The 115343-nt window shown below is 57.9% G+C and carries 107 protein-coding genes, 1 tRNA gene and 2 pseudogenes (2 of these 110 cut by a window edge); 32 read left to right on the top strand and 78 right to left on the bottom strand.

Annotated elements, in window-relative coordinates; genetic code table 11:
- Positions 1-1314: the final stretch of a pilus assembly protein gene (locus MQE22_RS00780; RefSeq protein WP_215871372.1), read on the top strand. Its footprint begins 2268 nt before the window's first position; the window shows 1314 of its 3582 coding nt (coding positions 2269-3582); the start codon falls outside the window, past its left edge; its stop codon occupies positions 1312-1314.
- A gap of 505 nt (positions 1315-1819) precedes the next feature.
- Here MQE22_RS00780 and MQE22_RS00775 read toward each other — a convergent pair.
- From MQE22_RS00775 to MQE22_RS00745, 7 genes are all read right to left on the bottom strand, one after another.
- Positions 1820-1896, bottom strand: a tRNA-Met gene (locus MQE22_RS00775).
- A 134-nt stretch (positions 1897-2030) separates the two neighbouring features.
- Positions 2031-2357 (bottom strand): type II toxin-antitoxin system PemK/MazF family toxin, encoded by a 327-nt coding sequence (locus MQE22_RS00770; protein ID WP_215871373.1) that lies wholly within the window; start codon positions 2355-2357, stop codon positions 2031-2033.
- Positions 2354-2611, bottom strand: coding sequence for an AbrB/MazE/SpoVT family DNA-binding domain-containing protein (locus MQE22_RS00765; protein WP_215871374.1), 258 nt, complete (start codon positions 2609-2611; stop codon positions 2354-2356). Before MQE22_RS00765 ends, MQE22_RS00770 begins: the two co-directional genes overlap by 4 nt.
- Positions 2612-2677: 66 nt before the next feature.
- Entirely contained in the window at positions 2678-3451 is a 774-nt protein-coding gene (locus tag MQE22_RS00760) for an ABC transporter permease (RefSeq protein WP_215871375.1), read from the bottom strand.
- Complete coding sequence (locus tag MQE22_RS00755) at positions 3451-4380, bottom strand: ABC transporter ATP-binding protein (protein ID WP_255789924.1); 930 nt, start codon at positions 4378-4380, stop codon at positions 3451-3453. The genes MQE22_RS00760 and MQE22_RS00755 overlap by 1 nt, the downstream gene beginning before the upstream one ends.
- Complete coding sequence (locus tag MQE22_RS00750; RefSeq protein WP_215871376.1) at positions 4361-5089, bottom strand: alpha/beta hydrolase; 729 nt, start codon at positions 5087-5089, stop codon at positions 4361-4363. The genes MQE22_RS00755 and MQE22_RS00750 overlap by 20 nt, the downstream gene beginning before the upstream one ends.
- A complete protein-coding gene (locus MQE22_RS00745) occupies positions 5089-5400 on the bottom strand; it encodes a (2Fe-2S) ferredoxin domain-containing protein (RefSeq protein ID WP_215871377.1) in 312 nt (103 codons plus the stop codon). Before MQE22_RS00745 ends, MQE22_RS00750 begins: the two co-directional genes overlap by 1 nt.
- 63 nt (positions 5401-5463) lie before the next feature.
- Here MQE22_RS00745 and coq7 point away from each other — a divergent pair, with 63 nt between their 5' ends.
- Entirely contained in the window at positions 5464-6093 is a 630-nt protein-coding gene (coq7, locus tag MQE22_RS00740; protein WP_215871378.1) for a 2-polyprenyl-3-methyl-6-methoxy-1,4-benzoquinone monooxygenase, read from the top strand.
- 16 nt (positions 6094-6109) lie between these two features.
- Here the strand turns inward: coq7 and MQE22_RS00735 are convergent, their stop codons facing one another.
- The 15 genes from MQE22_RS00735 to MQE22_RS00665 all read right to left on the bottom strand — a co-directional run bounded on the left by MQE22_RS00735 (position 6110) and on the right by MQE22_RS00665 (position 21437).
- Positions 6110-6598 carry an RrF2 family transcriptional regulator gene (locus MQE22_RS00735; protein WP_215871379.1) on the bottom strand — a complete coding sequence of 163 codons (489 nt, stop codon included), beginning with the start codon at positions 6596-6598 and terminating at the stop codon, positions 6110-6112.
- Positions 6599-7024 carry an OsmC family protein gene (locus tag MQE22_RS00730; protein WP_215871380.1) on the bottom strand — a complete coding sequence of 142 codons (426 nt, stop codon included), beginning with the start codon at positions 7022-7024 and terminating at the stop codon, positions 6599-6601.
- A gap of 157 nt (positions 7025-7181) precedes the next feature.
- Positions 7182-7976, bottom strand: coding sequence for an indole-3-glycerol phosphate synthase TrpC (gene trpC, locus MQE22_RS00725; protein ID WP_215871381.1), 795 nt, complete (start codon positions 7974-7976; stop codon positions 7182-7184).
- Between the two features lie 23 nt (positions 7977-7999).
- Positions 8000-9019 (bottom strand): anthranilate phosphoribosyltransferase, encoded by a 1020-nt coding sequence (gene trpD / locus MQE22_RS00720; protein ID WP_215871382.1) that lies wholly within the window; start codon positions 9017-9019, stop codon positions 8000-8002.
- Complete coding sequence (gene pabA, locus MQE22_RS00715; RefSeq protein ID WP_215871383.1) at positions 9016-9585, bottom strand: aminodeoxychorismate/anthranilate synthase component II; 570 nt, start codon at positions 9583-9585, stop codon at positions 9016-9018. Before pabA ends, trpD begins: the two co-directional genes overlap by 4 nt.
- 4 nt (positions 9586-9589) lie before the next feature.
- Positions 9590-11086: an anthranilate synthase component I gene (gene trpE, locus MQE22_RS00710; RefSeq protein ID WP_215871384.1), complete on the bottom strand. Its 1497-nt coding sequence runs from the start codon at positions 11084-11086 to the stop codon at positions 9590-9592.
- 120 nt (positions 11087-11206) lie between these two features.
- Entirely contained in the window at positions 11207-11878 is a 672-nt protein-coding gene (locus MQE22_RS00705; protein WP_215871385.1) for a phosphoglycolate phosphatase, read from the bottom strand.
- A gap of 10 nt (positions 11879-11888) precedes the next feature.
- Positions 11889-12551 (bottom strand): ribulose-phosphate 3-epimerase, encoded by a 663-nt coding sequence (gene rpe / locus MQE22_RS00700; protein ID WP_215871386.1) that lies wholly within the window; start codon positions 12549-12551, stop codon positions 11889-11891.
- An 86-nt stretch (positions 12552-12637) separates the two neighbouring features.
- Positions 12638-13708 carry a class II fructose-bisphosphate aldolase gene (gene fba / locus MQE22_RS00695; RefSeq protein ID WP_215871387.1) on the bottom strand — a complete coding sequence of 357 codons (1071 nt, stop codon included), beginning with the start codon at positions 13706-13708 and terminating at the stop codon, positions 12638-12640.
- Positions 13709-13747: 39 nt separating this feature from the next.
- Complete coding sequence (pyk, locus tag MQE22_RS00690; RefSeq protein ID WP_215871388.1) at positions 13748-15184, bottom strand: pyruvate kinase; 1437 nt, start codon at positions 15182-15184, stop codon at positions 13748-13750.
- 6 nt (positions 15185-15190) lie between these two features.
- Positions 15191-16387: a phosphoglycerate kinase gene (locus MQE22_RS00685; RefSeq protein WP_215871389.1), complete on the bottom strand. Its 1197-nt coding sequence runs from the start codon at positions 16385-16387 to the stop codon at positions 15191-15193.
- 13 nt (positions 16388-16400) lie between these two features.
- The gene (gene gap, locus MQE22_RS00680) at positions 16401-17408 is read right to left on the bottom strand and encodes a type I glyceraldehyde-3-phosphate dehydrogenase (protein WP_215871390.1); all 1008 of its coding nucleotides are present in this window, start codon (positions 17406-17408) and stop codon (positions 16401-16403) included.
- A gap of 32 nt (positions 17409-17440) precedes the next feature.
- Positions 17441-19441 (bottom strand): transketolase, encoded by a 2001-nt coding sequence (gene tkt, locus MQE22_RS00675; RefSeq protein WP_215871391.1) that lies wholly within the window; start codon positions 19439-19441, stop codon positions 17441-17443.
- Between the two features lie 59 nt (positions 19442-19500).
- On the bottom strand, positions 19501-20448 hold the full coding sequence (gene glpX / locus MQE22_RS00670) for a class II fructose-bisphosphatase (RefSeq protein ID WP_215871392.1): 948 nt from the start codon (positions 20446-20448) through the stop codon (positions 19501-19503).
- Between the two features lie 158 nt (positions 20449-20606).
- Positions 20607-21437: an inositol monophosphatase family protein gene (locus tag MQE22_RS00665; protein WP_215871393.1), complete on the bottom strand. Its 831-nt coding sequence runs from the start codon at positions 21435-21437 to the stop codon at positions 20607-20609.
- Positions 21438-21514: 77 nt separating this feature from the next.
- On the opposite strand from MQE22_RS00665, the gene MQE22_RS00660 reads away from it, so the two are divergent.
- Entirely contained in the window at positions 21515-22246 is a 732-nt protein-coding gene (locus MQE22_RS00660; protein WP_215871394.1) for a 16S rRNA (uracil(1498)-N(3))-methyltransferase, read from the top strand.
- Positions 22247-22298: 52 nt separating this feature from the next.
- Positions 22299-23240, top strand: coding sequence for a 4-hydroxy-3-methylbut-2-enyl diphosphate reductase (ispH, locus tag MQE22_RS00655; protein WP_215871395.1), 942 nt, complete (start codon positions 22299-22301; stop codon positions 23238-23240).
- Here the strand turns inward: ispH and MQE22_RS00650 are convergent.
- From MQE22_RS00650 to MQE22_RS00625, 6 genes are all read right to left on the bottom strand, one after another.
- The gene (locus tag MQE22_RS00650; protein ID WP_255789922.1) at positions 23197-24714 is read right to left on the bottom strand and encodes a DNA recombination protein RmuC; all 1518 of its coding nucleotides are present in this window, start codon (positions 24712-24714) and stop codon (positions 23197-23199) included. The genes ispH and MQE22_RS00650 overlap by 44 nt on opposite strands.
- A gap of 15 nt (positions 24715-24729) precedes the next feature.
- Complete coding sequence (mscL, locus tag MQE22_RS00645; RefSeq protein ID WP_215871396.1) at positions 24730-25182, bottom strand: large conductance mechanosensitive channel protein MscL; 453 nt, start codon at positions 25180-25182, stop codon at positions 24730-24732.
- Positions 25183-25268: 86 nt separating this feature from the next.
- Positions 25269-25802: a hypothetical protein gene (locus MQE22_RS00640; protein WP_215871397.1), complete on the bottom strand. Its 534-nt coding sequence runs from the start codon at positions 25800-25802 to the stop codon at positions 25269-25271.
- 46 nt (positions 25803-25848) lie between these two features.
- Entirely contained in the window at positions 25849-28941 is a 3093-nt protein-coding gene (locus MQE22_RS00635; protein ID WP_215885364.1) for an efflux RND transporter permease subunit, read from the bottom strand.
- Entirely contained in the window at positions 28938-30074 is a 1137-nt protein-coding gene (locus tag MQE22_RS00630) for an efflux RND transporter periplasmic adaptor subunit (RefSeq protein WP_215872376.1), read from the bottom strand. Before MQE22_RS00630 ends, MQE22_RS00635 begins: the two co-directional genes overlap by 4 nt.
- A complete protein-coding gene (locus MQE22_RS00625) occupies positions 30071-31498 on the bottom strand; it encodes a TolC family protein (RefSeq protein ID WP_215872375.1) in 1428 nt (475 codons plus the stop codon). The genes MQE22_RS00630 and MQE22_RS00625 overlap by 4 nt, the downstream gene beginning before the upstream one ends.
- Positions 31499-31693: 195 nt before the next feature.
- Here MQE22_RS00625 and MQE22_RS00620 point away from each other — a divergent pair, with 195 nt between their 5' ends.
- Genes MQE22_RS00620 through MQE22_RS00610 form a run of 3 tightly spaced genes read left to right on the top strand, consistent with a single transcriptional unit; the run spans position 31694 to position 34193 of the window.
- Positions 31694-32206, top strand: a complete 513-nt coding sequence (locus MQE22_RS00620) for a hypothetical protein (RefSeq protein WP_215872374.1) — start codon at positions 31694-31696, stop codon at positions 32204-32206.
- On the top strand, positions 32203-32931 hold the full coding sequence (locus tag MQE22_RS00615; protein WP_255789921.1) for a response regulator: 729 nt from the start codon (positions 32203-32205) through the stop codon (positions 32929-32931). The genes MQE22_RS00620 and MQE22_RS00615 overlap by 4 nt, the downstream gene beginning before the upstream one ends.
- The gene (locus tag MQE22_RS00610; RefSeq protein ID WP_215872372.1) at positions 32928-34193 is read left to right on the top strand and encodes an ATP-binding protein; all 1266 of its coding nucleotides are present in this window, start codon (positions 32928-32930) and stop codon (positions 34191-34193) included. Before MQE22_RS00615 ends, MQE22_RS00610 begins: the two co-directional genes overlap by 4 nt.
- Here the strand turns inward: MQE22_RS00610 and MQE22_RS00605 are convergent.
- Together MQE22_RS00605 and MQE22_RS00600 are read right to left on the bottom strand one after the other, a co-directional pair.
- Positions 34161-34526 (bottom strand): hypothetical protein, encoded by a 366-nt coding sequence (locus MQE22_RS00605; protein WP_215872371.1) that lies wholly within the window; start codon positions 34524-34526, stop codon positions 34161-34163. The genes MQE22_RS00610 and MQE22_RS00605 overlap by 33 nt on opposite strands.
- 21 nt (positions 34527-34547) lie before the next feature.
- Entirely contained in the window at positions 34548-36674 is a 2127-nt protein-coding gene (locus MQE22_RS00600; RefSeq protein WP_215872370.1) for a UvrD-helicase domain-containing protein, read from the bottom strand.
- 100 nt (positions 36675-36774) lie between these two features.
- On the opposite strand from MQE22_RS00600, the gene MQE22_RS00595 reads away from it, so the two are divergent.
- Positions 36775-37716: a DnaJ C-terminal domain-containing protein gene (locus tag MQE22_RS00595; RefSeq protein ID WP_226827235.1), complete on the top strand. Its 942-nt coding sequence runs from the start codon at positions 36775-36777 to the stop codon at positions 37714-37716.
- 3 nt (positions 37717-37719) lie between these two features.
- On the opposite strand, the gene MQE22_RS00590 is transcribed toward MQE22_RS00595, so the two are convergent.
- Together MQE22_RS00590 and MQE22_RS00585 are read right to left on the bottom strand one after the other, a co-directional pair.
- Entirely contained in the window at positions 37720-39618 is a 1899-nt protein-coding gene (locus tag MQE22_RS00590; RefSeq protein WP_215872368.1) for a sensor domain-containing diguanylate cyclase, read from the bottom strand.
- 20 nt (positions 39619-39638) lie between these two features.
- A complete protein-coding gene (locus tag MQE22_RS00585) occupies positions 39639-40307 on the bottom strand; it encodes an SIMPL domain-containing protein (RefSeq protein WP_215872367.1) in 669 nt (222 codons plus the stop codon).
- 191 nt (positions 40308-40498) lie between these two features.
- Between MQE22_RS00585 and MQE22_RS00580 the strand changes: the two genes are divergently transcribed.
- From MQE22_RS00580 to MQE22_RS00570, 3 genes are all read left to right on the top strand, one after another.
- Positions 40499-40876 carry a hypothetical protein gene (locus tag MQE22_RS00580; RefSeq protein WP_215872366.1) on the top strand — a complete coding sequence of 126 codons (378 nt, stop codon included), beginning with the start codon at positions 40499-40501 and terminating at the stop codon, positions 40874-40876.
- Between the two features lie 173 nt (positions 40877-41049).
- Positions 41050-42123, top strand: coding sequence for a linear amide C-N hydrolase (locus MQE22_RS00575; protein WP_215872365.1), 1074 nt, complete (start codon positions 41050-41052; stop codon positions 42121-42123).
- Between the two features lie 31 nt (positions 42124-42154).
- On the top strand, positions 42155-42979 hold the full coding sequence (locus MQE22_RS00570) for a copper resistance protein NlpE N-terminal domain-containing protein (RefSeq protein ID WP_255789919.1): 825 nt from the start codon (positions 42155-42157) through the stop codon (positions 42977-42979).
- Between the two features lie 47 nt (positions 42980-43026).
- Here MQE22_RS00570 and dinB read toward each other — a convergent pair whose 3' ends face one another.
- Complete coding sequence (dinB, locus tag MQE22_RS00565) at positions 43027-44151, bottom strand: DNA polymerase IV (protein ID WP_226827232.1); 1125 nt, start codon at positions 44149-44151, stop codon at positions 43027-43029.
- Positions 44152-44685: 534 nt separating this feature from the next.
- Here dinB and MQE22_RS00560 point away from each other — a divergent pair.
- The 4 genes from MQE22_RS00560 (at position 44686) to MQE22_RS00545 (ending at position 50119) form a co-directional block, all read left to right on the top strand.
- Positions 44686-46206 carry a SulP family inorganic anion transporter gene (locus tag MQE22_RS00560; protein ID WP_215885365.1) on the top strand — a complete coding sequence of 507 codons (1521 nt, stop codon included), beginning with the start codon at positions 44686-44688 and terminating at the stop codon, positions 46204-46206.
- Between the two features lie 377 nt (positions 46207-46583).
- The gene (locus MQE22_RS00555) at positions 46584-47615 is read left to right on the top strand and encodes an IS110 family RNA-guided transposase (RefSeq protein ID WP_255789396.1); all 1032 of its coding nucleotides are present in this window, start codon (positions 46584-46586) and stop codon (positions 47613-47615) included.
- A 523-nt stretch (positions 47616-48138) separates the two neighbouring features.
- On the top strand, positions 48139-49170 hold the full coding sequence (locus MQE22_RS00550) for an IS110 family RNA-guided transposase (protein ID WP_255789396.1): 1032 nt from the start codon (positions 48139-48141) through the stop codon (positions 49168-49170).
- 565 nt (positions 49171-49735) lie between these two features.
- Entirely contained in the window at positions 49736-50119 is a 384-nt protein-coding gene (locus tag MQE22_RS00545; RefSeq protein WP_255789918.1) for a hypothetical protein, read from the top strand.
- A gap of 281 nt (positions 50120-50400) precedes the next feature.
- On the opposite strand, the gene MQE22_RS00540 is transcribed toward MQE22_RS00545, so the two are convergent.
- Positions 50401-50898: a DsrE family protein gene (locus MQE22_RS00540; RefSeq protein ID WP_248885931.1), complete on the bottom strand. Its 498-nt coding sequence runs from the start codon at positions 50896-50898 to the stop codon at positions 50401-50403.
- A gap of 18 nt (positions 50899-50916) precedes the next feature.
- Positions 50917-52278 (bottom strand): porin, encoded by a 1362-nt coding sequence (locus tag MQE22_RS00535; protein ID WP_255789914.1) that lies wholly within the window; start codon positions 52276-52278, stop codon positions 50917-50919.
- A 181-nt stretch (positions 52279-52459) separates the two neighbouring features.
- Here MQE22_RS00535 and MQE22_RS00530 point away from each other — a divergent pair, with 181 nt between their 5' ends.
- Entirely contained in the window at positions 52460-52939 is a 480-nt protein-coding gene (locus tag MQE22_RS00530; protein ID WP_255789913.1) for a DUF302 domain-containing protein, read from the top strand.
- A 516-nt stretch (positions 52940-53455) separates the two neighbouring features.
- Positions 53456-53668 (top strand): IS66 family insertion sequence element accessory protein TnpA, encoded by a 213-nt coding sequence (tnpA, locus tag MQE22_RS00525; protein WP_255789912.1) that lies wholly within the window; start codon positions 53456-53458, stop codon positions 53666-53668.
- A gap of 49 nt (positions 53669-53717) precedes the next feature.
- Here the strand turns inward: tnpA and MQE22_RS13790 are convergent, their stop codons facing one another.
- The 19 genes and pseudogenes from MQE22_RS13790 to MQE22_RS00435 form a co-directional block, all read right to left on the bottom strand.
- Positions 53718-54080 (bottom strand): CZB domain-containing protein, encoded by a 363-nt coding sequence (locus MQE22_RS13790; protein WP_255790317.1) that lies wholly within the window; start codon positions 54078-54080, stop codon positions 53718-53720.
- Between the two features lie 102 nt (positions 54081-54182).
- Positions 54183-54479: pseudogene (locus MQE22_RS13785) on the bottom strand (methyl-accepting chemotaxis protein); the annotation flags it as partial.
- 286 nt (positions 54480-54765) lie between these two features.
- Complete coding sequence (locus MQE22_RS13755; protein WP_304665204.1) at positions 54766-55017, bottom strand: GDCCVxC domain-containing (seleno)protein; 252 nt, start codon at positions 55015-55017, stop codon at positions 54766-54768.
- The gene (locus MQE22_RS00510; RefSeq protein WP_255789911.1) at positions 55014-55604 is read right to left on the bottom strand and encodes a cytochrome P460 family protein; all 591 of its coding nucleotides are present in this window, start codon (positions 55602-55604) and stop codon (positions 55014-55016) included. The genes MQE22_RS13755 and MQE22_RS00510 overlap by 4 nt, the downstream gene beginning before the upstream one ends.
- A 113-nt stretch (positions 55605-55717) precedes the next feature.
- Positions 55718-56059 carry a DsrE family protein gene (locus MQE22_RS00505; protein WP_255789910.1) on the bottom strand — a complete coding sequence of 114 codons (342 nt, stop codon included), beginning with the start codon at positions 56057-56059 and terminating at the stop codon, positions 55718-55720.
- Positions 56056-57357: an MFS transporter gene (locus MQE22_RS00500; protein WP_255789909.1), complete on the bottom strand. Its 1302-nt coding sequence runs from the start codon at positions 57355-57357 to the stop codon at positions 56056-56058. The genes MQE22_RS00505 and MQE22_RS00500 overlap by 4 nt, the downstream gene beginning before the upstream one ends.
- Positions 57354-57587, bottom strand: a complete 234-nt coding sequence (locus tag MQE22_RS00495) for an ArsR/SmtB family transcription factor (RefSeq protein ID WP_255789908.1) — start codon at positions 57585-57587, stop codon at positions 57354-57356. Before MQE22_RS00495 ends, MQE22_RS00500 begins: the two co-directional genes overlap by 4 nt.
- A 112-nt stretch (positions 57588-57699) precedes the next feature.
- On the bottom strand, positions 57700-58437 hold the full coding sequence (locus tag MQE22_RS00490; protein ID WP_255789907.1) for an MBL fold metallo-hydrolase: 738 nt from the start codon (positions 58435-58437) through the stop codon (positions 57700-57702).
- A gap of 203 nt (positions 58438-58640) precedes the next feature.
- Entirely contained in the window at positions 58641-61349 is a 2709-nt protein-coding gene (locus MQE22_RS00485; RefSeq protein ID WP_255789905.1) for a putative bifunctional diguanylate cyclase/phosphodiesterase, read from the bottom strand.
- 59 nt (positions 61350-61408) lie between these two features.
- Complete coding sequence (locus tag MQE22_RS00480; protein WP_255789903.1) at positions 61409-63682, bottom strand: putative bifunctional diguanylate cyclase/phosphodiesterase; 2274 nt, start codon at positions 63680-63682, stop codon at positions 61409-61411.
- 192 nt (positions 63683-63874) lie between these two features.
- Positions 63875-64648, bottom strand: a complete 774-nt coding sequence (locus MQE22_RS00475) for a PilZ domain-containing protein (RefSeq protein WP_255789902.1) — start codon at positions 64646-64648, stop codon at positions 63875-63877.
- A gap of 250 nt (positions 64649-64898) precedes the next feature.
- The gene (locus MQE22_RS00470; RefSeq protein WP_255789901.1) at positions 64899-66548 is read right to left on the bottom strand and encodes a hypothetical protein; all 1650 of its coding nucleotides are present in this window, start codon (positions 66546-66548) and stop codon (positions 64899-64901) included.
- Complete coding sequence (locus tag MQE22_RS00465; protein WP_255789900.1) at positions 66545-68365, bottom strand: TnsD family Tn7-like transposition protein; 1821 nt, start codon at positions 68363-68365, stop codon at positions 66545-66547. The genes MQE22_RS00470 and MQE22_RS00465 overlap by 4 nt, the downstream gene beginning before the upstream one ends.
- A gap of 3 nt (positions 68366-68368) precedes the next feature.
- Positions 68369-69961 (bottom strand): ATP-binding protein, encoded by a 1593-nt coding sequence (locus MQE22_RS00460; protein WP_255789899.1) that lies wholly within the window; start codon positions 69959-69961, stop codon positions 68369-68371.
- A gap of 36 nt (positions 69962-69997) precedes the next feature.
- Positions 69998-72145: a transposase family protein gene (locus MQE22_RS00455; RefSeq protein WP_255789898.1), complete on the bottom strand. Its 2148-nt coding sequence runs from the start codon at positions 72143-72145 to the stop codon at positions 69998-70000.
- Entirely contained in the window at positions 72142-72984 is an 843-nt protein-coding gene (locus tag MQE22_RS00450; protein ID WP_255789897.1) for a TnsA endonuclease N-terminal domain-containing protein, read from the bottom strand. The genes MQE22_RS00455 and MQE22_RS00450 overlap by 4 nt, the downstream gene beginning before the upstream one ends.
- Before the next feature lie 498 nt (positions 72985-73482).
- Entirely contained in the window at positions 73483-74514 is a 1032-nt protein-coding gene (locus MQE22_RS00445; RefSeq protein ID WP_255789396.1) for an IS110 family RNA-guided transposase, read from the bottom strand.
- 268 nt (positions 74515-74782) lie between these two features.
- Entirely contained in the window at positions 74783-75814 is a 1032-nt protein-coding gene (locus MQE22_RS00440) for an IS110 family RNA-guided transposase (protein ID WP_255789396.1), read from the bottom strand.
- 422 nt (positions 75815-76236) lie between these two features.
- Entirely contained in the window at positions 76237-77268 is a 1032-nt protein-coding gene (locus MQE22_RS00435; protein WP_255789396.1) for an IS110 family RNA-guided transposase, read from the bottom strand.
- Positions 77269-77700: 432 nt separating this feature from the next.
- Here MQE22_RS00435 and MQE22_RS00430 point away from each other — a divergent pair, with 432 nt between their 5' ends.
- Complete coding sequence (locus tag MQE22_RS00430) at positions 77701-78732, top strand: IS110 family RNA-guided transposase (protein WP_255789396.1); 1032 nt, start codon at positions 77701-77703, stop codon at positions 78730-78732.
- A gap of 573 nt (positions 78733-79305) precedes the next feature.
- Here the strand turns inward: MQE22_RS00430 and MQE22_RS00425 are convergent.
- Entirely contained in the window at positions 79306-79989 is a 684-nt protein-coding gene (locus tag MQE22_RS00425; protein ID WP_248885491.1) for a Crp/Fnr family transcriptional regulator, read from the bottom strand.
- Between the two features lie 158 nt (positions 79990-80147).
- Between MQE22_RS00425 and MQE22_RS00420 the strand changes: the two genes are divergently transcribed.
- Together MQE22_RS00420 and MQE22_RS00415 are read left to right on the top strand one after the other, a co-directional pair.
- Complete coding sequence (locus MQE22_RS00420) at positions 80148-80612, top strand: globin domain-containing protein (protein ID WP_255789896.1); 465 nt, start codon at positions 80148-80150, stop codon at positions 80610-80612.
- A gap of 64 nt (positions 80613-80676) precedes the next feature.
- A complete protein-coding gene (locus MQE22_RS00415; protein WP_255789895.1) occupies positions 80677-81663 on the top strand; it encodes a 2Fe-2S iron-sulfur cluster-binding protein in 987 nt (328 codons plus the stop codon).
- Positions 81664-81694: 31 nt separating this feature from the next.
- Here the strand turns inward: MQE22_RS00415 and MQE22_RS00410 are convergent, their stop codons facing one another.
- A complete protein-coding gene (locus MQE22_RS00410) occupies positions 81695-81937 on the bottom strand; it encodes a thioredoxin family protein (RefSeq protein WP_248885494.1) in 243 nt (80 codons plus the stop codon).
- Between the two features lie 94 nt (positions 81938-82031).
- On the opposite strand from MQE22_RS00410, the gene MQE22_RS00405 reads away from it, so the two are divergent.
- The 5 genes and pseudogenes from MQE22_RS00405 to MQE22_RS00385 all read left to right on the top strand — a co-directional run bounded on the left by MQE22_RS00405 (position 82032) and on the right by MQE22_RS00385 (position 85226).
- Entirely contained in the window at positions 82032-82481 is a 450-nt protein-coding gene (locus tag MQE22_RS00405) for a hemerythrin domain-containing protein (protein WP_248885495.1), read from the top strand.
- Positions 82482-82486: 5 nt separating this feature from the next.
- Positions 82487-82933, top strand: a complete 447-nt coding sequence (locus MQE22_RS00400) for a biotin/lipoyl attachment domain-containing protein (protein ID WP_248885496.1) — start codon at positions 82487-82489, stop codon at positions 82931-82933.
- A 2-nt stretch (positions 82934-82935) separates the two neighbouring features.
- Positions 82936-83853 (top strand): DNA-3-methyladenine glycosylase 2, encoded by a 918-nt coding sequence (locus tag MQE22_RS00395; protein WP_255789894.1) that lies wholly within the window; start codon positions 82936-82938, stop codon positions 83851-83853.
- Positions 83854-83938: 85 nt separating this feature from the next.
- A complete protein-coding gene (locus MQE22_RS00390) occupies positions 83939-84181 on the top strand; it encodes a hypervirulence associated TUDOR domain-containing protein (RefSeq protein ID WP_255789893.1) in 243 nt (80 codons plus the stop codon).
- Positions 84166-85226, top strand: a pseudogene (locus MQE22_RS00385) (tellurite resistance/C4-dicarboxylate transporter family protein). Before MQE22_RS00390 ends, MQE22_RS00385 begins: the two are co-directional and overlap by 16 nt.
- A 93-nt stretch (positions 85227-85319) precedes the next feature.
- Here MQE22_RS00385 and MQE22_RS00375 read toward each other — a convergent pair.
- From MQE22_RS00375 to MQE22_RS00360, 3 genes are all read right to left on the bottom strand, one after another.
- Positions 85320-85970, bottom strand: coding sequence for a glutathione S-transferase family protein (locus MQE22_RS00375; RefSeq protein WP_248885498.1), 651 nt, complete (start codon positions 85968-85970; stop codon positions 85320-85322).
- 38 nt (positions 85971-86008) lie between these two features.
- Positions 86009-86629, bottom strand: coding sequence for a ferredoxin FdxA (gene fdxA, locus MQE22_RS13780; protein WP_431307153.1), 621 nt, complete (start codon positions 86627-86629; stop codon positions 86009-86011).
- A 509-nt stretch (positions 86630-87138) separates the two neighbouring features.
- Positions 87139-87669, bottom strand: coding sequence for a hemerythrin domain-containing protein (locus tag MQE22_RS00360; RefSeq protein WP_248885500.1), 531 nt, complete (start codon positions 87667-87669; stop codon positions 87139-87141).
- Positions 87670-87985: 316 nt separating this feature from the next.
- Here MQE22_RS00360 and MQE22_RS00355 point away from each other — a divergent pair, with 316 nt between their 5' ends.
- The 6 genes from MQE22_RS00355 to MQE22_RS00330 are packed head-to-tail and all read left to right on the top strand — an operon-like array spanning position 87986 to position 96354.
- On the top strand, positions 87986-91768 hold the full coding sequence (locus tag MQE22_RS00355) for a nitrate reductase subunit alpha (protein WP_255789891.1): 3783 nt from the start codon (positions 87986-87988) through the stop codon (positions 91766-91768).
- Complete coding sequence (narH, locus tag MQE22_RS00350; RefSeq protein WP_255789890.1) at positions 91765-93318, top strand: nitrate reductase subunit beta; 1554 nt, start codon at positions 91765-91767, stop codon at positions 93316-93318. The genes MQE22_RS00355 and narH overlap by 4 nt, the downstream gene beginning before the upstream one ends.
- 8 nt (positions 93319-93326) lie before the next feature.
- Entirely contained in the window at positions 93327-93872 is a 546-nt protein-coding gene (gene narJ, locus MQE22_RS00345; RefSeq protein WP_255789889.1) for a nitrate reductase molybdenum cofactor assembly chaperone, read from the top strand.
- Complete coding sequence (narI, locus tag MQE22_RS00340; RefSeq protein WP_248885504.1) at positions 93869-94567, top strand: respiratory nitrate reductase subunit gamma; 699 nt, start codon at positions 93869-93871, stop codon at positions 94565-94567. Before narJ ends, narI begins: the two co-directional genes overlap by 4 nt.
- A gap of 9 nt (positions 94568-94576) precedes the next feature.
- Positions 94577-94996 (top strand): DUF302 domain-containing protein, encoded by a 420-nt coding sequence (locus MQE22_RS00335; RefSeq protein ID WP_255789888.1) that lies wholly within the window; start codon positions 94577-94579, stop codon positions 94994-94996.
- A 41-nt stretch (positions 94997-95037) separates the two neighbouring features.
- The gene (locus MQE22_RS00330; protein ID WP_255789887.1) at positions 95038-96354 is read left to right on the top strand and encodes an MFS transporter; all 1317 of its coding nucleotides are present in this window, start codon (positions 95038-95040) and stop codon (positions 96352-96354) included.
- Positions 96355-96356: 2 nt separating this feature from the next.
- On the opposite strand, the gene MQE22_RS00325 is transcribed toward MQE22_RS00330, so the two are convergent.
- From MQE22_RS00325 to MQE22_RS00300, 6 genes are all read right to left on the bottom strand, one after another.
- Positions 96357-96800 (bottom strand): DUF488 domain-containing protein, encoded by a 444-nt coding sequence (locus tag MQE22_RS00325; protein ID WP_248885506.1) that lies wholly within the window; start codon positions 96798-96800, stop codon positions 96357-96359.
- Positions 96801-96887: 87 nt separating this feature from the next.
- Positions 96888-98105 carry an NAD(P)/FAD-dependent oxidoreductase gene (locus MQE22_RS00320; protein ID WP_248885507.1) on the bottom strand — a complete coding sequence of 406 codons (1218 nt, stop codon included), beginning with the start codon at positions 98103-98105 and terminating at the stop codon, positions 96888-96890.
- A gap of 139 nt (positions 98106-98244) precedes the next feature.
- Positions 98245-98847, bottom strand: coding sequence for an HlyD/EmrA/EmrK family protein (locus MQE22_RS00315; RefSeq protein ID WP_255789885.1), 603 nt, complete (start codon positions 98845-98847; stop codon positions 98245-98247).
- A gap of 30 nt (positions 98848-98877) precedes the next feature.
- Positions 98878-99408 (bottom strand): HlyD family secretion protein, encoded by a 531-nt coding sequence (locus MQE22_RS00310; RefSeq protein WP_255789883.1) that lies wholly within the window; start codon positions 99406-99408, stop codon positions 98878-98880.
- Entirely contained in the window at positions 99401-100825 is a 1425-nt protein-coding gene (locus MQE22_RS00305; protein WP_255789881.1) for an efflux transporter outer membrane subunit, read from the bottom strand. The genes MQE22_RS00310 and MQE22_RS00305 overlap by 8 nt, the downstream gene beginning before the upstream one ends.
- Entirely contained in the window at positions 100822-102387 is a 1566-nt protein-coding gene (locus tag MQE22_RS00300; protein WP_255789880.1) for an MFS transporter, read from the bottom strand. The genes MQE22_RS00305 and MQE22_RS00300 overlap by 4 nt, the downstream gene beginning before the upstream one ends.
- An 84-nt stretch (positions 102388-102471) precedes the next feature.
- On the opposite strand from MQE22_RS00300, the gene MQE22_RS00295 reads away from it, so the two are divergent.
- Positions 102472-103368: a LysR family transcriptional regulator gene (locus tag MQE22_RS00295; protein ID WP_248885511.1), complete on the top strand. Its 897-nt coding sequence runs from the start codon at positions 102472-102474 to the stop codon at positions 103366-103368.
- 308 nt (positions 103369-103676) lie between these two features.
- On the opposite strand, the gene glmS is transcribed toward MQE22_RS00295, so the two are convergent.
- The 13 genes from glmS to MQE22_RS00230 form a co-directional block, all read right to left on the bottom strand.
- Complete coding sequence (gene glmS / locus MQE22_RS00290; RefSeq protein WP_215872109.1) at positions 103677-105512, bottom strand: glutamine--fructose-6-phosphate transaminase (isomerizing); 1836 nt, start codon at positions 105510-105512, stop codon at positions 103677-103679.
- Positions 105513-105533: 21 nt separating this feature from the next.
- Positions 105534-106913, bottom strand: a complete 1380-nt coding sequence (gene glmU / locus MQE22_RS00285; protein WP_215872110.1) for a bifunctional UDP-N-acetylglucosamine diphosphorylase/glucosamine-1-phosphate N-acetyltransferase GlmU — start codon at positions 106911-106913, stop codon at positions 105534-105536.
- Between the two features lie 84 nt (positions 106914-106997).
- Complete coding sequence (locus tag MQE22_RS00280; RefSeq protein WP_226827228.1) at positions 106998-107417, bottom strand: F0F1 ATP synthase subunit epsilon; 420 nt, start codon at positions 107415-107417, stop codon at positions 106998-107000.
- 11 nt (positions 107418-107428) lie between these two features.
- Positions 107429-108838, bottom strand: coding sequence for a F0F1 ATP synthase subunit beta (gene atpD / locus MQE22_RS00275; protein ID WP_215872112.1), 1410 nt, complete (start codon positions 108836-108838; stop codon positions 107429-107431).
- 28 nt (positions 108839-108866) lie between these two features.
- A complete protein-coding gene (gene atpG / locus MQE22_RS00270; protein WP_215872113.1) occupies positions 108867-109733 on the bottom strand; it encodes a F0F1 ATP synthase subunit gamma in 867 nt (288 codons plus the stop codon).
- A gap of 9 nt (positions 109734-109742) precedes the next feature.
- Positions 109743-111287, bottom strand: a complete 1545-nt coding sequence (gene atpA, locus MQE22_RS00265; protein ID WP_215872114.1) for a F0F1 ATP synthase subunit alpha — start codon at positions 111285-111287, stop codon at positions 109743-109745.
- A 14-nt stretch (positions 111288-111301) separates the two neighbouring features.
- Entirely contained in the window at positions 111302-111841 is a 540-nt protein-coding gene (locus MQE22_RS00260) for a F0F1 ATP synthase subunit delta (RefSeq protein WP_215872115.1), read from the bottom strand.
- A gap of 11 nt (positions 111842-111852) precedes the next feature.
- Complete coding sequence (locus tag MQE22_RS00255; RefSeq protein WP_215872116.1) at positions 111853-112332, bottom strand: F0F1 ATP synthase subunit B; 480 nt, start codon at positions 112330-112332, stop codon at positions 111853-111855.
- Between the two features lie 44 nt (positions 112333-112376).
- On the bottom strand, positions 112377-112631 hold the full coding sequence (atpE, locus tag MQE22_RS00250; protein ID WP_215872117.1) for a F0F1 ATP synthase subunit C: 255 nt from the start codon (positions 112629-112631) through the stop codon (positions 112377-112379).
- Positions 112632-112675: 44 nt separating this feature from the next.
- A complete protein-coding gene (gene atpB / locus MQE22_RS00245) occupies positions 112676-113425 on the bottom strand; it encodes a F0F1 ATP synthase subunit A (RefSeq protein ID WP_215872118.1) in 750 nt (249 codons plus the stop codon).
- 3 nt (positions 113426-113428) lie between these two features.
- Positions 113429-113824 carry an ATP synthase subunit I gene (locus MQE22_RS00240; protein WP_226827225.1) on the bottom strand — a complete coding sequence of 132 codons (396 nt, stop codon included), beginning with the start codon at positions 113822-113824 and terminating at the stop codon, positions 113429-113431.
- A gap of 49 nt (positions 113825-113873) precedes the next feature.
- Positions 113874-114731 carry a ParB/RepB/Spo0J family partition protein gene (locus MQE22_RS00235; protein WP_215872119.1) on the bottom strand — a complete coding sequence of 286 codons (858 nt, stop codon included), beginning with the start codon at positions 114729-114731 and terminating at the stop codon, positions 113874-113876.
- On the bottom strand, positions 114728-115343 hold the 3' portion of the coding sequence (locus tag MQE22_RS00230; protein ID WP_215872120.1) for a ParA family protein. Its footprint extends 140 nt past the window's final position; 616 of the gene's 756 nt are visible here — the last part of the coding sequence; its start codon lies off the right edge, out of view; its stop codon occupies positions 114728-114730. Before MQE22_RS00230 ends, MQE22_RS00235 begins: the two co-directional genes overlap by 4 nt.

The following is a 115343-nucleotide window of genomic DNA, read 5'->3' as shown; positions in this document are numbered from 1 at the left end:
GGAAAATTTGTTTCGGGGCACTCTTCTCGTAGTAACCTTGCGGTTTTTTCCAGTAATAGCGGTGTGCTGTATGGCATAAGTTATGATGCCTCTACTGGAGGGAGTCAGTCACTCACCTGGGCGTGGACACCTTACGGGTTACTCAATCAACTACAGTATTATGGAACTTTCTGGCGCGGCCAAAGCATGAACGGTGGATTCCAGAGCATTGACGCGACTGATGGATCTGGAAATTGGCATACGTATATAGTCGGTAGTGCCGAGAACGGTGGCATTCTCTACGATCTACAGCTTAGCGGAACGAACACGGCCAATTTGGCAAATGTGGTATTTGAAGATGACCTTGGGCCGTCCTACTCCCAGCCTCTTACTCAAGCCCCGGTATTTTACCAGAACACGAACTCCTCTTCGTCTAGCTTTGGTCAGGCGTGGGCGCTCTGGGTGTTGAATCAGGAGAATGGCGGGGCAACGACCAGCTATCTCGTCGGCGTGAATGTAGGAACCGGACAAACGTTTCAAGACCAGTTGCCGTTCGACGCCACCAGCGCATTGAGCATCGATTCCAGCAACAATATTTATCTGGGTGATGCAAACGGCTATGTCTATGAAATGCCGGTAACCAATATTTCGCAAGTTTCCGGTACTTCTTCCAGCACCACCGCCAACATCTCGTCTTCTGCTTTTCCCGCGGTCATCACGCAAGCGAGCTTTGGGTCTACTACATCCACTGGCCCCGCGTCATTCGCTCCCTGGGCGAGCAGTTCACCTGGGCTGAGCTCGGTTGCTCAATACATGACCGTGAGTTTCTACCTCGGCAGCACTTATCTCACGGTGCAAGGCAGTAACGGCTTTACGGTGTTCCAACTCCAGGGCAGCAACTGGATCGCACAGTGGGCGGCATACACGGGTGGCTCTACGGTATACGTACAAAACGGCACGAACTCTACCGTGACCGCGTTACCATCCGACGGGGTCATCTCTGCGCCAGTTGCAATTAACAACGGAGCTATCATTGTGCCTGTCACTGTCAGCCCTCCCGCTGGTACATGCGGAAACTCTTCGGCCTACTATTACCTCTATAAGCTCAACAATGGTGCATTCCCATCGGGTGTGTTCGTCACCTCTGGTGGCACAGCCTATACGGGTGCCATACTTATAGGCTACGGTACGGCCTACACGCCCACGATCATGAGCTTCGGTGGGAAGACGCTGATTCAGTCGTCTGCAGGCATTCCACCAACCGGGGGACAGTTCCCGGCGTTTTACCAAAATGGCTCCACTGTGCGGGTGGTTGGATGGCGCGTTCTCAACTAGGCCCGTCGCCTGGCGCCTGGTGCTGACGCAATGATGGGTATCCTGCTAGCGGAAGCGCCAGAGGACACCTCGCCCGAGAACTGCCGGAAGCGGTTAGCTCGCGCGGCGTGCCCCTGAGATTTATGCTCGCGATGCAGTCGCTTTGTGCCGGGAAGAACGCCGCTCGGCGAGCGGTTATGCTTAGACCGCCCTGTCAGGCCACCTGAATGATCTGATTCAGGATGCCGCACACCTGTCCAAAAACGGCATCCGATACGGTTTTCATCGGATGAGGGGCTGCCTGCCTTGCCCTCCAGTCAAAGGACTTTGGTTGATGGCACAGAATGAAACTGGTTTTCCCTGCCTTCCGCCTAGAGGCAAGGCCCGCAGCAATCGCGAATGGGTTGGGAGAAGGCTGGGAAGCCTACACCCGAAGCCTCACAGAGGAAGCGCTTTGGGTTTTGGTCTGATCAAAGCAGGGTGCCGAAAAAGAAGCTGGAGAGACAATCTCCATTTGTTGCTTTATTGGTGGCGCTTCAGGGACTCGAACCCCGGACACGCGGATTATGATTCCGCTGCTCTAACCGACTGAGCTAAAGCGCCATTGCAGGCCCGCTATTTAAGCCGCTCGGGCAAATCCTGTCAATAGGAAGTCCGCGCCAAGAAATGGGCGCGGACTGCGCGGAAGAGCAGCCGTTGCTTGACCGGTGTTTGCGCGCGCGTTTGCCAGTCGCCAATCACTGGAAAAGTGTGACGACCCTTGCCAACACCTCGTCCATGAGCGCTGCGGGCAAGGTATCCACCTTGCGGGCATGGCGTGCTGCCAGGTCAATGACGCGCGGCTGGTCACAGCGCACAATGCCGGTAGTTTTGATCCCGGTCAGCGGTACGGCGAAGCCAAGGCGGCGGCTGAACTCGCCGCCGTTGGTAATCGGCAGGATAACGGGCAGCCTGGTTACTTCGTTGAATTCCGCTGGGGATACGATCAGTACAGGACGACTCCCGCTTTGCTCATGCCCCGTAGTCGGATCGAGCGACACGAGGTAAATATCACCCCGCTTCACAGCAATTCATTACCCACAGCGGGCGCATCGACCCATTCGCGCTCATCGGCGGGCTGCGGCTGTGAATAGTCCGACGCAGCCAACAACTCCGCAAGCGTGTAGCGCGGACGTGGATGGGGATTGACCACCAGGCAACCATGATCGACCACAAGGCCGACCGTTGCGCCAACTTGCAGATGCAGCTGATCGAGAAAGGCGGGCGGTACGGCCAGCATGACCGAGCCGCCAACCTTGCGGAGACTGGTTGTGTGCATAATGTAACCCCAAGAATCAAGTTATATTGAAGTATAACTACGCGGTTTTTCGCCTGCAAGGAGAAATCAACGCAGTAGGCGCCGCCGCAACAGAACGGTGGCGAGGACATAGGCGCTGAGTGCGTAGGCCAGCAGGACGGCAAGATGCAGCGCCACCTGCGTAGGCGCGTGCCCGGTCAGGAGCGGACGCAAGAGCAGCACGGCATGGGTGAGAGGCAGGACTGCGGCGATGTTCTGCGCAAAGGCCGGCAGGGTATGCAGCGGATAGAAGACGCCACAAAAGAGGAACATGGGCGTCACCGCCAGGGTGAAGTAGTACATGAAAAAATCATAGCTACGCGACAGGGCAGTAAAGGCCAGGGCGATGGCACCAAAACTCAAACCCGTGAGCAGAATGACCGGCAGGGCGAGAAGGACCTGCCAGTGCCAGTCGATGGCACCGAAAAAGCTCGCCACGATGATGATCGCCAGGGCACTGATGGCCCCCTTCAGCGCACACCAAAGCAGCTCGCCGGTGACGATGTCGCCCATCTGCAGGGGCGTCGCCAGAATCGAGAGATAGGTATTCTGCACCGCCATGCGCGTGTACGCCGAGTAGAGCCCCTCGAAGGTTGCGGTGTTCATTGCCGAGCTGGCGACGATCCCCGAGGCAATGAAGGTGATGTAGGGCATGCCTTCCATCCGCCCGACGAAGTGCCCCAGTCCGTAGCCGAGCGCCAGTAGATAGAGCAGCGGGTCGACAAAATTGCCGAGCAGGCTGGGCAGGAGCAACTTGCGCCAGACCAAAAAATTCCGCCGCAGTACCGCCAGGGCGCCCCAGCTGGGCAGAAACCAGGCCATCAGCCTTCTTCCTCCCGCAGTTCGCGTCCGGTCAGACGCAGAAAGACATCCTCCAGGGTCGCCGGGCGCTGCAATAACTGGTACTGCGGATCAGCGGCAAAGTGGGCGCGGGCGGCATCAAGCCGGGCATCGAAGAGCAGCAGGGTATCGCCGGCGCGTTCGGCCGCAGCTACCCGCCCCTGGTGCCAGTTTTCCGGATCAGGCAGGCCACCATCGCGGCGGCGTAGCTCCAGCACCTCCCCGGGGATGTGCGCCCGGATCAGGCCCTCGGGGGAATCCTCCGCGCGGATGCGCCCACCATCAAGGATCCCCACGCGATCCGCCAGGCGTTCCGCCTCGTCCAGGTAATGGGTGGTGAGCAGCAGGGTAACGCCGCTGCGCTGCAGCTCCCGCAGTCGCTGCCAGAGCAGATGGCGGGCCTGCGGATCGAGGCCAGTGGTCGGCTCGTCGAGGAGCAAAAGCTGCGGCTCGTGCATCAGGGCGCGGGCCACGGAAAGACGGCGGCGCATCCCACCGGAAAGGGCCTGGATGGGACGGCGGGCAAAATCTTCAAGGGCCAGAAAAGCCAGCAGCTCTTTGCTGCGACGACGGATCTCGGCGGCCGGCAGGCGAAAGTAGCGTCCGTAGATCCAGAGGTTTTCTTCGACCGTGAAATCAGGATCGAGCTGATCGCTCTGCGGCACCACACCAATCCGCCCGTGCCCCCCTGCCGGCCATTGCGTCAGCGGCCGGCCATCGAGGCGGATCTGGCCAGCATCAAAGGGCGTCAGGCCCTGAATGCAGCGTACAGAAGTGCTCTTGCCAGCACCGTTGGGGCCGAGCAGGGCGTAGCACTCGCCAACGCCCACGGCAAAAGACAGGCCGCGCAGCACGGGACGCCCGCCATAGGCCTTGGCGACGGCATCGAGCTCAAGCCGGGGAGAAGGCACGGCAGGGCTTGGCGTTGGGTATTTCTTCTCCTAGCTGCAACTGGAAGCGGTCGAGCAGGGCGTTTTGCAGTAGATTCAGCTTGCCGTGGAAAAAATGATCAGCGGGTAGGTCGATCCGTTCCGGCTGGGCCGCGAGCCCTGCCAACCAGGCGCTGACATCCTTGGCCGGCACCAGCTCGTCATTCTGCCCCTGTACCACGGTCCAGGGACAGCGGGGGACGGGCGCCACCGAAAAATCAAAGAGATTGACTGGGGGCGCCACCGTCAAGAGGCGCTCGACGCGGGTATCGCGGCTGGCCGCCTGATAGGCGACAAAGGCACCAAAGGAGAAACCTGCGAGCCAGATGGGAAAGCCGGGACGTCGCCCTGCCACCCAGTCGAGGACCGCCAGGCAATCCTCTACCTCGCCACGTCCGGCATCATAGTGCCCGGCGCTCTTGCCCACCCCACGAAAATTGAAACGCAGGGAGGGAATGCCAAGGAGATTGCAGGTGCGGCTCAGATAATGCACCACCTTGTTATTGAGGGTGCCCCCGTAAAGGGGATGCGGGTGCAGAATCACCGCAACGATGCCGCGCGTCTCTTTCTCCGGACACGCGGTCAGGCCTTCCAGCATCCCGACCGGACCGGGGATCTCCACCGCCTCGCCGACGCATTCGAGGGCGAGTTCCTGGCCGTCATAGAGGTGACTGCGATCGATGGGCAGCATCAGATGCGTAACCGCTCCACCGGCTTACCGTCGCGCAGGTGCGATTCGACAATCTCTTTCACATCCTCGGCGTCGACGTAGGTGTACCAGACCGCGTCCGGATAGACGACGGCCACCGGACCCTCGCTGCAACGTCCCAGACAACCGGCACGGTTGACGCGCACCTGCCCGTCACCGTGAATGCCCAGCTTCTTGGCGTGTTTTTTGGCCTGATGAAAGACCTCTTCTGCCAAGCCGCCGTTGTTGCAGGCTTGCTCGCCATTTTCGCGCTGGTTCAGACAGAGGAACAGATGGCGCTGATAAAAACTCATGTTTGACCCTCCACTGGCATGGCGCCATGATAACCCGAAATGGCAGCTCGGGTCAGATAGCTTATGGATTTCCTCGATCAGGCAATACTCTCTGTCGACAATGCCTTGCGCACCCTCAGCGGGCAAAGCCGGGGCAGCGGTCGCGCCAATCCCGCCGCCGCGTCACCCGACACGCTCTTGCGCCCTTGGGAGCGTCGCCGTGCCGGGCGCATGATGCGCGTCAACCACGCCGGCGAGGTCATGGCCCAGGCACTCTATACTGGTCAGGAAGCTGGCAGCAGCGACCCGGAATTGCGCGCCGTGCTGCGCAAAGCGCGCAGCGAGGAAGAAGATCATCTGCGTTGGTGCGAGGAGCGCCTGCGCGAACTCCACAGCCGCCCCAGCCTGCTCGGGCCGCTCTGGTACGCCAGCGCCTGGGGTATGGGCTATGCCGCCGCGCGCCGCGGTCGCGGGGCCAACCTGGGCCTGGTCGTGGCCGTGGAAAATTTGGTCGAGGAACATCTCAAGGAGCATCTACAGGATCTCTCCCCGGAAGACGAACGCAGTCGCCGTATCCTGGAACAGATGGAGTGCGACGAGGTGGGGCACGCCGAGAAGGCCGAAGAACTGGGCGCTGTGGATTTGCCCCGCCCCCTGCGCATGGCCATGCAGGGCCTGTCTCGGGTGATGACCCGCGGCGCTCTCTGGATTTAGGGAAATCCGGGCGAAGCTAGGCGGAGGCCTTGACCCGCAGCGTACTGCCGCCGGGCAAATGGATGCGATACTTGCCCGCACGCACAGCCTCCGCCATGCTGCCGATGGTCTGCTGGCTGAGCAGCTCGATGACCTCGGCCTTGAGAGGCTTCCAGGCATAGTGTACCGGGCAGGCGGTGGCGTCTTCGCACTTTTTCAGACCCAACACGCAGCCTTGCCCCAGGGGTTTGCGCTCAACGATTTCCACCACATCCAGAATGTTCTTGTCTTCTGCCCCCGGCGCCAACACAAAACCACCGCCGCGACCCTTGCGCGATTCGAGAATGCCGGCCTTGCTGAGGTCCTGCAGGATCTTTGCCAGATATTGGCGCGGTGGCACGCGCGGGTCGTCCGGATCCTTGAGGTACTCCCAGATTTCGCCGCTCAGCACCAACTCTCCCGGCGGCTGGGTGGCAAGATAAATCAGGGCCTGCAGGGCATATTCGCTGGTTTTGCTGAGTAACATTCAGTCTACCGCCGTAAGGGTATAGTCGTGGGTGATTTTGGCCGTCTTGGCCAGCATGATGCTCACCGAGCAGTACTTGTCCGCGGAGAGCTGAATGGCATGGGCAACGCGGCGCGGATCGAGGTCTTTGCCGGTCACGAAAAACTGGAGATGGATTTCGGTAAAGACCTTGGGGTCTTGCTCGGCGCGTTCGGCGCTGATCTCGACCCGGCAGGAGCGAACGTCCTGGCGCGACTTCTGCAGAATCATCAGCACATCGATGCTGGAGCAACCGCCCAGTCCCATGAGGACCATTTCCATGGGCCGCGCGCCGAGATTGTGCCCACCGATGTCGGGCGAGCCATCCATCACCACGCCATGGCCGCTGTCGGCATGGGCTACGAAGGCCACCCCTCCCGAACCCGTCCATTCTACCGTCGCCTGCATAGATTTCTCCTAGGTTACTGCACTCCCCGATTACACTACCACAGCGGGAAAGATGCAATCGCAGGATCTGCAAGAGGCGCGCGCCGAGGGCCAACGCCTGCAGCAGTTCGCCGCCGACATTACGCCGTAGGCTTCCTATTCCGCGAGCAGGGCCAGGTTACTCGCCGGCAAAAAGCTCCTGCAGTGCCTGACCCGGCTGCGCTACGCGCATCAGCCCCTCGCCCACGAGGAAGGCATGAATACCGGCGCTACGCAGGGTTTGCACGTCCGCCGGCTGGCGGATGCCGCTTTCGCTGATCAGCAGTCGCCCCGTGGGAATTTGCGGCAAGAGTTCGATGCTGCGCTGGATATCGGTGACGAAAGTCCGCAAATCGCGATTGTTGATCCCCATCAGGGGGGTCCGCAGGCGCAAGGCGCGGTCCAGCTCTGCGGCATCGTGCGATTCGACCAGTACGCTCATCCCCAGCTCCAGGGCACACGCCTCCAGTTCCGCCATCTGCGCATCGGCTAGCGCCGCCACGATGAGCAGAATCGCATCCGCACCGATGGCGCGCGCCTCCCAGACCTGATAGGGATCGATGAGAAAATCCTTGCGCAGCAGCGGCAGCGCACAGGCCGCGCGCGCCGCCGTCAGATAGCTGTCGCAGCCCTGGAAGAAGGACTCATCGGTGAGCACCGAGAGGCAAGTGGCGCCATGCGCAGCGTAGTCGCGGGCGATTTCCACCGGGTTGAAGTCCTCGCGAATGACCCCTGCCGACGGCGAGGCTTTTTTGATCTCGGCAATGACCGCGGCCTTGCCCGCCCCTGCCCGGTCCAGCAAAGCCTGCGCAAAGGGCCGTGGCGGCGAGGCCAGACGTGCCGCCGACTGGAGATCGGCGAGTGGCAGACGCCTTTGCCGCTGCGCCAGCTCGCGGCGTTTTTCCGCCAGGATTTTTTGCAGTATGTCTTCCATATTTCCTCAGCTTTCGCGGCCCCTCAAAGCTCGCGAGCGCAGTGTAACAGGGCTTCCCATTTCGCCCAGGCGGCACCGCTATCCATCGCCGCGCGTGCGCGCTCTACCCCCGTTGCCAGATCGGGAACCACATCGGCGGCGTAGAGGGCCGCTCCGGCATTGAGGAGGACGATGTCGCGGCGCGGGCCGGGCTCGTTGCGCAAAACCGCCAGGAATACCTGCGCCGCCTCCTTCACATCGGCGATCTGCAGCGCCGCCAGCGGCGCCGCCGGTAGTCCGAATTCCGAAGGTTGCAGACGGTAGCGATGCACCTCACCGGCGCGCAACTCCGCCACTTCCGTGGGGCCAGAGAGGCTGATCTCGTCGAGTCCGTCGTGCCCATGTACCACCAGCACGTGACGCGCGCCCAACTCCCGCGCCGCCTCGGCCAGGGGGGTCAGCCAAGCCTCGCTATACACCCCAAGGACCTGATGCGGGGCACCCGCCGGATTGCTCAGCGGGCCCATGAGATTGAAGAGGGAGCGTATGCCCAGCTCCTTGCGCGGACCGACCGCATGACGCATGGCGCCATGATGGGCGGGGGCGAACAAGAAACCAATGCCAACACTCGCAATACAGGCCGCTACCTGCTCGGGGCGTAGATCCAGGTTGAGGCCAACGGCCTCCAGCACATCGGCGCTGCCACTGCGCCCCGACACCGCACGGTTGCCATGTTTGGCCACCCGCGCCCCAGCCGCAGCGGCCACCACTGCAGCGGCCGTGGAGATATTGAAGGTGCCGCAGGCATCGCCGCCGGTGCCGCAGGTATCCACCAGGTGGCTGTCATCGACCTCGACACGGGTCATAAACGCGCGCAGTGCACGCGTCGCGCCCACCAGCTCCTCCACCCGCTGCCCCTTCATGCGCAGGCCCATGAGCAGGGCCCCCAACTGCGCCGGGGTCCACTCACCGCGCATGATGGCCGCGAAGGCCTCTTCCGCCTCCCGCGCCGAAAGGTCCTGTCCCGCAATGATCCCCTGCAGGATTTCCGGGATCGCTCTCATCGTCCCACCTCCAGGAAATTGCGCAGAAGCTCCTTGCCGTGGCTGCTGAGAATGGATTCGGGATGGAACTGCACCCCTTCCACGGGCAGCTCGCGATGGCGCAGGCCCATGATCTCGCCCTCGGCGGTCCACGCCGTCACCTCCAGACAGTCGGGCAAGGTGTTTCTGGCAACGATCAGGGAATGGTAGCGGGTTGCCGTAAACGGGTCGGGCAAGCCGGCAAAAACGCCCTGCCCGCGATGGTGGATGGGAGAGGTCTTGCCGTGCATCACTTGCTGCGCGCGCACGACCTCGCCACCAAAGGCCTGGCCGATGGCCTGGTGCCCAAGACAGACCCCAAGGATGGGAACCTTGCCGGCAAATTCGCGGATGGCAGCGAGAGACACGCCCGCCTCGTTGGGCGTGCACGGCCCCGGTGAGATACAGATGCGCTCGGGTGCCAGGGCGGCGATGGCCGCCAGGTCGATGGCATCATTGCGTTCCACTCGCACCTCGGCGCCAAGCTCGCCGAAATACTGCACCAGGTTATAGGTAAAGCTGTCGTAATTATCGATCATGAGCAGCATCGGCTTATCTCCCCTCGGGATCGAGACCGTTCTCGGCCATATCCACAGCGCGAAACATGGCGCGGCGCTTGTTCAGGGTCTCTTCCCACTCGGCGGCAGGCGCAGAATCGGCCACGATTCCGCCACCGGCCTGGATGTGTAACTGCCCGTCCTGTACTACTGCCGTGCGGATGGCAATGCAGGTATCCATGTTGCCATTCCAGCCCCAATACCCGACGGCGCCGGCATAGACCCCACGTGCCACCGGCTCTAGCTCGCGGATGATCTCCATGGCGCGGATCTTGGGGGCACCGGATACCGTCCCGGCAGGAAAGGTAGCGCGCAGGGCGTCCATGGCATCGAGCCCGGGGCGCAGACGACCGGTGACCTGCGAGACGATGTGCATGACGTGGGAGTAGCGTTCGATGGCAAAGGAGTCCGTCAGCTGCACAGTACCGGTACTGGCAATCCGCCCCACGTCGTTACGAGCGAGATCGATGAGCATCAGGTGCTCGGCACGCTCCTTGGGATCCGCCAGCAGTTCTTCTTCCAGGGCCTGATCGGCTTCTGCCGTCTTGCCGCGCGGGCGCGTGCCGGCAATGGGCCGCACGGTGACCTCGCCATCCTCCACGCGCACCAGGATTTCCGGCGAGGAACCCACCAGCTGCGTGCGCCCCAGATCCACATAGAACAGATAGGGCGAAGGATTGATACGGCGCAGGGCGCGATAGAGATCCAGGGGCGGCGCGGCGAAGGGGATCGACAGGCGCTGCGAGGGCACGACCTGCATCACATCGCCGGCGCCAATGTATTCGCGAATCCGCTCCACGGCGGCCATATAGCCCGCGCGGCTGAAGCTTGCCTCAAAGTCTTCTTCGTCTACCCGCCCACGCCGCTGCGTCTGGCTCGCGGGTGGCAGCGGACCACGCAGGCGTTCCTCCAGCTCGGCGAGGCGGGCCTGCCCAGCGCTATAGGCATCGGGACGTTGCGGATCGAGTTGCAGCAGAAGTCGCAGGGTACCACGTAGATTGTCGAAGAGCAGGATCTCGTCAGCCACCAGCAACTGGATCTCGGGGAGGTCGAGGGGATCGGGCAGGGGTTCCACCCGCGCCAAACGCGGCTCGATATAGCGGACGATGTCGTAACCAAAATAGCCCACCAGACCGCCGGTAAAGCGGTCGGCGAGATCGTCCGAGGGTGCCGCGCGGAAGCGCTGTCGGAATTCGCTGACCCAGACGAGGGGGTCTGGATGACGGCATTCTTCCTGCAAGACCCCGTCTACGAAGCGCTGGATTCGCTGCCCACGGATCTCGATGCGCTCCCGCGCGGGCAAGCCTATGATGGAATAGCGCCCCCATTTTTCGCCGCCCTGCACCGACTCGAAAAGGTAGGCATAGGGTCCATCTCCGACTTTGAGAAAGGCGGAGAGGGGAGTATCGAGATCGGCAGGGATCTCGCGACTCAGGGGAATACGGTTGTAGCCCTCATGGGCCAGGAACTGAAAACGCTCGGCACTCAGCACGGGTCACCTCGAAATTTGGCAATGAAAATCACAGACCGCCTGCAATCAGCAGCCGCGCCATCGCCAAGCTTTCGTCGCGTACCCGAGAGGTTTCATAGCATCAGAAATTCCAAACCGTCGCTACCGCAACAGGGGTAGCAGTTGCGGCAGTGTATCGATAACGGCATCGGCTGCCAAGTCTGCCAGGGGCATATCGCCACGATAGCCATAACTGACCGCCACCACCGGCATCCCGGCGGCACGGGCGGCCTGGGTATCGTTGATCGAGTCGCCAACCAGCAGGCCACTGTCCGGCCCCACGCCAAAATGCTCCGCCGCGTGCAGAAGGGGCAAGGGATCCGGCTTTTTGCGCGGCAGGCTGTCACCCGACAGAACCAGATCAAAATAGTCGCACAGCCCCAGACGCTCGAGCAGCGGAGCGGTAAACTGCTCCGCCTTGTTGGTGATGCAAACCAGTTTGCGTTGCTGTTCCCGCAGGGTCCGCAGGGCATCCTCTACCCCCGGGTACACGACACTATGGGCCGTCAGATGCGCGCCATAATACGCAGAAAACTCCTGCATGGCGGCATCGAGTTCGGCCTCACTGGGCTCATCCTGAATGGCCAGGGCCCGCCGCATCAGCTCCCGCACGCCATTGCCAATAAACCCGCGAATGACAGGCATGGCTGCCGGCTCTCGCCCCAAGCTGTGCAGGGCGTGATTGGCCGCCCCGGCAAGATCTGGGGCCGTGTCGATGAGGGTGCCATCGAGATCGATCAGCACGATGTCTGCGGCGAAGCTTGCCTGGCTCATCCGCAAGCCCTCAGCCGGCCAGCGCTGCCCGGAAGGCAGCGATGGTGGCCTTGTAATCCGGGGTATTGTAGATGGCACTGCCAGCGACAAACACATCGGCACCAGCGTCGGCCACCTGCCGCACGTTGCTCACCTTCACACCACCATCAACTTCCAGCTCGATGGCCTTGCCGGTAGCGTCGATCCGTTTGCGGATGGCTTCGATCTTGCGCAGACTGTAGTCGATGAAGCTCTGCCCGCCAAAACCCGGATTGACACTCATCACCAGCACCAGATCGATGCTTTCGAGGACGTAATCGAGCACTTCCAGGGGCGTTGCCGGGTTCAGCGATACACCGGCCTTGCATCCAACGCTATGGATGAGCTGGATGGTGCGATCCAGGTGGATGGTCCCCTCCGGATGCACGGTGATGATGTCCGCACCGGCCTTGGCAAACTCCGGAATGATGGCATCCACCGGCGAAATCATCAGATGGACATCGAGCGGCTTCTGGGTATGCGGCTTGATCGCCGCCGCCACCAGCGGTCCGATGGTAAGGTTGGGAACGAAGTGGTTGTCCATCACATCGACGTGGATGTAATCGGCGCCGGCCTCGTCCACCGCGCGCACTTCCTCACCCAGACGGGCGAAGTCGGCCGACAGGATCGAGGGGGAAATCTTGTACTGAGGCATAATACGGCTCCTTGCAAAACGGCTGGAGCGCCCGGAGGCGCCCCAGCACAGCATGCCACCCGCAGGCGGCAGAGGGGCGCAAAGGCTTAGACGCCCTTGACCCGCGGATCGAGATCACCCGCCTTGTACTTCTTGACCATGGTATCCATGGGGATCGCCTTGATCTTGCTGGCCTGACCGGCAGAACCGAAGGCCTCGTAGCGCGCCTTGCAGATGTCACGCATGGCGTCCAGAGAGGCGGTCAGGAACTTGCGCGGATCGAAGTTCTTGGGATTCTTGTACAGGCTCTGGCGCACCGCACCGGTTGCGGCCAGACGCAGATCGGTGTCAATGTTGACCTTGCGCACGCCATACTTGATACCTTCCTGAATCTCTTCCACGGGCACGCCATAGGTCTCGCCGATGTCGCCACCAAACTCGTGAATGATCTTCAGCCAGTCCTGCGGCACCGAGCTGGAGCCGTGCATCACCAGGTGGGTGTCGGGGATGCGCTCGTGGATCTCCTTGACACGGTCGATGCGCAGGATCTTGCCGGTCGGTGGCTGGGTGAACTTGTAGGCGCCGTGACTGGTACCGATGGCGATGGCCAGGGCATCCAGCTTGGTCGATTTGACGAACTGCGCAGCCTCTTCCGGATCGGTAAGGAGCTGGTCATGGCTCAGGCAACCCTCGGCGCCGACGCCATCCTCTTCACCGGCCATACCGGTTTCCAGGGAGCCCAGACAACCCAGCTCACCTTCGACAGTCACGCCCACGGCATGCGCCATTTCCACCACCTTGGCGGTCACCGCGACATTGTAGTCATAGCTGGCGGGGGTCTTGGCGTCTTCCAGCAGGGAGCCGTCCATCATAACGCTGGTGAAGCCAGAACGGATGGCCTGGATGCAGACGGCGGGGCTGGCGCCGTGGTCCTGATGCAGCACCACCGGAATGTCCGGATATTCCTCGACCGCTGCGAGGATCAGATGCCGCAGGAAGGGCTCGCCCGCGTATTTACGGGCACCCGCCGAGGCCTGCAGGATGACCGGCGCGTCGACGGCAGCCGCCGCTTCCATAATCGCGCGCACCTGCTCCAAGTTGTTGACGTTAAAGGCAGGAATGCCATATCCGTGCTCGGCGGCGTGATCGAGCAGTTGCCGCATAGATACCATTGCCATCGCTGTTACCTCACTAGCAGTAGAAAAAACAGTTACGGTTCAAATCTGGCTGGCCGCGCCCACGCGCACCAGCTTCAGGGTATTCGTCCCCCCCGGCGCACCAATCGGCTCACCGATGGTAATCAGGATCAAATCGCCATCCCGCACGACGCCGCGGCGGCGCAACTCATCTTCCGCCGAGCGCATGACCTGCAAGGGATCATCGTGACGACTCTGCGGAAAATTGACCGGATGTACCCCACGATACAGGGTCACCTTGCGTCGCGTATAGACCTGCGGTGTGAGCGCGTAGATCGGCACCCGCGAGTCGGCCCGCGACAGCCACAATGCCGTCGAGCCGCTCTCGGTGAAGGCGGCAATGGCCGCAATTGGCGCGCGTTGGGTGGCAAGGATGGCGGCAGCAGCAATGGTCTCGTCCACCCGCTCCAGAGTTCGGTCGAAGAACGGTTCATCGACATCACAGGGCATCTGCCGCTCGACTTCGAGACAGGTACGCGCCATGGCCGCCACCGCCTCCACAGGATACTGACCGGAGGCCGTCTCGGCGGAGAGCATGACCGCGTCAGTACCATCGAGGACGGCATTGGCAACATCCGATACTTCTGCCCGCGTCGGAATCGGCTGATGGATCATCGATTCCATCATCTGCGTTGCGGTGATGGTGATGCGATGATAGCGATGTGCCATGGCGATGATGCGCTTCTGCACTGGCGGCACCGCAGCATCGCCGATTTCGACGCCCAGGTCTCCGCGGGCGACCATCACCGCCTCGGAAGCCTTCAGGATGTCCTCGATGGCCTCCACCGCCTCGGCGCGTTCGATCTTGGCCACCAGTGCACCATGACCACCGGCTTCCCGAAACAGCCGCCGCGCCTCGTCCATGTCGGCGCCACTGCGCGGAAAGGAAACCGCAAGATAATCCGCCTCCAGCTGCGCAGCGGTAATGATGTCCTGCCGGTCCTTGTCGGTGAGGGCGGGAGCCGTCAGCCCGCCGCCCGCCCGGTTGATGCCCTTGTTGTTGGAGAGTTCGCCACCCTGCACCACGCGAGTGTGGATTTCGTTGCCCTGCACCTTGTCCACCCAGAGCACGATCATGCCGTCGTTGAGCAGCAAGGTCGCGCCGCGCTCGACGTCCTTGACGAGTTGCGGATAGGTCACCCCCACCCGGGTCTGGTCACCAAGTTCGCAGTGGATATCGAGGATAAAGGGGTCCCCCTCGCGTAATTGGATCTTGCCCTCGGCAAACTTGCCGATGCGGATCTTCGGTCCCTGCAGATCGGCGAGAACACCGATGGCACGGCCATGGGCCCGTGCCCGTTCCCGCACCAGTTCCGCCGTACGCAGGTGTCCCTCGGCAGTGCCATGGGAGAAATTGAGGCGCACGACATCCAGGCCCGCCTCGATCAATCGGTCGATGACCTCGGCGGAGCTGCTCGCCGGTCCTAACGTCGCAACAATCTTGGTGCGGCGAATCATATAGGCCTACCCCCGGGCACGAGCCTCTAAAATCTCGAAGGCCGGCAGGGTCTTCCCCTCAAGCACTTCGAGGAAAGCGCCACCGCCGGTAGAGATGTAACCGACGCGATCGGCAATACCATACTTGGCAATCGCGGCCAAGGTATCGCCACCACCGGCGATGGAGAAACCATCACTAGCCGCAATGGCCTCGGCAATGGCCTTGGTACCGCTGGCGAAAGCATCGAACTCAAACACACCCACCGGGCCATTCCACACGATCGTACCGGCCTTCAGGAGCTGATCGGCAAGCTGAGCAGCCGTCTTCGGCCCAATGTCCAAAATCATGTCGTCGGCGCCAACGTCCGTAGCGGCCTTGACCGTAGCCTTGGCATCAGCGGCAAAGCGATCTGCAACCACCACGTCAACAGGAATCGGCACTTCCGCACCGCGCGCCTTCATCTTGGCGATGACCTTTTTGGCCTCGTCGATGAGATCGGGCTCCGCCAGGCTCTTGCCAATGGGCAGACCGGCGGCAAGCAGGAAGGTATTGGCAATACCCCCGCCCACAATCAGGCCATCTACCTTATCCGCGAGGCTCTGCAGGATGGTGAGCTTGGTCGAGACCTTGGAGCCGGCGACAATGGCCACCAAAGGCCGCTTGGGATTGGCAAGGGCCCGGTTGATGGCCTCGATTTCCGCCGCCAGGAGGGGGCCAGCGCAGGCGATCGGCGCATATTTGGCGATGCCGTAGGTGCTGGCCTCCGCGCGGTGGGCGGTACCGAAGGCGTCGTGCACAAAGATGTCGCAGAGCTTGGCGTATTTCTGTGCCAAGGCATCGTCGTTCTTCTTCTCGCCCTTGTTCAGACGGCAGTTCTCCAGCATGACGACTTCACCCGGATGCAGCGCAAAGCCACCGTCCACCCAGTTCTGTTCCAGGCGTACCGGCTTGCCGAGCAACTCCGACAGGCGCTTTGCCACCGGCGCCAGGGAGTCCCGCGCATGGAACTCGCCTTCCGTCGGCCGCCCGAGGTGCGAAGTAATCATCACTGCCGCACCCGCGTCCAGCGCCATCTGCACCGCCGGTACCGAGGCCCGTACCCGGGTATCCTCGGTGATTTCCCCAGTATCGTTGAGCGGGACGTTGAGGTCGGCACGTATGAAGACGCGCTTCCCCTGCGCGTCCCCGCGCTTGCACACTTCCGCAAAGGTCAGGATCTGCATGGGCTCCTCCGCCTCAGTGGCTCGCCACGTGATTGACGAAGCGCAGCATATTGCAGGTGTAGCCGTACTCGTTGTCATACCAGGACACCACCTTGACGAAGGTCGGATCCAACTGAATACCGGCCTTGGCGTCGAAGATGGAAGGAGCGGAGAAGCCGCGGAAGTCCGTCGAGACCACAGCATCTTCGGTGTAAGCCAGAACGCCCCTCAGGGCGCCCTCACTGGCGGCCTTCATGGCCTTGCAGATGTCCTCGTAGCTCGCCTCTTTGTTCAGCTCGGCGGTGAGATCGACCACCGAAACATCAGAGGTGGGCACACGGAAAGCCATGCCGGTGAGCTTTTTATTGAGCTCGGGGATCACCTTACCCACCGCTTTGGCGGCACCCGTGGAAGAAGGAATGATGTTTTCGAGGATGCCGCGGCCGCCCCGCCAGTCCTTGTGGGATGGCCCGTCAACGGTCTTTTGGGTAGCCGTGGCCGCATGCACAGTACTCATCAGTCCGCGCTTGATACCAAAATTGTCGTGCAGCACCTTGGCCACCGGCGCCAGACAGTTGGTGGTGCAGGAGGCCGCAGAGACAATCTTTTCGCCGGCATATTTGGCGTGGTTGACGCCGTAGACGAACATGGGGGTATCGTCCTTGGAAGGCGCCGACTGCACCACCTTTTTGGCACCGGCATCGACATGCTTCTGGCAGGTCTCCGTAGTCAGGAAGAAGCCCGTGGATTCGATGACGACATCCACGTCGACTTCTCCCCACTTGAGCTCCGCCGGGTCCTTCTCTGCGGTCAGGCGGATGGTCTTGCCGTTGACGATCAGGCTATTCCCCTCAACGCGTACGTCACCAGCGAAGCGGCCGTGCACGGAATCATACTGCAACATGTACGCAAGGTAGTCAGGAGGTAGGAGGTCGTTGATGGCAACGACGTCCAGATGCTGGAATTCGGCCTCCTTGGCGATCGCTCGGAAGGCCATGCGGCCGATACGCCCAAACCCATTGATACCAACACGAATGCTCATGGCAAACTCCTCAGATTATTAAAATGAAAGTCTTATAGCGCCTTGAACCGTGCGACGACGTTGTCCACGGTAAAGCCGAATTTCTCGAAGAGGATCGGGGCCGGGGCCGAGGCGCCGAAGTGATCGATCCCGACCACCGCGCCCTGCAGGCCCACGTATTTGTACCACAGGCCCGTGGTGCCGGCCTCCACCGCCAAGCGCTTGCTCAGAGCAGCGGGGAGCACGCTTTCGCGGTAGGCCGCATCCTGCGCATCGAAGAGCTCCAGGCAGGGCATGGACACCACGCGTACCTCAACGCCCTGCTCGGCCAGTTTGCCCTGCGCCGCCAGCGCCAGCTCCACTTCGGAGCCGCTGGCAATCAGGATACCGGTAGGCTTGCCATTGGCAGCATCCTTGACGACATACCCACCGCGACGGGCGCCATCGACCGTGGCATCCGTATGCGCCATGGCAGGCAAGTTCTGTCGACTCAGGGCCAGCAGGCTGGGAGTCTTCTCCTGTCGCACCGAGGATTCCCAGGCAATCGCAGTCTCTACCGCATCGGCGGGACGCCAGACATGCAGGTTGGGGATCAAGCGCAGGCTGTTGACCTGCTCGATGGGCTGGTGGGTCGGACCGTCTTCACCCAAACCAATGGAGTCGTGGGTCATGACGTAGACGACGCGCAATCCCATAAGAGCCGACATGCGGATGGCATTGCGGCTGTAATCCGAGAAGATCAGGAAGGTGCCACCAAAAGGCAGGAAACCACCATAGAGGGTGACGCCGTTCATGATGGCCGACATACCGAACTCGCGCACGCCGTAGTGAATGTAATTGCCATCTACCTTGTTCTTGCCGAGGTCTTCTGCTTCCTTCCAGCGGGTATTGTTGGATGGGCTCAGATCGGCAGAACCACCGATGAATTCGGGCAAAGAGGCCGCGATGCCCTGAATGGTTTTGCCAGACGCAACGCGGGTGGCGATTTTTGGCGACTCGGCACGGAAATCGGCAATGACCTTGGCGATGGCTGCATCAAACTCTGTGCTCGGTTTGCCCTGCAGCCGGCGCTCGAATTCCGCCGCCTCCTTGGGGAAAGCCGTTTTGTAGGCAGCAAATTTCTCCTGCCAGTTCGATTCCGCAGCCTTACCCTTGGCCCGCGCATCCCAACCCTGGTAGATCTCCTGGGGCACAAAGAAGGCCTCGTCGGACTTCCAGCCGAGATGCTTGCGGGTGGCGGCAACTTCGTCAGCGCCGAGAGCCGCACCATGCACGTCATGGGTCCCAGCCTTGTTCGGCGAGCCCTCGCCAATCACCGTCTTGCAGCAGATCAGCACGGGCTTGCTGGCCTGGGAGCGGGCCTCGACAATGGCCTTCTTCACCGCCTCGGGGTCATGACCATTGATGTTGCGGATGACGTGCCAGCCATAGGCCTCGAAACGCGCCGGGGTGTCGTCGGCGAACCAGTTGTCTACGTGGCCATCGATGGAAATGTTGTTGTCGTCGTAGAAGCAGATGAGCTTGTTCAGGCCCCAAACCCCGGCCAGGGAACAGGCCTCGTGGGACACACCTTCCATAAGACAGCCATCGCCCAGGAAGACGTAGGTGTAATTGTCGACAATCTCGTGACCCGGACGGTTGAATTGCTTGGCCAGTAGGCGCTCGGCCAGGGCCATACCGACGCCGTTCGCCAATCCCTGACCCAAGGGACCCGTAGTGGTCTCGACTCCCGGCGTGTCGCGATACTCGGGATGACCGGGCGTTTTGCTATGCCACTGGCGGAAGGCCTTGATGTCGTCAAGGGAGAGATCGTAGCCGCTCAGGTGCAGCAAAGCGTACTGCAACATGGAGCCATGGCCGTTGGAGAGCAGGAAGCGATCGCGCCCCGCCCAATGCGGATTGGCGGGGTTGTGAACCAGGAAGTCGTTCCAGAGCACTTCGGCGATGTCCGCCATTCCCATGGGCATGCCCGGATGGCCGCTGTTGGCCTTCTGCACGGCATCGATGGAAAGGATACGGATGGCGTTGGCGAGTTCGGTACGAGATACGGTCATATAGGCTCCTCAGAGAGGCGACCGGCGAAAAACCGGGCGCCGCAGCTAGTTTCAAGAAATCAGTCGTCGGCCCGCTGATGGGTACGCACCCGGCGCAGGATGCCGTCGTGACCAGAAATCACGAGGCTTTCGCTCTCGACGAAGAAATGCGAGCGGGATACACCATCCAGGATATCGCCGCTGGTCAGGCCGGTGGCGACAAAGAGAACGTCATCGCTGGCCACCAGCTCATCGCGGCCAATCCACTGACCCACCTTGAGCCCGGCCTCGGCGATGGCTTCTGCCTCACCCGGCTTCTGCGGCGCCAGGGCACCAAACATGTCGGCGCCCATGGCGCGCGCGGCACAGGCGGTGATCACGCCCTCGGGGGTGCCACCAATACCCATCATTGCATCCACTTTGGTGCCGAGGGCAGCCATGATGCCACCACTCACGTCGCCATCCGTCTGCAGGCGCACCGTGGCGCCGGCGGCCTGAATTTCCTTGATCATGCCATCATGACGCGGCTTTTTCAGCAAAAAGATGCGCAGCTCCTTGACATCCTTGCCCAGCGCCTTGGCCAGCGCATGCAACTTGTCCTTCATGGGAGCCGCCGGGTCGATCTTGCCACGCGCCGGCGCCGGCACTACCAGCTTGTCCATATAGAAGGCCGGGCCAGGGCGGAACATGCTGCCCTTGGGAGCAGCGGCCAGCACGCAAATGGAACCCGGCATGCCATAGGACATAAAGGTGGTCCCTTCTACCGGATCAACGGCGATATCGACTTCGGGACCCGAGCCGGAACCCACGGTCTCGCCGTTGTAAAGCATCGGGGCTTCATCTTTCTCGCCTTCACCGATGACCACCGTACCGCGCATGTGCACTTGCGCCAGGGCCGCGCGCATGGCGTCCACCGCGGCACCATCCCCCTGCTCCTTTTCGCCTCGACCAATCCAGCTGCTGGCAGCGCGCGCTGCAGTTTCGGTGACAGGGAGGAGGCTCAGAGCCAGATTGCGGATGGTAGCCATAGGGGACGTCCTTCAGGTGGCGATAGAAATAGGCCCAAGGATAAAGCAAGCGAGGCTTTTTGGGAACTCGACTGTTTGACTGTTTGATAAACAATGATGCAGTTTGACGGGGTAACGGCGGAGTTCCCGCATCTCCAAAGCAGTCCTCTCGGCGCTACCTACTCCGCGGGATGACGCAAGATCGACTCCGTAGCGACGTTGGCAAGATATTCCCGCCAGGCGGCGTGCAACTGCGGGTCCAGGGTAGCCAGCACCGAGGTCTTCTGCAGATTCCGCAGGGGCAGGGCTACGCCGTCCAGGGTGCTCATCTGGCCGCCCGCTTCCTGGAGAATCAGCGACCCTGCCGCGCGGTCCCAAAGCTGCTGTGCTCCGTGCAGGTAGAAGTGATAGTACCCGGCCGCCAACCAGCTCCACTCCAGCACGCAGCTGCCAAAATTGCGCTGGCTGTGAAACGGTTGCTGGGTCAGCAGACGCAGCGCCAGCTCTCGAGTCAGACGTTTGTAGTCCACCACGCCCACCGTGGCCCGCAGGTTCGGGGCCTGGCGCGTGTGCAGAGGCGTACCATTCACGAAGGCTCCACCACCGCGTCGGGCAGTAAACAGGGTTTCGCGCGTGGGATCGTAAATCCAGGCCTGTAAGGGTCCAGCGTCGTCCAACAGCGCCAGGCTGATGCCAAAGACTGGCACTCCGGCAGCAAAATTACTGGTCCCATCCAGGGGATCGAGACACCAGAGAAGTTCTGCACGACGCAGCCGTTCGGCCTGTTCCGCCGCGCTCATCTCTTCCCCCAGCAGGGGGATTTCGGGATAGCGACGGAGCAGGGCATCCTGCAGGAAGTTCTGACTGTCGATGTCGGCACTGGTGACGATGCTGCCATCTGGCTTGCGCGAACTGGCCACCCGTTGGTAACCGGGCAGGATGATGGTCTCGGCACAGCGGCGGAGCTGTTGTCCGATCCAGTCACCATCGATTTGCCGCAAGTCTTTCATGCCGCAAGGATAGATCAGTGTGCTGCTGCGGTCATCCCGATCTTTGCGAGAAAGGACAGATCGCCCACAATAGGGCCATGCCTCGCATCCATCTCTACAGCGAAGTCACGCCCCAGCTGGGCGAATTTGCCCTGGCCGAAGCGCCCAGCCATCACCTGCTGCGGGTGCTGCGCGCCCGCCGCGGACAGGAGCTCACCCTGTTCACCGGCGATGGACGGGAGTATGCCGCGACACTGACCGGGGTGACGGGGAAGGCGGCGCTGCTGGCGGTGGAAGAGGTGGGCCTGCGCGACACCGCCAGCCCCCTCGCGGTGACCCTGGCGGTGCCCGTGTTGCGTGGCGAGCGCTGGGATTGGTTGCTGCAAAAGGCTACCGAACTCGGCGTGGCGCGAATCCAACCGCTGCATAGCCGCTTTTGCCAGGTTCCGCTGGCAGAGGCCCAAGGCGAAAAAAGGCAAAAGCGTTGGCAGGAGATCCTCATCGCCGCGGCTGAACAAAGTCAGGCCACCCGCCTGCCTGCCCTCGCGCCAGCACTGTCCCTGGCTGACTATCTGCAACAGCCACATGCGCCAACCTGCCTGATCTTTGATAGCGCCGCAGAAGAGGGCCTGAATACCATGCCCCGTCCGCCGGTGAACCAGGTGGACCTGTTGACGGGTCCGGAGGGGGGGCTGGCCGCGGAGGAACTCCAGGCAGCCGAAAGCGGGGGGTTTTTGCTGCGGCGCTGCGGGCCCCGCATCCTGCGTGCGGAAACCGCTCCCATCGCTGCGCTGGCGATTTTGCAGGCCCGCTGGGGCGATCTTGGTTGACAGCGCGGCCATTGCGCCGGACCATGCAGAAAATTGTCTGGAGCCGAACTCGATGGATATCCTCTTAGCCAATCCGCGCGGCTTTTGTGCCGGTGTCAATCGTGCCATCCAAATCGTCGATCGCGCACTGGAGCTCTTTGGTGCCCCGATCTACGTGCGTCACGAGGTGGTGCACAACCGCCATGTAGTGGATGACCTGCGCAATCGCGGGGCGGTTTTCGTCGAAGAGCTCGACGAGATTCCCGATGGCGCCACGGTCATCTTCAGTGCTCACGGTGTCCCCTTGGCCGTGCGGCAGCGGGCCGAGGAGCGCGGCCTGACCGTTTTCGATGCCACCTGCCCGCTGGTGACCAAAGTGCACATGGAGGTCAAGAAATACAGTCGGGAGGGCATGGAGATGGTATTGATCGGCCATGCCGGCCACCCGGAGGTGGAAGGCACCATGGGCCAGGTTGAATCCGGCATGATGTACCTGGTCTCGGATGTGGCCGATGTACAGCGTCTGCAGCCACGCGACCCCGAGCGTCTGGCGTATATCACCCAGACGACCCTGAGCATGGATGATACGGCGGAAGTGATCCAGGCACTGCGGGATCGCTTTCCCGCGATTCAGGGCCCCAAAAAAGATGACATCTGCTATGCCACCCAGAATCGTCAGGATGCGGTAAAAAAACTCGTACCCGAGGTCGATATTCTGCTGGTGGTCGGGGCACCGAACAGTTCCAACTCCAGTCGCCTGGCCGAACTGGGGCAACGCCTTGGCACCGCCACGCATCTGATTGAAGATGCCAGCCAGCTGCGGCAGGAGTGGTTTACCGGTAACCCGAGCATTGGTATCAGTGCCGGGGCCTCGGCGCCCGAATCCTTGGTGCAGGAGATCATCAACACGCTGGCCTCCTGGGGCGCACAGCAACCGCAGGAGCTGCCTGGCGTCGAAGAAAAGGTAACCTTCAGTCTTCCCCTGGCCCTGGCGCAGGCGACCCATCGCGCCTAGAACCGGTCGGCTCCATATCCCGCGTTTGCAGCTCGCGTAGCTGCAATTCGCGAACCTGTGAGTCTATAGGTTCCGGCGGTGGAATCTCCCGCTCGCCTACCGTGGCACCCAGGTCAGGAAATTTTCGCGCCGAAACCAGTACCCGGGTCTCCAGCGAAGCCGTAGCCTTGTTGTAGGACTGCACCGCACTTTGCAATTGCTTCCCCACCTTCCCCCAATGATCTGCCAGAGTGAGTAAACGATCATGCAGTTCACGGCCCAAAGCACTGATGGCCTGGGCATTGGCCGCCACGACCTCCTGCCGCCAACCATAGGCGGCCGCCCGCAGCAGAGCGATCAAGGTGGTCGGCGTGGCGACCAAAACCTTCTGTTCTACCCCATATTCGATGAGCGCTGGGTCCACCTGCAGGGCGGCACTGAAGAAATCCTCCCCCGGCAGGAAAAGCACCACGAACTCCGGGCTGGGTAACTCCTCCCAATAAGATTTTCGTCCCAGTTGTTGGAGATGGGTACGCAACTCACTCGCGTGCTTGCGCAGAAACTGCTGACGCTCCTCCTCGGACTCCGCCTCGACGGCCTGTAGATAGCCATTCAGGGGCGCCTTGGCATCGACCACGATCTCTTTGCCGCCCGGCAAATGGACCAATAAATCGGGGCGCTGCTGTCCCTGCTCGGTCTGCATGCTGGCCTGTTCGACGAAATCACAGTGATCGAGCATCCCGGCCATTTCCACCACCCGCCGCAGTTGCAGCTCGCCCCATCGACCGCGCGCAGCAGGTTGACGCAACGCCTTGACCAAAGCTGCCGTTTCGCGGTGTAAGCGCGGCAGATGGTCTTGTACCAGGCCACGCAACTGCTCACTCAGGGCGCTGTAGGCGGAAGTCCGCACCTGTTCGAGCCCATCCAGGCGCTCATTCATTTTTCCCAGAGACTCGCGCAACGGGGTGACGAACTGGCTGAAGGCAGTTTGCCGTCCCTCCCAATCCTGCCGGGCTTGCTCTTGGAAGCGGGCGAGGTTCTCTTGGGCCAAGCGCAGGAAGTCTTCATTGTTGCGGCGCAGGGCAGCGCCGGAAAGGGCAGCAAAGGACTCGCGCAGGCGCTCCTCGGCCTGGCTGAGCAATTGCTGTTTTTCCGCGGCTTGCCGACGTTCCTGGAGCAGACGTTCCTGTAATTCGGCCAGGCGCGCGTTTTGCCGAGTGAGCTCCTCCTGCAGGCGCGTTTGTTCCTCGCGCAATGGCTCTAGCTGCGCAAGACTCGCCTCAGCAGAAGCCAAGGCAATCCGGCTTTCCTGTAGCTGAATGGAGAGCGTGCGGATTTCTTCGCGCGCCTGTCGCAGCGACTCTTCCACCTGCAACGCCTCACTAAGCTTAGACTGACAGAGCCGTGACTCGCCCCGCCACCAAAGCCAAAGCGCGAGCGCGCCCAGCAAGGCGCCGCTGCCAAAGGCAGCGACGATCCATGCCAAGAAAGACACGCGCTACAGATCCCCTCAGCCGCTCAACTGCGAGGTACAGTTGGGGCAACGGCTGGCCGCCAAGGGTATGGCGGTTGCACAAAATGGGCAATCTTTGGTCGTGACTGGCGCGACTGGTTTCGGATAGAGGCGATTGATGGTGTGCACCAAGAGGAAAATCACGAAAGCGATGATCAGGAAGCTGATGATGGACATGATGAACAGGCCATAGTTCCAGGTCACCGCACCGGCCTTCTCGGCGGCCGCTAGAGTGAGGTAGGGTCCCGGGGTCTTGCCCTCGTGGAGCACGAGAAAGAGGTTACTGAAGTCCACTTTCCCCAGCACCAGGCCGATGGGCGGCATGACGATGTTTTTCACCAGCGAAGTGACAATGGCGGAAAAGGCGCTACCGACGACAAAGGCGACGGCAAGATCGATGACATTACCGCGCTGCAAGAAAATTTTGAAATCCTTAAAAAACTGACTCATGTTTCCTCCCTTGTTTCTGTTGGACTGTCACCGGAGTCTAGCAAGCTGGCGGCGGGCAAAACAGGGGGGAAAGCCTCGTTCCTGCCCTAGCTTGGCGGGCCGCCATGTCCGGCGCAAAACTGGTTGACTGCGGCTTTTTGCGCCTGCATCGACGATTGATCAGCCTCCTGCAGACAAGCCTGGATATTGCCACGGCAATTCTGCGCCCAGGTCTGGGTTTGTTGAAAGAAACTCCCCGCTGCCTGAGCCGGCTCGGCGTAGGGGTGTCCGGCGAACAGACGTTGCAGCGCGGCATAGTATTCGCTCTTTGCCCCCGCCCAGTTGGCAACGGCATCCCAACAGGCCCCTTGCTGTTCCGGCGTTGCATGCACACAGCCGATGGCGTCGCGCCGCACCAGATCAAGTGAGGCTTTCCAGGAGGAACAAAAGTGCCTCTCCGCTGCTCTTCGCTGCGTCGCCACCGCTGCGAGCCTCTCCTGGGCCATCTGCGCTGCCTGATCGGCCTGCGACGCACGCGTCTGCGCCAACGCTGTGGAGTTGGGCCCAGGTGCCGGGATTTGTGCGCAGGCGCCCAGCAGGCCTGTAGCAAGAAGAAATAGCGGTACTTGTAATTTGCGCATGAAAGTTCCTCATCCTTTCGTTAGCGCCGCCTTTATAGCATAGTTTTTATGAGCTTGCGTCCTCCACCGGCGAGGCACTGCGATGTCGCGCGAAACGCCGCGAAAATCGCTCCTTGAGCCCCTCGAAAAAGACATAGAAGGCCGGCGTCACAAAGAGGGTAAGGAACTGGGACACAATGATGCCACCCGCTACTGCCACTCCCAGCGGCACTCGCGATTCCGCCCCGGCACCAATGCCGATGGCAATCGGCAGGATTCCCAGCACTGCCGCCAGATTGGTCATCATGATCGGGCGGAAGCGGGTAACGCAGGCATCGACCATTGCGTCCACCGCCGAAGCCCCTTGCCGACGTCGGTGGATGGCAAAGTCCACCATAATGATGCCGTTCTTTTTCACCAGCCCCACCAGCATGATGATCCCCACAAAACTGAACAGATCGAGTTCCTGATGAAAAATCCACAGCGCCAGCAAGGCGCCAAAGCCTGCCAGTGGCAGTGCGGTCAGTATGGTCAGCGGATGAATGAAGTCCTCGTAGAGGATGGCGAGGATGGCGTAGATCAAAGCTATGGTGGCCAACAGCAAGAGTGGCAAGGAGGAACTGGACTGCTGGAAGGCCTGTGCCGATCCACCGAAATCGCCCTGTACTCCCGCTGGCAAAACTCGGGCGGCCACCTTCTGCACCGCCTGCGTCGCCTGCCCAATGGAGGTTCCCTGCGCTAGGTTGAAAGAGACCGTCACGCTGGGAATACCGTCATAGTGGCTGATACTCAAGGGGCCGACACCGTAGCCAAAGCTCGCTACCGCCGAGAGCGGCACCAGACCGGCCGTACCCGGTAAGGTAATCGCTCCCAGAGCGCCGATGTTCTGCTGAAAACGCCTCTCCAGATCGAGAATGACCTCATACTGATTGGTTGACGCATAGATCGTCCCGACCTGCGTTCCGCCGAAGGCAAAATTGAGCGCCTGCTCGATGGCTTGCGGCGTTACGCCCAGGGCCTGGGCTCGGCGATGCAGCACATGGACGTCAATCTGCGGATTGGCTACTTGCAAGTCGCTGTTGACGGCCTGTAGACCAGGAACCTTGCGTAGGGCCGCTACCAGTTTCGGGACGGTCGCATCGAGGGTGTCCTGATCTTCGCTCTGCAAGGTGTACTGGTAGTTGGACTGGGAAGAGACGGGTCCCATCTGGATCGCGGGAGGCAGCATAAAACTGGCCTCCACCCCCGGAAAATGTTGTACCGTGCGCCGCAACTGGGCAATGACGGTCTCGCCGCCGGGCCTCTCCCCCAAGGGCTTGAGACGAATGATGAGACGCCCGGTATTGGACGAGCCGAAGGCGCCCGCTCCTTGGCCGGCACTGGACATCACCGATTCGATGGCGGGATTCTTGCCAACGGCGACCGCCACCCGTTCCTGCAGGGTTTCCAGTTGGAGAAAGGAAATCCCCTGCGGATACTGCAGGTTGCCCATGATCATCCCGCTGTCCTCGCGGGGAATAAAACCTTTGGGAAGCAGAAAGAAAAGTCCGATCATGGCCAGCAGGCTCAAGCCCGCGCCCAGGTAAATCCAGCCGCGATGCTCCAGGCTTGTCCGCAGGTTGCGTCCGTACCAGGCACGCAGCCGCGCAAACCAGCGTTCAAAACCCGATGGCGCAGCATGTTTTACCCGCAGATAGCGCGCACAAAGCATGGGAGTGAGGGTGAGCGAGACTAGACCAGAGAGCAGGATCACCACTGCGATGGTAACGCCAAACTCCCGAAACAGACGGCCAATGATGCCGCCCATGACGAGAAATGGTAAAAACACCACCGCCAGGGAAATCGTCATCGACAGTACCGTGAAACCGATCTCTGAACTGCCGGCGTAGGCCGCCTGCTCTGGCTCCTCCCCTTGCTCCTCATGGCGGGCGATGTTTTCCAGCATGACTACCGCATCATCCACCACAAAGCCGACGGACAAGGTCAGGGCCAGCAGGGTCAGGGTGTTGAGGGAGTAGCCCAAATACGAGATGACAGCAAAGGTACCAAAGATAGAGGTAGGAATCGCCAGGGCACCAATCAGGGTGGGGCTGCCACGGCGCAAGAAGAGCCACAACACCCCCGCCACCAGGAGCGATGCCAGAAGCAGGGTGTACTCCACCTCCTGCACGGCGGCGCGGATATAGTCGGCCTTGTCGTAGATGATTTGCAGCTTGGCGCCACCCGGCAAGCCGGAAGTAAAACTGGGCAGGCGCTTCTGGATGGCGTCGGAGATGGCCACCGTGTCGGCATTGGGCTGCCGCACCACGGCGAGGATCAAGGCCCGCTGGCCACCCAGCCAACTGGCAATCTGGTCATTGTCGACACCATTTTTGACGGTAGCAACGTCGGCCAGGGGCACCACCGCACCGCCGTTCTGCTGCACGGGCATCTGGCTGAAGGCCTCGGCATCATGCAGCTGACCATGCACATTGACGGCATAGTTGCGTGCCGTACCCAGCAGAGTGCCCTGGGGCAGATTGACGTTGTGGCTGGTAATCGCCGAACTCAAGGCCTGCAACGACAAGCCATGGGCCTGCAGAGAAAAGGGATTGGCGTGGATGCGTACGGCATAGTTCTGTTCGCCAAAGATCTCCACCTGCGCCACTCCGGGAATCCCGGAAATTGCCGGCACCACCTTGTCGACTGCGTAGGCATTGAGCTTGTAGATCGGCATATCCGGCGCGGTCAATGCAATAAACTCGACGGGCGCGGCCGACGGATTCATCTGCTTCACAAAAGGCAGGCTGGGCATGCCCGGCGGGAGAAGATGCTGCGCCTGCGTAACGGCGTTCTCCACATTCTGGGTGGCGACGTCGATATTCTGGCTGAGATCGAATTGCAGGATGATGCGCGTCGAACCGAGGCTACTGGTCGAGCTCATCGAAGACAAGCCCGGAATACTGGAAAACTGCTTCTCCAGCGGCGTTGCCACACTGCTGGCCATGGTCTGCGGACTGGCACCCGGCAGACTGGCGGAGACCAGCACCGTGGGAAAATCCACGCTGGGAAGCAAGGCCACGGGCAGGCTCTGAAAGGCAAAGATGCCGTAGATGACCAGGGCAAGACTGAGGATGATGGTCATCACCCGTCGGCGGATGAACAGCGCCGAAATGTTCATGCGCCACCCCAGGCATGATGGTGACCATGCCCCGTATGCTCCGCAGCCTTTTGGCCAGGCAGCAAAACGTGCACACCGGCATAGACCCGGGCCGGCACCGGGTCAATGATCTGAGCATTCGCTGGCAGACCAGAAATCACGGCTGTCTGACCATCTTCCCAGAGCACCTGCACCGGCGTTGCCTCGACTATGCCCTTAGGTGCCTGGTAGACGAAATTCCCGCTGCTTCCCTGCTGCACTGCCGCCACCGGCAGGGTCATGGCCTGCGCGACCCGCTGCACGGGTAGACGGACCTCCACATATTCGCCAGGCCAGAGAGTTGCGTTGGCATTGTCTGCCTGCGCCTGTACGCTGACCGTCGCCGAAGTCGCGGCTACGCTATTGTCGATGACCTGCAGCGTGGCGGCAGCCAGGGTCTTGTCCTGCTTTTCATCCTGGACGAGCAGTTTCCAGGCCTGATCCTTGCCCCGACGCGCCGCCCCCAGCAGACTCTGGGGAATCTGGAAATTGATGCCAATGGGGCTGATCTGGTTGATGCTTGCCAGTTGCGTCTGATTCGCCACCACCAGATTGCCCGGCTTGACCAATGCCATGCCGATGCGCCCGCTGATCGGCGCGGTGATGCGCGTATACCCCAGGGTGATCACTGCCTGCTGCACGGCCGCCGCATCGGCGGCCACCTGCGCCTGACTCGCCTGCGCCTGGGACACCGCCTGCGCAAAGCTTTGCTTGGTGATGAAATCTTTTTCCACCAAGGGGCGATCCTGTTCTACCAAAGTCTGGTTGTAGCGCGCCGTGGCCTGGGCTGCGGCGAGGTTGGCCCGTGCCTGGGCCAGGGTGGCGGCCGCCTGGGCTGGGTTGATGGTGAAGAGCGTCTGGCCCTGCTGAACCATCCCGCCCTGGGTAAAGGACAGACTGGCGAGCTGGCCCGAGGTCTGCGGGATGATCGTTACCGTCTGCAGGGGCGTTACCGTACCCAGAAAACTTTGGTAATGGACCATATCCTGCAGCTTGGGCTGGACCAGTGTCACCTGCACGGGCGGCGGCCCGCCCCGTTCAGTCTTCTGGCAGGCGGTCAGAATCACTGGCAAGAACAGGATCAGGGTGATAGCGCCCCAGCGATGTGCTTTCACGGTTGTGTTGCTCCTACGGGCATGCCCACGGCCTGACTCAACTGCGCCAGCGCCACGTAGCTGTTGACGAGATTGGCGATGAGGGTATAGCGGGACTGGGCCAGGGTGGAGTCGGCCTGCAGCACATCCTGGATGGTCGCCTGCCCCACCTTGTACTGCGCCAGGACCACTTCGAGGGCCTTGCGGGCGTTGGCAAGGCTGCTGGACGCACCCGGATAGGCCGCGAGATCGCCCTGAAAGCCATGGTAGTCCTGCCAGATGCTGGCCATGGTACTGTTGCGTGTCGTCGCCAGGGTATCCGCATCCTGCCGCGCCGTGGCCTCGGCTTCGCGCACGGCATAGTGATTGTTGAAGCCGGTGAAGAGCGGGACGGTCAGGGTCAGGCCCACACTCCAGGTGTCGCCCGGCTGAAAACCACTCTGAAACTGATAGCCGTAGGAACCTGTCACCCCGAGGCTGGGCAAGCCCTGGGCCTGGGCCGAACGCACATTGGCCCGGGCGACGGCGACTTGGGCGCGCGCCTGCTGCAGGGCGGGATTTGCCGTTTCCGCCGCGTGCATCAGGGTCTCGACGCCGCTGCGCAGAGCGCTTGGCGGCGGACTATCCGGGCCGAGAGGGCTGATGTGAATGACGCTACTCGCCGGTAAACCCAGACTACTGGACAGGGTACCCTCCGCACTGCGCACGGTCTGCTCCTGCGTCGCGTACGTAGACTGAGCGCTAGCCAGGGATGCGCGTGCCTGATAGAGGTCGCCAATGGTAGCCTGCCCCGCCTGATGCAATACCTCGGCGGCCTCCAGGGCCTTTTGATTTTCTGCCACCGTCTTGGCGTCTGCCGCCAGCAGGGCCTGGTCCCCCAGAAGCTGGTAATAGGCTTGGGTCACCGTAAAGATCACCGTCTGCAGGGTCTGATTCTGCGTGTACCCCGCCACCCACTCCTGCGCACGGGCGGCATCGGTCTTGGCCGCGCGCAGACCGAAGTCCCAAAGGGTATAGCTCAGACTGAGACTGGGTATGGCGATGTTGCGAGCCGGCACGCTGAAACCGGCGGTGGATACCGCCTGCCGACGTGAGGCATTGGTGCTGAGAGTGACCGTGGGCAGCCAGGCACTCTCTGCGACGCCCAGAGCAGCTGCCTGGGCGCGCAGCGCTTCCCAGGCAGAGGCGGTTTGCGGATTGTGGGCGAGGGCCCAGGCGCTCAGCTCAGGGAGGGTCCAGGTCCGATCCGCCAGCGCCGCTGGCCAGTCTTGCGAGCTTGGCAGGGCGGGAAGCTGCTGTGCCGCTCCTTTCCACGCCTGTCCCGGGTACTGCGGCAAGTCACTGTCGGTGTAGAAAGGATCGTCAAAGACCACGCCGATCCCCGCCTGCGCGGCCCCACTTAGCAAGAAGAGGCTGGAGAATATCCACTGCCAACGCATTGCCATGTCATCTCTAGCTAAAAATTCGCCGTAGTATCGACGATTTTGGCTGGTAACGCAGCTATCCTGGCCCGCGCAAATTGTGTACGTCTGTAACGATGTACGTTGATTTTTGTAAGAATTTTTCACTGGCTTCGAAAGCGGCTGCGCGCGTAGGCTGTTCACCGAGCGATAGAGCTCGTTTTTCGGAGGTACCCGATTATGCGCAAGACACTATTTTCCCTTTTCACCCTGTCGGCTTTGGCGTTGGCCCCGATGGCCAGCATGGCGGCAGACATGCCACCGCCAGACCATGCACCCATGCAGCGCCCGATGCACGGGGGCCCTCGCGCCGAGTGGATGAAAAATGCCCCAGTCCCCATGCTCATGCCCATCGTCTGGCGTCACGCCATCGAACTCAAACTCACCCCGCAGCAGGAATCGCAATTGGAGACCTGGCGCAAGGACCAGAAGGCGCAGTGGGAAACGAAACGGCAAACCATGGAGAGTCATAACCACGCACTGCAGACCGCTCTCCTGCGCGGTGAGACAGGCAGCGCCCTGAAGCCACTGGAAGACGCCGTACTGGCCGATCATCAGGCCATGCTGCAACGCGGCATCGCCCAGGTCGACTTTGTCCATAAGTTGCTGAACGCGGAACAATGGCAGAAAGTAACGGCAATCTATGCGAAGATGGAAAAAGGTCCAAAGTGGGGAGGATGGCACAAACCGTGAGTAGCAATGCCCGCATCTTGTTGGTGGATGACGACGCCAAGCTGCGCGCCATTCTGACGCGATACCTGGAGTCGCAGGGCTACACGGTACATGGCGCCGCTTCGGCGGCGCAGATGGACCGTTTGCTGGAGCGGGAGCGCTACGATCTCCTGCTCCTCGATGTGATGATGCCCGGCGAGGACGGCTTCCAGATTTGTGAGCGTTTACGTCAGCAGGAATCTATCTTACCAATCATCATGCTCACCGCTCGGGGCGATCTCGATGATCGCATCCAGGGCCTGTCCATCGGCGCCGATGACTACGTCGCCAAGCCCTTTGAGCCGGCAGAATTGCTGGCGCGGATCGGCGCGGTGCTGCGCCGCAGTCAGGACAGCGGCACGGTCGAGCCCAGCCCCGGCGCCATCGATTTTGGTCCGTTTCATCTCGCTCTCGATTATCGCCGCCTGTACCGGGGCAAACAGGAAATCACCATCACCGAAACCGAGTTTGCCCTGCTTCGCGCCCTCGCCGAGCATCCTTGGCAAACCCTGTCGCGGGACAAACTCCTCGGCATGATCCATGGCCATAGTGAGGACATCCCAGGCCCTCGCGGCATCGATGTCTTTGTCTCCCGCCTGCGCCGGCTGATCGAAGATGACTCGAGCAAACCCCGCTATCTGCAGACGGTCTGGGGGCGTGGCTATGTCTTTGTTCCCGACGCGGGGAGCCCGGACAAACCCGCGTGAAATTCTGGCGTCTCTGGTCCGATACCCTCTTTGGACGGATCTTTTTGCTGATAGGCGCACTGCTGCTAGCCAGTCAGTTTGCGGTCTACTGGTATTTCACCATCTATCTGGGCAACCCCCAGGCGCGTCACTTGGCACAAAATTGGGCGCAGATCCTGACCCTCAGCAGCGCCCTGGATGTCGGCGAGGCGGAATGGCTGGCCCCGCGCTTGGCCAAGATCGGCATCGCCTTTTTTCCTATCGACGAAATGGAGGGCCATCCGCCCCGCAACCCAATCCTGCGTAATGCTGCGCGTCTGTTGAGCGGAATGGGTTGGCCCGATGCCCAGGTACAGGTCGACAATAAGCATCATCTGCTGTGGATCGATCCCGACCCCCACAGCCATGTCGCCGTTGCCATGCCCATTCCCAAACCACCACCGGGGCCGTCACCACAGTGGTTCAAGCTCAGCGCCATCCTCCTGCTGTCGTTGCTGGGGGCCTACCTCATCGTGCATCAGATTACCGGTCCGTTGCGCCGCCTGGTGCAAGGTCTCAACGCCAGTCGTGGTCGCGAGGGGCCGGTGGTATTGCCGGTAGAGGGACCGGAAGATATCAAGCATCTGGCGGGCGAACTGAACAGTGCCCTGCGCGAACGCCATGAACTGGCGGAAGAACGGGAGATGGTCCTGCTCGGCGTTTCTCACGACCTGCGCACGCCCTTGACGCGGATGCGCATGCTCGCCGAGTTTCTCCCCAAGGAGGCGGCAGATCTGCAGAAAGATCTGGTCGACAATCTGTGGGAAATGGACGAAATCCTGCATCAGTTTCTCGATTACGCCCGCAGTGGACGCGAAGAATTGGCCGAAGAGATCGATCTGATCGCTTTCCTGCGCCATTTTGTCGAATCGCAGGGTGACGATGTGCTTCTGCAGAAGCCGGAATGCGAAAGCCTCTATCTCTCTATCACTCCGGTGGCGCTGCGCCGCGTCCTGCAGAACCTGGTGGAAAATGCCCGCCGCCACGGGCGGCCCCCTATCGAGATCCGCGTCGCTCAAGAGGCCGGTTCCGCGAGTATCGAGGTCCGCGATCATGGCAACGGCATCTCGGCGGAAAAACTGGCTCAGCTTGGCAAGCCTTTCGCACTGGCCGGGCGGGGCGGCGGCACCGGACTGGGCATTGCCATCGTGCAGCGTATCCTGCAACGTCTCGGGGGCCGCATCGAGTTCCGCAACGCCCCCGAAGGCGGCTTACGGGTGCGCTTCACCCTGCCCTTGCGCTGAGGCTGCCTGCCGCGGACAGAGTTTGCGCAACTCCTGCAGCTCCTTGGGGTCGAGTTTTTGCCAGGCAATGTTGCCACAGCGGCCTTCAATCGCTCCCTCGATGGTACCCTGCTGGGAGATGCCGGGAGCGACGACAAAATCCGGCACCGAAACCACGCTACCGGTAGGGCTTACCGACTGCAGCGCCGTCGCCGAACTGGCGGTTTTGGCAACCGGCGCAGGACCCGCCGGATGCAGCCACAGAAAGAAAAATCCCACCAAGACGATGATGGCGAGAATCACGATGATCACCGCCATCCACGATGCCTTGCTGTTTGCGTCCGTGCTCATCATCTACACCCCCCGTGCTTCTCTTCAGGATAGTCTTTCCAGACTCACGATGCCCAGGGCCAGCCATTTGCTGCCGGAGCTGAACTGAATCTGTACCCGTCCCTGGCGTCCACCGCCCTCATAATCCAGTACCGTCCCCTCACCAAAAACCGGGTGACGGATGCGCCCACCCAACGGGTAGGGGCAATCGCTGCGCCCACCGCTCGAAGCCGATAGAGCAGGCGCCAGCGGTCGGCTGATGCGCGCGCGCGGGCGCAGCTCTTCGATTTCCTCTGCCGGTAGCTCGCGCAAGAAGCGCGACGCCAAGGCCAAACGCTCCGCGCCATGCAGCCGCCGGCTCTCGGCGTGACAGAGAACGAGCTGCTGCATGGCGCGGGTCATGCCCACATAGCAGAGGCGCCGTTCCTCGGCCAGACCGGCAGGGTCTTCCAAGCTACGTTGATGCGGAAAGAGCCCTTCCTCCAGCCCAACGAGAAAGACCTGGGCAAATTCCAGCCCCTTGGCACTGTGCAGGCTCATTAACTGCACCGCATCTTCCCAAGCCTCGGCCCCGCCTTCCCCCGCCTCGAGGGCAGCATGGGTGAGAAATTCGCTGAGTATATCGCCGGGTACGGGACTCAGTTCACGCAGGCCCTCGGAGCCATCCTGCAGGGCAAAACTGCGCGCTGCATTGATCAGCTCTTCCAGGTTTTCCAAACGTCCTTCGCCACGATCGCCATCCCGCGCATGCCAATCGCGCAGGGGAACCTGCTCCAGGACCAGACGCACCTGCTCATCTAGCTCCTGGTGGGTGCAGGCTTCTGCCAGGCGATCGATGAGGGTGAGAAAGGCATTGAGCTTGGGCTGCGCCATCTCTCCGGCGGCCTGCCAGAGCGAAATGCCGCGCTCGCGGGCAAGACTGCGCAGGCGTTCGAGGGTGACAGCGCCAATACCGCGCGCCGGCACATTGACCACCCGCTCGAAGGCGGCGTCGTCGTGGCGCTGCAGGACCAGACGCAGATAGGCGAGGACGTCCTTGACCTCGGCACGCTCGAAAAAGCGCAGGCCACCATAGACCCGATAAGGCACGCCGGCACGCAGGAGATGTTCTTCAAAGGGTCGCGACTGGGCATTGGAGCGATAGAGGATGGCACAGTCCTCGCGCTTGCCGCCCGCCGCCACCCACTGCTCGATGCGACCGACCACAAAACGGGCCTCATCTTCTTCGTTGTAGGCGCGATAGAGCTGCACCGGGGCGCCCTCGCTGCGTTCCGTCCACAGGGTCTTGCCGAGGCGGTCGTGATTCTGCGCGATGACGGCATTGGCCGCTGCCAGAATGGGCGCTGTAGAACGGTAGTTCTGTTCCAGGCGGATCAGCCGGGCACCGGGAAAATCGCGCTGAAAGCGAAAGAGGTTTTCGACTTCGGCACCACGCCAGGCATAGATCGACTGGTCATCATCGCCAACCACGAAGAGATTCTGATGCCCCTCCGCCAGCCGCCGCAGCCATTGATATTGCACGGCATTGGTGTCCTGGAACTCATCCACCAGAACCTGCTGAAACCGCTCCTGATACTGGGCAAGAAGGGGAGCATCGTTCCACAGGCGCAGGGCATAGAGCAGCAGGTCGGCAAAATCCAAGGCTCCAGCGCGCTCGCGCAGCAACTCGTAGCGCTGATAGATCTCCAATAGCTGCGGCGGCACCGAACGCTCGCCAGCGAGCTCCTGCGGCCCGAGGCCGCTGTCCTTCCAGCGACTGATGCGCCCGGCGACCTGCCGCGCCGGCCAGTGTTTATCGTCCAGCTGCAGCTCCCGCACGGCACGCCGCACCAGACGCTGGCTATCGTCCGCGTCGAGGACGACAAACTGCTCGGGCAGATCGACCAGCTCGTGGTGCATCCGCAGCAGGCGATGCGCAATGCCATGAAAGGTTCCCATCCACAAGCCACGCAGATCCATGTCGAGCATGGCCGCGAGACGCTCGCGCATGGCCCGCGCCGCCTTGTTGGTGAAGGTCACCGCGAGGATCTGTCCTGGATAGAGGCCGTCTTCCAGCAAATGGGCGATACGGCTGGTGAGCACGCGCGTTTTCCCGGAACCCGCGCCCGCCAGAACCAGTGCCGGCCCCGGTGCCAGCAGCACTGCCTCCCGCTGCCGCTCGTTTAGTTCCATACCTGCCTTACCGTGCCGGTGACTTGAAAAAACACCTCTGCGCCCCCACAGTCGCATCAGGTTCATCAGATGCCATCGCGGCATGATACGGGGGGTTCCCTTGGAATACAAAGACTACTACCAGATCCTGGGGGTAGCGCGTGACGCCGACGCGGACGCGATCAAATCCGCGTATCGAAAGATGGCGCGCAAATATCACCCGGACGTGAGTAAGGAGGCCAATGCCGAGGACCGCTTCAAGGACCTGCAAGAGGCCTACGAGGTACTGAAAGATCCGGAAAAGCGCCGCGCCTATGATCAGCTCGGCAGCAATTGGCAAGCGGGGCAGGATTTTCGTCCGCCGCCCGGCTGGGAACATTTTGCCGGCGGCTTTGGCGGCGGTGCGAATCCCAATATGGGCGGCTTCAGCGACTTCTTCGAGGAGCTCTTTACCCAGCAGGGGCGCCGCAGCTCACGCGGTGGTGCACCCTTTCGTATGCGCGGGGAAGACAGCGAAGCGGAGATCCAGATTCCCCTGGAGGACGTCTTCCATGGGGCAAAGCGAGAGATTTCTCTGGAAGTGCCCGTACTCGGCCCGGACGGACGCATGCACCGCGAACGCCGCCAGCTCAGCGTCAAGATTCCCGCGGGCATCGCTGAGGGCCAGCGCCTGCGGATAGCCGGGCAGGGACAGTCCGGCCAGGGGGGCGGTCCCAATGGCGATCTCTACCTGCGGGTGCGCTACGCAGCACATCCGCAATTTCGTGCCGAGGGAAAGGATTTGTACCTCGACCTGCCTATTAGTCCGTGGGAGGCGGTACTGGGTGCCTCAGTATCGGTACCTACCCTGGATGGGCAGCTTCGGGTGAAGGTCCCGGCCAGCAGCAGTAGCGGACAGAAATTGCGACTCGGGGGCAAGGGATTGCCAGAGAGCAAGGGCGGCAAGGCCGGCGACCTCTACGCGGTTCTCCAGATCGTTGTCCCCAAAGAAGTCAGTGCAGCGGAGAAGGAGCTATGGGAAAAGCTCGCGACAGAAAGTCGTTTTCAGCCGCGGAATGATTGACACTCAGGAGCGAGCAAAAAGAACCGCTTGATTGCGCCCGAGCCGTTTGGCCTCGAAGAGCGCGTGGTCGGCTGCTTGCAGCAGATCCTTTGCAGAAGCCATCCGTGCATCCCGGCTTGCCGCCCCGATACTGACCGAGACATCTGGTTGCAGGTCAGTCCAGGTATCTGCCGCAGCCAGTTGCGAGCAAATGCGCCGTGCCAACACCTGGACACCTTGCGCGTCCGTGTCTGGACAAATGATCAGAAACTCATCGCCCCCCACGCGGCAGGGAATATCCTGGTGGCGGGCAAAGGCGTCGAGAATACTCGACACCCTCTGCAACACTTCGTCACCCACGTCGTGGCCGTGGGTATCGTTGATCAGTTTGAAGTTATCCAGATCCAAGAGCATCAGAGCAAGATGTTTATCGTGGCGTTCTGCTATCGACCACTCTTGTGCCAGCCTCTCGTCGGCGTACCGGCGATTGCGTAGGTGGGTCAGCGGATCGGTAAGCGCCGCTTGTCGCAGATCCCGATTAACATCCGCCAAAGATCCGGTGAATTTGCGCATGCGCTCCTGTCGATGCAGATACTTTTGTCTTGCCTCTAGGCGACGCTGGGCCAACTGCAAGTGTTTTCGCAGATTTTCGGGGAACGAAGACCTGGGTTCGTAGGCATCAATTCCGAGGCGAAACAGCTCACTTTCACTTTGTGCGTCCAGCGTATCGCCAACGAGCAAGATGTACGGCCCGAGGACCGGGTCCAGGCCGCGTAAATTGGTCGTGATCCACTCCCTGGCATTTTGCTGGTAGGCGACGACCAGCAAATCCAGACTCGCAGTATCACTGACCTCTGCCATCAATGGCGAAAGTCCCAGACGCGAAAATACTTCCATGCACTCGTCGGTCACGTCGTTGTCCATCGCCAGACACGCGACCCGCAATGGGGAGGAGTCGCTCGCTGGAGTTCGCTCTCGATCCATCAGGAGTTCCCAGTCCAGCGGCTCTGCAAGCAACGGCGCCGCTTCTTGCAATAGGCCCTGCCATTGCGGCCAGGCCAAAAGGAGGCGGGAGACTTGTTCGCGGACGCGCACGGTGTCCAAACCAAGCTTGATCATCTCCTCGGCCATTTGCGCTGCGCTGGCGGATCGGCGCGGATTATCACGCAGGCAGAATTCCGCCATGCCCAGCCCAAAACGAAGCAACCGCGCCAGAAACAGCGATCGACCCGCGTCTGGAAAGGAGCTCAACTCCTCCGGCTGTGCCTGATGAAATATGGCCTCCACGAAAACCATCGGCAATCCCCACTCTTCTACCAGCAGGGAAGATAATTCGTCATGATCAATGCCATACTGCTGACGTTCCATTTGCAGCAGCGCGTTACCTTCGGATGGTGGCACCGTGCCACGCAATTCTACATAACTCTCGGAAAACAGACTTACCAGGGCCAGTTCGCCCACATTGGCTAAGAGCGCCACAACAAATATTTCGTCTGCATTGACCTGACCAAGTTGCTCAGACAGTGCTTGTACGGCGAGCGCCGACAGCAGTGAAACGGTCCAAAATTTGGCGTAATCGAATCCGCTCACCCGCGGAGTGGTCGACTGAATGAGCGCCAAGGCCAAGATGAGACGTTTGATTTGCGCCTGCCCGAGCACCAGAATTGCGTCCGAAACCGCCACTATGGGACGTGAGCGCGTGCGAATGGAGACATTGGCGAGCTGTAGCAGCCGCGCGTTTGTCGCTGGATCGGATTGCAGCACCCGCACTAGTTCGCGATTGTCGACTTCCTCTTGTTCCAGCAATCGCAACGCTTCCAGGTACACCCCTTTCGGTGAAGGAAGCTTGCCACCCTGACGATACTGGGATAGCCAATCAATATTCCTCGTTGCCACTGTTTTCCCCAGCTCGTCCTGCGACATTCTCAGTCTCGTATACTAGACTATTTTTTGCAAAATGCCGTCCCCATTAAATCGATTTGACCATGGCTCTCGCTGTGCCCCATCGCCACGGGTGCCGGCACGGCTCGCTCCGCTGCCAAGAAGACTGGGGCAATGGGCTGCACAGGCACGCCACTCTGGATACTCACCCGCTCCACCCCAGACCAAGACAGGCCCAAGGCCGTGCAGGCATTGCGGGCGTCCTCTACAAAGCGATGCAACACCGTAGTGCTGGCCTGCCGCTGTGCGGTGGCAATGGCCGAAGCCGCGGCCTCTGAATGCAGAGAGCGCAACTGCAGACGGGACTGCAGCGTGGCCAGAACCGGCAGCAGCACTTTGGGGTCGGCGCGTAGCGACAGATCCCCTGCCACCTGCCAGTCTTTGTCGCTCTGGCGGTTACTGCTGTACCCTGCAAGCTGCCAGCGGATCTGCGGATAGGCAGCCAGTTGCTGTTCTGCCCAGCGCAGATCTTCGTTTACCACACTGGCGGCACTGCTCGCCTGCGGTTTTTCCGCAGTGGCCTGGAGTTGCGCCACCAGTTCACTGTTGGGGACCGTATATTTCTGCGCAAGCCGCAATTCCACCTGTGGCAGGGAATTCTGAGTATCTGCCGAGGCGGTCGGAGCGATACAGCAGGCCAGCACCGCCAAACTGCTACGCAGTTTTTTCATGGTTTTCTCCATGGCCTAGTTTCCGAGGCAGTATAGTTCATGTCATAGCCTATTGCTCTTGGGGGGCGGCCGCTCAGGGAAAGGGGTCGACTCTTCAAGGTAGAAAGGATAATTGTACGAGGAGTGGAAATGTTCCATGATTTTTCAGAGCTCGGCATATTTCCTATTCCCTTAGCAGAGGAGGTGATCCATTGAAAACCCAACCGTCCGGCAGCAAACCTATCCATGATCCCATCGTACTGCGCACCTATACCGAGTTTTTGTGGCACCAGGCCAGATATACTCTGGCCGGAATAACCTTCCTGATTCTCTCTCTCGGTATGGGAATCGCTGGATATCACATCTTTTGCAAACTGGACTGGCTCAACAGCCTGCTGAATGCCAGCATGATATTGAGCGGTATGGGGCCCGTTTCATCGCTCCACGGCGGTGCGGCAAAGCTCTTTGCCAGCGCATTCGCACTATATTCTGGCATTGTGTATCTTGCGGTATCGGCAATATTGCTTTATCCCTTGGTGCTGCGCATGCTCAAAATCCTGCATCTCCAGGCTTTACACACGCCCCAATAGGCTTGTCGCTACTACCTCCGCACAGCCGGAAAATATCTTCCGGGGGACCATTGCTGCGCTTTATCGCATTACGACAAAGGTGCATCATCCTCTGCCGGAGGACGCCGCACTATCGCTGACAGGCATCCCCACCAGGTGTTTTTGCGTATCCCATCACCCAAAGGAGGCACCACATGTGTGTTCGAAAGATTTTTTCCATCCTTCTCGGCTCCGCGCTGACCCTCATTGCCGTCAATGGCGAGGCCTGTACCCGGGTGGTCTACCACGGTGAGGATGGCCTGACCATTACCGGTCGCACCATGGACTGGAAAGATCCCATGAACACTCGCTTATGGCTTTTCCCCGCGGGTCTGAAGGAAAACGGTGGGGCGGGCAAGAATGCAGCGGCATGGACTTCGCGCTACGGCAGCGTCGTTGTCACTTCGCTCAACGCCGCCGTGTCCGATGGAATGAACCAAAAAGGCTTGGTAGCCAACATGCTGTGGCTGAATTCCAGCAAGTACCCCGATCACTGCGGGGCCGACGAAAAACGTCTCGCGATCAGTGCCTGGGCACAGTATTTTCTCGACAACTTCGCGACGGTGCGGGACGTCCTTCACTCTCTAAAGACGCATCCCGTTTGTCTGATTTCGGCACCCATCCCCGGCACGGATCGCTTTACCACTCTGCACCTGTCGCTGTCGGATAGCAGCGGCAACAGTGCCATCCTGGAGTACATCGACGGCAACTTGGTGATCCACGAAGGCCGGCAGTATCAGGTACTGACCAATGATCCGGAATATTCGCAGCAACTCGCCGTTGCGAGATATTGGGAAGGGATTGGCGGCACCCGCTTCCTGCCCGGCAGCAATCAGGCTCCAGATCGCTTCGCGCGGGCGAGCTTCTACATTCACGCCATCCCCAATACCGCCAGCAACCGGGTCGGGGTAGCCCAGGTGTTCAGCGTGCTCAACAACATCTCCGTACCCATGGGTATCTCCACTCCGGGGCACCCCAATATCTCCACCACCCGCTGGCGGGTCGTGGCCGATCAAAAGGACCTGAAATACTATTTCAACTCGACCTCCTCCATGGATCTGTTCTGGGTTGACCTCAATAAGGCCGACCTGAAGCCCGGCGCCCCAGTGCGGATGCTGCCCATGGGCCAAGGGGAGACTTACAATGGTGACGTGGTTGACAAATTTGTGCCCAGCAAGCCCTTCCAGTTTGCCCCGGTGCCGCCGGAGGTCTTGGCAGCGTACCGCTGACGCAGCAATTTTTACTGACAAGGAAGCGCCCATGAAGATTTCTGCCAGGTTGTTTTTCCTGTTGCTTCCCGTGACGTTAGCGGGTTGCGCCGCTGCGGCGCCGTCTCGTCAGGACAGCCATCCCCAGCCCCCGGATAAGAGCACGGCAAAAACCTCCCTCGACTGGTCCGACAGTTATGCAGGAAATCTGCCCTGCGCCGACTGTGCGGGCATCCGCATGACCATCAGTCTGCGCAACGATGATCATTATCTGTTGACGCGCCAATATGCCAGCAACAAGGCGGAAGGCATCTTCCGCAGTCAAGGCAGCTTTCATTGGCTGCCGGGAGCTTCGGAAATCGAGCTGTCCTCTGCGGATGGGTCCGGAGAAAGGTTTCAGGTCGTGGAGAATGCGCTGGTACCGCTTACCGGCGAAGGCAAGGCGCTAGAGCTGGGAGGCAAGCGCTGGGTACTGCACAAGGTCAGCAGCCAGGACTCCGCGCAGGCGCTCTACGCCAGTTACCGCTGGCAGCTGAGCAAGCTTCCGGGCTACCAGACCGTCGCCACGGCCAACGGCAAGAAGCCCTATCTGGTCTTCGATCCCGCGGAACGCTCGGTATCCGGCTGGGATGGCTGCAATCGCATTGCCGGACGGGTCGCCCTCGGCGCGGAGAATACCCTACGTTTTCCCGCCCTGGTATCGACGCGCATGGCCTGTTTAGGCAGCAATGCAGGACTGGAGACGGCTTTTTCCACCGCGCTGAACGCAACACGCTCATTCACCTGGCATGGCAATCTGCTCGATCTGCAAGGGGAAAACGGAAAACGACTCGCCCAGTTCACCGAGCTTGCCGAGCCGGAATCTTCAGGCCACTAAGACTTTGCTTTTCCCACAGAAAGCGCATCCTGCCACTTGCCATATTCCTACCGCAGATCGGGGTTTCCGTCCAGCAAGTTCAGCTGGCGGGCGCCGCGGCTCGACGCCTGTATTTGGACGAGACCGCTTACTGTGATTCCTAGTAGGCGCACGGACGCGCCCTGGGGAGCTGCCCGATCCAGTAGTTCTGGTAGCAATGCCATGATGGTTTCCGTATTCGTGATGACCTCGGTCGCCGTATACGCTCGGGTGACCGTGGTAAAGTCGTGAAAACGTGCTTTGACGTTCACCGTGTAACCCACCAAGGCGAGTGCGTGGAGACGGGCAACAACCTGCCTTGCCATCTGTTGTAAGGTAGCCAGCATGGTCCTTCGGTCCTCCAGATTTACTGAGAAGGTCCGCTCCGTCCCCACCGACTTCCGTTGGCGAGTCGGCTGCACGGGTCGTCTATCGATCCCTCGCGCCACTTCATAAAACCAAGCTCCAGCCTTACCGAAAACCGCAATCAACTGCTCTTGCGCCATCTTCCGCAAATCCGAGATGGTCTCGACACCTATAGCGGATAGTTTTTTTACCGTGGCTGGGCCCACGCCATGCAGTTTGCCAACGGGTAGCGGTGCCAGGAAGTCGAGCCCGCGTTCAGGCGGAATAACGAACAACCCGTGCGGCTTCCGCCAGTCGGAGGCCAACTTGGCCAGCAACTTGTTGTAAGAGACCCCTGCCGAAGCGGTCAACCCGGTTTCTCGATGAATTCGGTCCAGAACCTCACGAGCGATCTCGACCGCCAGGGTGCCACCGGCGGTAGCAGCGGTCACGTCCAGAAAGGCTTCATCCAACGACAGGGGCTCCACCAGGGCTGTGTAGCTGCGCAGGATTCCCATGACCTGTCGGGAAGCCTCTCGATAGGCCTCCATACGGGGGCGGACAAATATCGCCTGGGGGCAGAGTGACCGTGCCCGCGCCGCCGACATGGCAGAATGAATCCCAAAACGTCGGGCCTCGTAGCTGCAGGTGGCAACGACTCCCCGCCCTTTGGGATCGCCACCAACGACGACGGGCAGACCGCAAAGCTCCGGCTTGTCGCGTTGTTCTACGGCCGCAAAGAAGGCATCCATGTCCACATGGATGATCTTGCGGAGATCAGGGTTACTCTCTGGCACCAAGTCTGGCAATCGATGACCTCCTCGTCTGCCCAGTGTACCAGAGGGCGCCCGACGACAGGCGATGAAGGCTCAGGCTCGGTGTGGACGCCAGTCGAGCCGGTAAAGACAGCGCTGGCGCCAGAAAGCCGGTCTTGCCTGCCTCCGCTATATACGACAAGCATCCGGATCACGCGACCAAATTGCGGGTCTTGTTGACCGCCTTGGATGCAGCAGAACCTTGGGAACAGATGAAAGCGCCGGGATGGCATCAATGCAGGCATGGCGCTCCGCCTGGAGGCTGCTTTGGGGATAGAGGCAGGGTTCTGGCTACGTATGCAAATGGCGTCCGATAAGTGGTGGACACACACATACACTTGACCGATGAGCGCTACTTCATTAGTATGCCCTCATTTCCTAAACAGATTTTTCAATAGGAACATGTAACATCTTATTGTTCTCATCCGAATAGTCACTCGGAACTCCCTTAATCTGCTGTTTCTAGATGATGTCGTCGATATGGCGGCCGCACACAGAATACGCACTCTCTAACTGGAGAAGGCTTTCATGCGCGAGACATACTCATTTTCCGAAGTAAAAAACAACGTACTGAGTGGGTTGCTAATTGCTCTGGCCCTAGTACCCGAAGCTATCGCCTTTTCTCTTGTAGCTCATGTACCTCTGATTTCTGGTTTGTACGGCGCCTTTTTTATGGTGCTGATTACTTCGGTGTTGGGTGGCAGACCCGGTATGGTTTCCGCTTTCAGCGGTGCCACTGCCGTAGTAATGACAGCACTTATGCTGAAATATGGGATTGATTATGTCTTCGCTGCGGTAGTGCTGATGGGCATCATTCAGATCATTTTTTCTCTGGCCAAACTTAGTAAGTATGTGCGCATCATTCCTCGACAAGTAAACCTTGGATTTATCAATGGCTTGGCTGTGGTAATCTTTCTGGCCCAACTCGATCACTTCAAGGTGCCCGTTCCATCGGGAGGAGAACAGTGGATGCATGGATCCCAGCTGTACATCATGCTGGGTTTGGTTGCCCTGACCATGGCAGTCATCTATCTCTTGCCACTTTTGACCAAAGCGATTCCTGCGACGCTGAGCGGGGCCGTGGTCACCACCCTGGCAGTGATCTTCTTCCATATCCCCACCACGACCGTGGGAGATATCGCTCACTTGGCTGGCAATTTACCAACCTTCCACATCCCCGATGTGCCCTTCTCCTGGCATACCCTATACATTGTCGCACCCTACTCGTTCATTCTCGCAGCCAATGCGTTGGTAGAGACCTTGCTGACCCTAAATCTCATTGACGAAATGACGGATAGTCGCGGCCAGCCCAACAAAGAATCGATGGCCCAGGGATTGGGTAACTTGGTCAGTGGATTCTTTGGTGCCACGGGTGGTTGCGCCCTACTCGGGGAAAGCATCATCAACGTCACCAACAATGCTCTGAAAAGACTGTCGGGAATTACGACCGCTATTGCTCTTATGGCCATCATCCTCTTTGCTTCACACTGGATCGAACAAGTACCCATTGCTGCTCTTGTAGGTATCATGTTTGTAGTAGTGGAGAAAACCTTTGAGTGGAGTAGCCTACGATTTTTTGGAAAATTACCTGCTGCTGACGTTGCCATCGGTATTTTGGTCGCAGCAATTACCATATTTGTCAACATTACTCTAGCGGTTCTAACCGGAGTTATCTTGTCGGCATTGCTCTTTGCTTGGGAACACGCGAAACACATGAGCATAAAAACGCGAGATGATGAGCAGGGCAGAAGAATCTATGAAGTAGATGGCACTTTGTTTTTTGCTTCAGCCCACCAGTTTTCCGAACTTTTCAACCCGAAGGAAGATCCAGAGAACGTTATAATCGACTTCAAAAATGCACGCATCATCGACCACTCTGCCATACAGGCCATCGATTCCCTAGCGGAGCGCTATAAACGGCGCGGAAAAATGGTGCAATTACGGCATCTCTGCAAAGATTGCATGGATCTTTTGACTAATGCCAAAGATTTATGCATCTTCGATATTGATGATCCGCGCTATCACGTAGCTGACGACAAAATCAGCTAGCATTATCGAAATGCATACCATAATACCATCGTATATTTAAGGGCATAGTTACTGAGTAATGGCCGATGTGCGTCGCATGCGTCAGCCTGCCAGTTTTTATCGATCTCGAAGCCACCTATTCTATCTAGAGGATATTGCGACTCGCGCCATCCCGGATGATGAAAGAGATACGATTTTCTTACCGATCGGCTAGATGAGCGACCGCTTCCGCTGCAAAGCTGTCGTGTTCGCGGGTAATAAAGATGTAATGGATGCCTCCCCTTATAGGATCGGCAGCGGGGAGCTCCACGAGTAGGCAGGGAGCCCTCGCTTGAACCGAACGGCATCAAAGTGCCAAGGTGGAAGTTCATCCACAAATGGGTCAAGGAGGACTCACGATGCAGAATACAATTTATGGGCTGGATTTGGCAAAACGGGTGATGCAGTTGCACTGGGTAGATTGGGAGACGGGCGAGATTCATCGCAAGCAAGTGCGACGTGGCAAATTGCTCGAGTTCTTTGTGAACCGCGAGCCCGGCATTGTCGCCATGGAAGCTTGTGGTAGTGCCCACTACTGGGCGCGGGAACTGGGCAAGCTAGGGCACGAGGTGCGCTTGATCGCGGCGCAGTTTGTGCGCCCTTTCGTCAAGACCAACAAGACCGATGCGGCAGACGCAGCGGCGATCTGGGAAACTGTTCAGCGTCCTGGTATGCGCTTTGTCGCCGTCAAAAGCGAGGAGCAGCAGTCCGTTCTGGCCTTGCATCGCATGCGGGAACAGTTGGTCAAGATCCGGACCATGCAGGTGAATGAGATTCGGGGGCTGCTCTATGAATTTGGTATAGATCTTCCCCAAGGCCGCGAGAAAGGTCTCAAGGAGATCCCCGATGCTCTCTCGACGTTGGAGGACAGGCTATCGGCCGTGGCACTAGAGACCTTCCGGCGTCAGATCCAGCGGCTGGCAGAATTCGACAAAGACATAGCCGATATAGAGAAACGGCTGAGGCTATGGAAAAAGGACCAGGAAGCGGTGGCCCGTTTGATGGCGATCCCTGGCGTGGGGCTACTCACTGCCACAGCTATCGTGGCTACAGTAGGGGATATGAAGTCCTTTCGCTCTGGCCGGGAGTTCGCGTCGTTCTTGGGGTTGGTTCCACGGCAGACCGGTACTGGCGGGAAGATTCGCCTGTTGGGTATCAGCAAGCGCGGAGATACCTATCTCCGAACCCTATTGGCCCATGGGGCGCGAGCCGTGGTGAATTGCCAGACCAGGGATCGAAATCCCTGGATCGACAAATTACGCTGTCGGCGGCCCCACAATGTGGTCGTCGTAGCACAAGCCAATAAAATGGCTCGAACGATCTGGGCGTTGCTGGCCAAAAACCGCCAGTATGACCCGAATTACAAGCCAATAGCGGTAGCCGTCGCATGATTACAGGACGATAGTCGAATAGCATGTTTATAGTTTCACAGTTGCGCAGGTAGGCACGATTGATGGCGTAACAGGTCAGACCGGGGAAGGGAGAGCCTGGATCAATCTTGTCCCAAAAAAGGACGCAATAAAGATAAGGTCCCTTTCAGCGGATTTCATCAGGGCCAGCAGGAACCTCCTGCATAACAGGCCGGATATAAGGCAGCACTTTGACCTCACCGTCATACATCGAACGTCGACTTGCTCAAATGGAGGCATCCATATAAGTTTGATCATGGATAGATCATAACACATTGTTTTTTTAGGCACCGATACTCCACCTCGAAAATATAGTTTGATCATGGTGCCCATCAGCATCGTCGCCAGGTCCCGCAACGAGGTAATAAAGATGTAATGGATGCCTCCCCTTATAGGATCGGCAGCGGGGAGCTCCACGAGTAGGCAGGGAGCCCTCGCTTGAACCGAACGGCATCAAAGTGCCAAGGTGGAAGTTCATCCACAAATGGGTCAAGGAGGACTCACGATGCAGAATACAATTTATGGGCTGGATTTGGCAAAACGGGTGATGCAGTTGCACTGGGTAGATTGGGAGACGGGCGAGATTCATCGCAAGCAAGTGCGACGTGGCAAATTGCTCGAGTTCTTTGTGAACCGCGAGCCCGGCATTGTCGCCATGGAAGCTTGTGGTAGTGCCCACTACTGGGCGCGGGAACTGGGCAAGCTAGGGCACGAGGTGCGCTTGATCGCGGCGCAGTTTGTGCGCCCTTTCGTCAAGACCAACAAGACCGATGCGGCAGACGCAGCGGCGATCTGGGAAACTGTTCAGCGTCCTGGTATGCGCTTTGTCGCCGTCAAAAGCGAGGAGCAGCAGTCCGTTCTGGCCTTGCATCGCATGCGGGAACAGTTGGTCAAGATCCGGACCATGCAGGTGAATGAGATTCGGGGGCTGCTCTATGAATTTGGTATAGATCTTCCCCAAGGCCGCGAGAAAGGTCTCAAGGAGATCCCCGATGCTCTCTCGACGTTGGAGGACAGGCTATCGGCCGTGGCACTAGAGACCTTCCGGCGTCAGATCCAGCGGCTGGCAGAATTCGACAAAGACATAGCCGATATAGAGAAACGGCTGAGGCTATGGAAAAAGGACCAGGAAGCGGTGGCCCGTTTGATGGCGATCCCTGGCGTGGGGCTACTCACTGCCACAGCTATCGTGGCTACAGTAGGGGATATGAAGTCCTTTCGCTCTGGCCGGGAGTTCGCGTCGTTCTTGGGGTTGGTTCCACGGCAGACCGGTACTGGCGGGAAGATTCGCCTGTTGGGTATCAGCAAGCGCGGAGATACCTATCTCCGAACCCTATTGGCCCATGGGGCGCGAGCCGTGGTGAATTGCCAGACCAGGGATCGAAATCCCTGGATCGACAAATTACGCTGTCGGCGGCCCCACAATGTGGTCGTCGTAGCACAAGCCAATAAAATGGCTCGAACGATCTGGGCGTTGCTGGCCAAAAACCGCCAGTATGACCCGAATTACAAGCCAATAGCGGTAGCCGTCGCATGATTACAGGACGATAGTCGAATAGCATGTTTATAGTTTCACAGTTGCGCAGGTAGGCACGATTGATGGCGTAACAGGTCAGACCGGGGAAGGGAGAGCCTGGATCAATCTTGTCCCAAAAAAGGACGCAATAAAGATAAGGTCCCTTTCAGCGGATTTCATCAGGGCCAGCAGGAACCTCCTGCATAACAGGCCGGATATAAGGCAGCACTTTGACCTCACCGTCATACATCGAACGTCGACTTGCTCAAATGGAGGCATCCATATAAGTTTAATCACAGCAAGGCGTTGCGGTGAAGACCCGCCAGTCGAAGCCCTATTCCCGCGATTGGCGTAGCGATAAATTGTTGGGAAGGCCCAACCCACAAGGGTTTTCGGTATAATGCTCTCGTCCGAAAGATTCACTCACCGGGTGGACTTGCAGGAGGGGCTGATGAAGGAAGTGGCACAAACGGTGCGTCCATTCCCGGTGGCAGCAACCGAAGAATCCATGACCGCCCACTCGGGGCTCTTGCTCTTTGGGGAGTTTGCGTTGGGGCAGTGACTCGGGTGTTGGCTCGAATAGCAAATGCCGACACCCGCCAGTGGCCATGCCTACACCGCCTTTGGTCACAGCTTTCCATTGCTCCAGATGTTGGCTGGCGGCGACTACTTGCTGGGAGATCTACGCATGATCCACGGTGATTCGGTTCTACGTCGCTTACTGCCGTTGGCACGGGTGCCCAGTACGGATGCGACGGGAGACTGGCTGCGCCGGATGGGGAAGTGGGAAGGGTCTGGCAAGTCTGAGCCGGGTAAATCAGCGGATGGTGGCGCGACGCTTGCGGCAGATAGGGCGCAAGAGCCATACCCTTTCGGGGGTCAGGCAGGGGCTCTGGACTGGGCTGCGGTCGATGATGCCGAGCAACGATTTCTGCAGGCATTGCTCCACGCCTATCATCATAGAGATTAACAATTGTGGGCAGTTTCAAGTATAAAATGCGACGCCTGCGCGCAATTCATAGGTTTGTTGTGTTGCGATTTCAGCGACCTCAGACACCAACAAAATCGCTTTACTCCGGTGGAAACTTCTCTTACCTCATAAGGGTGGCCCATGCGATCCTGAATCTCAGTTATACGCCGAAGTCATGGCACAACAAATTAATGTGCTGCGCGCAGTTTTTGCGTTTTACGCTTGAGCCAAAATAATTTTATTAACGTTCTCCAAGGCGCTCCCTACCATCAGAAGAGGGGTTAAGGTTTTACATAGTCAAATCCACGACTCTCTAATTGCATGATTCTGACAATTCCAGCCGGAACAACAACCGCAGAAGGAACCAACTTTGGCATATGCCCAAGCTTCTTTTTAAATTGAAGCATGGTATTATGACAAGCATCGAACTCTACACCCTCAGAATTCAACGCCGAAATTTTCTGCTTCATAGGACTATTAGCTAACAAAAACTTTAGTCCAGGGCCAAATGCAACTATTACCACCTGAACTTTTTCTTGCCCGAAATAATTTAGAATATTTTGGCTGGTGTTCAGGACCAAGTTCCAACGTGCTGGATCGTCTTGGCTGACCTGGACTACCAGCTTTCGGTTCGCAAATGGGTGATCATGAATAAAGGCAGGATGATCAAAATGAAAATCATGCAACATTGAAACATTAGCCAGAGCTGTTGTTGTTCCGAAGACAATAACCAACATCCCGAGTGTCAGTTTGTTGAACATTTTTTTGATAAGATTCATTGGATTGGCCTCCTCGCCTTAAAAACTAATCATAGCCTGCATGGCAAATTCATTATCGGTTGCAGCGCTCACGGCTGCCCCTGGGCTATTCGGCGCTACACCTGGCGCCTTTAGCGTGCGGAAATAGTATCCCGCCATGAGTTTGGTAAACGGTGTGAAGTGGTACTGTAGAGCTAGTGCCCATGTCTTAAATATTCTCTCCTGACCAGCTGCTTCCAGATTAGGCAGTCGGTTGTAGTAGTCATAGCGGACATCCGCCTCAATCCGTTTGGTGAGAAAGAGTCCACCCTCCACATAATACCCGTTTGCAGTATTGCTAATGTTCGTATACAACTGGTTGTTATATAGCGCTGGTTGCAAGCCCAGTTCTTGACTAAAAGCAGCAGGCGCTGAGATCCAACCGTTGCCTCGCATGTACTCGAACTTTAGACGTCGTCCCCATGGGTGCATGTAACCTTGCAGATACTGGAACCCGGCTCCCTCTCTTTGCATAGTATATGCTTTACCTAGGTAGTCTGGCTGTGCATTTTGATACCAGACCCAAGCGGTGACGTCGCTACGGAAAGGGCCATGTCCTCCAAAGATATATGATCCTTGTAGTCGGGCTGCGTACAGAGGGCTATTAGAAAGATTTCCTGCTGAGACGCTGCCATACATTCCCACCATTGCCCCGTAAGCAAACTGCCAGTGGCCCCATGTCTTCCAGTCGAAAAGCTGAATGCCAGGATAGCGAAATGCATTGACTCCGAGGGCTTCAGAAGATGGTACGAGCACGGACCCACTTGGGCCTGCACCATATGGCGATGAAGGCCTTGCTGCGTAAAACGGCTGCAACATCAGCTGATTTATGACCGTGGGAAAAACTACATAGTTGTAGCTCATGTACCCATTCATGGCATCCTCCGCACTTGGCGCGCGGATTATTCCTGCTTCTACGCGCACCCAAGGAATGTAGCCGCTGAAAGTAAAGCGACCATCCTGCAGTTGTGGGGTGTACTGCCCCCTAACATTGGTAGCGCCGTTGTTTCCGAACTCTCCAGCAAAGAAGTAGGAAATGTGGGGATTGATCCAACCGCGGATCATCAATCGGGCTCGCTGAATGATCCCAGTCGTACTTTGTGAAAAATTCGGCCCAACCAAGTTGTCATGTGGCACTGCGGCAATATATCTTTTTAAGGCTGGATTATAGATTTCTGCCGGCGTCCCAGCCATCGCAAAAACGTCTGGCTCGATGAACCCCGAGATCAGCGGCACATTTTTCGTGTTGGTGTCCTGGATCTTAAACCAATTGGCTGCCGAAGCTGTGGTCAGACACATACCCACCAAACTCACGGCTATAGCCACAGCAAACTGACGTTTTGCCGCGACGGAAGCGATCATTTTGTTCTCCTCTTTTTTGGCTTGTATAAATTGGCGATTCGTGTAAGCATTATCTGTGCCATTTGGAAACCACGCTGCTGCCCTTCGTGAGGCGCTAAATGGCGCAGTGAAGTTAGGAGTTGGTGTCCCGCAAGGTACAACAAATATACATTATATTATGATTTATTTATTGGAGACGTGTATGAGAAGCTTTGCAAAAATTTTCACAGGTGCTATGGCCACGATGCTTCTGGCGCCTGTAGCGGTTGGAGCGGACTTGTACGTTGAGACGGTGAATGCACCAATCAAGCAAGTTGCGCCAGAATTGACCCAAGCCTTAGCTGCACATCACTTCAAGGTTGTAATGCATCTGGATATTTTGAAGAGAATTGAAGCGAAGGAAAAAGCGTTGCATATCCCTCATCTCAACAAGGGAAAGTTTACCGATGTGCAGGCCTTTGTATTTTGCAACCCAATGTTTTTCAGTCAGTTGCTGAATAGTGACTGGAAATCTGCTTCCCTCTGCCCGTTGAATCTAACAGTATACGGCAAGGATGGATCCACAACCATCGTGTACCCTGAACGCACCGCATACGCCCAAAGCACCCCGGCCAACGCAACGGCACAACACATTGACTCTGCAGTCATCTCTGCTCTGAAGTCTATTCCTAAAGCCAGTTGAAATCTGAGAGGTGCTGGCAATGACGTACATTGCTGGGCCTCTCGAAGAGTCATACGCTACTCGCCGGGAGAACGAAGCGATCAGTCCCAGACAGGCTACGTGGTGTGTTGCATCCGCCGAAACGACAGCCGAAGGCTGGGAGTGCAGCAGCGTGCTTTGCCGTATGGTGTGATCGTCGAGTCATAGAAAGATGTGCGCACCCTCTGAACCCCAGCGAGGGCGGGACGGTGCGCTGGTAACCAGGACGCCCGGGGCCCAATCGGTTGCAGTAGGGACAGTAGTTACCCACTGCCCCCGCAGAGATCCGTACGCGCGGAATTACCGCATACGGCTCTTGCCTTAGTTCATGACGCGAAACATTTGCGATGGACTGGGATGAGACTGTTTACGGGAGTAAGGTATCGGTTCTCTATCGGGCCAAAACGCCGCCAAGACGGTAACCACTCAAACCGCACCGTACTTTCTGTTCTTTGGACGTCTTAACCTGCTCCTGCATTCACTGAGCAGGAGCGCGACATGAACCAGCGACGTAGCCAGAGCAACTGGCAAAGACTGATCGACGATCAAGAGGCCAGCGGCCTGAGCCAGAGGGCATTTTGTGTCCAAGCTGGCGTAGCAGTGGCGGCCTTCCAGTATCGGAAACGCGAGCTGCGGGCCCCCATCGTGGCATCTGACCACGGCTGGGGAAAGGAGACGTTCATCCCATTACTTTCGAGCATGACTCGTTGACACGCTTGAGGTGGTCGCAGGCTTACCTCAGATCTCCAACGCCTTTGGCCTAATCAATGAGCCGGATTGCATCTGCCAGTTTTGCAAGCTGCTGCAGAAACGCCTCACGGGCGGACCTCAGCTTTATCTGGAGTGATCCCAAAGCCAAGGTATCCCCGCGGTGTGCTGCCTCCAGTATAGCAACGGATAGTTCATGAATCTCCCGATGCGGCTTCTCCAGGGGCGCAAATTCGGTCAGGTGTCCAAAATTCTGCCGTCCGGCGCCGTCATACCATTTGCCCAGTCGGCATTGATGATAGTCTACGGGCAGGGGCAGCTCTTGCGCTGCTATCGCAGCATCCCCTTTCTCAGACTCGATTAACGCAACATCAACAAAGTGGCCATGGGTCTCTGCCGTGGCGTCGAATTGCATGAGGGTGGTCATGATCCGCATGCTGTGCGCCTTCCCCTGCAAGGATTCGACAAAACTCAGTACATTACTCGCATGGTCCTGCAGCTCCTGATTATGTTTGGCTATTTCCTGTCCTTGTTCCTGTAGGGCAGAAATCCCAGCGTCAATATCCTCGGTAGATGCGCGAACCCGGTTCGACAGGTTCCGGACCTCATCTGCAACTACGGCAAAACCCCGCCCATGTTCTCCGGCTCGCGCGGCTTCGATTGCTGCGTTCAGGGCCAGCAAATTGGTTTGATAGGAAATCTGTTGTATCTCTTGCAGGATGGATCCAATATCCTGCAATTTCTGATGCAAGGCCAAAACGATTCGTTCATTGTTATGAATCACGGTAGCGGTGTTTTTGGAAGCGATCGACATACCCTGGGCGGCCGATTCAATCTCTTCAGCAGAATGATCCACCCGGACGGTGACATTGCGCAATGACTCTGCCGTCTTGTGTGCCTTGTCTTCCGCTCCCTGCATAACTTGGATACGTTGCACTACAGGATCCAGGATCTCTTGTAGCGTGAAAGGAAGTTCTTCTTCCCGGGTGAGATCAACTTTCGCCGTACTTCCCATAATCCCGAGAAGATAGGCTGCAATTTGTGTGGCCAAAGTTTCCTGCACGAGTAACGGTCTCCTATTGATATTTATGCAACAACACTCATGAATCTGCGCGATTGTTCTCAGCGTTACAACACGGATGCTCAGAGGATCGGGCAATGTTCTGCTTTGGTGGGCACGGTACGGTGCCATAGGAACAGAACACACAACAATCACCAGATTTGGGCGAAAGCAGGGCACCGCAACCCTGGCATTCGTAGAAATACAGGCAGGAGTCCACGGGCATGGTTTCTATCTCGGGGTGCCCGCACACTGGGCAGGTGATGATCGATTGCAAAGTGATCCCGCTCATTTGACCACCACCTCGGGATGCTCCTGGAGGAGAGCCACATAGGCCGGGTTCATCTCCTGCTTGGGGAAAAAGGCCTTCCAGGTGCTCACCGGGAGTAATTGCTGCGGCGGTGGGGCGAACACAAAATCCTGCTGCCGGACCATCGTGTGACAGGCGATGCAAGACCCTATCTTTCCAAAGGCGACTACGGTGCCATTTGGCTTGTAGGCCGCCATCACCCAGTTTCGATCCCCGGCATCATACTTAGAAAGCTTCAGCATCGCTGTCACGCCGGTTAACTGCTTGTCCATCCCGTAATTCTCTTTGACCAGAAGACTATGATCTGCATATCGGGAAACGTGGATGATGCCACCCGCTTGGGCAATGGATTGCACTGCGGCGGGATTGGCGAGATCGGTGGTGAAAGCGTCTACCGTGCGGGAACCCACTTGGAATAGCCGGCTTTCTGGCATAATGGCGTGGTTCTTCTGAAGAATCTGAATCTCTTGCCAAAGGGCTTGCGGCGTCGGCACGCTCTTCGTGCCGGCCAGCGCGCTACTCAACCCTAACATCCCGACTGCCATTGACAACCCTAGGATGCGCTTCATGGATATTCCTCCTTTGCATGCGCTCGCAACCACACCGGACTCCCACGCTTTGCCGCCTTGAACGATTCAGAGTCGGGAAGGATGAAATCCCCCCGCAGTCGCTCACAGGCAAGCTAGAAATATGCCAACTCATTCGCCGCACTAATCCACGCCGACAAGCTTTTCATGGAGCCAGATTGCACACCTGCGGGCAATACGGATATGCCGTGCCTCTTGAGCGAGCTTCCACAACATTGCACCTCCAGCCCCAAGTCCAGCAGCTCCCGAAAAAGCCCTAGAGTAGCGGCTCCTCCAGCAAGGTTGTCGGCGCCCAGTAATGTTACTCCATCGCCGACCAGAAACAGGCGTACAGCCTTATCCTCCGCCAACATGGCCCCGGCGAGGCGAATGGCCGTGTCTGCCCGCGGATTTTCTTCGGCGATACTGCTGTGTAGTACGATGAGTGCGGTAATCATTCTCCCGCTCCTTGACGCCAGGAAATGGGATGCGTTTCCTCCACCGTCAGGGCGATCCAGATTGCGGAAACAGCGGTGACGCCCGCCGTCAACCAGATCGTCGGCAGGGCAGCATCGGCCCACTGCGCAGCGCCACCCAAAAGTAGTCCGCCGATGGCGTATCCCGTATCCCGCCAATAGCGATAGATCCCCAACGTCTTCCCCCGCACCGCCGCGGGTGCCACATCTGCCATGGCTGCAATCAGGTTGGGATAGAGTAACGCCATACCCAGCCCCATGACGGCGGCGGCAAGCATCCAGGCGGCAAAGTGATGGACCAAGGCAATCCCCACGAGCCCCAAGGTCAAAAGAAAGAACCCAGACAATATGGGCACTTTGCGTCCCACACGATCGGCAAGATGCCCCGTCCAAAACTGGCATAGGCCCCAAACCATGGCGTAGCTACCCGTAATCCACCCAATCTGGACAATCCCCTCCCCATGAAAGCGAAAGTACACCGGCAGCATCACCCAGACCAGAGTGTCTGCCACCTTGTTGGCCACCCCACCCTGGCAGAGCGCGCGATAGGTATGATCACGAAACGAGACCCGGACAAAGCTCTGCCATCGGCTTTCCGGCTGGGTTCTGGCCGAATCAGGGTGGAGTGGACCGGAGCCGTTCTGTTCCTGATGTTCGGCCTGGGCCCAGGGCAGGGTATCACGCACCCCAATCAGCGCCAGCAAAGCCAAGGCAATCACCAGCAAGGCAAAGCCGAGAATCGTCCAGCGGGGGCCATAGAGTACTGCCAGATAACCAGTGCCCAAACCGGCGAGGCCTACGGCGATATACCCCATGGCTTCGTTGATGCCCACCGCCAACCCGCGTTGGCGGCTGCCGGCCAAGTCGATCTGGCTGGTCACCGTCATCGTCCAGGTAAGGGCTTGATTAACACCTAAAAAAACATTGGCGGCAATGATCCACCACCAGTTCGGGGCAAAGAAAATCAGCAGAGGAATGGGTATACCGGCCAGCCAACCCCAAAACAATACCCGTTTCCGGCCCACCCGATCGGAGAGATCGCCGGCAACAAAATTGAGGATGCCTTTCACCAAGCCGAAGGAGACCACAAAACTGGCGAGAAAGAGAAAGGCGTGACTGCTGAGCCCAAAATCCTCCCGCATGGTCGGCAAGACAGTGCGTTCCATGCCAAGGAGGAGGCCGACGAAAAAGACCTGCGCCGTCTGCAGGGCGAATTGTTGGGAGTTCTGCGTGATACCCTGCGGATATCGCGCCGAGGCTGCAGACGGCATGGCATTCATGCCGAATCTTTTTGCGGGAGCTGCACCAGTTCCGCGCGTTGTTGCGTGGTGAGTTCCATTTGTTCCAGAATCAAGCCGCGCACGATCTGACAAGTCTCCAGCACCTTGGGACTCGTCAAACGGTAATGACAGAAGGTGCCGCATTTTTCACAGTGGACCAGCCCCCGCGCCTTGAGGACATTGAGGTGCTGGGAGAGGTTCGCCTTGGCGAGGCCGGTTCGTTCTGCCAACTCTCCGGCACTTATTGTTTCATTCCCAAAAGATGGATGATTTCCAGGCGCTTGGGATGCGCAAGGGCGGCGAATACCTCGGCAAAGAGGGCGAAACGCACGGTTCCTGTACTCATGCCGCACGCCCGAGATTGGCCGCCACGATCTGTTCCATCTGGGCGGGTCGTGGCGGGATGCTGGCCACGAGTTCGCGCACAAAGCTTGCGCGATCCATCTGCAAATAGGGGTCCCAGCGCTTCTCGAAGGCCAGGGTAGAACTGGCCTTGCCTGACAACCCCGCACCACAGACACTCCCTGCCGCGTGTCCGGGATAGATTTCGATGGTGTCCGCCAAGGGAAGGATTTTATTCTGCAGGCTCTCATAGAGGAGGGCCGCCATTTCTTCCGGCGTCCCGCCCAGGTCTGGACGTCCAACCGCACCGACGAAAAGAGTGTCTCCCGTCAACAAATACCAGGGCTCGGGGCCACGCCGCTGGTCGGTCACCAACAGACAGATACTGTCCTGCGTGTGCCCCGGAGTGTGCAGAATTTTGGTCTGGACATTCCCGGTTTCCAACACTTCACCATCGTGTAGAGCGCAGATTGGAAAGTTGGCCAGATCCTGATCGCTCTCGTGCAGGCAGTAAGGCGCCCCGATTTCCTGTGCCAACTGCCGCCCGCCGGAAAGATGGTCGGCATGGAGATGGGTGTCGATGACATAGGAGATGCGCACCCCTTTTTGCTCTGCCTGTTGCAGAAACCAATCCTCGTCGCCAGCGACGACATCGACCGCCACCGCGAATCCCTTGCCACCACAGCCATAGAAATAGGACTGCGTGCCATCGGCACCACCACGCTGTTGAAATAACATGGAGCACCTGTTTCGTTACTTTCGAAATTCTTAAACTATTGCCGGGGCGCGTCCGTTGTCAAGCCCAACCCCGATCTCGTCCTACGAATCGAGCATCGTGGCCAGGTTATTGCAAAGGCTCTACATCTGAAATCTTCCTGGCATTTCCCAAATCAGACTTCCATCTTGCAATGCGGGGGAATGCATGTAATTAAAAATAATTCTTAATCCCGCTTGGGGGGGGGGGGGGGGGGGGTAGAATTACCATTTGAAAACAATTGGTTGTATTGTTTTACCCAATTTTCGACCTGATCAGAGGGCATTGGGCGTGCAATGGCATAGCCCTGAAAACACTGACACTGGAGCTGGTGAAGCAGTGCAGCATGATCCCAGGTTTCCACCCCCTCGGCAATCACCTCCAGTCCCAGTAAGCGGGCGCTCGTGACGATCCCAGAGATGATTGCATAGTCCTTGGGATTGTGCAGGATGTCGCGTACAAAACTTTGGTCGATCTTGATGCTGTCGGCGGGGAGCTTCTGGAGGTAGGTCAAAGAGGCGCTTCCTGTACCAAAATCATCGAGTGCCACCCGCACGCCCAGTTGCTGACAACTGAGCAGCACCTGTTGAGCTTTACGAAAATCCTGTAATGGGGCAGTTTCCGTCACTTCGATTTCGACCTTCTCTGGAGGAAGTTCCGGATGAGCGTCCAAAGCGGCCTGCAAATCCGAGAGAAATGCGGGGTCAAGCAAATGATGAGCACTGATATTCACGGACACTCGCAGATGGACGCCTTGTCGGTGCCATGACTGGTTTTGACGAAAGGCTGTGGCAAAGACGAACTGGCCAATCCGCCGGGCCAGGCGTGGAGAATCCAATGCACTGGCGAACGCCGCCGGGGTTAACAGTCCCTGCTGTGGATGATTCATGCGTAGCAGGGCCTCTACCCCCACCGGGCCACGCTCGGCCTCTACAATGGGTTGGTAGTGTAGGACCAATTGGCCTTGTTCTAGTGCTTCTTCGGTCATTCTGCAGATCTCCAAACTACGATCCTGAAATCGGTCCATACCCTCGTGAAAGAAACGGTAGTTATCTCTGCCCGCTTCTTTGGCGGCATAAAGAGCAAGGTCAGCATGCCGCAACAGCCCTGCAGGGCTGTTCTTGTCCGTCGGGAAGCAGGTCAGCCCAAGGCTTGCAGAGAGATAAACCGTCATTTCCGCCATCTCCAGCGGCGCCCGTAAGGCGTTCAGTATTGCCTGTGCGCGATTTTCCGCCTCTTCGACCGATTGAATCCCGGGGACCAGCAAAGCAAACTCATCGCCGCCCATCCGTGCCACTACATCGTTTTCGCGCTGCCATACAAGCAATCGTTGTGCTACGGCCTGCAGCAGGGTGTCACCAAAGCCATGGCCATGGCGATCATTGAGTTGCTTAAACCCATCCAGGTCTAGAATCCCCACCAGCAGGTTGCCTGAGTATAGTGTCTGATCCTGATAGTGCTCCAGACACGCCAGGAACATCCGGCGATTGGGAAGGTCGGTCAATGCATCATGCGTTGCCTGATAGCGGAGTTGCTCTTGCAGCCGCTGGGTCTCTGTCACGTCACGCAGGACCCACACCATGCCGGTGTCTCCTCCTTGCTGGTCGTGAATCAGTGCGGCGCTACGTTCAATCCACCGCTCCTCTCCCTGACGATCCATTAACAAAACTGGTGATTGCATGCCCAGTTGCCCTTCCGATAACTCGGCCTGTCGAAGGGCGCCGCTCTGGCTGAACTCCTCCCTATCCTTTTCGCGCTCACCTGGTGCAAGGATCTGTGACAGTTTTTGCCCACAGGCTTGGGGCGCTCGAACGTCTAACAGTCGTTCGGCAGCCGGGTTTGCACTACTAATCCGTCCATCGGCATCCGTCACGATGACAGCGTCACCGATGCTGCGCAAGGTCACCTCGGCCCGCTCTTTACTTTCCCATAACGCCTGTGCCACCACTTCACGCTTCCGGTCAGCAGATTGCAGGAAGCGATAGCCCGCAAAACTCAGCCCCAGCAGTGCCAACAGCCCCCAGAAAGTCCCTTGAAAGATTTGCCACCAACGTGCCCAAAGCGCCGCATAGCCAATTCCGACGCCGGCAACCATCGGGAATCCAGGGACCCGCACCATGGCGCCCATACGCCACTCGCCGGCAGCCTTTGACAATCCAACAAACGTACCCGACTGCAAGTCGGGATGCGACTGCAGATAGCGGACTGCAATACCAGATTGTGGCATAGCGAAGCCAGTTGCCGTTGGCACTGGAAAACGGGTTTCCAGAAACCCGTCTGACTGCAATAAAAACAGAGAAACAGGGGTTTGGATCGGAAAGCGCTGCCAGGAAGGAAGTCGACCCTGTAGAAGAGGGATCAAGGCCAAGAAGGACGCCCGTCCTTTGGCACCCGACTGCAGGACCGGCACCATCCAGGTTCCGGAATCCCGTTTGCTTGTTTTGAGTTCCACCGGCGGGGCGACACAGAACTTTGTGCTCACAAGACAGGCATGTAAGGCATCTCGCTGTTCTACGGATAATTGCACTTTGTCTGCAGGCGCCGTCTTTGGATGGATCAGCGCCTGCCATAATCCGGCCAAGGTCTTCCCCTCGGGTCCTGCAGCAACTATCCTCCCGTTCGCAAGAGCCATTCCGACTGCCGCCACATGCGGCTGCATCCGCAGATACTGATGGAGAAGTTCCTGGTGGTGCGATGAAGCAGTCCCTGGCAGATCGTGGCTCTGCTGACGTAGCATGAGCAGGGAAACTTGCAATCCATGCAAATCCGCATGCGTGCTCGTCGCCAACGCCGCACTCAAGGTCAGCAGATTTGCTGCTTCGTGGTGATAGAGCTCCCGCCAGGTCTGCCACCCCCAATAGCATCCGGAGGCTAATACCAGTGCTGCAAATCCCAACCAGAGGCGGAATAACCATCGGGTCCCAAATGATGGAAGGTATGCCTGCAGTGGAGTGCTCAAAACGTTCCTCTCTGCCCCACCAATCCCATCTGGAGCTCTGCCGCAGATACCGGCGGAGAAAACCAGTGCCCTTGTGCCTTGTGCACCCCAAGGTCTCTCAGCGTATTGGCCATTTCCTCATCCTCTACTCCTTCCGCCACCACTTGCAGCGACAAGTCACTCGCCACATCCATCAAGGCGCGAACATGCTGAATGTGAGAGGAATGCTCCGCCATTCCACGCATCATGTCCCGATCCAGCTTGATCCCATCGCAGGCCAACCCCGTCAAATATTGCAAAGCGGCAATACCACTGCGGTAATCATCCAACGTGAAATGAATGCCCAATCGACGGGCGGCACGAATTATTGCCGCCATAGCCGGTATATCACGTAGCGCGACCTGCTCAACCACCTCCAGCCAAATATGTCCGCAGTCCACCGATGGATGCTCTGCCAGGGCATTCTGCAATACGCCCACAAAGCCCGCATCTTCCAACTGCACCGCAGACAGGTTGATGTGGATATCTAGAAGATTTCCCTGGGTTTGCCAGCACTCCGCTTGCGCCAGGGCAGTTTTCAGCACCCAATGCCCAACCTCCAGAATCAACCGTGACCGTTCCAACGGAGGCAAAATTTCCTCTGGGCCCAACAGCCCGCGTTCCGGGTGCCGCCAATGCAACAATGCCTCGACACCAGATATCGTATGGTCTGACAGGTTGATAATCGGCTGCCATAGCAACTCAAACTCCTTTCGCTCCTGTGCCAAGATCAACTCCTGGTACAGAGATTCTTCTTGCGGTTGCGTCTCTATGAGATCTCGTCCATATAGTTTCCAGGTATTTCCCCCTGCATCCTTGGCGGCATACATGGCGAGATCCGCCTGGCGAATCAACTCCTCGGCACTCCCATCGGAAAAAGGGTAAATAACCGCACCCATACTGGCACTGACTTGTAGCCGGGTTTGCTCATCTGCTACGGAGCACTGCGCAGCCTGCAGAAGCCGCGAGGCAATACACTCCACTTCCTCAACATTGGCAATATCTTCCAGAATGACCAAAAATTCATCGCCTGCGTAGCGAATCACGCAATCCTCTGCGCGGACAATGGCGCATAACTGACTCGCAATGGTGCAAAGCACCTCATCCCCGCGGTGATGTCCCAGCTGGTCATTGATGGGTTTGAATCCATCCAGATCAAGAAAGAACAAGGCAGCCAGTCGTTGGTGCCGATCAGCGCGAGACATGGCAGCACGTAACCGCTCCTGTACTACCCGACGATTCGGCAAGCCCGTCAGCAGATCTTGCGTGGCCAGACCTTCCATCCGATGCTCCAGTCGTTCCCGGTACAGGTTCGCACCCAACAGATCGGCGAGAAGGCGTAAATGATCCCAGTTGGCTTCCGGAATCCGCTGCGGCGCAGGCTGCTGAAACCAGGAGATCACCAAAACACCTGGCATTGCATCGTCTGCCATGCTGGGCAATGGAATCGCCAGGCTTGCCCGGAGCCCTGCTGTAACGAATTCCGGCATCGCCCACGGGCTACCCGGATAATCGGGAACATAGACTGGCTCGCCGCGTGCAATTGCCGCACCCGACACCCCTTCCGTTTCTGGGAACTCCCACTGGCCGAGTTCCTGATAACGCGCAGACAACCCATGAAAGAACCGGTAATGAAGCATTCCTTCTTCCCGCAGAATCAAACCCGCGCCGTCAGCTTCGGCAATCCCGCAGGCCAGCTGTGTGGATGCCGAAAAAAAGGATTCAAAGTCAACTACCTGCAGCAATCCACGCAGTTGCCGCAATACCGTGTGGCGCCGCTCCCGCTCAAGACCAAAGTGTTGCGCATACTGACAGGCGTCCAGCACCCGCAAGAGACTCATCCATGGGCTCACCCTCCCTGGCAAAATTGCGTCCTCTTTTTGCGCGAGCAGTAGAGTGCGCAATGTCATGAATACTTGCGGGAGAACCTGGTCCGGAACATTGGCGGCAGCCAAGTGCTCGCCAATCAATAATTGCTCTTCCCAAAATGCTTGTTCATAAGTGCCAGAGAAAAGGCGCCTGAACCAGTCGGCTGTATAGGGACAATCTGCAGTCCGATGCGCTGCATCCTTACACAGGGAGGCAAAACGCTTGGTAATGGTTGTCGTTATGCGAGGAAAATGTGCAGATGCCTCTATTCCCAGACGACGTAAACTGCGCTGGGCACGAACGGAGAGTGTCAGGTCGCCATGCAACCAACGCAGCTCCTCAGGAAGACCAGTTGTCCCCATCCCTTCCTTCAGCATCGCCATCTGCCATCCTTTCCCCATCACGTTGGGTCGGCGGCCGTGCTCCATCAACGATCATCTGGAGATAGGCCTCCAACAGCAAGGTATCCAGTATCTGCTCTGGCGGCATCCGCCAGCGTTTTGCCAGCTCATTCAGACAATGCCGACGCCAACGGGCATCACGTCCCAAATCAAGTGGAAAAATCTTCCGCATAGTTAGAAGGTTTTGCCAGAAAAGCGATCCTGAGCAGAGTTAACCACTTTTTTGATCTGTTCGGCCTTTTTGCATAGGTACAGGTGTTCTGCCTTCCGCTGCTGGGCCTCAGTCAGCTGAAAGTAAATGCCATACAAATACGGGTAGATCGGGTGGGTGATGCGCTCCCGGCGTGCTATGGTAGCAACCGTTTCACAGATCCCACACTCCGGAATCTCGAACTCCACCAATACCATCTCTCCAGGCTCCAGGATGTCCTGATCCAGGAACATCGAGGCCCCCCCGGGACTGAAGTCGTGCAGCTTGCCATAGAGCGTCCTGCCATTCTTCGATCGCATCAGGATGTTGCCTTCAATCGGCACTCGCCGTTGCCTACGAGCGCTTCTGGCAAGCACACGGGTGGGCAGTTCAAAATGGTGAAGACCTTCACCAGAATACTTCCAGTCTGCGAAGAACCCCAAAATCTGTGGCCGTGCCAGCAGAAAGATGAGTGGCTTACGTAGCTGCGTCTCTGCACTGAGGGAGGGACCCGCCGGTTCTAGTAGAAACTCTCGCCCTTCCCAGCGCAGAAAGTGGCATAGGGTACCATTGTCCCCCGAATCCGGGGTGTAAAAAATGGCACTTTGCCCTTCTGCTGCCCCCAGGTCTTCCGGGTTGGGCAACAAGAATTCGTGGGATCCTGATAGAAATACGAGCGGCAGGAACTCGACCAAGGGTAAGTTTCCCCGGCTAGGAAGAAGTAAAGCCAACTCCGTATCGTCTTCACTGAGAGGCAAAGCAGACCCCCTCCTTGTCTTTGTATTAATGATGTTACACAACGTACCTGTATTGAAACGAGGAAGCTACTCCGTCCTTCCTGAAGTTGCAACTACCCTGACCCGTAGCAGGAATTGGGGAACAGCTGTTCCTTGCGCTCAACGGCTCCGCCCAACGCAACAGCGCCTGCTGAGGCATCTTGCAAAACTGAGGGCGCTCATACATGGCGCCATATTGTGGGCCACTGACGGCAGTAAAGCCCGTTGTTTATTACCATAGCAGGGCCTTTAGCCTCTTTGCCCATCTTTTCACATAGTTCTCATCATTCCCCTTTTTCGTCATCCGGGCGAGCTTGGGCAATCGTGTAACTGTCGCGTAGCTAGACAATTCCCATTCTGTTTTCTCATCCCACCGGCCCGAAAGGTCTACCATATTGTCCAGTAACTGCTTTACCTGCCGCTCCATATCGGCAAGGCTACATTGCCGATTGTAGCGCAGCAGCAACCCCGATAATGCACCCGGAAGATTGTTGTGATCGACATCAAGAACTACTCTGGGGAACCGGGTCGGAGCTGTGAACACCGCCACCAGGCAAGCGCGTGGGCCATGGCGCGAAATGGCTCCATGACCAGCCTTTAAGGCCACCAGAGAAACCGACAAGGTCACATCGGATTGCAGCATCTCAACTTGCTGCAGCACCTTGACCAGGAGCCCAAGATCGCCGACAGCATCCCTATTCAGAGGCTCCAGCACGGACACTTCAACGGGGGGTAGACCTCCGGCGACAGCTCTTTCCCCCATGCTAACTGGTTTGGTAACAGTCACCGGTGACAAACGAGGGTCAACCGGAAGGCCTGTAGCGATTCTTTTTTTTCGCAATCCACCCTCCTGTTGTTCAGAGGAACTTGGCCTCCTTGATCGCGAGTGTGGAGGAGACAGCACCTTCTTCACCCATGCAAGTGTCTCAAATTCTCCTCGTTTGCCACCCAGAAGAATCAGCGCTTGATTGACATCCTGTTTACTCTCCGATTGGTCATCAACCAGTTCCTCGCAAACCTGTCTGGGGCGGCTGTCGTCCAGGTTGTCTTCTTCCGATTGCTTGCCATCCTCTCCCTCCTTGGTATCTTCTTCCCGCTCTCTTTCCGAAGGGTGCGTCCAGTTGATGATTGATGCCGGCAGGCTACGGCCTGATATAGCCAGGATTTCGAGGACCAGCCAGACCTTATTCAGAGCGACACCACGAAAGGTCACACGACAATTTTTCAGAGGTGGCGGCTCAAACATTAAGCTTCGCTCCCCTTGGCTGAGTCGTAGGACACTATCCCATGCCCTCCTTCCATCGGGGTGAACCGCCAACCACGCGAACTCTTTGACAAATTCAGGACGAGTCAATGCACGCGGCATACCCGCCTGAAACTCGATCAGGATTTCTCGATAAGAACCGGGGGTTGGGGTGATGGCCAGATCCATCAGGCCCAAGGGCTGTAAAATGGCATTTGCCATCACCTTACCGTGGAGAAACAAAAATCGGATCAACTCCATCTCGGGGATCAGAATGACCCAACCTCTGGATTCGTATCGAAGGATGCGGTGGCTGCCGCCAGTGTGTCCCCCCAAATCGTAGTGACGACGAGTCACCGCGTCGTGGATTGTAACGACCTCCCGTGCGGAAAGGTCAGAAATCATCGCTCTACCCTGTTTTCCGCCCAGACGAGTGGTCAGAACCTCACCCCGCGATACAACGAATCCCGGCATCAGAAAGGGCAACATGCCAAACGGAAGACGCCGGGATACGGTCTCCCCGTTGTCTCTGAGAAACAACGCGGTAACCCACATCCTATTGTCGGAGCTTTTCGCTATTGAATTGAGCCAACGCAGCGTGAGTTCGCCCCGATCATTGGCAAATGCTCTGACTTTCATCTCTCCCCTCGGTTCTGGGCAGCGAAGATAGCCGTCTCCACTACTGTTGCACACTGTTCCGGCAGGCCGGCCAATCGGCGTAGCCGCCAGGCTTGGACAGGCAATCCCTGCCGGCACAATTCTGCATAGGCCCAAGCAATGCGCCGACATTGGAACGCATCCTCATTTTCCGTCACCTCGTCCAGGATTGACGCGCACAGCGGCAATTTGTGTAGCCGCTTCCCCAGCCAACCTCGTCGATCCAGAGCGCGCTCCAATGCGGCACGGGTAACCCGAACCGGAGGGAGATGAGTCAACAACTTATCTGCTTCGCCTCGCAAAAACTCTGCAGTTTGGGCGTCTACATGTGCCCAGTTGATGCGCGCTCTGTTGTTTCTCAAGGACCTGGGCAAAGGTGGCTGGGACCCCAGCCACTCCCGGTCATAGCGGTAGAGCCACATATACACTGCAGGCATCCGCTTACGCAGTTCCTTTCGGGTAAGGCTCCGCTCTGCACAATACGCTCGATTCCATCGTTCACGCATGGTCATGCGGTCGGGAGGCGGCAATGTGACTTGCTTTGGCAAGACCTTCCAAGGGGTCGTCAACTCCAGTCGAGCGACGTAACGCAACACTGTCCTGGTGTCGACATGCAAGGCCTTGGCAGTACCGCGCAAACTGGTCCCGGAAATAACTAGTTCGCGCAGTCGGCTCTCGAACAGAGGGCCAAAGTTCAGGATTCTGGGACGACTATCGGGATGTGCCGCTCTGCTGAACGCGTAGCCACAGGTGCAACGGAACACTCCAATGATTTTCCTTTTTTCCGCATGGAGTTGGCATTCGGCGATCATTAGGTGCCCGTAATGCTCGGCGAGCGGATTGCAACAGGGCCAAGGTCCGTCGCCGAATGGGCGAAGCTCCGGCACCAAGGGCCGAGAATCGATCAGCAGACGAATCAGAATATGGCGTAGTGGGGCAAAAGCGTGACGGTGTTTGCGTGTGATGGCTTCCAGCCACCCGTCGGGTATGGCTTCCGGTAAGACATCGATGACCGCCCCAAAGCGGGCATCGTAGGAATGCAGCAGAGCGGATTGATCGATATGGGAGTTACCGCGACCGAACCCCCGCGCCCGCAACGCGGTCCGGTATTCCCGACCCCAGCTGTGCAGTGGAAGCGGATTTGGTGGTGCGATCAAAAGAGCGACGCTGGCCTTGGCGATCTCGAGTAGCCGTGCAGCAACGTTTGCGCGATCTGACCAAGATGGCAGATTTGGATTGGCTGGGCAATTGTTCTCATCGGCAGCGATGAATTCATGTTGACCAGTATGCGAGAGAATCACCCGGCTATCGACGAGTGGCACGGCATGAGTTGGGCAAACCAGTACGCCAGGAAGTTGATGGTCGCGCCGCCAGTAGAGTTCGCCGTACTTCTCCAGCATCTCCGTGCGGCAAGCCGGACAATACCGCAGCGTGGTAGTAAGGTTCACGGAACTAGCGACAAGCCCCAATCTGATATACAGGGTATCGGCATCCCCGTTTTCACCCATCAGAACATTTAGCGCCCAGTCACGAACATCAGGCGTCGAAAAAGCTGTGAGATAGGGCAGCAAGGTGGTTTTGTGCGCCAACCGTTTTGAAGTCAATTGGCGCCGAGCCGGTAATCGATCAGCGAGACAGTTCAATTCCGTCTGCAGAAACACTCCTGCACGAACACTCCGGTGCCCAAAAAACTCCTCCAGAGCAAGCTTCGGGCTTTGCCATCCGCTGTGGCGGCATGTTCGTGCCAATAGGCTATATAGCAGCTCCTCGGGATGCAGCGCGGGCAGGTACGTCAACATAGATCATCCTGGACCGAATTGTGGGCGGCGGATCAGCCCGGCAGCTATCAGCGATTCTTCGGCATTTCGCCCAACCTCCTGGCCCTCTCGCACCATGTCCGAGATCCTGGATACTGCCAAAGGTTTGCGTGGTACTTGCTTTCCTGATGGGCGTTTACCCTTCCTTGGCACCGCATTCCCCGGATCTTGTAACAAAACAGAGACGAAGCCGATAAGTTCCAGCATCGAAGCATCAGGGTGCAGGGCTCGAACCTTGGCGGCCATCGGTGTGGCAAGGTCTGTTGCCAACCCGGCCTGCACCAAAACACCGATCAGCGGGTCGACATCGCCCGATTCCCCGCCCTTTCCAGAATCGAAGTCCGGCATGGATAGCGAAATGGTCTCCATTTGCGGCATAACATTCTGGAAAACCTGTGAAACGTGGCTATCCAAGGGTCGCAAATCGTCATACTTGCTAATCTCCCGCTGATTATTGGTCTTGAGCGCTCTCATCATTGGTTCGATGATCTTGAGGTGCCTCGCAGATGTCTCGCGGAACAGTCGCGCATCCATCACCTCGGGTGTGTTGCGGAAAGCGCTCTGCTCCATCACCTGAAGTTGCGCCAACATAAACAGCTTGATCAGTACGTCAATGACCCCCTGACTTTCCTCATATAAAACATAGCGGATTTCGTCTGTAAGCGGAGTTTCTTGCCGCGTCCATTGGTATTTCCACAAGACGTCGACGAAGTGGTCCCATGCTGACTCTGGCCGCAGGCGCTCCCAGACCGCGCACCCGATGCCACTGGCGCGACGGGCTTGCCGAAAGTCATCCTGGAAGAGGGACAGGGCCCCCATCGTCCCAATCATAATTACCGGAATACCGATGGTATTGATGAGGGTCACCAAGAAGTTCAGTAAAGCATCCCGCCCCACTCCCTTGGCCAAGGTCAGATGTTGTATCTCGTCAATGATGAGCACGCCAAGTGCATGGCGATTTGCGAGTTGCGCCATCTGGGCCATCATCAAGTCCACCGGATTGCGCGTTTTGCCAAATTGGGCAAACGTTCGCGCGCCTAGGGCCAAATCAAGCTCCTGGAAAAAATGCATGCAGAGCTGCTTCGGTGAGCCCTGGTGGGGACAGTCGAGCTTGAGCCAAACCACCTGCTGAAGGCTAAAGGGTTCGTCATGCGTAACAACCTGCGGGTAGTAGCTCAGAATCCGATTGATCGCAGTGCTTTTACCCGCCCCTGAGGCTCCAATGAGCGCAAACCCTTCCGCAGTTCCTCCAACATAATGACGTCCCGCACTGAGATCGCGGGCGAGGATGCGCTCATGGCCATCTTGCAGACGCCAGATGTAATCTGACTGCAAGGGATTGCGGCTGACATAACCCTGGCGTAACAGGGTGGAAAAAGCTGATTCCAGCCGCAGGTGGTGTTCCAGGGGCTCGAAGAAGCGGCGGAGCCGATACAGGCAATTCATTCGGAGTTGGATTGGATAGGTCCGCTCCTCAGGGTTAAACTCCGGCGGGTCGGACAGAAACTGCCAAGCATTTCGCTGTGAGAGCTGCGGCGGTAAGCGATTGATGAAGGGGTTGTCCCGAAACTCCGGCAAAAGAGGGGGGTCGGTCGGGGATGAAGCCATGGTGACTTACTCCTCTTCCTGCTCGCCTTCGCGAAATTTGTGCAGCATCTCCGTGATATCCGGCAGGCTGTAGTCCTTTGTGGGTGGAGCGCCAGGGAAAGAAACAACCTCGGCAGGGACGTCCGTCTTCATACTTGTCGTGCGCGTTGCGTCCTTATGACGTAAGGCAGCCAGTTCCGCGCGACGGTTACCACGGATGTCCTTGGTTCTTTGGCGATCAGACCGATCAGAAACCAGGGGAAGCCGTGATTTGGCATCGGCAACGACCCGTTGAATTTGATCGACCAGATTGATACGTCCGGTTGTTTCGCTACGCTGGTGACTATGAGCAACCTCCTTCGATGCCTGCCGTAATTGGTCGATCTCCCATAGAGTCTTGCATGCATGCTCGCGGCTTTGCTCCATAAGGGTACAAGCGATGAACCGCGGTTGCCCAGACTTCCCCTGCAACCATATAGCATCCATACAACGCGGATCATAAGAAACACGGACCCGCCAATTTCGAATTTGGCGCGCACGTTCAAACCAATGCTCTTGCATGGCAAACGAACAGGAGTAATACAGCCCGAATAAGCGGATACCTCTGGCAGTTACCATCGCGTCCGCATGTGGTAACAGGCTAAGGCGCACGATCTCATCCGGGTAGCGACGAAGCCGACCGCTACGGTGCGAAATCCCCCAATTCCATAGCTCGATCGGAACAGCTGGAATTGCATCATGAATCATCTCTGGAGCAAGCGGGTACTCCTTGACCCGATGCTGGGTATTATAGTACTTTACACAATAAATCAGAATCTTGGTAAACTGATCAATATTTAGTTTCGCGTCCAAGCGGTAGTCGTTACCCCCACGCTCCCGATAGTCTGTCTGAATATACCCAGGCGTATAGGCCTTGAATCTCGCAGGCAGCAGGCGAAACTGTTGTTCTACAACCCCCTTCCAGTCGGCACGGTATGGAGCTGAATTCTCTATTCGGACGGCGAAAGTCTGAATCAGCGTTTCGATCATCTCGCCAACCATTTCTCCGCGGTCGCCCAGAATTGCCTCCGGCATGCCTTGGCACGGCCAGTCCGCAGTGTCGATAGCAACACCAAATTGGGCGCAGTAGTCCGTTTTATCGAGCACGGCGTTGCCTAACGCCTGCATGGCGCCGACCCAGCTCGGCCCCTCGAATCCCACGTGTAACCCGGCGATCATTCGACTGAATACGTCTATGACCACATACACCACGGGTCGACCGACGATTTTGTCGGGAAAATAGCGGGAGACGAGATAAATATCCGCAATCGTCGCGTCGATGAGGTAACGCGAGCCCGGGCCAACAGTCTCCCCCGTTGCCGTGCTGGTCAGAGCGCGCATGTCCTTGTCATAGACGCGTGAAGATGCCCGACGACGTTTGAGCGCAAAAATGTCGTTATCTTTCTGATACCAGTAACGAAACTGCCACCAGCTTGGCGCACCCGAACGCAAAACCCATTCCTGCTGGCCGGTGCCGGGGTCTACCACCGAATCCGAAAAAGAGGCACGCAGCATCGCGTGGTAACACTCCGTCAGCTCAAAAACCGGATGCATGGCATAAAATCGGGTGACGGCCGCCTTGAAAATCGCGCGCGTTTCCGGCGTGACATTGACGGAGTTCCCGTCGTTCTTCGGTGGTCGTCCACGACGCTTGCCAGTGGCAGCGCGTTCCCGGCCACGTGCGCCGGAATTGGCGTAATCGGGCAGCAGAGCGTTCGGTGTCATGCCGCGCTGCCAGTAACGACGCAACAACCGCAACAGGCTGTGATGACTTTCCCCATGAGTGGAAGAAAATTCAGCAAGGATTTTGCCGCGCTTGCGGAGATCAAAGATCTCCGGCTGCCGCTGCAGAACCGGAGCGATCCGAGCAAAGTTTTGGTCGCGCTTAGCCCGTTGTGCAGCAGAGAGCCGGCCTTCACTCTTGTTGATGAGCAAGGAATCTTCTTTGCCTAGTTGGACAACACCCTCATCCAGCAGGCGAATCACATCGGCGTGACGTCGGTACAGCGGGTTGGAGTGCTCAGCATGAATGTCTATGCAAACATAGCCCGGGTCGCCCGCGTCGATCCACAATACCCGCTCAGTGTGCCCGTCCTCGGAGAATTCCAACAGTTGGTTGAGGGCAAGAAAGCTCATGCCCGGTTCTCCTGGCGTCCGCCAGGCAGAGTGCGGAAGGACGCCATGGTGATCAGCGGGTCGCTCAGCACCACTGAATCCATATCGCAAAGAACCGACTTGGTCGCCAGAAAGTGTCGGAACAGCATCAAACCCTCTTCGCTGCCCAGACCCAAGCGGACTTCCATGTCCCCACAAAATTGTCGCAGCGACAACCAGGGGGAGGCGCTGACTTGTGCCCGCATTCGGCGTCCAGCGTCTTGGTAGAAGCCCGGGTGCGGTTCGACAAGGCCCTCCAGACGGTAGAAATTGTGAACCCACTCAATATTACGGATCAGTTGGGTCGGAAGAACGGCCGGGGTGACGATGCTCCACTCAACTTCCTTTCTTTCCCAGTAGAGTCTTTCTATTTCCAACTTTTCCAGTGTTCTGGGCTGGTCGAGATCCTTGGCGGATTTTACGGCATAGGCCGTTTGCACCAATTTGCCGCCGGCGCAGGCATCGACCACAAAGTCCGTGGTCATAACCATCGGTGTCACCATACCCGGGAAGCGGGGGTGCGGAATATTGCAGGCTTCGGCAATCTGGGAGGTCGCGGATCGGTCCAAGGGGAACTGTTCCCGAATATCAGCGACCGAATCTTCCCAATCCAAGCAGTAGAAGAGGCTTCGTTCAATGTCAGAGAGCAAATGGTGTATGCGCCCGGTATGAATCCCTCGGAGGCGGGTACTCCGCCCCGTTGACGGCACGTCCTGAATCGCCAACCAGGGTTTGTAGTCCGCGCCGACACCTCTGCCCCGTCCCTCTTGCTCAAACAGGGCAATCCGCTGTTCGTCGATAGTGTAACGGCGTCGGGCCACAGTGCCCTCCCCGGATCGAGACTACCGAAAGTTCACGCTACTCCTCACCATCGGAAATGGCAAGAGCTGTGAGCAAACTTTATTGCCCATGTCCAAACTTATATGGATGCCTCCATTTGAGCAAGTCGACGTTCGATGTATGACGGTGAGGTCAAAGTGCTGCCTTATATCCGGCCTGTTATGCAGGAGGTTCCTGCTGGCCCTGATGAAATCCGCTGAAAGGGACCTTATCTTATATGGATGCCTCCATTTGAGCAAGTCGACGTTCGATGTATGACGGTGAGGTCAAAGTGCTGCCTTATATCCGGCCTGTTATGCAGGAGGTTCCTGCTGGCCCTGATGAAATCCGCTGAAAGGGACCTTATCTTTATTGCGTCCTTTTTTGGGACAAGATTGATCCAGGCTCTCCCTTCCCCGGTCTGACCTGTTACGCCATCAATCGTGCCTACCTGCGCAACTGTGAAACTATAAACATGCTATTCGACTATCGTCCTGTAATCATGCGACGGCTACCGCTATTGGCTTGTAATTCGGGTCATACTGGCGGTTTTTGGCCAGCAACGCCCAGATCGTTCGAGCCATTTTATTGGCTTGTGCTACGACGACCACATTGTGGGGCCGCCGACAGCGTAATTTGTCGATCCAGGGATTTCGATCCCTGGTCTGGCAATTCACCACGGCTCGCGCCCCATGGGCCAATAGGGTTCGGAGATAGGTATCTCCGCGCTTGCTGATACCCAACAGGCGAATCTTCCCGCCAGTACCGGTCTGCCGTGGAACCAACCCCAAGAACGACGCGAACTCCCGGCCAGAGCGAAAGGACTTCATATCCCCTACTGTAGCCACGATAGCTGTGGCAGTGAGTAGCCCCACGCCAGGGATCGCCATCAAACGGGCCACCGCTTCCTGGTCCTTTTTCCATAGCCTCAGCCGTTTCTCTATATCGGCTATGTCTTTGTCGAATTCTGCCAGCCGCTGGATCTGACGCCGGAAGGTCTCTAGTGCCACGGCCGATAGCCTGTCCTCCAACGTCGAGAGAGCATCGGGGATCTCCTTGAGACCTTTCTCGCGGCCTTGGGGAAGATCTATACCAAATTCATAGAGCAGCCCCCGAATCTCATTCACCTGCATGGTCCGGATCTTGACCAACTGTTCCCGCATGCGATGCAAGGCCAGAACGGACTGCTGCTCCTCGCTTTTGACGGCGACAAAGCGCATACCAGGACGCTGAACAGTTTCCCAGATCGCCGCTGCGTCTGCCGCATCGGTCTTGTTGGTCTTGACGAAAGGGCGCACAAACTGCGCCGCGATCAAGCGCACCTCGTGCCCTAGCTTGCCCAGTTCCCGCGCCCAGTAGTGGGCACTACCACAAGCTTCCATGGCGACAATGCCGGGCTCGCGGTTCACAAAGAACTCGAGCAATTTGCCACGTCGCACTTGCTTGCGATGAATCTCGCCCGTCTCCCAATCTACCCAGTGCAACTGCATCACCCGTTTTGCCAAATCCAGCCCATAAATTGTATTCTGCATCGTGAGTCCTCCTTGACCCATTTGTGGATGAACTTCCACCTTGGCACTTTGATGCCGTTCGGTTCAAGCGAGGGCTCCCTGCCTACTCGTGGAGCTCCCCGCTGCCGATCCTATAAGGGGAGGCATCCATTACATCTTTATTGCGTCCTTTTTTGGGACAAGATTGATCCAGGCTCTCCCTTCCCCGGTCTGACCTGTTACGCCATCAATCGTGCCTACCTGCGCAACTGTGAAACTATAAACATGCTATTCGACTATCGTCCTGTAATCATGCGACGGCTACCGCTATTGGCTTGTAATTCGGGTCATACTGGCGGTTTTTGGCCAGCAACGCCCAGATCGTTCGAGCCATTTTATTGGCTTGTGCTACGACGACCACATTGTGGGGCCGCCGACAGCGTAATTTGTCGATCCAGGGATTTCGATCCCTGGTCTGGCAATTCACCACGGCTCGCGCCCCATGGGCCAATAGGGTTCGGAGATAGGTATCTCCGCGCTTGCTGATACCCAACAGGCGAATCTTCCCGCCAGTACCGGTCTGCCGTGGAACCAACCCCAAGAACGACGCGAACTCCCGGCCAGAGCGAAAGGACTTCATATCCCCTACTGTAGCCACGATAGCTGTGGCAGTGAGTAGCCCCACGCCAGGGATCGCCATCAAACGGGCCACCGCTTCCTGGTCCTTTTTCCATAGCCTCAGCCGTTTCTCTATATCGGCTATGTCTTTGTCGAATTCTGCCAGCCGCTGGATCTGACGCCGGAAGGTCTCTAGTGCCACGGCCGATAGCCTGTCCTCCAACGTCGAGAGAGCATCGGGGATCTCCTTGAGACCTTTCTCGCGGCCTTGGGGAAGATCTATACCAAATTCATAGAGCAGCCCCCGAATCTCATTCACCTGCATGGTCCGGATCTTGACCAACTGTTCCCGCATGCGATGCAAGGCCAGAACGGACTGCTGCTCCTCGCTTTTGACGGCGACAAAGCGCATACCAGGACGCTGAACAGTTTCCCAGATCGCCGCTGCGTCTGCCGCATCGGTCTTGTTGGTCTTGACGAAAGGGCGCACAAACTGCGCCGCGATCAAGCGCACCTCGTGCCCTAGCTTGCCCAGTTCCCGCGCCCAGTAGTGGGCACTACCACAAGCTTCCATGGCGACAATGCCGGGCTCGCGGTTCACAAAGAACTCGAGCAATTTGCCACGTCGCACTTGCTTGCGATGAATCTCGCCCGTCTCCCAATCTACCCAGTGCAACTGCATCACCCGTTTTGCCAAATCCAGCCCATAAATTGTATTCTGCATCGTGAGTCCTCCTTGACCCATTTGTGGATGAACTTCCACCTTGGCACTTTGATGCCGTTCGGTTCAAGCGAGGGCTCCCTGCCTACTCGTGGAGCTCCCCGCTGCCGATCCTATAAGGGGAGGCATCCATTACATCTTTATTACCCATGATCAAACTTATATGGATGCCTCCATTTGAGCAAGTCGACGTTCGATGTATGACGGTGAGGTCAAAGTGCTGCCTTATATCCGGCCTGTTATGCAGGAGGTTCCTGCTGGCCCTGATGAAATCCGCTGAAAGGGACCTTATCTTTATTGCGTCCTTTTTTGGGACAAGATTGATCCAGGCTCTCCCTTCCCCGGTCTGACCTGTTACGCCATCAATCGTGCCTACCTGCGCAACTGTGAAACTATAAACATGCTATTCGACTATCGTCCTGTAATCATGCGACGGCTACCGCTATTGGCTTGTAATTCGGGTCATACTGGCGGTTTTTGGCCAGCAACGCCCAGATCGTTCGAGCCATTTTATTGGCTTGTGCTACGACGACCACATTGTGGGGCCGCCGACAGCGTAATTTGTCGATCCAGGGATTTCGATCCCTGGTCTGGCAATTCACCACGGCTCGCGCCCCATGGGCCAATAGGGTTCGGAGATAGGTATCTCCGCGCTTGCTGATACCCAACAGGCGAATCTTCCCGCCAGTACCGGTCTGCCGTGGAACCAACCCCAAGAACGACGCGAACTCCCGGCCAGAGCGAAAGGACTTCATATCCCCTACTGTAGCCACGATAGCTGTGGCAGTGAGTAGCCCCACGCCAGGGATCGCCATCAAACGGGCCACCGCTTCCTGGTCCTTTTTCCATAGCCTCAGCCGTTTCTCTATATCGGCTATGTCTTTGTCGAATTCTGCCAGCCGCTGGATCTGACGCCGGAAGGTCTCTAGTGCCACGGCCGATAGCCTGTCCTCCAACGTCGAGAGAGCATCGGGGATCTCCTTGAGACCTTTCTCGCGGCCTTGGGGAAGATCTATACCAAATTCATAGAGCAGCCCCCGAATCTCATTCACCTGCATGGTCCGGATCTTGACCAACTGTTCCCGCATGCGATGCAAGGCCAGAACGGACTGCTGCTCCTCGCTTTTGACGGCGACAAAGCGCATACCAGGACGCTGAACAGTTTCCCAGATCGCCGCTGCGTCTGCCGCATCGGTCTTGTTGGTCTTGACGAAAGGGCGCACAAACTGCGCCGCGATCAAGCGCACCTCGTGCCCTAGCTTGCCCAGTTCCCGCGCCCAGTAGTGGGCACTACCACAAGCTTCCATGGCGACAATGCCGGGCTCGCGGTTCACAAAGAACTCGAGCAATTTGCCACGTCGCACTTGCTTGCGATGAATCTCGCCCGTCTCCCAATCTACCCAGTGCAACTGCATCACCCGTTTTGCCAAATCCAGCCCATAAATTGTATTCTGCATCGTGAGTCCTCCTTGACCCATTTGTGGATGAACTTCCACCTTGGCACTTTGATGCCGTTCGGTTCAAGCGAGGGCTCCCTGCCTACTCGTGGAGCTCCCCGCTGCCGATCCTATAAGGGGAGGCATCCATTACATCTTTATTGCCTGCGAACATGTCGTGTTCATGGTCAATAAAGATTGATCATGAACGTATCGTAACTTATTGTTTTTGTGAACATCCTGCCCATACTCAAAAAATATAGTTTGATCATGGATCGAACACGATTCATCATATGCCGCTTCTCTGCGGTAATAAAGATGTAATGGATGCCTCCCCTTATAGGATCGGCAGCGGGGAGCTCCACGAGTAGGCAGGGAGCCCTCGCTTGAACCGAACGGCATCAAAGTGCCAAGGTGGAAGTTCATCCACAAATGGGTCAAGGAGGACTCACGATGCAGAATACAATTTATGGGCTGGATTTGGCAAAACGGGTGATGCAGTTGCACTGGGTAGATTGGGAGACGGGCGAGATTCATCGCAAGCAAGTGCGACGTGGCAAATTGCTCGAGTTCTTTGTGAACCGCGAGCCCGGCATTGTCGCCATGGAAGCTTGTGGTAGTGCCCACTACTGGGCGCGGGAACTGGGCAAGCTAGGGCACGAGGTGCGCTTGATCGCGGCGCAGTTTGTGCGCCCTTTCGTCAAGACCAACAAGACCGATGCGGCAGACGCAGCGGCGATCTGGGAAACTGTTCAGCGTCCTGGTATGCGCTTTGTCGCCGTCAAAAGCGAGGAGCAGCAGTCCGTTCTGGCCTTGCATCGCATGCGGGAACAGTTGGTCAAGATCCGGACCATGCAGGTGAATGAGATTCGGGGGCTGCTCTATGAATTTGGTATAGATCTTCCCCAAGGCCGCGAGAAAGGTCTCAAGGAGATCCCCGATGCTCTCTCGACGTTGGAGGACAGGCTATCGGCCGTGGCACTAGAGACCTTCCGGCGTCAGATCCAGCGGCTGGCAGAATTCGACAAAGACATAGCCGATATAGAGAAACGGCTGAGGCTATGGAAAAAGGACCAGGAAGCGGTGGCCCGTTTGATGGCGATCCCTGGCGTGGGGCTACTCACTGCCACAGCTATCGTGGCTACAGTAGGGGATATGAAGTCCTTTCGCTCTGGCCGGGAGTTCGCGTCGTTCTTGGGGTTGGTTCCACGGCAGACCGGTACTGGCGGGAAGATTCGCCTGTTGGGTATCAGCAAGCGCGGAGATACCTATCTCCGAACCCTATTGGCCCATGGGGCGCGAGCCGTGGTGAATTGCCAGACCAGGGATCGAAATCCCTGGATCGACAAATTACGCTGTCGGCGGCCCCACAATGTGGTCGTCGTAGCACAAGCCAATAAAATGGCTCGAACGATCTGGGCGTTGCTGGCCAAAAACCGCCAGTATGACCCGAATTACAAGCCAATAGCGGTAGCCGTCGCATGATTACAGGACGATAGTCGAATAGCATGTTTATAGTTTCACAGTTGCGCAGGTAGGCACGATTGATGGCGTAACAGGTCAGACCGGGGAAGGGAGAGCCTGGATCAATCTTGTCCCAAAAAAGGACGCAATAAAGATAAGGTCCCTTTCAGCGGATTTCATCAGGGCCAGCAGGAACCTCCTGCATAACAGGCCGGATATAAGGCAGCACTTTGACCTCACCGTCATACATCGAACGTCGACTTGCTCAAATGGAGGCATCCATATAAGATTGATCACGGCGTTTCTTACCAAGGCAAACGCCCTATCCAAAGGGGGCGTGTCGTCAAACAAGACGGTTTGCTGCAGGTTAGCCTAGCGGCGTCAACGGCGGGTACGCAGCGTTAGCGGTCGTTCGGGCCGCCTTCTCCTTGTGAATTTATAGTGCGTAATTTAAGAACGACACAGATTGGTTTATTCAGGGAGGAGATTGATGTCTAGGACTCCGAATTCACATTTTTATGTTTTTTTCATGTGATTCATCTCACCGTGATCATGCCATTGCCTTGACCACGAAATGGTTCCGTTGCGACGGCATCAACTACAAGTCCAGCGCTGTAAGGAACTAGGATCGAGAATATGCAAGTTTCGCCCCTCGATAGTGATGATCCTTGCCTCCCGCAGTCGTCGCAGCACTCGGGACAAAGTTTCCGGTGTGATTCCAATGCGAGCGGCAACGGCAGCCTTTTTGGCCGGTAAGGAAACGCATCCCTGCCCGGTCTTCGCAGATTGGCCCAGCTCGAGCAAATACGAGGCCACCCTGGCATCTGCCGACTGCACACTACGTTGACGCAGTTCTTTCACCAAAAAATGTAAACGCATACTGAGTTGGGCGAGGATGCGACGCATGAGTTGGGGGTTGGCATCCAAGGTGGTAATTACCGGCGCAAAAGGAATCCTTAGTACGCGCACCGCCCCGCTGCAACGCGCCGAGACCGGGTAACGGCCACCCATGAAGGCCACACCCTCGGCAAAAAGGTCCCCAGCCTGCATGATTTCGACAATCTTTTCCTTGCCCTCGGCGCTACTGCTGACCAGTTCTACCACTCCCGATTCTAAAAAGAAGAAATCCGCCGCGGGACTTTGCTCGAGGAAAATAATCTCGCCCTCTTTCCATTCTTCCAGTTGGGTAGATGGCAGAAGCGCGCTGAGCAAAGCTGGCGGCCACGCACTAAAAATAGGCTGCTGGCGCAATAGATCATTAATATCAGGAAGTTTCATATCAACCCCAGCTAGATGGTGATTTCGAATCGCTCTATGGTACATCGTCTACCCTTCATCTGAAATTCTTGACGCAGATCAAGGACGGTCTGGCGCAGGCGGTGCAGACTCTTCCTTGCCGTTTAGGGCAAGACCATGCAGCATTTCAGGAGAGACTCATGACTATCGATATAGAATTGATCAAAAGCAGCGGTAAAGCCGTACAGGATTTAGGAGTGCAGGTCGCGCAGCATTTTTATGACACGATGTTCAGCCACTATCCCGAGGTTCGGAAGATGTTCCCCGGGGACATGACTGAACAGCGGGTGCGCCTCTTCAATTCCGTCATCCTCATCGCCAGTAACATCGACAACACCGACATGCTCGTACCCTACCTCAAAGATTTGGGGGTGGGACACATTCGCTACGATACCCGTCCCGAGCACTATCCCATCGTCGGCAAAAGTCTACTCCTGACCCTCAAGCACTTCTTGGGACCGGCTTGGACGACGGCCATGGCCGAATCCTGGATCGAAGCCTATAACCTTGCCTCAACTATCTGCATTCAGGCAGCCGCCGAGGCCATGGCCCCAGAGCGCTACGTGCCCTTGGTCCTGGAAGACGTTCCTCCCATTACGCAGTAACTGATCTTCGCGCAACACGCTGCGTGCCGGGCCTTCGTCCGGCACGCTGCGACAGGAGTTTTCCATGGAACATGAGGTCATTCTGGAGCCCTCCGGGCACTGCTTGCAGGTACGGGAAGACCAATGCATTGTCGAGGCCGCCTTGGAACAGGGGGTGGCCATTCACTATGGCTGCGGTAATGGTTCCTGCGGCGACTGTAAGGGGCGGATCGTGGACGGCGAGGGTGTGCAACTCCCGTTCATGCCCCTGCTGCTCACGCCTGGGGAGCGGGCAGACAACCGAGCCATTCTCTGCAAATTACAACCACGTAGCGCCATGCGCATCGAGGCGCAGGTGGATGGCGCTGCCGAGCTGTGGACGGGGACGGTGACGACTCTCCAGCAGCTTGCCAGCACGGTGATGGAATTGCGGCTGCGCTGTGACCGCCCTTATCCTTTCCGCGCCGGCCAGTATGCCCGGATTGCCGTTCCCGACCAGCCGGGGCAGTGGCGTTCCTATTCCATGGCCAGCCACCCCTCTGCAGCCGAGCTGGTTTTTCACATTCGCGCCGTAGCCGGCGGTGCTTTTTCCCATTGGCTCTTCGCGCAAGCGAGAGTGGGAGACACGCTCCAGTTGGGCCCTGCCCAGGGGGAATTCACTCTGCAGCAGAACGAGGAGCGGCCTCTACTGCTCGTGGCTGCTGGTACCGGCCTCGCCCCTATCGAGGCGATCGTCCAAGAGCGGATGCGGTTACCTTGGACGACCCCGGTCGCCCTCTTTTTTGGCGTCCGGCGCGCGGCTGATCTCTATCATCTCGATGATCTGCAGAACTTGGCAGACTCCTGGCCCAATTTACGTTTGGAGATCTGCTGCTCCGATCCCCATTTCACGGGGCCCGGCGGACCCCGGCGGCTCCTGCCCAGCGTGTCGGAGAATGGTCCGTGGTCCCAACACGAGGTCTATCTCTGCGGTAGCCCTGGCATGATCGAGGCGGCTGTGGATCTCCTGCTCTCGCACGGTATTGTCCATGAGCGCATCCACTTCGACAGTTTTGCGCCCAGCGCCGGCTGATCCTTGCAGTGCGGCGCCAGTACGCCCCAGCTCAACTATCCAGCAGTTGCAGGACTTGAGAGAGAGGTTGAACGCCCACGGTTTTCAGGGCCCCGTCGATGACGACAGCGGGCACCGTCTTGATTCGCAAACGGCTGACCACTTCGCGCCCGGTCTTGTCGGCCACGTCAAGAATTTCCAGATCCATGGCTCGTTTTTCGGCAGCTTCCTGCCAGATGGTTTCCGCCTGAGGGCAGACCGGACACCATTTGGACACCAGCAGTTGCACTTTCATTTCTTTCTCCCTCGAAAAGATCTTGGAAAGTAGTTTAAACTCCTCGGATATATTCATCCACTGATAATAGGCAGATTGCAAAGGAGTACCCGCCATGGCGCACGATATCGCTAAAATTTTGCAGCAAGACCACGAACGTCTCGATCGTCTCCTGGAGGACGCCGCCCAAGCGGTCAAAGACGAGCGTTGGGCGGACGCCGCCAAGACCTTGGAAACGTTCCGCCGGGGTATCGTCGACGGACACATGGCGGTGGAAGAGAGCCTGCTTTTCCCGGCCTTCGAGACTTGGGAAGGAGACCAGGACCATGCCCTCACGGCCTTACTACGAAAGGGGCATCGGGACCTGCAGGTATTTTTCAGCGAGATGGCCGACGCCATTGCTGCTCAAGACGCGGAGGAGTTTGACGATCTCTTGAGCACGGTGCAGACCATCCTCAAACAACACGACGCCAAGGAAGAGAGTGAGGTCTATCCCCACTTGGCCGCGGCGGTGGCAGATGGTGGAGAAGCTGCGGCCAAACGTCTAGTTGCCGGGCAGGAGTAAGAATCATGAGCGAATTCCGTGGCTGCGAATTACCGGAGGAACTCTTCTACGATCTCGATTATGTCTGGGTTCGTCCCGAAGGCGAGGGTATCTTCACCATCGGCGTGACTGATCCGGCCCAGACCATGTCTGGACGCCTGCAAAAAGCCCGCATCAAAAAGCTGGGCACCAAAATCGACGCAGGCCGCCATGTCGCCACCCTGGAGAGCGGCAAATGGGCGGGCGGCGTGCCCGTTCCCTTCGCGGGAGAGGTGGTGGACCGCAACGATGCCCTCATCACCGATCCTCACCTCATCAACATCGACCCCTACGGCGATGCCTGGATCGCCCGTATCCGCGCCGATGATCCAGAACATGCCCTGGATACGCTCCACACCGGCACCGAGGCCATCGAGGCCCTGCAGGCCTGGATTCAACGCTACGACGTCCAGTGCATGCGTTGTTCCGATTAATCATGGCCTATTTTACCCTCCATCCCAGCGCACCCTTTCGCCTCGACCTCACGGTCTGGGTGCTGCGCCGTCAGGCCCACAATGCCATAGACGTTTGGGATCAGGGTACCTACCGCCGCAGCTGGATCTATGGCGAGGAGCGCTTGGCGCTGCGGTTGTGGCAGACCCGTGGGCCGATGGATCCGGTTCTGGAAGCGGAAATCTACGCAGGTCCCGATGACGACCGTGCCATTGCCTGGGTCCGCGAGCGTCTCCAGTGGATTCTCGGGATCAATCGCGATCTGGCGCCCTTTTATGCCTTCGCAGCCAAAGATCCTCGCCTTGGGGCGCTCGTGGTGCACTACCGGGGATTTCGCCCGCCTCGTTTCGATTCCCTCTATGAGGGGCTGATCAATGCCATAGCCTGTCAGCAGCTGAGTCTGCAGGTGGGTATCCATTTGCTCAATCGTTTATGCAGGATCTGCGAAGGAGATAGCGGCGGCCTAGATCGAGCCCTTCCTTTCCCACCCCCGCAGCAGATCCTGAACTTGGCGCCGGAATTATTGCGTGACATCGGCTTCAGCCAGCAAAAAATACGGAGTGTACGCGCCGTAGCGGAAGCCGCCAGCGCCGGTGATTGGGACGAGCGGGCGTGGCCAGGCATGCCGGTAGAACAGATTAGGGAACGCTTACTATGGATTCGGGGAATCGGGCGCTGGTCCGTAGAATATGTGCTCCTGCGAGCTTTGGGTCAGCTCGAGATCTTCCCCGGCGACGACGTGGGGGGACGAAAAAGTCTCCTGCGCTGGCTCGGTGGCGACGCCACGGTCGTCGGCTATGAAGAGACGATTGCGCATCTCAAACCCTGGGCGCCTTTCGCTGGCATGGTGTATTTTTTTATGCTCCTGCGTCGCCTGGAAGAAGCAGGCCACATCACCTAGAATCCGAAATGCGCCAAAATCAGCGTGGAGTAGAACTTGAGAGGAAATATACCAAACAAAAATCGAGAAAGCCGCTGAGGAATTCATGGTGAAAAGTAGCCCACAATTCAATATTGGTGACCACGTGACCTGGAACTCGGAGGCTGGCTGGATGACTGGGAAAATCATCGCCATTCACGAAAGTGACTTCTCTGTACACGGGTATATCCACCACGCTACTCTCGACGCACCGCAATATGCCATACGTAGCGACAAAACCGCACACATCGCATATCACAAAGGGAGCGCGCTGCGTCTCTTGGAACCTGGCGGATGCCAGCCTACTTGAGAGCTTTTTCCCGACGGCTCGACCTTGCCGCCCAGGGTCTGGCGCCCGCGTACTTTGCCCTGGTCATGGCCACCGGTGTGTTGTCCTTGTCCAGCGATACCTTCGGTTTGCCGCTGTTGGCGCGATATCTTTTCGGACTCAATATTGTTTTTTATGCCGTCTTGTGGGTCCTTACCCTGTGGAGAAGTCTGTATTTCCCTCAGCGATTGTGGAATGATCTTCTGAACTATCAACGCGGCCCTGGCTTTTTCTCTATAGTGGCCGCATCTAGTGTGCTTGGTAGTCAGTGTATATTGTTGGTGCAGTATCGTGATATTGCTCTGGTGCTTTGGATTTTTGGTGCCGTGCTGTGGTTTCTCCTGAATTACGGTATTTTCACACTTTACACCATTCGGCTCGACAAACCTCGGCTAGAAAACGGCATCAGCGGAATTTGGTTGCTTGCGGTGGTGGCGGTACAGTCTCTGGCAGTACTGGCGTTGCAGTTGGATGGTTCGTGGAGTGCACTACATCGTCTGGAATATAATTTTGTTGCCTTATCCCTATGGCTTTGGGGAGGTATGTTATATATTTGGATTATGGTTCTTATTTTTTACAGATACATTTTTTTCGCTTTCATGCAGAAGATCTCGCTCCGCCGTATTGGATCAACATGGGTGCCATGGCTATTTCTACTTTGGCTGGATCATTGCTCATAGAGCAAGGGACGAGCGCCCCTTATCTTCATTCTCTACTTCCTTTCCTCAGGGGATTTACCATTTTTTATTGGGCTGCTGGAAGCTGGTGGATTCCCTTACTCATTGCTCTGGAGATCTGGCGCTACGGCCATCAAGGTCTCCATTTCCGTTACGATCCCCAATATTGGGGTATGGTGTTCCCCCTCGGTATGTACAGTCTTGCAACCTATAACATGGCAAAGAGTATGGTGCTGCCGTTCTTGCTGCCGATTGCCGACATCTTTTTCGCTTTGGCGCTGGCTGCTTGGATATTCATCTTTGTCAGTATGCTACGAAGTTCCACTTCGTCAACTATATTTGCTAACTAAGTTCCATGGAAAAAGATCCATAATCAGCATGATAGACCACGTTATTGAGTCCGTGCTAAAATAGTGTATAGTTACCTATATGGCACACATACTCTAGTAGCGCATACCAGTCTCACTGGATCGCGGATGCAAGCTCGTCTTGGCCGAAGGGCGCCATGAAATTTCTGTCCGCCAATTTCGAAGCGTATTCAGGTCCTCTGGAATACCGAGGCCGACGCCATCCCCAAAATCTACTGCGGTATACAGCACGATATCCGCTACGGTAAATCGTTGCGGTACGATCGTGCTGCGTTCAGTCATTACCGAATCCAACCAACGCATACCGTCGTGCATCAGTTTCACGAGACTAGGCACACATTCAGGAAGAACAACCATACGTTCTTGGTACATGGACAAGCCCTTGCCATAATGAAAGGCGGCATAGAGAGGCTCGGTAATGCGCCGTTCCACCCGCCGTTGCCACATTCGTGTTTCGGCCCGCTCTTGCGCTGTGCTACCAATGAGCGCTGGCTCCGGATGAATTTCTTCCAGGTACTGAAAAATCGCACCGCTTTCTGCCAGCCAGAAGCCGTCATCCAATTCGAGCACCGGAACCTGGCCAGAAGGATTGCGAGCTACAAACTCAGGCTCGCGATTTTCGCCCTTATCGATATCCAGATCACGCATAGGAATACTCATCCCTTTTTCTAGCATAAACATGCGTACTGCGCGCGGGTTGGGGCGTGCACCGTGATATAAGAGCATAGTTAACCTCCGATGTCTTGCAGATAGTAACAAAAACCTCAGTGCCAGAAGCTCAGATAGAAGCGTGTTGGCCCCAGAATCTCCACGCGGTGGGGCACATCGGGCGGGATCCAGACCGATTCATCGGCGCAGAGCACCCAATGACGCCCGCTTCCATCTTCAAGGCAATAGCGCAACTTTCCGTCGACGACGGTGAGTCGTCCCCAGACCCCGGCTTTGACGCGGTGGTTGTGTTGCAGCCCCTTGGGTGCAGTAGACTCCGTGAACTCGGGTGTACGCTCGTGTTCTTGCATGGGAGCTTCAGGTTCCGGCAGCGAATCTTTCTTGTCGGCACCGCCCAAATCCAGATAGGCTCTTTTTTGCGTAATATGTCGCCAGCGTTCCGCCTCCAGTAGAGCGGCCCTTTTTTGGATGATCACCGGCCACACTGCGGCGAGTTCGGCATTGAGTTCCAAGTATGCTTCACTCCCTTCAGGCAAATCTACATCACGAAAGATGGCATCAACTGGGCACTCTGCTACACAAAGGGTGCAATCGATGCATTCGCGAGGGTCGATCACCAAAAAATTAGGCCCCTCATGAAAGCAATCGACCGGACAAACCGTAACGCAATCGGTATATTTGCATTGAATGCAAGACTCGGTAACAACGTGGGTCATATGTTCCCCCCTGTGCCACGTAAATCAAGCGGCCAATGATCCCAGAGACTGAATACAAAATTGGTAATCCAGGGCGCGGCTATGATCCAGGCAAGTAGCAGATGACCCATGAGGCATGCACCGCAACCGCGCCAAGGGGCAATGCCAAGAACGACCGTAGCGCTCGCCGCCAACAGGAAGTCGCCATCGAATAAAGCATTGAGTCCATCGTGCAAACGCGATTCAGACCGGCCACGTAGTGGGTGGCGAAAAGTGCGACGATATTCTTCCGTGAACAGAAAAATACACCGCAGATGTAGTACCCGCCCACGTTTTGCGCCCAACAGCCACAACTACTCACCCAGCAAAAGCAGGCTGCAGCCAAACCATCCGCCGTATGCCAAGATAAAGCACCCCGCCACCCATGGCAAAAGCGAACCCAGAGAGTAGCTGAAAAGTAACGGTAAAACGACGCCCAGCAAGGAAAAACCATACCCATAGAGGACGTCGATTCGCCTCCATACAGGCCTTCATGAACTGCCATCCTCTTCACGCCGTCGCAGTATCATGGTCCTACCCAAGGCGTTGGCAGAATCTGGATCCAAGATTTGCCTGGCCAGGGGAAAAATTTCTCCGTCCTCCAAGGCGATATGGGCGCGGTTCATTATGACGAAGGGCTCGAGACGTAACGCTCGGGGCTTTTCCGTAACGATGAGATCATTCAGATCCTCTGAAAGATTCTGCCAGGCGGTTTCCAGTTGGCGGTGCTGATCCACAAGATTGCGCAAGGGGGCACGTAAGGCTCCTGGAAAATCCGGCCGTGCCAAAAGCCAGGGGAAAAGTCCCAGTTCCTCATCGGCGTGGTGGGCTGGGCCGGCCAAGCTAAAATAGCGCAGGATGCGTGTGATGGCTGTTTGCAGATCGCTGTCCACCCCATGCTTTTCGAGATGCTTAGGCATCCGCTGCAGGGTATCGCAGTGCTTCTCTATGCGCCGGTGACAGGCCAACAAGAGTCCTACCGGATCATCAAAGGATGGTGCGGGCGTATCCAGCAAATCCATGATCTGACTCCTTCAAGCACATTGATATCTTGGCTGCAGCTGCCATTGATGGTGTTTTTCGACATCGACACGCCCTGGTGACTCCTAAGTGTTCATCCGCTTCCACTTTTCGCCAGGATAGCGCGTCGCACGGATGGTTGCCTTGATTTCCGTCAAGAAACCTCCGTTCACCAAGGACGCATTGGTGCAGTATCACCACACGGCGATTAGCATAGTCTATACTGAGCACAGTAGTGAGGATCAAGAAGCGGATGGCGCGGGTCGGGCCCAGCCTGTCCTGCGTGCTTTAGTGATGCCGTAAAATCGGAGGTAGTCGATGAGTCACCTATTGGATCGCTTGAAGTTCTTGGTGCGGGACAAAGAAGGCTTTGCCGACGGCCACGGTATAAAACTGCGCGACGACCGCCAATGGGAGGATGCTTATCGTCATCGTTGGCGCTATGACAAGATCGTGCGCACCACCCACGGGGTCAACTGCACCGGTGGGTGCAGCTGGAATGTTCACGTCAAAAATGGCCTGGTGGTGTTTGAGATGCAGGCCCACGACTATCCCGAAACGCGCCCAGACCTTCCCAATCACGAGCCTCGTGGGTGTCAAAGAGGTGCCAGCTTTTCTTGGTACCTCTACAGTCCGCACCGCATCAAATATCCCATGGTGCGCGGGCGGTTGCTTGAGCTTTATCGTGCCGAGAAAGCGCAGGGTAAAGATCCGGTAGAGGCCTGGCGGGCGATTCAAGAGGATCCACGCAAGCGGAGTAGCTATGTTGCCGTACGCGGTCTGGGGGGGTTCGTTCGCAGCTCCTGGGACGAAGTCAATGAGATTATTGCTGCCGCCAACATTTATACCATCCTGCAGTACGGTCCGGATCGCATTGCCGGATTTTCCGTTATTCCTGCCATGTCCATGATCAGTTATGCCTCGGGCGCCCGTTACCTTTCCCTCATCGGTGGCGTGCCGTTGAGCTTCTACGACTGGTATTGCGACCTGCCGCCCTCCTCGCCCCAGGTCTGGGGGGAGCAGACGGATGTGCCGGAATCGGCCGACTGGTTCAACTCCACCTATATCATCGTGGCCGGCACCAATATCCCGGCCACGCGCACCCCAGATGCGCACTTTTATTCTGAAGTTCGCTACAAGGGGACCAAGGTGATTGCCATGGCCCCCGATTATGCTGAATACGTCAAGTTTGCCGATGAATGGTTGCCCGTCCGGGCCGGTACCGATGCGGCATTCTTTTTGGCTATGGGGCATGTCGTTTTGCAGGAGTTCTATATCCAAAAAGAAGTACCCTATTTCATGGACTACGCTCGCCGTTTCACGGATCTACCCATGCAGGTAATGCTTCGGGCTCTGCCGGACGGACGCCATGCCAGTGACCGGTTTCTGCGTGCGAGCGATTTTACGGACCAGCTGGGACAAGACTCCAATCCAGACTGGAAAACCGTCATTTTCGACGAGCTAAGCCATAATTACCGTTGTCCAAATGGATCGATAGGATTCCGGTGGGATGAGGCTGAAGGCAACTGGAACCTGCTACAAGAGGATGCCAGCAGCCATACGCCTATTGTCGCCGAACTCTCGGCTCTAGGGAAACCCGACGCCGAACTTGTAACTATGGTTTTCCCGCACTATGGCAAACGCGGCGAGGACACTCCTATCTTGATGGAACGCAAAGTTTGTGCGCGGCGCCTGCAGACAACACAGGGCGAATCTCTCGTCTGCTCTGTTTTTGATTTGTTACTGGCTCAGTATGGTGTGCGCCGACCTAGCGTAGAAATAGTGCAGGAGGATGATCGGGTTGCGGACTATACGGACCCTGACCATTGCTTTACCCCGGCTTGGCAAGAGACCATCACAGGAATATCCCCGGACGTGTGCGTGCGTATTGCCCGAGAGTTCGCGCAAAATGCTGTAGCCACGCAAGGTCGTTCCATGGTGATAGTGGGAGCGGGTACCAATCATTGGTATCACAACGACATGAACTATCGCTCTATCATCAACTTGGTACACCTTTGCGGTTGCGTTGGGCAAAGTGGTGGCGGGTGGGCACATTATGTCGGACAAGAGGCTCTCCGGCCCCAAGCAGGGTGGCTTTCCCTGGCTTTTGCCAGCGACTGGCACCCCCACGCGCGTCAAGCCGCCGGAACGAGCTATTGGTATCTTCACACGGATCAATGGCGCTACGAGCGTGTCCATCCAGAACAGCTCCTGCAGCCGGCTGCCAAGGCCAGCTATCGAGGCCGCACGCTCGCGGACTACAATGTCGTCGCCGAGCGAATGGGTTGGTTGCCTGCGGCACCGCACTTTGATCGTAATCCCCTGGAGATTCTGGCGGACCTGGAACGGGAGGGACATTCTACGAACGCGGAAGCCACCGAGGCCGTTGTCACGGCCTTGCAAAGCGGTGAGCTACGATTCGCGAGCGAGGATATCGACCACCCCAATAATTGGCCACGCAATCTTTTCGTGTGGCGCAACAACCTGATTGGCACCAATGCCAAGGGACACGAGTATTTCCTAAAACACTTGCTAGGTGCGGAGAATGCCGTGTTGGGACAGGACGATGCAGGCTCTGCCAGTCAAGAGATCCGATGGCGTGAGCGCGCGCCCATAGGCAAGCTGGACCTCATGGTCGACATCAACTTTCGCCTGAACAGCACTGGCGCTTACTCTGACATCATCTTGCCTACGGCTACTTGGTACGAGAAGAACGATCTCAACACCACCGACATGCATCCCTTCATCCACCCCTTGGGGGCAGCGGTGGACCCGGGGTGGGAAAGTCGCAGCGATTGGCAGATTTTTCGGCATATTGCGCAGCAGTTCTCCCAACTTGCCCAAAAGCACCTGGGTACCCGGAAAGATCTTTTGGCGCTAGCTCTACTGCACGATAGCCCCGACGAGCTAGGCCAGGCCATAGGCGTGGACGACTGGAAAAAGAATGGCTCTCGCCCAGTTCCGGGGCGGAATTGCCCGCGCTTGGAGATCGTCACCCGAGATTACCCCCAAATCTATCAGCAATACTGCAGTATAGGGCCGCGTCTGCAAAGCTCGGGCAACGGTGCCAAAGGCGAGCATTGGGAAGCGGGACAGGAAATAGAGGAGTTGCTGCACATCAACGGTGCCTTTCCAAACGAGTCTAATGAAGGCGCGCGACGTCCCTCTCTCAGCGCCGATATCCACGCCTGCGATATGGTGTTACATCTCTCTCCCGAAACCAACGGCGAGGTTGCCCATAAAGCCTGGTGTTCGCTGGAGAAGAAAACGGGCCTCAAGCTCGCGCAGCTGGCTGCTGACCGGCGTGGCGAGAAATTTCACTTCCACGATCTTCAGGTACAGCCTCGGAAAGTCATTTCCTCGCCCACGTGGAGCGGACTAATGTCTGAGGAAGTCAGTTACAGTGCAGGATACATCAACGTGCATAATGCCGTTCCCTACCGAACTTTGACAGGGCGCGGCCAATTTTACCTGGACCATGAATGGTTTCTGGATTTTGGTGAGGGACTGTGTACTTACCGCCCACCGCTACCCACTCTAGCGGTTCACGGTTTACCTGAACGCTTCGATACCACGAATGGCCTCGTGTTGCGGTTCCTCACCCCTCACGACAAATGGGGCATTCACAGTACCTATCATGATGATCTACGCATGCTTCACCTTTCCCGAGGTGGCCCACATATCTGGATTAGCGAAAGAGACGCGGAAAGCCTGGGGATTGCCGATAACGACTGGCTCGAAGGGATCAACGAAAATGGTGCGTTGATGGCCCGCGCGGTGGTCAGCCAAAGGATTCCCGAAGGCGTGGCCATCATGTACCACCAGCAGGAAAACACCATCAACGTCCCGGGCTCTCCGAGCACGGGCAAACGTGGTGGTATCAACAACAGCGCCACTCGCGTCATCGTCAAACCTACCCATATGGTTGGGGGCTATGCCCAGCTGGCCTGGACATTGAACTATTACGGCCCCGTAGGTAGTCAGCGCGATTCGGAAATCCTCATCCGCAAGGTGAGTGACGCACAAATTCACTGGCTGGAAGCGCCCCTATCGGCACGGGACGAGGCCAATCTTAGACAGGCCGTGGAGGATTCTCAGTGAAAGTTCGCGCGCAATTTGCTCTGGTTTTTAATCTCGACAAGTGTATCGGCTGTCATACCTGTTCCGTAACCTGCAAGAATACCTGGACCAACCGTCGCGGCACTGAATACATCTGGTTCAATAATGTCGAAACCAAACCCGGCATAGGCTACCCCAAAAACTGGGAACATCAGGATCACTGGCACGGCGGCTGGGTACGCAAGAACGGCAGGTTGCAGTTGAAACAGGGCGGACGCCTCTGGGAGTTGATGACCATATTCGCTAACCCGCACCTTCCCGAAATTCTCGACTACTACGAGCCGTTTTCTTTCAATTATAGCCATCTAGTCGACAGCCCACTTGTGGAAACGGCCCCTGTGGCCCGACCCGTATCCCTGGTGAGTGGACGCACACTAGACAAGATCGACTGGAGCGCCAACTGGGAAGACCAACTGGGCGGAACGTATAAAACCCGCTCAGTAGATTACAACCTGCGGGATGTGCCCGATAGCGAACTGCTTGGCGAATTCGAAAAAACCTTTTTTTTCTATCTCCCGCGCATGTGCAACCATTGCCTTAATCCGGCTTGCGTAGCCGCATGCCCGTCTGGAGCGATCTATAAGCGAGAAGAAGACGGCATTGTGCTTATTGATCAGGATCGTTGTCGGGGATGGCGTATGTGCATTTCCGCCTGCCCCTACAAGAAAGTGTATTTTAATTGGGAGTCTGGTAAGTCGGAAAAGTGTATTGCGTGTTACCCTCGAGTAGAGTCTGGCCTACCGACTATCTGTTCCGACACATGCGTCGGCCGTATCCGCTATAACGGCATCATGCTGTACGATGCGGACCGTATTGCCGAGTACGCCAACACCGAAAACCTCGAAGACCTTTATGAAGCACAGATCCAGATCTTCCTGGATCCACACGATCCAGAAGTTATAGCCCAGGCTCGCTTGGATGGCGTTCCCGATTCATGGATCGACGCAGCTCAACGATCGCCAATTTATAAAATGGCCGTGGACTGGAAAATAGCACTTCCCCTGCACCCAGAATTTCGCACCTTGCCCATGGTTTGGTACGTTCCGCCACTGTCGCCCATGGGCCGCGAGATTCATCCCAAGCGCATACCGCAAAGCGCGGAGGAGGTGCTTCCTCGATTGGAATCGTTACGGATTCCCATCGACTATCTGGCCAGCCTCTTCACCGCAGGCAAGCGTGAGCCAGTACTCGCGGCGTTGACCAAACTGATCGCGATGCGTGCTTATCAACGCGGTCTGCATGTGGACAAGCGCGCTAATCTAGACGTGTTAGCCGGCGCGGGTCTCGATGCTGCTACGGCGCAGGAGATGTATCGCTACCTAGCCCTTGCCCATTACCAAGATCGTTTTGTCATTCCCACGAGCCATCAGGAAACCATGATGGACGATCCCTACGATTTCCAGGGGCAGAATGGTTTTGTCTTCGGTAACGATAGCAGCACCGGTATCAGCGGGGCTGAGATTTTCCCCAAGCGCCGCAAGGAGAGCCCCAGCGCAAACGTGCAACCCCTACACTTCCGTCCTTATCGATAGAAACCAACATGATTCGCCAACCTCTGTTTCACATCCTCGCCCTGCTGTTGGACTATCCGGACGACGCGCTGCGCGCCGCTCTTCCGGAACTCCACACGGACCTGCTTGCAGAAGTCCGTCTGCACTCATCTGAGCGAAGCACGGTACTACAGCATCTCGACTGGATGGAGATGCAAGAGCCGCTTGCACTGGAGGCGAAATATGTCGAGACCTTCGATTGGACTCCAAGCTGCGACTTGCATTTGAGCACGCATCTTCTACCAGAAGACGACCGCGGCCGAGGGTCTGTGCTATTACGCTTACTGGAGCACTATTCGGCGCACGGTTGGATCCCCAGTAATCACTGTCTGCCAGATTACCTGCCAGTGATTCTGGACTTTGCCGCCACACTCACCACGGAGGAGAGTCGCGTCTTTCTGGCGGGCGCGCAGGAGTCGATCTCCATTCTTGAGCAAAATCTGCGCAGCGTTCACAGTCCATATGCAGAGCTGGTGGCGACAATCCTTCCGTATGCACAACTCGTTGACAAGCTTCGAGCAGGAGTGGAGTCATGATCTGGTCTTGGAATTATTTTTTCTTTGGCGTCTACCCTTTCATTGCCGGGACGACATTCCTTGTCGGATCGGCAATCCGTTATGAGCGAGAGCAGTACGGTTGGTCAAGTTTCTCCAGCCAGATCCTTGCATCAAAACGCTACATGATGTGGGCAAGCAATCTCTGGCATGTCGGTATTCTCACCCTCTTTCTTGGCCATTTTACAGGATTTCTCACTAACATTCTCGAGTGGTTAGGGGCTGATCCCGTCGAACACCAGTGGATTGCCGCTAGTGCTGGAATCACCGCAGGTGTGCTTGCCATGATCGGGGGGCTCATGCTCCTGCTTCGGCGGCTTCTCGATCCCAAAGTCCGGTATGCTAGCCGCTTTATGGATATTTTTATTCTCGTGTGGTTGTTGATTACCCTGAGCTTTGGGCTGGGTACCCAGTTTGTCAGCGTCCCGGACGCGGTATCGGGACATGTTCAGAACATGCAGATCCTGATCCAGTATGTGCGGAGCATAGCGACATTCCAGCCAGATCCCGCTCTCATTCGCACTATTCCCATTATTTATAAGATCCATATGTTTTGTGGAATGACCGTTTTTTTGCTTTTTCCTTTTAGTAGACTGGTACATATCTGGACTGTACCGCTAAATTATGCCATCCGCCCTTATCAGCTGGTACGGGCTAAGATTCGGTCAGTGATATAGGGGGTGGATATGCACGTCAGCGATATACCTGGATTGCGCCAATGGCAACGTGCGATCGCGCCGGCTACAGTTTTGAGCCGTGCGGAAGCTCAGCTGGTGGAAGCAGGTTTTACCCTCTTCGATCGCATTGATCACGCGCAGGCGGCGAAATCTGCCGGCCTGTTTCTGCCCTTTTGCGTAGTGTTGATTTTTGGTCGGCCCAGCGGTGGTACCGAACTCATGCGCGTTGCTCCTACGCTCGCCATCGATTTGCCAAGCAAAATGCTCATCTACGAACGTGAGTCCAATATATCGTTGGTAGCGGTGACGGAACTGGCATACACCGCCCAACGCCACGGTCTCCGGAGCGACCGGTACCTGGCCGAGGTCCGTGCTTTTGATCACAAAGTCAGCACCATCGTTACCAATATCCTGATGGATACAAACTGATCCAATAGACGTGATAGTCAAAAAATCCCGGAGGACGATTTATGGCGCAGAATGGTATCATGATCCAGGGTTCACCCCGTAGCGTTCTGGCTGGGTCAACCATTGGCTTCTTCATTGGCGCGGGGTCGGTCTCACTCTACGGGCCAACTGCGCACATTTTTGTGCAAGCCATGCACCTATCTCCCACGCAAATTGGTTGGCTGGTCGGGATGCCCATGCTGACTGGCGCATTGCTTCGCATACCCTTTGGTGCCTCAGTCGATCACAACGGCGGGCGAACACCGTTCTTGATTCTGTTGATCGCATCTCTGGTTGGCATAGCAGGACTTTACTGGATGCTGTTGACCTTGTATCCGAACCATTTGGATGCACGCTACTATCCCTATTTGCTATTGCTTGGCGCTCTCGCAGGCAGCGGTATTGCGACATTTTCTGTGGGAATTGGCCAGGTATCGTATTGGTACCCGAAAAAACGGCAAGGGGCAGCGCTAGCCGTTTTTGGTGGGCTGGGAGATTCCTCGCCGGGTTTTGTTGCCCTTATTCTTCCAAGCGTGATATTACTAACCGGATTGTGGTCTGGCTATCTTTTTTCCTTGGCCATGATTATTCTCGGCATACTTCTGTACTTCCTCTGGGGGCATAATGCCCCGTTTTTTCAGTATGCGCATCGTATGGAAAAACGCGAAGCGATGGTACGTGCAAAAGCAGATGGAGAAGAATTGTTTCCTACGGGCGGCGTTTGGCATTCACTCAGATTGTCCGCACGCCATTGGCGAACCTGGCCTTTAGTGGGGCTATACTTTACGAATTTTGGGGGATTTCTTGCGCTCACGGTCTGGCTTCCCACCTTCTGGGAAAGCTATTACCATACCAGCACCATGACGGCCGTCATTCTGACCGCGACCTTCTCTTTGCTCGCTGCCTTCATTCGCGTTTGGGGTGGAGTGCTTTCGGATCGCAAGGGTGGTGAGAAGGTAGCTATAATTTCATTGATCATCCTGCTCATTGGCGCGGTCATCATGACCCTCTCACAGACGCTCTGGTTGACGGTAATAGGAGAAATTTTGGTCGGTGCCGGAATGGGCATTAACAATGCAGCGGTTTTCAAGTTAGTACCCCACTATGTGCCGGATGCCGTGGGTGGTGCGTCGGGATGGGTTGGGGGATTGGGTTGTCTGGGCGGGTTTGCTGTGCCGCCGCTACTGGGTGGATTTGTAGATCGCTTTGGCGTGCAGGGATACTCCCTGGGTTATAGCGTATATATCGGACTGGCAATCGTGAGCTTGCTGTTGGTTTGGATTCTAATCAAGACCCAAGAGCAGATCGGCGAAGGACACTCCTTCTCGTCGAAGCGTTGATCCTACGGCGCATCCGATTCCCCGGACTCCCTCGTAGGGTCCGGTCGCTGCGCGGTTTTTGGCAAGTGACTACATACAAAATCCCTGAGGACCAAGGCACCATTGTGCTCCCGATCCTGGGCGGCATACAGCAGTATGAGGTCTTTTCCCCTCGCCGCGGCCAGCAAGCTGCGGGCTTCAGCTTCGTGATCTTGCAGCTCGACGAGATAACGTTGGCGAAACTCCGGCCACAACGACGGATCGTGATGAAACCATTGGCGTAGTGCTGTGCTGGGAGCAAGGTTTTTGGTCCAGTCATCCAGGGGGAGATCCGTTTTACGCTGTCCCCGTGGCCATAGGCGCTCCACGAGCACACGGTATCCTGGCGGAATGGGTTTGTCATAGACGCGCCAGACGTGGATGGTGCAGAGTCCATCTAATTCTTGGGCTTGCGGAGCAGGAGACATTTTCCCGATACTTCTTTCGTGGTTACGCAAGGCTGTATCCCAGTAGTCGACACGTGGCGCGTGACTTCGCTTCTGGTCCGGCGATCATCACCGCTCCAGTGTTTCCGTCCAGTATGGATCCTTTAGGGATCGGCGAGCCGCGATTCCTGCGCGTACAGCATCGGCTTTTTCCCAGACATTCCAGAGCAGTACACCCTCCACCCGGTCATCAGATCCATAATAGATGACGGCCTTTCCCTCCTCGGGACTCGCTACACGCAGCACCCGCCGGGAATCGCAGCGTCCCACGGCCTCGAAGCCGAGGTCAAAGATATCACTGAAGAAAAGCGACTGATGCCGGAAAGGCTCCTCTCTCCCAGCCATCGCACGCCCTGCCGCCTTTCCCGTCGCTTCAGCATTATCCCAGTGCTCCAGCCGACAGGGTGTTTGCCATACGGGGTCTGGGTAAGTCGCAACGTCTCCCGCAGCCCAGATGTGCGCGTCGCTGCTGCGCAGCTCGGCATTGACCGCGATCCCGCCTTTGTCCAGTGCTAGACCTGCCTGCTGGGCGAGTTCAAGCTGGCCCTCCATGCCCAGTGCGTAAACCAAAAGATCACCAGCGATAGGCGCGTGCTCACGGAAGTCCGCGCGCACATGGCCTTCCTTCCAGCTCAGCGTTTCCAAGCGGTGGCGTGGATACAGCAGGACTCTGGCTTGGTGGTAGCGGGAGAGGACGGCTTTTTGCAAGACTGGTGGGAAGATATGGGCCAAAGGCGCGTCGCCGGCAAAAGCGTAGTGGACTTTTAAACCCTCTTGCTGGGAGAGCGCGGCCGCAATCTCTGCGCCAAGGAAACCACCTCCCACCACCAGTAAGCGAGAAACTGACTGTGCCGCAGTCCGAAGCCGACGATAGTCCGAGAGGCTGCGCAAGACATGGACGCGCTCCCGCAGTTCGGTGTTGGTAAGTTCGGGCTGCCGTGCACGGCCCCCCGTAGCTAGAAGGAGACGCTCGTAGCGATAAATTTTCCCGGCGGCGCTGGTGAGAGTCTTGGCCGCAGCGTCTAGTTTCACTACCACGTCCCCGAGCCGTGTCTGCACACCCAAATGTTCCCAATCGGCGGCGGAACGCAGGGGTAAGTCATCCAGCGCTACCTTATTCGTCCAGAGACCCTTTGATAAAGGTGGACGTTGATAAGGCAATTCTGTCTCTGCTCCCAGCATCAGCAGCCTGCCACCATCGTCCGACTCGCGGATAGCCATCGCTGCGGCTGCTGCCGCTGGACCCGCGCCAACGATGACGTAATCCCAAGGGGATATGTCGTTCATTACTTACCTCCAGCATCCCGCAATGTCATGGATCTTTCCTAACCCTCCGCACCATCGCGAAGCGGCGCACCTACTTAATCACTATAGACCAGGCGGGATCCTCATGCCGCTGAAGACACTCCCCCGGCAAAGGGTGAGATCAAGAGTTCTTGGCGATGATTTTCTGTGCCAATTGTTGCGCCTGCAGCAATTCGCCGGTATAGATTTTGGTATGGTATCCCCGGTTTGGGGTCGTCGTGATCGGTTGTAAAACGGTCTTGGCTTCCTTGTTGTCGTCGATAGCGATTCGCGCAATCATCGATAGACCCGGGCGCAAGGGGTGGCGGCGGAGCTCTGCCGGCCGCAAGCTTATCCGGATCGGTACCCGCTCCACGATATGGATGTAATTACCCGTCGCGTTTTCTGGAGGCAGAACGGCAAAGGCACTGCCAGCGCCGGGCAGGAGCCCCTGAACGGTGCCGTGAAAGATGACACGGTCGCCATAGTAATAACTCTCCAGTCGCACCGGTTGCCCTGGCCGCAGTTGATCCATCTCGGTTTCTTTGACGTTGGCTACTACCCAGAGATCATCCAAGGGTACGATGGTGAAGAGCCGCTCTCCCGGGTGAATCATCAGACCGGGGTAGGCGCTGCGTTGGGCTACGAAACCGCTGATGGGGGCACGCAGATCCCGCCTGGCCCAGTCGATATAGCGGCGCTCCAGCTCGGCCACCACCGCCCGCACCTGGGGGTTGTTTTGCAAGGTGGTGCCTCCCACCAGTGCTTGTGCTGCCTAGAGTTTGGCCGCCGTTGCGGCGATCTCTGCCTGTAGCGCGTTTACGTCTTGCACAGTATTGGCAATCTGAATGGTGGCTACGGCGCCGCTCGCCTGCGCGCCACGATACCGCTGGAGATCATCGCGAAGCTTCGTCAATTGTGCCTGTTGGGCGCGGAGTTTTGCTTGGGTTTCCTGTACCGCGGCAAATTCCTGACGCAGTTGTCGCACCGTGCGTCCCAAGGCGGCCTCGCTGGCTTGCAGAGCCAGCAGACTGCGGTCTCCCTGGAGACTCGCAAGGATGGTGCCGGCGCGCACGTATTCGGTGTTTTCCACATATACCCGCCGGATCGTACCCGCGCTTTGCGCCTGGACGGGCGTGACATTTCCCTCCACGTAGGCATCGTTGGTAGCAATACGCTGACTGCCCACCAGCACCCACCACGCCGCCCACCCCATCAGCAGCAAGGCGAGGATGAGGCCAAATACGAGGTAATTGCGACGGGAACGAATAGGTGTTTGGGAAAGGTCTTCTGGCACCTCAGTCATCCTTTGTTGCTTGTCGATATCCTCCGCCCAAGGCGGATTCCAGTAGAGCCCAGTTTTGCCAACGTGCGGTGGCGATGGCAGTTTGCCGTTGGCGAACCTGAACACAGGTGATTTCTGCCGCGATACTGGGCAGAGCGTCACTCAGACCCTGGCGCCAAGCTTGCTGGCGCAACTCCCACTGTGCCTGCGCCGCTGCCGCGGCGCGGTGTTCGGCCTGTTCTTGGCGTTCTAGCTTCTGCGCCGTGCTCAGGCGATCGGCAATTTCGCGTAAAGCTGCCAGGAGGGTGCGCCGATAGCGATCCTGGGCGGCGAGAAACACCGCATTCTGGGCCCGCAGGTGGGCACGTAGGGCACCTCCCTCGAAAATCGGCAACGTAATGACCGGGCCGACGGCATGAGCGAAATTCCCCGGGTCAAACAGATCGCCCAGGTGGATACTGTTCCAACCGGCGAGCAGACGAAGATTGATGTCTGGGTAGAAGGCAGCCCGTGCCGCCCCAACCTCCGCCGCTGCCGCTTGCACTGCCCAGCAGGTGGCGACGATGTCGGGGCGCCGAGCGAGCAGTCGCAATGGGAGATCCTTCGGCAACCCCAGTGCTGGGGTGAGCGCCTGCGTTGTTATGGTAGCGGACCCTATCGTCATGGAGGGTCCTTCGCCGCAGAGTGCGGCCAGGGCATGCTCCTCGGTAGCGATGGCCGCTCGCAGCTTGGCGATGCGCTGGGCGGACTCGGCTAGGGCTAAATCTTCGGCATGGATCTGGCTGGCGTTGAACAAGCCTTGCTGAAAACCGCCCACAGCCACGGCCTTGGCCTGCTCTTGCAGGGAGTGCAGATGTTCTGTCTGCTGGAGCAAGCGTCGGTCACCTTCGAAAGCGAAATACTGGACGACGACCGCAGTACTGACCAAGAGCCGTGCCTGAGCTGCCTCCGCCTGGTTCATGGCCAGGCGTCCGCGAGCTGCCTGCACCAGATCGCGATCTTGTCCCCAGAGATCGACGTGATAGCGGATGTCGATGGGATTGAGTGCGCCAAAGGTATTGCTCGTGCCATTGGCGTTGAGATGCAGACCTTGGGCCGAGAAATATTGCTGCGTGAACGCGAAATTGGCATCGAAATGGGGTAAGAGCCGTGATCGCGCAGCGCCGACATCGGCTTGCGCCAGCAGCACCTTTGCAGCTGCGGCTCGTAAATCTGGATTCCGCTCGAAAGCGATCTGTACCAGACGGTCAAGCCCCGGGTCTTTCGCACTCCGCCACCACTCTTGGGCGGGCCAGGGTGCCGTTGCTATCCCGATGGGTCTGGGAATGTGCAAATCCACCTTGTCTTTCGGATTGTCGGGTAGCTGCTCAGGCAAGCGCGCGCAGCCGCTCACCACGAGCGAGAAGCACAGCATCGTCGATGCAAAACGTATCTTCATGGTTCCACCAGCTCGGCAATGGCCGTTTGCTCCGCAACACTCTCGGGACTCTTTTCCTTTGGCGCTCGTGACAGCAGGCTCCACAGGGCCAGCCCGCCAAAAATCCCGGCAGCCAGGTAAAAAATCTCGTTGAAGGCGAGCATGGCGGCGTGTTGTCGTACCGACGCCGCGAGCAGGCCGGGGACATTGGCAAAATGGCGCTCGGCGGCATGCCAAAAGAGCAGATTGCTGCCCTGCACCTCTACCAGAAAATGGCGATGGAGATCCAAACGCCGTTCCCACAGGGCTGCTACGAGGGGAATTCCCATGGCCTGACCGGTGCTGCGGAGAAGATTCAACGCGACGGCAGCACGCTGCTCCGATGGGCCAGAAAGCCCCCAAAGCCCGATCCGTGCCCAGGCAGCAAAGGCCCCACCAAGACCCAAACCCACTAGCATGGGCGCCTCGACCAGGCTGCTAGGCGAGACCGGAAGGTCGTAGCTGGAAAGCCACCAAGCCGCCCCACTGAGCAAGAGCAGGGAAACGAGCGCCAGTGGGCGCGGATCGTGGCGGCCCAGATACCAGTGAGAGAAGGTGGCGCTTGCGGGTGCAAAAATGGCCATACTGAGAAGAAGCTCGCCAATGGCACGAGCACTGAAGCCAAAACTGAGCTGATACTGAACGATGAGTAACGCCAGCGTACCCTGAAATGCCAGCGCGGTGAGAAAAACGCCAAGGGCCGCAACGCGAAAATTGACATAGCGAAAACTGTGCAAATCCAACGCTGGCAGGGTCTGTCGCCGCAACCACCAGACGGTCGCCCCCCCCAACACCAGAGTCAGCATCGTCAGCAGGCGAATCTCCGACGAGCGCCACCAGTCGTCTTTACTCCCCAGATTGCAAAGCGTTTGCAGGCTTACTAGGCTCGCCACCAAAAGGGCATAGCCCAACCAATCCATCGATGGCCGTTCCCCTTGGCGCTCCGGCGGCTCCCACAGCCATATTCCCAGAAAACTCATCAGCAGAATGGGCAGATTGAGGAGGAACAAGCACCGCCAGCCCCACGCATCGTCAATCCAGCCCCCAAGAAAAGGCCCAATGGCAAAGGGCGTGATGGCGGCTATGCCCCAAAGAAATAAGCCATGGTCGCGCCGGTCACTGTGGTAGTGGCGCAAGAGCAGGTTGAGGGAAAGGGGGATACTCAGCCCCCCAGCGAGGCCGGCGACAATGCGAGCGGCCAAAAACGGCACATATTCGCGCGTTGTAGCATTGATCAGCGACGCAAAAAAAATGGCTGCTAAACAAAAGAGTAGGCCATTGCGATTGCCAAAACGTTGGCTGGCCCAATGCCCCAGAGGCAGGCCTAAGCCCAAAGCCAGGAAGTACAGGTCTTGGGTCCAGTCACCATAGATCATATTGCGCCCCAAGGAGCCAATGACCCGGGGGATCATTGGCAGGTAGGCACCACCATTGAAGAGGACCAGGAAATGCTCCAGGCCAATGGCTAGGTTTACCGCCAGAAATCGGTTGGAAGCCGAATACGCGCTGGCACTTTGTAACTGGCGATGAAGGATGTGAAACATGGCAGCTCTGCAAAAATCCAGAGCGGAGCCTAGCAATGGCAAAGCTATCGGACCAATAGGAAGTTATGATAGAAACTATCAGCTATGGCGATATCTACTCCTTCCTTGGAACTCCTCGAGACCTTTCTCGCTCTGGCAGAGAGCGGCAGCGTGAGCAAAGCCGCGCAAATCCTGCACCGGAGTCAGCCAGCCATCAGTGAACGACTGCAGCGACTGACGGAACTGGCCGGGGAGCCCCTCTATTACGGGATGGGTCGCGGTGTTCGCCTAACGGCAGCGGGGGAAGCCTACCTCGCTCCTGCACGCCGCCTTCGGGATCTCAAGCGGGAATGGTCAGACATGGTGCAGCGCCGGCGGCAGTTGCAGGAAGGCGTTCTCAAGATCGCCGCCACCAATACCGTAGCCAATTACTTTCTGCCCCAGTATCTCGTGCGGTTTCGGCAGGACTACCCCGAGGTGGAACTGCAATTGCGCGGAGGAATCACGGATTGGTCTCAGTATTCTCTGCTGGATTGGGATCTCTTCTTTCTCGAAGAGGGCACACCAATGACGGGGCTGCCGCCCCACTATGAGGCTAGCCCTTGGCTCGAGGACGAGATTCTTGCCATTTTCCCCAGGGGGCACGCCTTTGCGGAAAAGCCTAAGCTGGATTTAGCGGATTTGGCGAGCGAACCACTGGTCTGGCGGGAAGAGCAATCGGGCATTCGCCAGCGTATCCTGCAAGAGTTCCGCAAAATTGGTATCGAACCCAGCATTCGTATCGAAGTCAACGGTGTCGAAGCCATGGGAACGGCCGTGGCGGCCGGGCTGGGTATCGGCTTTATCACCAGCACCGCCTTGTGCCATCGCCCAGATTGGGCAATCGAGAGTCGCCGGGTTGGCGACCCGATCCACTGGACCCTATATCTGGTCGCCCCCAAAATCCCCTATCGCTCTCATACCATCGCACGTTTTTTAGAGTACCTGAACCCAGCCAAATAAAAAAACCAAGGCGATGGGAAGGAAGCATTTTGGGCCCACTAGGCGCGTTCCTAGAAAGATCGAAATGACCGCTTTCAGTCTCAAGCCGTCATACGTTAGTCGTGAGGATATCCCGCAAGAACGTGCTTGGCAACGATCAGACGCAGGCAGCGCCTGTGGAAGCTACCTCGCAAACCATCCTGCTTGGTGAACTTTGGGCCATGACACAGGCCACTCATGAGTAAACTTTATTGCCCATGTCCAAACTTTATTACCCATGAGCAAACTTTATTGCCTGCGAACATGTCGCTCGTCTCGGATACCGGTAGTTACTCGACAGTCACGGCCTTTGCCAGGTTGCGCGGGCGGTCGACGTCGGTACCCTTCACTAGGGCGGCGTGGTAGGCGAGAAGCTGCACCGGAATGGCATGGAGGACGGGTGACAGCAGCCCGGCGTGGCGGGGAAGGCGAATCACATGCACCCCCTCTCCGCCTTCATAGTGGCTATCGAGATCGGTAAAGACGTAGAGCTGCCCACCACGGGCGTGGACCTCTTGCATGTTGGCAGCGACCTTCTCGAAGAGCTGATCGTTGGCGGCAATCACCACCACGGGCATCTGCCGATCGACCAGCGCCAGGGGCCCATGCTTCAACTCGCCGGCAGGGTAAGCCTCGGCATGGATGTAGGAAATCTCCTTGAGCTTCAGCGCTCCCTCCAGGGCAATGGGATAGTGCAGTCCCCTGCCGAGGAATAAGGCATGTTCTTTGTCGGCAAAGCGATTCGCCCAGAGCTGGATTTGGGGTTCCAGATTGAGGGCCTGCTGCAGGCTGCCCGGCAGTTGCCGCAAGGCCTCGCGATGCGTATGCAATGCGGTCGCATCTACCCGGCCACGCAGCACGCCGAGACTGAGGGCGAGCAGGTAGAGGGCAACGAGCTGAGTGGTAAAGGCCTTGGTCGACGCGACGCCGATTTCCGGTCCGGCGCGAGTGAGAAACCGCAGGGCCGACGCTCGCGGGATGGCACTCTCCGCGACGTTGCAGATCGACAGGGTGTGCAGATGCCCCAAGGTCTGCGCGTGCCGCAGCGCCTCGTAGGTATCCAGGGTCTCACCGGACTGCGACAGGGTAACGATGAGCTGGCGCGGATCGGGAATGCTCTCGCGGTAGCGGTACTCGTGTCCAAGTTCTGCCGCTGCCGGAATGCCCGCAATGGACTCGATCCATTGGCGCCCCACCAGGCTTGCATAATGACTGGTTCCCGAGGCCAGCAACAGGACGCGATCAATTTCTTGCAGTCGCTCCGCCGCCCCCTTTCCCCACAACTGGTCGATGGAAAAATCCCCATCCAGCGCCGCTTCCAGGGTGTCAGCGACGGCGCGCGGCTGCTCGTAGATTTCCTTCTGCATGAAGTGGCGGTACGGTCCGAGGTCGATGGCGGCCGAGCTCAACTGGCTCCAATGCTCTTCCCGCTGTACCAGCACTCCCTCGACATCCTGCAGAGATGACGCATTCTGCTGGAGCCGGGCAAAATCGCCATCTTCGAGATAGATCACCCGCCGTGTCACCGGCAACAGTGCCGCCACATCTGAGGCAAAAAAGTGTCCCTGCGCCGCGATGCCCAACAAGAGGGGACAACCCTTGCGATGCAGTATCAGCTCCTGCGGATCGCGCCGACTGAGCACGGCGAAGGCGTAGGCACCCTGTAACTCACGACTGGCCGCCTGTACCGCCGCAAGGAGGGTAGGAAGCTGCTGACGATACCAGTGCACCAGATGGGCGATGACTTCGGTATCGGTCTCGGAAGTAAAGCGGTAGCCCAGGGACTGCAGACGACTGCGTAAGTTCTGATAATTTTCGATGATGCCATTGTGGACTACGGCAATCTCGTCATGGGAGATCAGCGGATGGGCATTGTGCTCAGCAATCCCGCCATGGGTCGCCCAACGGGTGTGGCCGATGCCGATCGTGGCTCGGAACTCTTCCTTGGTTTGCAACGCCGCCAGCTCCGCGACACGCCCGACGCTGCGCCGCCGCTGCAACTCACCCTGCGCGTCGACAAAGGCCAGGCCGGCCGAGTCGTAGCCACGGTACTCCAGACGCCGTAAGCCCTCGAGAATGACTGGGACCACATCGTCTGCCGCAATTCCACCAACAATTCCACACATTGCTCCGGTCCTCCGGCTCGTTCAGGATGGTGTACAGGATTTTTTGGGACCCTGCCAGTGTGGAATCGTCTTTTGTGGCGTCCGGCTAAGAGTCAAGCCACCTTCCGGTACCGCCTTGGTGATGGTGCTTCCCGCACCGATGGTGGCACCTTTTCCCACAGAAACCGGAGCCACCAGCTGCGTATCAGAGCCTACGAAAACATCGTCACCAATCTCGGTGCGATGTTTGTGTACGCCATCATAGTTGCAGGTGATCACGCCCGCACCAATATTCACGCCCTTGCCGATCTCTGCGTCGCCGAGATAACTCAGGTGATTGGCCTTGCTTCCTTCTCCCAGAAGGACCTTTTTGGTTTCCACAAAATTGCCGACATGGGCACGCGCGCCGATGTCACTTCCTGGCCGAATGCGGGCAAACGGGCCGACACGGGCCGCCGTGCCAATGCGCGCTTCCTCCAATAACGAATAGGGGAGAATCTCCACATCGTCGCCGATCGTACAGTCACGCAGAATCACGCCAGCACCGACGCGTACACGATCCCCGAGCGAGACCTTGCCCTCGATGATCACTCCCGGTTCCAGCCAGCAGTCCATGCCAAAGTGAAGTTCACCGCGCAGATCCAGACGCGCAGGATCGGCACAGCGCAGCCCGGCACGCTGCAGGGCCTCCACCTGCCGGCGCTGGTAGAAGCGTTCCGCAAAGGCGAGTTGGGCGGGGTCGTTCACCCCCAGGGCCTCCTCCGGTTGCGGCAGGCGAAAGCCGTGCACCGCGACGCCGTCGCTACGTGCAAAGCCCACCAAGTCCGTAAGATAGTACTCTCCCTGCGCGTTACTGGGCTGAAGGCGCGCTAGCCAGTCAGCCAGACGACTCGCGGGGAGGAGCATGATGCCCAGATTGACCTCCCGCAGCAGCCGCTCCTCTACGCTGCAGTCACGCTCCTCGCGAATCCCCAGGACCTCCCCTCGCGAGGAGCGAAGGATTCGACCATAGCCCTGGGGGTCAGTCAGGTCCCCGGTACAGAGCCCGAGGACATCCGCTGGCACGCCATGCAGAAACTGCTGTAGGGTCTCGACACGCAGTAGCGGCACGTCGCCATACAGCACCAGCACCCGCTCGGCCTCCTGCAGAGCTGGCAAGGCCTGGCGTACGGCATCGCCGGTGCCGAGTTGCCGTTCTTGATGGTGCCAACAGATCTCGCCATCGTGCGCAAAGCTCGCCCGCACCAGCTCCGCGCCGTAACCAACAACGACGTGGACCCGCGGGTTTCCCGCTAGCGTCCGCGCCGTATCGAGTACATGCGCCAGTAATGGCTTACCCGCCAATGGCTGCAACACCTTGGGCGACGAGGAGCGCATGCGCGTGCCCTTGCCAGCGGCCAGGATGACGATGTCGATTGTCATATGATTCCCCCAAAAACAAAGGCCCCACTACGCTACTGCGTCGGGGCCTTCGACAAGCTGCGCGGGAAAAGACCGCCCAAAAGGCTAGCGCAGGATACCCTGCTCACGCAGACGCTGCAGGGTGCGCAGGCGTGCGACCTGCTCGAGCAGCTCCGCTTGCGCCGCCGCATAATCCAGCTCGTCCACCTGATTGGCGATGCGCGCCTCTGCCGCCTCCTTGGCAGCCTTGGCCTTCGCCTCATCGATATCAGCGGCACGCTCTGCGGAATCCGCCAGAACCGTTACCACGTCGGGCTGGATTTCGAGGATGCCGCCGTTTACGAAGAGATACTCGGTCTCGGCACCGTGTTTGATGCGCAGCTCCCCCGGACGCAGCCCGGTGAGCAGCGGGGCATGGCGGGGAAGGATACCCAGCTCGCCCATCTGCCCCGGTGCGATCACCATATCCGCCGTGCCTTCGTAGATGCTGCCTTCCGCGCTGACTACCCGCACATCGATGGTCATGGCCATAGCTCTCAGCCTTGCTGCAGCTTCTGCGCCTTGGCCAGCGCTTCATCGATGGTGCCGACCATGTAAAAGGCCTGCTCGGGCAGATGGTCATATTCGCCATTGACAATCGCCTTGAAGCCACGGATGGTCTCTTTGAGCGAAACGTAAGTGCCCGGGCTACCGGTAAAGACTTCGGCAACAAAGAACGGCTGCGACAGGAAGCGTTGGATTTTCCGTGCTCGTCCCACCAGCACCTTGTCTTCGGCAGAAAGTTCGTCCATACCGAGGATGGCGATGATGTCCTGCAACTCTTTGTAGCGCTGCAAAGTCTTCTGACAGGAACGCGCCACGTCGTAGTGCTCCTGACCAACGATCTGGGGATCGAGCTGACGGCTGAAGGAATCCAGAGGATCCAAAGCCGGATAGATGCCCAGCTCGGCGATCTGTCGCGACAGCACCACCGTCGCATCCAAATGGGCGAAGGTGGTTGCCGGAGATGGATCGGTGAGGTCGTCCGCCGGCACGTATACGGCTTGCACCGAAGTGATCGAGCCGACCTTGGTAGAGGTGATCCGCTCCTGCAGCTTGCCCATTTCTTCGGCCAGGGTCGGCTGATAACCCACCGCCGATGGCATACGTCCGAGCAGCGCAGAAACCTCGGTGCCCGCCAAGGTATAGCGGAAGATGTTGTCGATAAACATCAGGATGTCGCGACCTTCATCGCGGAAATGCTCCGCCATGGTCAAGCCGGTAAGACCCACGCGCAGACGGTTGCCTGGTGGCTCGTTCATCTGTCCGTACACCAGCGCCACCTTGTCGATAACGCTGGACTCGGTCATTTCGTGATAGAAGTCATTGCCCTCGCGGGTCCGCTCGCCGACCCCGGCGAATACGGAGTAACCCGTATGCTCGATGGCGATGTTGCGGATCAACTCCATCATCAACACCGTCTTACCCACGCCCGCGCCCCCGAAGAGGCCGACCTTGCCACCCTTGGCAAAAGGACAGACCAAGTCGATGACCTTAACGCCGGTTTCCAAGACCTCGGTGCTCGCCGCCAACTCGTCAAAGGACGGCGCTGGGCGGTGGATCGCCTTGCGCTCTTGCGTCTGCACCGGTCCCTTACCATCCACGGGATCGCCCAGGACATCCATGATGCGTCCCAGGGTTTCATGGCCCACGGGGACGCTGATCGGCGCCCCAGTGCGGCGGACGGAGAGTCCGCGCTTCAAGCCTTCACTGGACCCCATGGCAATGCCGCGAGCTACCCCATCACCCAACTGGGTCTGTACTTCGATGGTAAGATGGCGGTCTTCAACGACGATCGCCTCCATGATTTCCGGCACCTGCCCGCGGGGGAAGGCGACGTCGATCACCGGCCCGATGACCTGGACGATATGGCCAACGGCCTGATCTGCAACTTGCGCTTCGCTCATGCTCTGCATCCTCAAATAATCCAAAAATTTACACTGCCGCGGCGCCGGCGCTGATCTCCGCGATTTCCTGCGTGATTGCCGCCTGACGCGCCTTGTTGTAAGCAAGCTGTAACTCGCCCACGAGCCGCTTGGCATTGTCTGAGGCGTTTTTCATCGCCACCATCCGAGCGCTCTGCTCGCAGGCCAAATGCTCGACTACCGCCTGGTAAATGACCGATTCCACGTAGCGCTGTAACAGATGATCCAGTACCGGTCGCGCTTCTGGCTCGTAGATGTAATCCCAACGCTCGCCTGTCACCACCGTCTTTTCCTCCGGCTTCTTCACCGGCAAGACCTGCTCCAGGGTCGCCCGCTGCAACATGGTATTGATGAAGCGTGAGGAAATCAGGTACAGGGCGTCAATCTCGCCATTCCGATAGGCGTCGGTCATCACCCGAATCGGGCCGACCATATCCGCCAGGCCGGGCCGATCGCCAATGCCGGTGAGTTCCGCAGAAAGGTGCGCACCATGACGCCGCAGAAACCCAACGCCCTTGTTGCCAATCGCAGCCACCTGCACTTCTACACCCTGACTCTGCAAGTCGTGCATTTGCTGCACAACGATGCGCAGGACGTTTACATTCAGTGCCCCACAAAGACCGCGATCGGAACTGACCAGCAGAAACCCAACCCGCTTTCTTGGCCGCTCGGCGAGAAAGGGATGTTGGTACTCAGGGTGCGCCTGCGCAACATGCGCCAGCACTTCGCGGATCTTGTCGGCATAGGGCCGCGATGCCGCCATCCTTTCCTGGGCGCGGCGCATCTTGCTCGCCGCGACCATTTCCATGGCCTTGGTGATCTTGCGCGTATTTTTTACGCTCTTGATCTGGGCGTTGATTTCCTTCGCCTTTGCCATTGCCGTTCCTTAATAACTCGCGGTGGACTTGAATTGCTTCAACGCTGCATCCAATTCCGCCTTGATCTCGTCGGTTAGTGCCTTTTTGGCTTCCAAGGCATCGACGGTCGCCTGATGATTGGAGTGCATATAGGCAAGCAACGCCTTCTCAAAGGGCCGGACCTTGGCGACCTCGACGTCGTCCAGGGCGCCACTGCTGGCCGCAAACAGTGCGATGGACTGCTCAGCGACGGACATCGGCGAATACTGATCCTGCTTCAGTAGCTCTGTTACGCGCTTGCCGCGCTCGATCTGCTTGCGCGTGATCTCATCGAGATCTGAAGCAAACTGCGCAAACGCCGCGAGCTCGCGGTATTGCGCCAAGTCCAGACGAATACCACCGCCAAGCTTCTTGATGACCTTGGTCTGCGCTGCACCGCCGACGCGGGAAACCGAAAGGCCCGCATTGATAGCCGGGCGAATGCCGGAATTGAACAAATCGGATTCGAGATAGATCTGACCGTCGGTAATGGAAATGACGTTGGTCGGCACAAACGCAGACACGTCGCCCGCCTGGGTCTCGATGATCGGCAATGCGGTCAGAGAGCCGGTCTTTCCCTGTACCGCGCCGTTGGTCTTCTTTGCCACAAAGTCGGCGTTGACGCGCGCTGCGCGCTCCAACAAGCGGGAGTGCAGATAGAACACGTCACCCGGGTAGGCCTCGCGACCTGGCGGACGGCGCAGCAACAGGGAGATCTGCCGATAGGCCCAGGCCTGCTTGCTGAGATCGTCGTAGATGATCAGGGCATCCATGCCGCGATCACGGAAATACTCGCCCATCGTACAACCGGCATATGGTGCCAGGTACTGCATTGCCGCAGAATCCGAGGCGTTGGCAGCGACCACGATGGTGTACTCCATCGCGCCGTACTCCTCGAGCTTGCGCACCACACTTGCCACTGTGGACGCCTTCTGCCCGACGGCGACATACACACAGAAGACGTTCTGCCCCTTCTGGTTCAGAATGGCGTCTACCGCGACAGCCGTCTTGCCGGTCTGGCGGTCGCCGATGATCAGCTCGCGCTGCCCGCGTCCGACCGGGACCATGGCATCAATTGCCTTGATTCCCGTCTGCATGGGCTCATCCACACTCTGGCGATCGATGACGCCGGGAGCAATCTTTTCGAGGACATCGTACTCTTCCGCCTCGACCGGGCCCTTGCCATCCAGGGGCTGACCCAGGGAGTTGACGACGCGACCCAGCAAACCCTTGCCAATCGGTACCTGCATGACCTTACCGGTGCATTTGACGACGTCCCCTTCTTCTAGGCCGGAGAATTCGCCCAATACCACGGCACCGACATTGTCACGCTCCAGATTCATCGCGAGGGCATACTTACCCCCCGGCAACTCGAGCATCTCGCCGTACATCACGTCTTCCAGGCCGTGAATGCGGAGAATCCCGTCGCTCAGGCTGGTGATCGTTCCCTGTGAGCGGGTTTCCACCCGCCCCTCGAAACCCGCTATCCGCGTGCGGATCAGGTCACTGATTTCCGAAGGATTCAGTTGTTGCATGCCATTTCCTCAATTCAATTGCGAAGATTTTGCGCCAGTTGCTGCAACTGGCCGCGCACGGATGCGTCAATGGATTCATCACCGGCGCGGATGACCAGACCACCCAGGAGATCAGGGTCTACCGCCTCCCGCAAGATCACGTGCATACCGGGATGCCGGCGTTCCAGCGCAGCGGCTACCGCCGCCTTCTGATCGTCGTCCAAAGCGTATGCGCTGGTAACCAAGACATCGAGTTCCCCTTTCGCACGTCGCACCGCGGCGCGGAAGAGCTCGGCGATTTCTCGGGAAAGAGACCAGCGCTCGTTATCGATGAGCAGCTGGACGAAGCGCGCCCAAGCCTCGTTGTCGACGGCGACCGAGATACCTGCGAGCAAGGCCACCTTGTCGGCATCCAGGCGCTCTGGATCGGCGAGAAAGGCGCGCGCGTCTGCATCCTCGACCCAGAAGGCGAGGGCCTGCAGCGCATCATCCCAAGCAGCCGTTACCGCACCCGCTGAGGCCATCTCGAAGAGGGCTTCAGCGTAGGGCCGCGCCAGGGTAGTAGAATCTGCCATCGTCGCCTCCGTCAGAGCTGGGCAACCATGCGATCAACGATGTCGCGATGATTTTCAGCGTTGATTTCCCGATGCAGAATCTGCTGCGAGCCGTCCACCACCAGGCGCACAACTTCACCACGCAACTGCTCGCGGGCGCGATTGCCTTCGACCTCGATCTCCGCGCGGGCTGCGGCGATGATGCGATCCGCCTCTTCCCGCGCCTTGATTTGCGCTTCTTCACGCATCTCGATATCGCGCCGCTCGGCCAGAGCAATGATTTCGCTCGCTTTGTCTTTCGCTTCCCGAAGAATTTCGGCAGCGCGCTTCTGCGCAAGGTCAAGCTCTTCCTGACCACGCTCGGCGGCAGCCAAACCGTCCGCAATCTTTGTCGAGCGATCGTCCATTACCCGACGCAACGGACCATAAAGATACTTGTAGAGCAAAATCACCAAGATCACGAAGGTGATCAGCTGGATGATCAGCGTTCCATTGATACTTACTGGATTCATGATGTCCTCTCTTGCACGGAGGCCGGCTCAGCCGGCCAGGGGCATTAGCCGACGAAGGGGTTGGCGAAGAGGAACCAGAAGCCAAAGGCGAGAATGATGAAGGGGAAAGACTCCATCAAGCCAGCGAAGATGAAGGTGTTGACCAGCAGCTGCGGGCGCATCTCCGGCTGACGGGTAATGCCTTCGATGGTCTTGGAGGTGATCAAACCCCAGCCAATGGCCGAGCCGAGACCGGCGGCACCAAAGATGATACCCACGGCGATGGCAGTTGCTGCAACGATGATGGTATGTGCGTCCATGGTAAAGACTCCTCAGAATGTCAAAATAAAGCAGAAAAGTGGAATTAGTGGTCCTGCATATTGGCCATGCCCAGGTACACAACCGTCAGCACGGTGAAAATAAAGGCTTGGAGCATAATGATGAGGGATTCGAACAGCGACCAGACCTCGCCCATGATCAGGGTACCCCACCACGGCAAGAGAGCGAGAAGCAGGAATACCAGCTCGCCAGCAAACATATTGCCAAAGAGTCGCAAACCCAGACTCAGGGGCTTGGTGATTTCTTCAATCGCCGTCATGATGATGTTGATGGGCGCCAGGTACTTGCCGAACGGATGGGTGAGGTAGGTCTTGAAGTATGCAAACCCCTTCACGCGCAGACTGGTGAAAATGGTCAGCCCAAAGACCGCCAACGCGACCGCAAAGGTGGTGTTCAAATTTACGGTAGGCGTGATGCGGAAGTGCTCGAGCCCAAACCAACCGGCGACAACTCCAGGCAGATAGGCAGGAATCACGTCCATACTGTTCATCAGCAGGATCCACACGAATACCGTTAGCGCCACCGGTGCAATCAGGGGATCGCGCACCGGAAAACTATCGGTAACCAGCTTATCGATAAATTCTACGGTTCCTTCGAGCCAGGCCTGCATTCCGGCTGGGGCTCCCCGCTGCAGGCGGGCACCGACCACCATGGAGGTGATTACCAGGATGGCAGCCATTACCCAACCAATCAGAATGGTATCGAGATCGAAGGTCCAGAATCCCTGACCAACCGTCCAGTTGACCAGGTGATGGGCGATATCGCCAGATGCCACGTTTCATCTCCTTTTCTTGCTGCGCTCGCGCAACATGAAGCCTAAATACACAAAGTGTGCAAGCAAAAGACCGATGACCAAGCCGACGATCGGCAGGTGCAACCAGGCCAGTGCCAACAGCAAGCCCAAGATGGTGAGCACCCAGCGCTGCAGCACCGCCGCACCCAGCCGCGCGCTGGCGGCAGCCGGTGCAGCGGGGAGCGCCAAGAGGCGGCTTCCCAAAATGAGCATGTTCAATACGCTCAATAAGGCGGCGTAGAGAATGGCCCAGGCCTCTCGCGCATTCCAGAGCCACCCACAGATGACGGCAGCGAGCAAAGCCAACACCAGTACCCACGCAGCAACTCGACCGACATAGGCCGAAAATGCCCAGGAGGCCATGGTTGATTTTTCTGACATCGGCCTCACCGCAAATTGGCAGGGAGTCTAAACACGCAGTCGGACAAGGTCAAGAGACGGGCACCGAATCGTCCGTCACGCCCAGACGTTGCCACAGGCCAGTGGCCTCAGCGGCATTGCGCCAGCGAATGCGCAGCTCTCCCCCTTCACGACGGACCGCGATGCGGACTTGCAGACCCAAGGTCTTTTCCAGCTGGACGAGCAGCGCGGCAAGGTTGGGATCGACCTCCTCGGAGACTCGATTCTCACGATCCTGCACGTTTTTGACTAGAAGTTCGGCTTGGCGAACGCTCAGACCCTTGGCGATGATCTCCGCCGCCGCTTGCCGCTGCGCGGGGGGCGGCAGGGACAGCAGGGTCCGCGCATGGCCTGCAGTCAATCCGCCAGAGCGTAACTGCGGTGCCAAAGAGGGATCGAGACGGAGCAGGCGCAACTGGTTGCTGATGGCCGCTCGCGAGCGCCCCAACGCCTGGGCCAGGGCCTCATGACTCAGGTGGAATTCATCAAGCAGACGCTGCAAGGCCGCAGCTTCCTCAAGGGGGTCGAGATCCTGGCGCTGGATGTTTTCGATAATGCCAATCACCAGGGCCTGCTGTTCGGAGGCCTCGCGGATCAGGGCGGGAATCTCCCGCAGTCCGGCCAACTGTGCTGCGCGCCAGCGCCGCTCCCCGGCCAAAAGCTCATATCGGCCACCGGCCTCGGCTCGCACCAGAATCGGCTGCAGCACCCCTTCGGCGCGAATGGAATCTGCGAGCTCCGCCAGAGCCGCTTCGTCAAAATGTTTACGCGCCTGCTGTGCCCCCGGATGGATGAGGTCGAGCGGCAGATTGCGCAGGGTGCTGGTCTCCCGGTTACCGGCAAACAGGGCGTCGAGACCACGACCTAGCGCGGCAGGTTTTTTACTCATAACCGTTGCTCACGTTGCAAAAACTCTTGCGCCAGTTGGCGGTAGGCGTCGGCACCGGCACACTGCGGATCATAATGAATGGCTGGCTGGCCAAAGCTGGGGGCTTCCGCGAGCCGGACATTGCGGGGCACGATGACGCGGTACATGCGCTCGGGGAAATGGCGCTCCAGCTCCCCACTCACCTCGGTCGAGAGACGATTGCGGGCATCGAACATGGTACGCAGAAGGCCATCGACTTCCAGGCCGGGATGCAATTGTGCGCGCACCCGGCGCAGGGTGTCGAGTAGCTGCGTCAGGCCCTCCAGGGCGAAATATTCGCATTGCATAGGGATCATCACCCGATCGGCTGCAACCAGGGCGTTTAGAGTCAGGAGACCGAGGGACGGCGGGCAGTCGATAAAAACGTAATCCCAGTCCTCTGCGCCCCGCAGAGCGTCGCGCAGACGCAACTCACGTCCTTCCTGCCCGGCAAGCTCTACTTCCAGAGCAGCGAGATCTGGGCTCGCGGCGAGCAAGGACAAGGCTCCACATCCTTGCAGCGCCGCCGCCAGATCGACCTCCCCCAAAAGTAAGTGGTACACATTGGGCCAGCGACCTTTATCGGCACCGAGC

The organism is Acidithiobacillus sp. YTS05 (genome assembly GCF_024396695.1).
Lineage (GTDB): Bacteria > Pseudomonadota > Gammaproteobacteria > Acidithiobacillales > Acidithiobacillaceae > Igneacidithiobacillus > Igneacidithiobacillus copahuensis.
This window is presented reverse-complemented; position numbering and strand designations above follow the sequence as displayed.

Coding starts and splice junctions, on each gene's coding strand:
- MQE22_RS00765 (WP_215871374.1), bottom strand. CDS start 2,611: ATGCACACAACCAGTCTCCGCAAGGTTGGCGGCTCGGTCATGCTGGCC.
- MQE22_RS00760 (WP_215871375.1), bottom strand. CDS start 3,451: ATGGCCTGGTTTCTGCCCAGCTGGGGCGCCCTGGCGGTACTGCGGCGG.
- MQE22_RS00750 (WP_215871376.1), bottom strand. CDS start 5,089: ATGCTGCCCATCGATCGCAGTCACCTCTATGACGGCCAGGAACTCGCC.
- MQE22_RS00745 (WP_215871377.1), bottom strand. CDS start 5,400: ATGAGTTTTTATCAGCGCCATCTGTTCCTCTGTCTGAACCAGCGCGAA.
- coq7 (WP_215871378.1), top strand. CDS start 5,464: ATGGATTTCCTCGATCAGGCAATACTCTCTGTCGACAATGCCTTGCGC.
- MQE22_RS00735 (WP_215871379.1), bottom strand. CDS start 6,598: ATGTTACTCAGCAAAACCAGCGAATATGCCCTGCAGGCCCTGATTTAT.
- MQE22_RS00730 (WP_215871380.1), bottom strand. CDS start 7,024: ATGCAGGCGACGGTAGAATGGACGGGTTCGGGAGGGGTGGCCTTCGTA.
- trpC (WP_215871381.1), bottom strand. CDS start 7,976: ATGGAAGACATACTGCAAAAAATCCTGGCGGAAAAACGCCGCGAGCTG.
- trpD (WP_215871382.1), bottom strand. CDS start 9,019: ATGAGAGCGATCCCGGAAATCCTGCAGGGGATCATTGCGGGACAGGAC.
- pabA (WP_215871383.1), bottom strand. CDS start 9,585: ATGCTGCTCATGATCGATAATTACGACAGCTTTACCTATAACCTGGTG.
- MQE22_RS00705 (WP_215871385.1), bottom strand. CDS start 11,878: ATGAGCCAGGCAAGCTTCGCCGCAGACATCGTGCTGATCGATCTCGAT.
- rpe (WP_215871386.1), bottom strand. CDS start 12,551: ATGCCTCAGTACAAGATTTCCCCCTCGATCCTGTCGGCCGACTTCGCC.
- fba (WP_215871387.1), bottom strand. CDS start 13,708: ATGGCAATGGTATCTATGCGGCAACTGCTCGATCACGCCGCCGAGCAC.
- pyk (WP_215871388.1), bottom strand. CDS start 15,184: ATGATTCGCCGCACCAAGATTGTTGCGACGTTAGGACCGGCGAGCAGC.
- MQE22_RS00685 (WP_215871389.1), bottom strand. CDS start 16,387: ATGCAGATCCTGACCTTTGCGGAAGTGTGCAAGCGCGGGGACGCGCAG.
- gap (WP_215871390.1), bottom strand. CDS start 17,408: ATGAGCATTCGTGTTGGTATCAATGGGTTTGGGCGTATCGGCCGCATG.
- tkt (WP_215871391.1), bottom strand. CDS start 19,441: ATGACCGTATCTCGTACCGAACTCGCCAACGCCATCCGTATCCTTTCC.
- glpX (WP_215871392.1), bottom strand. CDS start 20,448: ATGGCTACCATCCGCAATCTGGCTCTGAGCCTCCTCCCTGTCACCGAA.
- MQE22_RS00665 (WP_215871393.1), bottom strand. CDS start 21,437: ATGAAAGACTTGCGGCAAATCGATGGTGACTGGATCGGACAACAGCTC.
- MQE22_RS00660 (WP_215871394.1), top strand. CDS start 21,515: ATGCCTCGCATCCATCTCTACAGCGAAGTCACGCCCCAGCTGGGCGAA.
- ispH (WP_215871395.1), top strand. CDS start 22,299: ATGGATATCCTCTTAGCCAATCCGCGCGGCTTTTGTGCCGGTGTCAAT.
- mscL (WP_215871396.1), bottom strand. CDS start 25,182: ATGAGTCAGTTTTTTAAGGATTTCAAAATTTTCTTGCAGCGCGGTAAT.
- MQE22_RS00640 (WP_215871397.1), bottom strand. CDS start 25,802: ATGCGCAAATTACAAGTACCGCTATTTCTTCTTGCTACAGGCCTGCTG.
- MQE22_RS00635 (WP_215885364.1), bottom strand. CDS start 28,941: ATGAACATTTCGGCGCTGTTCATCCGCCGACGGGTGATGACCATCATC.
- MQE22_RS00625 (WP_215872375.1), bottom strand. CDS start 31,498: ATGGCAATGCGTTGGCAGTGGATATTCTCCAGCCTCTTCTTGCTAAGT.
- MQE22_RS00620 (WP_215872374.1), top strand. CDS start 31,694: ATGCGCAAGACACTATTTTCCCTTTTCACCCTGTCGGCTTTGGCGTTG.
- MQE22_RS00605 (WP_215872371.1), bottom strand. CDS start 34,526: ATGATGAGCACGGACGCAAACAGCAAGGCATCGTGGATGGCGGTGATC.
- MQE22_RS00600 (WP_215872370.1), bottom strand. CDS start 36,674: ATGGAACTAAACGAGCGGCAGCGGGAGGCAGTGCTGCTGGCACCGGGG.
- MQE22_RS00590 (WP_215872368.1), bottom strand. CDS start 39,618: ATGTCGCAGGACGAGCTGGGGAAAACAGTGGCAACGAGGAATATTGAT.
- MQE22_RS00585 (WP_215872367.1), bottom strand. CDS start 40,307: ATGAAAAAACTGCGTAGCAGTTTGGCGGTGCTGGCCTGCTGTATCGCT.
- MQE22_RS00575 (WP_215872365.1), top strand. CDS start 41,050: ATGTGTGTTCGAAAGATTTTTTCCATCCTTCTCGGCTCCGCGCTGACC.
- MQE22_RS00570 (WP_255789919.1), top strand. CDS start 42,155: ATGAAGATTTCTGCCAGGTTGTTTTTCCTGTTGCTTCCCGTGACGTTA.
- MQE22_RS00560 (WP_215885365.1), top strand. CDS start 44,686: ATGCGCGAGACATACTCATTTTCCGAAGTAAAAAACAACGTACTGAGT.
- MQE22_RS00555 (WP_255789396.1), top strand. CDS start 46,584: ATGCAGAATACAATTTATGGGCTGGATTTGGCAAAACGGGTGATGCAG.
- MQE22_RS00550 (WP_255789396.1), top strand. CDS start 48,139: ATGCAGAATACAATTTATGGGCTGGATTTGGCAAAACGGGTGATGCAG.
- MQE22_RS00545 (WP_255789918.1), top strand. CDS start 49,736: ATGCCGACACCCGCCAGTGGCCATGCCTACACCGCCTTTGGTCACAGC.
- MQE22_RS00540 (WP_248885931.1), bottom strand. CDS start 50,898: ATGAATCTTATCAAAAAAATGTTCAACAAACTGACACTCGGGATGTTG.
- MQE22_RS00535 (WP_255789914.1), bottom strand. CDS start 52,278: ATGATCGCTTCCGTCGCGGCAAAACGTCAGTTTGCTGTGGCTATAGCC.
- MQE22_RS00530 (WP_255789913.1), top strand. CDS start 52,460: ATGAGAAGCTTTGCAAAAATTTTCACAGGTGCTATGGCCACGATGCTT.
- tnpA (WP_255789912.1), top strand. CDS start 53,456: ATGAACCAGCGACGTAGCCAGAGCAACTGGCAAAGACTGATCGACGAT.
- MQE22_RS13790 (WP_255790317.1), bottom strand. CDS start 54,080: ATGCAATTCGACGCCACGGCAGAGACCCATGGCCACTTTGTTGATGTT.
- MQE22_RS13755 (WP_304665204.1), bottom strand. CDS start 55,017: ATGAGCGGGATCACTTTGCAATCGATCATCACCTGCCCAGTGTGCGGG.
- MQE22_RS00510 (WP_255789911.1), bottom strand. CDS start 55,604: ATGAAGCGCATCCTAGGGTTGTCAATGGCAGTCGGGATGTTAGGGTTG.
- MQE22_RS00505 (WP_255789910.1), bottom strand. CDS start 56,059: ATGATTACCGCACTCATCGTACTACACAGCAGTATCGCCGAAGAAAAT.
- MQE22_RS00500 (WP_255789909.1), bottom strand. CDS start 57,357: ATGAATGCCATGCCGTCTGCAGCCTCGGCGCGATATCCGCAGGGTATC.
- MQE22_RS00490 (WP_255789907.1), bottom strand. CDS start 58,437: ATGTTATTTCAACAGCGTGGTGGTGCCGATGGCACGCAGTCCTATTTC.
- MQE22_RS00480 (WP_255789903.1), bottom strand. CDS start 63,682: ATGGCGATGCTGAAGGAAGGGATGGGGACAACTGGTCTTCCTGAGGAG.
- MQE22_RS00470 (WP_255789901.1), bottom strand. CDS start 66,548: ATGAAAGTCAGAGCATTTGCCAATGATCGGGGCGAACTCACGCTGCGT.
- MQE22_RS00465 (WP_255789900.1), bottom strand. CDS start 68,365: ATGTTGACGTACCTGCCCGCGCTGCATCCCGAGGAGCTGCTATATAGC.
- MQE22_RS00455 (WP_255789898.1), bottom strand. CDS start 72,145: ATGAGCTTTCTTGCCCTCAACCAACTGTTGGAATTCTCCGAGGACGGG.
- MQE22_RS00445 (WP_255789396.1), bottom strand. CDS start 74,514: ATGCAGAATACAATTTATGGGCTGGATTTGGCAAAACGGGTGATGCAG.
- MQE22_RS00440 (WP_255789396.1), bottom strand. CDS start 75,814: ATGCAGAATACAATTTATGGGCTGGATTTGGCAAAACGGGTGATGCAG.
- MQE22_RS00435 (WP_255789396.1), bottom strand. CDS start 77,268: ATGCAGAATACAATTTATGGGCTGGATTTGGCAAAACGGGTGATGCAG.
- MQE22_RS00430 (WP_255789396.1), top strand. CDS start 77,701: ATGCAGAATACAATTTATGGGCTGGATTTGGCAAAACGGGTGATGCAG.
- MQE22_RS00425 (WP_248885491.1), bottom strand. CDS start 79,989: ATGAAACTTCCTGATATTAATGATCTATTGCGCCAGCAGCCTATTTTT.
- MQE22_RS00420 (WP_255789896.1), top strand. CDS start 80,148: ATGACTATCGATATAGAATTGATCAAAAGCAGCGGTAAAGCCGTACAG.
- MQE22_RS00415 (WP_255789895.1), top strand. CDS start 80,677: ATGGAACATGAGGTCATTCTGGAGCCCTCCGGGCACTGCTTGCAGGTA.
- MQE22_RS00410 (WP_248885494.1), bottom strand. CDS start 81,937: ATGAAAGTGCAACTGCTGGTGTCCAAATGGTGTCCGGTCTGCCCTCAG.
- MQE22_RS00405 (WP_248885495.1), top strand. CDS start 82,032: ATGGCGCACGATATCGCTAAAATTTTGCAGCAAGACCACGAACGTCTC.
- MQE22_RS00400 (WP_248885496.1), top strand. CDS start 82,487: ATGAGCGAATTCCGTGGCTGCGAATTACCGGAGGAACTCTTCTACGAT.
- MQE22_RS00395 (WP_255789894.1), top strand. CDS start 82,936: ATGGCCTATTTTACCCTCCATCCCAGCGCACCCTTTCGCCTCGACCTC.
- MQE22_RS00390 (WP_255789893.1), top strand. CDS start 83,939: ATGGTGAAAAGTAGCCCACAATTCAATATTGGTGACCACGTGACCTGG.
- MQE22_RS00375 (WP_248885498.1), bottom strand. CDS start 85,970: ATGCTCTTATATCACGGTGCACGCCCCAACCCGCGCGCAGTACGCATG.
- fdxA (WP_431307153.1), bottom strand. CDS start 86,629: ATGACCCACGTTGTTACCGAGTCTTGCATTCAATGCAAATATACCGAT.
- MQE22_RS00360 (WP_248885500.1), bottom strand. CDS start 87,669: ATGGATTTGCTGGATACGCCCGCACCATCCTTTGATGATCCGGTAGGA.
- MQE22_RS00355 (WP_255789891.1), top strand. CDS start 87,986: ATGAGTCACCTATTGGATCGCTTGAAGTTCTTGGTGCGGGACAAAGAA.
- narJ (WP_255789889.1), top strand. CDS start 93,327: ATGATTCGCCAACCTCTGTTTCACATCCTCGCCCTGCTGTTGGACTAT.
- narI (WP_248885504.1), top strand. CDS start 93,869: ATGATCTGGTCTTGGAATTATTTTTTCTTTGGCGTCTACCCTTTCATT.
- MQE22_RS00335 (WP_255789888.1), top strand. CDS start 94,577: ATGCACGTCAGCGATATACCTGGATTGCGCCAATGGCAACGTGCGATC.
- MQE22_RS00330 (WP_255789887.1), top strand. CDS start 95,038: ATGGCGCAGAATGGTATCATGATCCAGGGTTCACCCCGTAGCGTTCTG.
- MQE22_RS00325 (WP_248885506.1), bottom strand. CDS start 96,800: ATGTCTCCTGCTCCGCAAGCCCAAGAATTAGATGGACTCTGCACCATC.
- MQE22_RS00320 (WP_248885507.1), bottom strand. CDS start 98,105: ATGAACGACATATCCCCTTGGGATTACGTCATCGTTGGCGCGGGTCCA.
- MQE22_RS00310 (WP_255789883.1), bottom strand. CDS start 99,408: ATGACTGAGGTGCCAGAAGACCTTTCCCAAACACCTATTCGTTCCCGT.
- MQE22_RS00305 (WP_255789881.1), bottom strand. CDS start 100,825: ATGAAGATACGTTTTGCATCGACGATGCTGTGCTTCTCGCTCGTGGTG.
- MQE22_RS00300 (WP_255789880.1), bottom strand. CDS start 102,387: ATGTTTCACATCCTTCATCGCCAGTTACAAAGTGCCAGCGCGTATTCG.
- MQE22_RS00295 (WP_248885511.1), top strand. CDS start 102,472: ATGGCGATATCTACTCCTTCCTTGGAACTCCTCGAGACCTTTCTCGCT.
- glmS (WP_215872109.1), bottom strand. CDS start 105,512: ATGTGTGGAATTGTTGGTGGAATTGCGGCAGACGATGTGGTCCCAGTC.
- glmU (WP_215872110.1), bottom strand. CDS start 106,913: ATGACAATCGACATCGTCATCCTGGCCGCTGGCAAGGGCACGCGCATG.
- MQE22_RS00280 (WP_226827228.1), bottom strand. CDS start 107,417: ATGACCATCGATGTGCGGGTAGTCAGCGCGGAAGGCAGCATCTACGAA.
- atpD (WP_215872112.1), bottom strand. CDS start 108,838: ATGAGCGAAGCGCAAGTTGCAGATCAGGCCGTTGGCCATATCGTCCAG.
- atpG (WP_215872113.1), bottom strand. CDS start 109,733: ATGGCAAAGGCGAAGGAAATCAACGCCCAGATCAAGAGCGTAAAAAAT.
- atpA (WP_215872114.1), bottom strand. CDS start 111,287: ATGCAACAACTGAATCCTTCGGAAATCAGTGACCTGATCCGCACGCGG.
- MQE22_RS00260 (WP_215872115.1), bottom strand. CDS start 111,841: ATGGCAGATTCTACTACCCTGGCGCGGCCCTACGCTGAAGCCCTCTTC.
- MQE22_RS00255 (WP_215872116.1), bottom strand. CDS start 112,332: ATGAATCCAGTAAGTATCAATGGAACGCTGATCATCCAGCTGATCACC.
- atpE (WP_215872117.1), bottom strand. CDS start 112,631: ATGGACGCACATACCATCATCGTTGCAGCAACTGCCATCGCCGTGGGT.
- MQE22_RS00240 (WP_226827225.1), bottom strand. CDS start 113,824: ATGTCAGAAAAATCAACCATGGCCTCCTGGGCATTTTCGGCCTATGTC.
- MQE22_RS00235 (WP_215872119.1), bottom strand. CDS start 114,731: ATGAGTAAAAAACCTGCCGCGCTAGGTCGTGGTCTCGACGCCCTGTTT.